This window comes from Sporosarcina siberiensis (assembly GCF_042681925.1).
GTDB classification, from domain to species: Bacteria; Bacillota; Bacilli; order Bacillales_A; family Planococcaceae; genus Sporosarcina; species Sporosarcina siberiensis.
The window spans coordinates 115,343-213,803 of sequence record NZ_JBHUGI010000004.1 but is presented as its reverse complement, the minus strand read 5'-3'; the positions used below and the strand labels follow the sequence as shown (position 1 = coordinate 213,803).

At 39.8% G+C, this 98,461-nt stretch carries 89 protein-coding genes (1 of these 89 only partly in view); 18 read left to right on the top strand and 71 right to left on the bottom strand.

Features of this window, described 5'->3' with window-relative positions; all coding sequences use genetic code 11:
* Positions 1-330: 330 nt before the first annotated feature.
* From ACFSFY_RS02375 to ACFSFY_RS02350, 6 genes are all read right to left on the bottom strand, one after another.
* A complete protein-coding gene (locus ACFSFY_RS02375) occupies positions 331-705 on the bottom strand; it encodes a YisL family protein (protein WP_381535571.1) in 375 nt (124 codons plus the stop codon).
* Between the two features lie 73 nt (positions 706-778).
* Positions 779-1,678, bottom strand: coding sequence for a fumarylacetoacetate hydrolase family protein (locus tag ACFSFY_RS02370; protein WP_381535570.1), 900 nt, complete (start codon positions 1,676-1,678; stop codon positions 779-781).
* 40 nt (positions 1,679-1,718) lie between these two features.
* Positions 1,719-2,909: a DUF418 domain-containing protein gene (locus ACFSFY_RS02365; RefSeq protein WP_381535569.1), complete on the bottom strand. Its 1,191-nt coding sequence runs from the start codon at positions 2,907-2,909 to the stop codon at positions 1,719-1,721.
* Positions 2,906-6,598 carry a helicase-exonuclease AddAB subunit AddA gene (gene addA, locus ACFSFY_RS02360; protein ID WP_381535568.1) on the bottom strand — a complete coding sequence of 1,231 codons (3,693 nt, stop codon included), beginning with the start codon at positions 6,596-6,598 and terminating at the stop codon, positions 2,906-2,908. The genes ACFSFY_RS02365 and addA overlap by 4 nt, the downstream gene beginning before the upstream one ends.
* Positions 6,576-10,070 (bottom strand): helicase-exonuclease AddAB subunit AddB, encoded by a 3,495-nt coding sequence (addB, locus tag ACFSFY_RS02355; RefSeq protein WP_381535567.1) that lies wholly within the window; start codon positions 10,068-10,070, stop codon positions 6,576-6,578. Before addB ends, addA begins: the two co-directional genes overlap by 23 nt.
* A gap of 315 nt (positions 10,071-10,385) precedes the next feature.
* Entirely contained in the window at positions 10,386-11,006 is a 621-nt protein-coding gene (locus ACFSFY_RS02350; protein ID WP_381535566.1) for a TVP38/TMEM64 family protein, read from the bottom strand.
* Positions 11,007-11,170: 164 nt separating this feature from the next.
* Here ACFSFY_RS02350 and ACFSFY_RS02345 point away from each other — a divergent pair, with 164 nt between their 5' ends.
* On the top strand, positions 11,171-11,896 hold the full coding sequence (locus tag ACFSFY_RS02345; protein WP_381535565.1) for an AzlC family ABC transporter permease: 726 nt from the start codon (positions 11,171-11,173) through the stop codon (positions 11,894-11,896).
* A complete protein-coding gene (locus ACFSFY_RS02340; protein ID WP_381535564.1) occupies positions 11,897-12,205 on the top strand; it encodes an AzlD domain-containing protein in 309 nt (102 codons plus the stop codon).
* 535 nt (positions 12,206-12,740) lie between these two features.
* Here the strand turns inward: ACFSFY_RS02340 and ACFSFY_RS02335 are convergent.
* The 28 genes from ACFSFY_RS02335 to ACFSFY_RS02200 form a co-directional block, all read right to left on the bottom strand.
* Complete coding sequence (locus ACFSFY_RS02335; protein WP_381535563.1) at positions 12,741-12,986, bottom strand: DUF2198 family protein; 246 nt, start codon at positions 12,984-12,986, stop codon at positions 12,741-12,743.
* 27 nt (positions 12,987-13,013) lie between these two features.
* Positions 13,014-14,183 carry a PDZ domain-containing protein gene (locus tag ACFSFY_RS02330; RefSeq protein WP_381535562.1) on the bottom strand — a complete coding sequence of 390 codons (1,170 nt, stop codon included), beginning with the start codon at positions 14,181-14,183 and terminating at the stop codon, positions 13,014-13,016.
* A gap of 169 nt (positions 14,184-14,352) precedes the next feature.
* Entirely contained in the window at positions 14,353-15,789 is a 1,437-nt protein-coding gene (locus ACFSFY_RS02325) for a S41 family peptidase (RefSeq protein WP_381535561.1), read from the bottom strand.
* Between the two features lie 67 nt (positions 15,790-15,856).
* Positions 15,857-16,432, bottom strand: coding sequence for a redoxin domain-containing protein (locus tag ACFSFY_RS02320; RefSeq protein ID WP_381535560.1), 576 nt, complete (start codon positions 16,430-16,432; stop codon positions 15,857-15,859).
* The gene (locus tag ACFSFY_RS02315; RefSeq protein WP_381535559.1) at positions 16,429-17,070 is read right to left on the bottom strand and encodes a hypothetical protein; all 642 of its coding nucleotides are present in this window, start codon (positions 17,068-17,070) and stop codon (positions 16,429-16,431) included. Before ACFSFY_RS02315 ends, ACFSFY_RS02320 begins: the two co-directional genes overlap by 4 nt.
* A 121-nt stretch (positions 17,071-17,191) precedes the next feature.
* Positions 17,192-18,523 (bottom strand): murein hydrolase activator EnvC family protein, encoded by a 1,332-nt coding sequence (locus ACFSFY_RS02310; RefSeq protein WP_381535558.1) that lies wholly within the window; start codon positions 18,521-18,523, stop codon positions 17,192-17,194.
* A gap of 37 nt (positions 18,524-18,560) precedes the next feature.
* Positions 18,561-19,445: a permease-like cell division protein FtsX gene (ftsX, locus tag ACFSFY_RS02305; protein ID WP_381535557.1), complete on the bottom strand. Its 885-nt coding sequence runs from the start codon at positions 19,443-19,445 to the stop codon at positions 18,561-18,563.
* Complete coding sequence (gene ftsE, locus ACFSFY_RS02300) at positions 19,435-20,121, bottom strand: cell division ATP-binding protein FtsE (protein ID WP_381535556.1); 687 nt, start codon at positions 20,119-20,121, stop codon at positions 19,435-19,437. Before ftsE ends, ftsX begins: the two co-directional genes overlap by 11 nt.
* A gap of 493 nt (positions 20,122-20,614) precedes the next feature.
* Positions 20,615-20,956, bottom strand: a complete 342-nt coding sequence (cccB, locus tag ACFSFY_RS02295; protein ID WP_381535555.1) for a cytochrome c551 — start codon at positions 20,954-20,956, stop codon at positions 20,615-20,617.
* Positions 20,957-21,184: 228 nt separating this feature from the next.
* Positions 21,185-22,286 (bottom strand): peptide chain release factor 2 gene (gene prfB, locus ACFSFY_RS02290; protein WP_381535583.1). Its coding sequence is split into 2 segments (ribosomal slippage): positions 21,185-22,213 and positions 22,215-22,286, totalling 1,101 coding nucleotides; the frame shifts between segments, so codons are not numbered across the junction.
* Between the two features lie 36 nt (positions 22,287-22,322).
* Positions 22,323-24,830: a preprotein translocase subunit SecA gene (secA, locus tag ACFSFY_RS02285; protein ID WP_381535554.1), complete on the bottom strand. Its 2,508-nt coding sequence runs from the start codon at positions 24,828-24,830 to the stop codon at positions 22,323-22,325.
* Between the two features lie 144 nt (positions 24,831-24,974).
* Positions 24,975-25,544, bottom strand: coding sequence for a ribosome hibernation-promoting factor, HPF/YfiA family (gene hpf, locus ACFSFY_RS02280; RefSeq protein WP_381535553.1), 570 nt, complete (start codon positions 25,542-25,544; stop codon positions 24,975-24,977).
* Positions 25,545-25,694: 150 nt separating this feature from the next.
* Positions 25,695-26,069: a PilZ domain-containing protein gene (locus ACFSFY_RS02275; protein WP_381535552.1), complete on the bottom strand. Its 375-nt coding sequence runs from the start codon at positions 26,067-26,069 to the stop codon at positions 25,695-25,697.
* Positions 26,070-26,131: 62 nt separating this feature from the next.
* The gene (locus ACFSFY_RS02270; protein WP_381535551.1) at positions 26,132-27,607 is read right to left on the bottom strand and encodes a methyl-accepting chemotaxis protein; all 1,476 of its coding nucleotides are present in this window, start codon (positions 27,605-27,607) and stop codon (positions 26,132-26,134) included.
* Positions 27,608-27,727: 120 nt separating this feature from the next.
* A complete protein-coding gene (gene flaG / locus ACFSFY_RS02265; RefSeq protein ID WP_381535550.1) occupies positions 27,728-28,099 on the bottom strand; it encodes a flagellar protein FlaG in 372 nt (123 codons plus the stop codon).
* 179 nt (positions 28,100-28,278) lie between these two features.
* Entirely contained in the window at positions 28,279-28,809 is a 531-nt protein-coding gene (locus tag ACFSFY_RS02260) for a competence protein ComK (protein WP_381535549.1), read from the bottom strand.
* 876 nt (positions 28,810-29,685) lie between these two features.
* On the bottom strand, positions 29,686-30,576 hold the full coding sequence (locus tag ACFSFY_RS02255) for an SWIM zinc finger family protein (RefSeq protein WP_381535548.1): 891 nt from the start codon (positions 30,574-30,576) through the stop codon (positions 29,686-29,688).
* A complete protein-coding gene (locus tag ACFSFY_RS02250) occupies positions 30,557-30,763 on the bottom strand; it encodes a hypothetical protein (RefSeq protein WP_381535547.1) in 207 nt (68 codons plus the stop codon). The genes ACFSFY_RS02255 and ACFSFY_RS02250 overlap by 20 nt, the downstream gene beginning before the upstream one ends.
* A gap of 279 nt (positions 30,764-31,042) precedes the next feature.
* Entirely contained in the window at positions 31,043-31,897 is an 855-nt protein-coding gene (locus tag ACFSFY_RS02245; protein ID WP_381535582.1) for an Rpn family recombination-promoting nuclease/putative transposase, read from the bottom strand.
* 217 nt (positions 31,898-32,114) lie between these two features.
* Positions 32,115-36,524 (bottom strand): hypothetical protein, encoded by a 4,410-nt coding sequence (locus tag ACFSFY_RS02240; protein ID WP_381535546.1) that lies wholly within the window; start codon positions 36,522-36,524, stop codon positions 32,115-32,117.
* Complete coding sequence (locus tag ACFSFY_RS02235; RefSeq protein WP_381535545.1) at positions 36,511-37,251, bottom strand: DUF6063 family protein; 741 nt, start codon at positions 37,249-37,251, stop codon at positions 36,511-36,513. Before ACFSFY_RS02235 ends, ACFSFY_RS02240 begins: the two co-directional genes overlap by 14 nt.
* A complete protein-coding gene (locus tag ACFSFY_RS02230) occupies positions 37,241-38,761 on the bottom strand; it encodes a replicative DNA helicase (protein WP_381535544.1) in 1,521 nt (506 codons plus the stop codon). The genes ACFSFY_RS02235 and ACFSFY_RS02230 overlap by 11 nt, the downstream gene beginning before the upstream one ends.
* The gene (locus tag ACFSFY_RS02225) at positions 38,734-39,762 is read right to left on the bottom strand and encodes a Wadjet anti-phage system protein JetD domain-containing protein (RefSeq protein WP_381535543.1); all 1,029 of its coding nucleotides are present in this window, start codon (positions 39,760-39,762) and stop codon (positions 38,734-38,736) included. Before ACFSFY_RS02225 ends, ACFSFY_RS02230 begins: the two co-directional genes overlap by 28 nt.
* A 142-nt stretch (positions 39,763-39,904) precedes the next feature.
* Positions 39,905-40,237 carry a hypothetical protein gene (locus tag ACFSFY_RS02220; RefSeq protein ID WP_381535542.1) on the bottom strand — a complete coding sequence of 111 codons (333 nt, stop codon included), beginning with the start codon at positions 40,235-40,237 and terminating at the stop codon, positions 39,905-39,907.
* 227 nt (positions 40,238-40,464) lie between these two features.
* Positions 40,465-40,818, bottom strand: a complete 354-nt coding sequence (gene fliT, locus ACFSFY_RS02215; protein WP_381535541.1) for a flagellar protein FliT — start codon at positions 40,816-40,818, stop codon at positions 40,465-40,467.
* Positions 40,815-41,216, bottom strand: a complete 402-nt coding sequence (gene fliS / locus ACFSFY_RS02210) for a flagellar export chaperone FliS (RefSeq protein ID WP_381535540.1) — start codon at positions 41,214-41,216, stop codon at positions 40,815-40,817. Before fliS (ACFSFY_RS02210) ends, fliT begins: the two co-directional genes overlap by 4 nt.
* A 240-nt stretch (positions 41,217-41,456) precedes the next feature.
* Positions 41,457-42,602: a baeRF3 domain-containing protein gene (locus ACFSFY_RS02205; protein ID WP_381535539.1), complete on the bottom strand. Its 1,146-nt coding sequence runs from the start codon at positions 42,600-42,602 to the stop codon at positions 41,457-41,459.
* Between the two features lie 217 nt (positions 42,603-42,819).
* Positions 42,820-43,596, bottom strand: a complete 777-nt coding sequence (locus tag ACFSFY_RS02200; RefSeq protein WP_381535538.1) for an acetoin reductase — start codon at positions 43,594-43,596, stop codon at positions 42,820-42,822.
* A 200-nt stretch (positions 43,597-43,796) separates the two neighbouring features.
* Between ACFSFY_RS02200 and ACFSFY_RS02195 the strand changes: the two genes are divergently transcribed.
* A complete protein-coding gene (locus ACFSFY_RS02195) occupies positions 43,797-44,831 on the top strand; it encodes an LLM class flavin-dependent oxidoreductase (RefSeq protein WP_381535537.1) in 1,035 nt (344 codons plus the stop codon).
* A 164-nt stretch (positions 44,832-44,995) separates the two neighbouring features.
* On the opposite strand, the gene ACFSFY_RS02190 is transcribed toward ACFSFY_RS02195, so the two are convergent.
* Positions 44,996-45,979: an Rpn family recombination-promoting nuclease/putative transposase gene (locus ACFSFY_RS02190; protein WP_381535536.1), complete on the bottom strand. Its 984-nt coding sequence runs from the start codon at positions 45,977-45,979 to the stop codon at positions 44,996-44,998.
* 230 nt (positions 45,980-46,209) lie between these two features.
* On the opposite strand from ACFSFY_RS02190, the gene ACFSFY_RS02185 reads away from it, so the two are divergent.
* Positions 46,210-47,148, top strand: a complete 939-nt coding sequence (locus ACFSFY_RS02185) for an acetamidase/formamidase family protein (RefSeq protein ID WP_381535535.1) — start codon at positions 46,210-46,212, stop codon at positions 47,146-47,148.
* 130 nt (positions 47,149-47,278) lie between these two features.
* Here ACFSFY_RS02185 and ACFSFY_RS02180 read toward each other — a convergent pair whose 3' ends face one another.
* The 6 genes from ACFSFY_RS02180 to ACFSFY_RS02155 all read right to left on the bottom strand — a co-directional run bounded on the left by ACFSFY_RS02180 (position 47,279) and on the right by ACFSFY_RS02155 (position 53,565).
* Entirely contained in the window at positions 47,279-48,169 is an 891-nt protein-coding gene (locus ACFSFY_RS02180; protein ID WP_381535534.1) for an HNH endonuclease, read from the bottom strand.
* A gap of 291 nt (positions 48,170-48,460) precedes the next feature.
* Complete coding sequence (locus ACFSFY_RS02175; protein ID WP_381535533.1) at positions 48,461-48,697, bottom strand: hypothetical protein; 237 nt, start codon at positions 48,695-48,697, stop codon at positions 48,461-48,463.
* Positions 48,690-49,082 carry a flagellar export chaperone FliS gene (gene fliS / locus ACFSFY_RS02170; RefSeq protein ID WP_381535532.1) on the bottom strand — a complete coding sequence of 131 codons (393 nt, stop codon included), beginning with the start codon at positions 49,080-49,082 and terminating at the stop codon, positions 48,690-48,692. Before fliS (ACFSFY_RS02170) ends, ACFSFY_RS02175 begins: the two co-directional genes overlap by 8 nt.
* 37 nt (positions 49,083-49,119) lie before the next feature.
* Positions 49,120-50,889: a flagellar filament capping protein FliD gene (gene fliD, locus ACFSFY_RS02165; RefSeq protein ID WP_381535531.1), complete on the bottom strand. Its 1,770-nt coding sequence runs from the start codon at positions 50,887-50,889 to the stop codon at positions 49,120-49,122.
* A gap of 17 nt (positions 50,890-50,906) precedes the next feature.
* Positions 50,907-51,278, bottom strand: coding sequence for a flagellar protein FlaG (gene flaG, locus ACFSFY_RS02160; RefSeq protein ID WP_381535530.1), 372 nt, complete (start codon positions 51,276-51,278; stop codon positions 50,907-50,909).
* Positions 51,279-52,239: 961 nt separating this feature from the next.
* Positions 52,240-53,565, bottom strand: coding sequence for a methyl-accepting chemotaxis protein (locus ACFSFY_RS02155; protein ID WP_381535529.1), 1,326 nt, complete (start codon positions 53,563-53,565; stop codon positions 52,240-52,242).
* Between the two features lie 1,098 nt (positions 53,566-54,663).
* Between ACFSFY_RS02155 and ACFSFY_RS02150 the strand changes: the two genes are divergently transcribed.
* Positions 54,664-55,251 (top strand): hypothetical protein, encoded by a 588-nt coding sequence (locus ACFSFY_RS02150; RefSeq protein WP_381535528.1) that lies wholly within the window; start codon positions 54,664-54,666, stop codon positions 55,249-55,251.
* 537 nt (positions 55,252-55,788) lie between these two features.
* On the opposite strand, the gene ACFSFY_RS02145 is transcribed toward ACFSFY_RS02150, so the two are convergent.
* Positions 55,789-56,925: an RNA-guided endonuclease InsQ/TnpB family protein gene (locus tag ACFSFY_RS02145; RefSeq protein ID WP_381535581.1), complete on the bottom strand. Its 1,137-nt coding sequence runs from the start codon at positions 56,923-56,925 to the stop codon at positions 55,789-55,791.
* Positions 56,926-58,314: 1,389 nt separating this feature from the next.
* Between ACFSFY_RS02145 and ACFSFY_RS02140 the strand changes: the two genes are divergently transcribed.
* Positions 58,315-58,455, top strand: a complete 141-nt coding sequence (locus ACFSFY_RS02140) for a hypothetical protein (RefSeq protein ID WP_381535527.1) — start codon at positions 58,315-58,317, stop codon at positions 58,453-58,455.
* 289 nt (positions 58,456-58,744) lie between these two features.
* Here the strand turns inward: ACFSFY_RS02140 and ACFSFY_RS02135 are convergent, their stop codons facing one another.
* The 12 genes from ACFSFY_RS02135 to ACFSFY_RS02080 form a co-directional block, all read right to left on the bottom strand.
* Positions 58,745-60,571: a flagellin N-terminal helical domain-containing protein gene (locus ACFSFY_RS02135; RefSeq protein WP_381535526.1), complete on the bottom strand. Its 1,827-nt coding sequence runs from the start codon at positions 60,569-60,571 to the stop codon at positions 58,745-58,747.
* A gap of 344 nt (positions 60,572-60,915) precedes the next feature.
* On the bottom strand, positions 60,916-61,134 hold the full coding sequence (gene csrA / locus ACFSFY_RS02130; RefSeq protein ID WP_381535525.1) for a carbon storage regulator CsrA: 219 nt from the start codon (positions 61,132-61,134) through the stop codon (positions 60,916-60,918).
* A gap of 3 nt (positions 61,135-61,137) precedes the next feature.
* Positions 61,138-61,587, bottom strand: a complete 450-nt coding sequence (gene fliW / locus ACFSFY_RS02125) for a flagellar assembly protein FliW (protein ID WP_381535524.1) — start codon at positions 61,585-61,587, stop codon at positions 61,138-61,140.
* A 16-nt stretch (positions 61,588-61,603) separates the two neighbouring features.
* The gene (locus ACFSFY_RS02120) at positions 61,604-62,158 is read right to left on the bottom strand and encodes a DUF6470 family protein (RefSeq protein WP_381535523.1); all 555 of its coding nucleotides are present in this window, start codon (positions 62,156-62,158) and stop codon (positions 61,604-61,606) included.
* Positions 62,159-62,316: 158 nt separating this feature from the next.
* Positions 62,317-63,240, bottom strand: a complete 924-nt coding sequence (gene flgL / locus ACFSFY_RS02115) for a flagellar hook-associated protein FlgL (protein WP_381535522.1) — start codon at positions 63,238-63,240, stop codon at positions 62,317-62,319.
* 19 nt (positions 63,241-63,259) lie between these two features.
* Entirely contained in the window at positions 63,260-64,777 is a 1,518-nt protein-coding gene (gene flgK / locus ACFSFY_RS02110; protein ID WP_381535521.1) for a flagellar hook-associated protein FlgK, read from the bottom strand.
* 12 nt (positions 64,778-64,789) lie between these two features.
* Positions 64,790-65,287, bottom strand: coding sequence for a flagellar protein FlgN (locus tag ACFSFY_RS02105; protein WP_381535520.1), 498 nt, complete (start codon positions 65,285-65,287; stop codon positions 64,790-64,792).
* Positions 65,288-65,305: 18 nt separating this feature from the next.
* Positions 65,306-65,569 carry a flagellar biosynthesis anti-sigma factor FlgM gene (flgM, locus tag ACFSFY_RS02100; RefSeq protein WP_381535519.1) on the bottom strand — a complete coding sequence of 88 codons (264 nt, stop codon included), beginning with the start codon at positions 65,567-65,569 and terminating at the stop codon, positions 65,306-65,308.
* A gap of 110 nt (positions 65,570-65,679) precedes the next feature.
* The gene (locus ACFSFY_RS02095; RefSeq protein WP_381535518.1) at positions 65,680-66,102 is read right to left on the bottom strand and encodes a TIGR03826 family flagellar region protein; all 423 of its coding nucleotides are present in this window, start codon (positions 66,100-66,102) and stop codon (positions 65,680-65,682) included.
* Between the two features lie 28 nt (positions 66,103-66,130).
* Complete coding sequence (locus ACFSFY_RS02090) at positions 66,131-66,736, bottom strand: ComF family protein (protein WP_381535517.1); 606 nt, start codon at positions 66,734-66,736, stop codon at positions 66,131-66,133.
* Positions 66,733-67,845, bottom strand: a complete 1,113-nt coding sequence (locus ACFSFY_RS02085) for an ATP-dependent helicase ComFA (protein ID WP_381535580.1) — start codon at positions 67,843-67,845, stop codon at positions 66,733-66,735. Before ACFSFY_RS02085 ends, ACFSFY_RS02090 begins: the two co-directional genes overlap by 4 nt.
* Before the next feature lie 288 nt (positions 67,846-68,133).
* Entirely contained in the window at positions 68,134-69,366 is a 1,233-nt protein-coding gene (locus ACFSFY_RS02080) for an EAL and HDOD domain-containing protein (RefSeq protein ID WP_381535516.1), read from the bottom strand.
* A 148-nt stretch (positions 69,367-69,514) separates the two neighbouring features.
* Here ACFSFY_RS02080 and ACFSFY_RS02075 point away from each other — a divergent pair, with 148 nt between their 5' ends.
* Positions 69,515-70,291: an enoyl-CoA hydratase-related protein gene (locus ACFSFY_RS02075; RefSeq protein ID WP_381535515.1), complete on the top strand. Its 777-nt coding sequence runs from the start codon at positions 69,515-69,517 to the stop codon at positions 70,289-70,291.
* A 74-nt stretch (positions 70,292-70,365) separates the two neighbouring features.
* Here ACFSFY_RS02075 and ACFSFY_RS02070 read toward each other — a convergent pair whose 3' ends face one another.
* Complete coding sequence (locus tag ACFSFY_RS02070; RefSeq protein WP_381535514.1) at positions 70,366-70,656, bottom strand: late competence development ComFB family protein; 291 nt, start codon at positions 70,654-70,656, stop codon at positions 70,366-70,368.
* An 81-nt stretch (positions 70,657-70,737) separates the two neighbouring features.
* Entirely contained in the window at positions 70,738-72,714 is a 1,977-nt protein-coding gene (locus tag ACFSFY_RS02065; protein ID WP_381535513.1) for a S9 family peptidase, read from the bottom strand.
* A gap of 686 nt (positions 72,715-73,400) precedes the next feature.
* On the opposite strand from ACFSFY_RS02065, the gene ACFSFY_RS02060 reads away from it, so the two are divergent.
* Entirely contained in the window at positions 73,401-73,589 is a 189-nt protein-coding gene (locus ACFSFY_RS02060; RefSeq protein ID WP_381535512.1) for a hypothetical protein, read from the top strand.
* Positions 73,590-73,640: 51 nt separating this feature from the next.
* On the opposite strand, the gene ACFSFY_RS02055 is transcribed toward ACFSFY_RS02060, so the two are convergent.
* From ACFSFY_RS02055 to ACFSFY_RS02025, 7 genes are all read right to left on the bottom strand, one after another.
* Positions 73,641-75,344 (bottom strand): methyl-accepting chemotaxis protein, encoded by a 1,704-nt coding sequence (locus ACFSFY_RS02055; protein ID WP_381535511.1) that lies wholly within the window; start codon positions 75,342-75,344, stop codon positions 73,641-73,643.
* 478 nt (positions 75,345-75,822) lie between these two features.
* Positions 75,823-77,376, bottom strand: a complete 1,554-nt coding sequence (locus tag ACFSFY_RS02050) for a fatty acid--CoA ligase family protein (protein WP_381535510.1) — start codon at positions 77,374-77,376, stop codon at positions 75,823-75,825.
* Positions 77,377-77,726: 350 nt separating this feature from the next.
* Positions 77,727-79,661 (bottom strand): FtsX-like permease family protein, encoded by a 1,935-nt coding sequence (locus ACFSFY_RS02045; protein WP_381535509.1) that lies wholly within the window; start codon positions 79,659-79,661, stop codon positions 77,727-77,729.
* A complete protein-coding gene (locus tag ACFSFY_RS02040) occupies positions 79,633-80,412 on the bottom strand; it encodes an ABC transporter ATP-binding protein (RefSeq protein WP_381535508.1) in 780 nt (259 codons plus the stop codon). The genes ACFSFY_RS02045 and ACFSFY_RS02040 overlap by 29 nt, the downstream gene beginning before the upstream one ends.
* Positions 80,363-81,415: a sensor histidine kinase gene (locus ACFSFY_RS02035; protein WP_381535507.1), complete on the bottom strand. Its 1,053-nt coding sequence runs from the start codon at positions 81,413-81,415 to the stop codon at positions 80,363-80,365. The genes ACFSFY_RS02040 and ACFSFY_RS02035 overlap by 50 nt, the downstream gene beginning before the upstream one ends.
* Entirely contained in the window at positions 81,412-82,116 is a 705-nt protein-coding gene (locus tag ACFSFY_RS02030) for a response regulator transcription factor (RefSeq protein ID WP_381535506.1), read from the bottom strand. Before ACFSFY_RS02030 ends, ACFSFY_RS02035 begins: the two co-directional genes overlap by 4 nt.
* 432 nt (positions 82,117-82,548) lie before the next feature.
* On the bottom strand, positions 82,549-83,541 hold the full coding sequence (locus tag ACFSFY_RS02025) for a lipoate--protein ligase (RefSeq protein WP_381535505.1): 993 nt from the start codon (positions 83,539-83,541) through the stop codon (positions 82,549-82,551).
* 141 nt (positions 83,542-83,682) lie between these two features.
* Between ACFSFY_RS02025 and yhfH (ACFSFY_RS02020) the strand changes: the two genes are divergently transcribed.
* The 4 genes from yhfH (ACFSFY_RS02020) to yhfH (ACFSFY_RS02005) all read left to right on the top strand — a co-directional run bounded on the left by yhfH (ACFSFY_RS02020) (position 83,683) and on the right by yhfH (ACFSFY_RS02005) (position 84,416).
* A complete protein-coding gene (gene yhfH / locus ACFSFY_RS02020) occupies positions 83,683-83,805 on the top strand; it encodes a protein YhfH (RefSeq protein WP_381535504.1) in 123 nt (40 codons plus the stop codon).
* A gap of 80 nt (positions 83,806-83,885) precedes the next feature.
* Positions 83,886-84,008: a protein YhfH gene (gene yhfH / locus ACFSFY_RS02015; protein ID WP_381535503.1), complete on the top strand. Its 123-nt coding sequence runs from the start codon at positions 83,886-83,888 to the stop codon at positions 84,006-84,008.
* Positions 84,009-84,087: 79 nt separating this feature from the next.
* Positions 84,088-84,210, top strand: a complete 123-nt coding sequence (yhfH, locus tag ACFSFY_RS02010) for a protein YhfH (RefSeq protein WP_381535502.1) — start codon at positions 84,088-84,090, stop codon at positions 84,208-84,210.
* Between the two features lie 80 nt (positions 84,211-84,290).
* Positions 84,291-84,416 carry a protein YhfH gene (gene yhfH / locus ACFSFY_RS02005; protein WP_381535501.1) on the top strand — a complete coding sequence of 42 codons (126 nt, stop codon included), beginning with the start codon at positions 84,291-84,293 and terminating at the stop codon, positions 84,414-84,416.
* Positions 84,417-84,557: 141 nt separating this feature from the next.
* On the opposite strand, the gene hemY is transcribed toward yhfH (ACFSFY_RS02005), so the two are convergent.
* From hemY to hemE, 3 genes are read right to left on the bottom strand one after another with little or no spacing between them, the layout of a single operon-like run.
* Positions 84,558-85,973: a protoporphyrinogen oxidase gene (gene hemY / locus ACFSFY_RS02000; protein ID WP_381535500.1), complete on the bottom strand. Its 1,416-nt coding sequence runs from the start codon at positions 85,971-85,973 to the stop codon at positions 84,558-84,560.
* Positions 85,974-86,009: 36 nt separating this feature from the next.
* Positions 86,010-86,933, bottom strand: coding sequence for a ferrochelatase (gene hemH, locus ACFSFY_RS01995; RefSeq protein WP_381535579.1), 924 nt, complete (start codon positions 86,931-86,933; stop codon positions 86,010-86,012).
* A gap of 18 nt (positions 86,934-86,951) precedes the next feature.
* Positions 86,952-88,004: a uroporphyrinogen decarboxylase gene (gene hemE, locus ACFSFY_RS01990; protein WP_381535499.1), complete on the bottom strand. Its 1,053-nt coding sequence runs from the start codon at positions 88,002-88,004 to the stop codon at positions 86,952-86,954.
* A 213-nt stretch (positions 88,005-88,217) separates the two neighbouring features.
* On the opposite strand from hemE, the gene ACFSFY_RS01985 reads away from it, so the two are divergent.
* From ACFSFY_RS01985 to ACFSFY_RS01975, 3 genes are all read left to right on the top strand, one after another.
* The gene (locus tag ACFSFY_RS01985; protein WP_381535498.1) at positions 88,218-88,736 is read left to right on the top strand and encodes an antibiotic biosynthesis monooxygenase family protein; all 519 of its coding nucleotides are present in this window, start codon (positions 88,218-88,220) and stop codon (positions 88,734-88,736) included.
* Between the two features lie 108 nt (positions 88,737-88,844).
* Positions 88,845-90,011, top strand: coding sequence for a M20 metallopeptidase family protein (locus ACFSFY_RS01980; RefSeq protein ID WP_381535497.1), 1,167 nt, complete (start codon positions 88,845-88,847; stop codon positions 90,009-90,011).
* 189 nt (positions 90,012-90,200) lie between these two features.
* Positions 90,201-90,719 (top strand): competence protein ComK, encoded by a 519-nt coding sequence (locus tag ACFSFY_RS01975; RefSeq protein WP_381535496.1) that lies wholly within the window; start codon positions 90,201-90,203, stop codon positions 90,717-90,719.
* A 3-nt stretch (positions 90,720-90,722) separates the two neighbouring features.
* On the opposite strand, the gene ACFSFY_RS01970 is transcribed toward ACFSFY_RS01975, so the two are convergent.
* The 4 genes from ACFSFY_RS01970 to ACFSFY_RS01955 form a co-directional block, all read right to left on the bottom strand.
* The gene (locus ACFSFY_RS01970; protein WP_381535495.1) at positions 90,723-91,082 is read right to left on the bottom strand and encodes a YhjD family protein; all 360 of its coding nucleotides are present in this window, start codon (positions 91,080-91,082) and stop codon (positions 90,723-90,725) included.
* A gap of 127 nt (positions 91,083-91,209) precedes the next feature.
* The gene (locus tag ACFSFY_RS01965; protein WP_381535494.1) at positions 91,210-91,779 is read right to left on the bottom strand and encodes a YybH family protein; all 570 of its coding nucleotides are present in this window, start codon (positions 91,777-91,779) and stop codon (positions 91,210-91,212) included.
* 75 nt (positions 91,780-91,854) lie between these two features.
* On the bottom strand, positions 91,855-92,529 hold the full coding sequence (locus ACFSFY_RS01960; RefSeq protein ID WP_381535578.1) for a response regulator: 675 nt from the start codon (positions 92,527-92,529) through the stop codon (positions 91,855-91,857).
* Positions 92,530-92,550: 21 nt separating this feature from the next.
* On the bottom strand, positions 92,551-93,714 hold the full coding sequence (locus ACFSFY_RS01955; RefSeq protein ID WP_381535493.1) for a sensor histidine kinase: 1,164 nt from the start codon (positions 93,712-93,714) through the stop codon (positions 92,551-92,553).
* A 130-nt stretch (positions 93,715-93,844) separates the two neighbouring features.
* Between ACFSFY_RS01955 and ACFSFY_RS01950 the strand changes: the two genes are divergently transcribed.
* Positions 93,845-94,477 (top strand): YigZ family protein, encoded by a 633-nt coding sequence (locus ACFSFY_RS01950; protein WP_381535492.1) that lies wholly within the window; start codon positions 93,845-93,847, stop codon positions 94,475-94,477.
* A gap of 166 nt (positions 94,478-94,643) precedes the next feature.
* Positions 94,644-95,717: an LCP family protein gene (locus tag ACFSFY_RS01945; RefSeq protein ID WP_381535491.1), complete on the top strand. Its 1,074-nt coding sequence runs from the start codon at positions 94,644-94,646 to the stop codon at positions 95,715-95,717.
* 222 nt (positions 95,718-95,939) lie between these two features.
* Here the strand turns inward: ACFSFY_RS01945 and ACFSFY_RS01940 are convergent, their stop codons facing one another.
* Positions 95,940-96,986 (bottom strand): glycosyltransferase family 4 protein, encoded by a 1,047-nt coding sequence (locus ACFSFY_RS01940; RefSeq protein ID WP_381535490.1) that lies wholly within the window; start codon positions 96,984-96,986, stop codon positions 95,940-95,942.
* Positions 96,987-97,245: 259 nt separating this feature from the next.
* Between ACFSFY_RS01940 and secA2 the strand changes: the two genes are divergently transcribed.
* Positions 97,246-98,461: the 5' portion of an accessory Sec system translocase SecA2 gene (secA2, locus tag ACFSFY_RS01935; RefSeq protein WP_381535489.1), read on the top strand. It continues 1,145 nt past the right edge of the window; the window shows 1,216 of its 2,361 coding nt (coding positions 1-1,216); the start codon lies at positions 97,246-97,248; its stop codon lies off the right edge, out of view.

Below are 98,461 nucleotides of genomic sequence, written 5' to 3'. Positions count from 1 at the left end.
TGGGAAAGAAATGTTTTCGGCCAATCTGCCGGTTCCCAAAAACAGCAGGACGCACAAGTATGACCAGTAGCGACTTGACATGGAGCCTCTGCGGGCATAATCATCCAGCCTAAAGAGCCGGCTTTTTCAAAAAAGTCGGCTCTGCCCAGACAGGCTATCATGCCCGCCACTCCAAGTAAAGTCGCGAGTTAGCTAGCTTCGTGTGAATTCTATATACAAAGTGAAAAGTTGAAAACACGATTAAGGAAAAGTACACAAGACTATGGACTTGACTATCCACAAAAAAATACGCCTACTAGATATTCCCCTAGTAGACGCATTTCGAACAAATTATGCTAAGAAATTAATTCCGAGTGGTAATTTGAATCCTAAGAACATTGTAATCACAAGGAAAATTGCGAATAGAATCCAAAACATTGAAGTTGGTTTTCCTTTTGAAGAACGTACTAGAACCATTTCCATCATACCGATTGTTACAATACCGGCTACAAACTTAATTCCATAAAGCATACTGTCCACTGACATATGTTTTATAAATATGAGCACGCCAGAAATGATGATTAGAACATAAAAGAGTCTAAGAATCATATGTGTGATTTTTCTACCTTTTGAACCTTTCGCCATACCAGCAGCTACTAAGAATAAAATGATTCCGACAACCCATGTAAAAATATGAAGATGTGTTCCGTTAGCTAAAGCATCCATTAAATTCACCTCGTTCAAATATAATATCAATATAAGCTTATCACAATTTGGAAATTAATGCCTCGAAATATGCTTAGTTGAAACGATTGGATAGAGTTCCAATACCTTCAATTGATATTTTAACAGTATCTCCTTTTTTAATGAAGCCTGGTGGAGTCATCCCTTTACCTACACCAGCCGGCGTACCTGTTAAAATAACATCACCCGGTTCTAGAGTTACAAAACGAGAGATTTCTGCGATCAATTCATCAATTTTGAAAATCATGTTTTTTGTATTTCCATTTTGGCGTACTTGCTCATTCACTTTTGTTACAAGTGATAAATTTTGTGGATTGGGTAGTTCTTCTTTTGTAACGATATATGGCCCCATTGGACATGAACCGTCCAAACTTTTTCCTAAGAAAAACTGTCCGTGAGCGGCTTGAACATCACGAGCTGTGACGTCGTTCGCTATTGTATAGCCAAATATATAATCGTAGGCAAGTTGTTTTGGAATATTGCGCCCTTCTCTACTGATGACAACGGCTAATTCCGCTTCGTAGTCGAGTTCAGACGTAATACCTTCGTGAATTGGAAGTTCCTGCTCATCCGCTGCAATGGATGTTGGTGATTTTGTGAAAATCATCAACTTTTCAGGAGGTGCACCGCCGCCCATTTCTGCTGCATGATCTGCGTAGTTTTTGCCGACACAAATAATATTTTTCGGTGTTCTTGGAATCGGTGAAAGCCATTCAATATCTGTAAAACGAAGTTTGAAACGATTCGGATTTGAATCCTTTTCGGCTTGTTCCAAAAGTCTTCTGATTTTTTCAACAAAATCGAAGTCTGCTGAAATCCCTTCAAGAATCGACTGTGGGAATTCGCTATCGCCAAATTCTTCGGCTATGAACATTACATTCCATACCGCCTCTTCACGTTTAACTTTTGAACCAAAAAGTGTTTTACCATCGTATTGGAACGATAATAATTTCATCTAAAACCCATCCCCTCAAATTAAGTACCTAATCTATCTATTACGACAAATCTTTCGCATTTTCCTCTTTATTCTCCAAAGTTCTTCCGAATTTCTTACCATACGTCCCTTTTCTCCAGAGCCATTCAAGTGGTCCCATCTGGAATTTTGAAAGCCACAGTTCCGCAAAGATGACCTGAAGCGCAAACACTCCGATTGCAATCCATGTACCCGTAGCAAGATCAACTTTTCCATACAATCCAAAACCATAAGCGTAAAAGATAGTTGTGGCAACGATAGACTGAGTAATATACGTAGTGAGTGACATCCGCCCCACTTTTCCAATCGGCTTGAAAACTGCTCTAAAAACTGGTGCTGTACAAAGAAGCATTATAATGCCAACATAACCAGCTGCAAGAATAACACCACCGTACATATCTTGTAACAGAACGACATCCGTTGTCGGTTTCCCAATATAAGGTAGCGACTTAATCCAAATTCCGAGACCAAGTGTAATGATCGTCACGACTGCAATTCGAACCCTCAGCTCTTTCGCACGTTCAATAACTTTCCATTTGGATAATACAACGCCCATCATAATAATCGGCAATACGATAAAGATTCCCATGAATGTGCTCGAAAGTCCGTATATAAGCCATTCAAATAAACGAAACTTGAAGATTTCACCATATGTTCCCATTGCATAAGCACTAACCGAAAGTTCGATTTGTTGAATGTTCGCATAGTCGTCCATATTCGGCAGCATTTTTGTTACCAAATAAAGTAACGTCGTTGGCACAATATACAATACTGCCGCGAGTGGAACAAGCCATTTGGCAGACATTCTTACTAGAGCAATGATGATAAAACCCATTACAGCATACGTAAACAGTACATCCCCATACCAAATAAATAAGGCATGTAAGAGACCGAAAACGAGGAGAATCGCCATCCGTTTCGAAGCAACTGAAGCAAACGGTGAGCGATTCGCGACCGCTTTTTCATACTGCATATTCAACCCATATCCGAAAAGCATCGCAAATATAGGATAAAAACTGGCCTCTACAAAAATATCAATCCATTTAAACGTCTGGATTTCACCAGGTGCCGTAAACCAAGTGAATGCATCATAGTACAGATATGGTGAATGAAAATGAAGCATATTTGCTATGAAAATTCCTAGAAGAGCAAATCCCCTCATAATATCAAGGGTTTCTACCCGTTTGCTTAAAGTTACTGGTGATGATTTCAAACTTCTTCCCCCTGTACTCGCACTGTTTTATCGCCTTCAAAAAGGTACAGTACCATCTCTTTGATTTTAATGTTCGCAATCGACTCAATCGCATTTCGATACAAATTCAGTTGAATGCCGTAGCGATTTTGCAATTCCTCTTCGATTTCAGCATCCGTCCCAAAACGATTGCCCAATCGGTCTGTCTTATAATCGAGCAACACCCAACCATCGTCTTCTTGGAATAAGCAGTCGGCAATCCCTTGTAAAATTTGATAATCTCCATCACCGCTGTCATGGGCATACGTAAATGGTAATTCCCGCGACACTTCCTCAGCATTTTTCAATCGTTCCGCAATTTCAGTTGTGAAGAACCGAGCGACTGATTGCGAGTCTATGGCTTTTGCTTCCTCAGTTGTTAGCAGTTGTCTATCCGTTAACTGCGCAACGAGTTCATTCACGGTTACAACAGATTGGACGGCTTGAAAGTCAATATGTTGCATAATGGTATGCATCGCTGTTCCAACTTCAGCTGGTGAGAGTTTACGTCTTTGCATGAATTCCGGTCGATCATGAAGATACGCCGTACTAACTTCGTCACCATTTTCCATAAATGGATCTTCATCTATCGACTGTTCCAAAATAGCGAGACGCTTTAATTCACTAACCGTTTGCTTGGATCGTTTTGTAACGGAATTTGAATGCTCATACGTCCAATCAAAACGTCTTTTCACTTCTGCAAAAGCGACTTCATCCAACTCTGGTGTATCCATTTCTTCCACTGCTTCTTCCTCTTCCGGCATCACATCATAAACCCCTGAAAAAGGAATCGCATCTATTACCCAATTCGATGGACTGTCGATAAACTGTCCACCCGGTAGGACTCCAAACTTTCCGAAAGCTGTATGTCTTGCAACCGCGGGACCTATCCAATCCAAATACCCATTCGCACGCGACCTTGTATACTCCGGAAGCATAAGCATCGGATCAATGAGTTGTGCATCTTGCCACTTTCCAATTTCTTTTTCAATGTCTTTCACCGAGGCAACCATGTACAGATGCTCTTTTGCCCGCGTCATTGCAACGTATAATATCCTCATTTCTTCAGCACGCATTTCAAGCTCTTTCTTCTCTTTCATCGCTAAAAATGGCAACGACGTATACGTAATTCGATTATCGGGATCAATCGCTTTTACTGCAAGTCCAAAATGTTGGTCGAATAAATAAGATTCATTGAAATCCATCTTATTGAATTTTCTTCCCATACCCGCTAGAAAAACATATGGAAACTCCAGTCCTTTGGATGAATGAATTGTCATTAATCTCACAACGTCTTCCTTTTCAGTAAGCGAACGTGCCTCTCCGAGATCATCGCCCCGTTTCCTCATTCGGTCTACGAAACGGAGGAATCGGAACAATCCACGAAACGATGTTTTTTCATAATCAATTGCACGGTCATGCAGCGCTCGCAAATTAGCTTGCTTCTGTTTCCCGTTTTGCATCGCTCCTACCATTTCGTAATAATGCGTATCCGTATACACTTGCCAAATGAGTTCAGACAATGAACCTCGTCTCGCCAGATTTCGCCATTCTTCAAATTGAAGTACGAACTTTTGTAGTTTCACTTGAGTATCCGGAGACACCCCCGCCCCACCTGTAGCGATAAATTTCTTCAAAGCTTCATAGAACGGTTCATTCTTCTCAGTTAATCGAATTTGTGCCAGTTCATTTTCCGTCATGCCGATAAACGGCGATCGTAGAACCGACACTAACGGGATGTCCTGGTACGGGTTATCAATGACGCGCAGAGTATTCAACACGATCATCACTTCAAGAGCGTCAAAGTAGCCCCGCGACAGTTCTGCGTACAAAGGAATCCCAGCAAGCTTGAAATGTTCCACGATTTCTCCTGACCACGTCATCGAGCGCATAAGAATCACGATGTCCCGGTATTCCAGCGGGCGTCTCTTATCCGTGAACGCGTCCGTTACTTCTGCTCCCGAATCCATCAGTTCTTTAATCTTTTTAATCATAAATCGCGCTTCGGCTTGGGAACTTTTCAAACTTTGCTCAGGTAAATCCTGTTCATCCAAATCTTCGTCGTCGTCTTCATAAAGAATCGTTAAGTTTGTCGGTACCTTTTCTTCAGAATACTGTGCACCGTATTTCAAAGCAGCGGCTTCGTCGTATTCAATTTCTCCGACACGCGTACCCATCACTTGTGAAAAAATGAAATTCGTTGCATCCAGCACTTCACGTCGACTTCTAAAATTGGCACTCAAGTCGATTTTCAACCCGCCTGGATCACTAAGTCCTTGGAAACGATTGTACTTCCCTAAGAACAGCATCGGTTCTGCGAGCCTGAATCGATAGATGGATTGCTTTACATCGCCCACCATAAACAAATTACCGTCGTCTTCTCCGCCGCGTTTCACAAGACGGACAATCGTCTCTTGCAATCGATTGGTATCCTGATATTCATCCACTAAAACTTCTTCAAATCGATTTCGGTAATCCACAGCAACATCCGATGGAAGCAATTCCCCATCTTCTTCTTTCGATAAAATACGTAGTGCATAATGTTCCAAATCCGAGAAATCCACAATACCACGATCGATTTTCACTTTTTCATACCGTGCACCAAAGTCAATAACCAAGTCAATAAGCGTATGCATTGCAGGTGCCATAAGCTTTATTTCAGCTAACAAACGTGCAGGTGTCCGTGTAAAATAAGAGTCTTTTATCGCAGTGACGACCTTTTTCACGTCATCACGAATCGCTTTTGCTCGTTTCGCAAGATCCTCGTCGCATGTATCTTTTTTAATCGTTCCTGCGCGCACCCATTTTATCGTTCCAAAAAATTCATACGTTTCTTCCCATGAACTCGTTGTAATTCGACGAATCGCTTCATCTATCCACACCAAGTCCATCTCCGCAGTAGCTGCAAGAGGTTCGGGACCATTTGGCATTTGAGCAATTCGACGTAAATCCCCTGTCAAAGCCGCCGCCTCTTCAAGCGAATGTCGAATGGCTGTTTTAAGTGGTTCGATAAAACCCAGTTCGTCAATCGATTGTATCTCGTCAATTTCATACTGCTGCGGAATCAATCGCAACCACTTTTCAGGGGATGGATGGACGCGCGAATAGTCGTATAAACGGTCAATCAGTCGTTCAATTAGCGAGTCGTCTCGGTCCGATGAAAAACTGTCTGCCAGCCGATACATCGCTTCAGGATTTTCCGCGCCATACGCTTCTTCAAGGACATCACCAATCGCGTCGTCCCGAAGAAGTGCCGCCTCTGTACTGTCCGCAATTCTAAAACCAGGATCTATATCCAGTAAATACGCATATTGGCGTACAACATTTTGACAAAAGGAGTGCAATGTGGAAATCTGTGCTTTGTTCAATAAATTCAATTGCCTGCGTAAATGAACAGAATCGGGATTGTTTTCAATCGCCTCTTCCAAAGCCTCCGACATTCGGTGCCTCATTTCAGCCGCGGATGCATTCGTAAACGTCACAACAAGCAATTGATCGACATCGATTGGGTTCACCTCATCAATGACCTTTTCAATCATCCGAGTGATCAGCACTTTCGTTTTTCCCGAACCTGCAGCAGCAGAAACAAGAATGTCTTTACCGGATGCCCAAATCGCTGTCCACTGTGCGTCTGTAAAAGTTAGTCCATCAGGTTTCGTCGGTATGTTCATCTCCTGCTACCTCCTTACGCATTTTTTCAAGCGATTCATCTTGTCCGAGCTCTTCATACGCCCGGTAATCTTGTGTAGGATCGCTCGGATCGAACTGACAAACCGATCGATACGAACAAAATTGACACGGCATACGTTCTTTTAATTTATACGGATAGACGCGTGCATCTCCTGCTAGCATTGCATTTCCAGCATTTTGGTGCTTCGTTCTGACGTAAGACCGCATCATTTGCATATCATCTGTCGTAAGCACTTTCGAAGCTTTTGTAAATGTTCCATCTTTCTTAAATCCAGCTGGAATAATTGCAGACGTTTGCCCGATACTGTCATCCATTCCTTCGATTACGTTCGGGCTGTCCAATAAATACCCGCGCATTTTGAAAGATTTCGCAATTTCTTGTTCCAAAGTTTCAGTCGACAATTCCGTTCCTGGTCGAATCATTGGATTGTGAATGTGCATATATAAAACGCCAGCCGGATCCGCATGCACTCCAAGCCATTTATCTGAGTTTTCCAGTGCAACGTCCAAATACGTCATCATTTGAAGCGACAATCCGTAGTACACTTCCGTCAAATCAAGACTTCGTGCAGATGATTTATAATCAACGACACGGACATAACTTTTCCCACCAATTTCAGATGCATCAATGCGGTCAATTCTGCCACGCATTTGCATCGTATCCCCACGACGAAGTGGGATTTTGAGTGACGGAAATTCATCACCCGGTCCAAATGCCGCTTCAATTGCGATCGGTTTGAAAACCGTCGATTTCGCTTGTGTGTTCAATGAATAAATGGTTCGTTGTATGATATGCATTAATTTACGTTGGATATAAATATAACGGTTCGTTGAAAGAAGAATACGGTTAAAGAAATACGGCGAAATATCTTCGACCGCGTCTTTCGCCAACTTCCAACACTCCTCTTTCGTAAGTTCCGCCCATGATTTACCGAGACGCATCGTTTCGTCAGACACCCATTTCAGCGCGGCATGAAACAAATCACCAATTGCTGGTGCCTCCAATGTGTATTCCGAGCGCTCACGTAGCGCAAGACCGAAAGAAGCATAATGTTGAAACGGACAACTGTAATAGGACTCGATTCTCGACACACTCGATACAAAAGACTCGCCGTAAAGACCCGCCGTCATCTCCGGATTTAAGCGTTCGGTTGAACTGCCGCTGTCCATTGCCCGTTTAATTCCTTTGGTCACAGTAGACCAATACGCATCCTTCTCATAATAAGCCATTACCGCCTGCCATTTCGGCGATAATTCTCCGGACATTTTCACTTCTCTTAATTTCAAAGCAGCAAATGGGAGAGCAGCTCGAGGATGACTTATGTAATCAAACCCATCTTCATCCAACAATTCCGAAGGATCTGTCACAGCAATAATGGTTTCTGTATTCAATAGCAATTGTTGAATTCGGGCAATATACATCGACGGAATCAATGTCTTTCCTTCTTCATCCGCCATGGGATACGAAATATACAACTGTTCCCGAGGGGCAGTAAATGCCCGGTAAGCCATAAAGGTTTCATCCATCAACTTCATTTTCGATGTCGGAGCAAGTTCAAATCCAATGGTACTGAACCATTCCCGGTCGACATCCGATAAAATCCCTTCATTATCAATCCGTTGCGGTAAAACACCATCGCTCACTCCGAGCACAAACACTACGTCAATATCCATTAAACTTGAAATTTCAATCGTCGAAACGGTCACTTGGTCGAGTGATGGTGGAATCCGTGTAAACTCAAGCGAATCCAGACCTTCATCTAAAATCCGAGCGGCTTCCACGGGATCCATGTCTTTTTCTCCAAACATGAGGACAAACTGATCCAATACATTGATCCAGCCGTTCCAAGCTTGTTCATGCTCTGTTGCCCCAAGAAGACGGCCTGCACGCTCTTCCTCCGCACGTAAATCAATGATTTTATCGTACACACGAAGTTGTTCCATGAAGACAAACAAGGCTTCCGCCACGTCCATCCCATTTTTCGCTCGCTTCATCTTTTTCTCAAAGTCATTCAGCGGTTCTCGAATGGAATCTCGAATCAGATGCAACTCTTCCTCTGCACGCAACTCATCATCGGTTTGCACTTCTGAATACATTTCAAGTCCGCGGTACTTCTTCACTTTCCATCGGCTGTCGTCAAACCAACGCGTGCTGTAAATGCCTTGTGCCAACACATAGTTTTCAAGTCGGTCCGAACGATCTCGCCACACCCGCTTATCTTCTCCGTGAGGAAAAAAGAGGTCTGTTTTCACTGCACGAAATATCGCTTCATACGACCACCCAGACGTAACAGCATCTAAAACAGAACGTGAAAACTCAATAAGCGGATGATGCAACATCGGCTTTTTCCGGCTAATAAAGACAGGTATATCGTAATGTGGGAAAATCGTTTCAATGAGTTCATCGTACTTTTCAGGCTGCCTATATAAAATGGAGATGTCTTTATACCGCTTTCCAGCCCGCATACGCTCGCGGATTTTACGTGCAACGGCATGAATTTCCGCCCGGCGATTCGTCGCTTCAATTAAAAGCACATTTCCAGTCGACTCTTTGGATTGTGCTGGGTAATGATCAAATTCTTTTTCAATATGTTGTAAATCATCATTCGTAAAACGGAGAGGTTCCGACAAATACACGTCTTCTTCTATTTCAATCGATTCCGCCCGGGCAATTCCTCTTAAACGAAGTGATGTACGAACCGGATTGAAAAACAATTCATGATCCGCAAAACCAGTTAATGCACCTTCCATTGGGAGCACAACCGTCATTCGTTTTGCGTACTTCATTAGCTCCGTAATGATTTCATATTCTCTCGTCGTAAAGTTTTCGAATCCATCGATGTAAATATCCGCGCCCTTTAAGAGTTCCGCGTTTTTTATTTGCGCTGCAAGCAAGGCTAAATGGCCTTCGCTGTCAACATATGTAGTGCCAAGCCGTTCTTCAATTTTTGTGAGCAGCAGTTCTAAATCACTCGCTTTATCTAAAAGCGTCCGTGGGGCATTGGCTTCGATGAGCGCAGTTTGAAGTTCACTCATCGTTTGAAAATCCAAACAATAGCGACTGAATTCTTTTAATAAGTCGCCAATTTGTTCCGTAAATCCACGCTTACTCGCAGCTTGTCGAAACAGCTTGAACTCTTCACGATTGTCTTCGAGAACACTTCGAACAAGCATCCGATAACCAAATCCGTCAATTTCTTTTCGTGTAATGCCGCCTACTTCTTGCAGCACTCGCCATGCAAGCCGTTTAAACGTCGAAACTTGTGCACGAATAATACCATTCAACCCAAAATTGACGGACAAACTATGTTCCACTGAAAAGGACATCTGATCAGGCACAATTACAAGTATCGGTGTCCCGAGTGAGCGCTCTTTAAGTTCGGTCGCAATCTCCCGCTGAATGAAAGTCGTTTTACCGGAACCCGACCTCCCCGTAACGAATCGCAATGACATGTACAATCCCCCTATTCTTTCTAATCCATTCTAGTAAATTCGATTCCTCTATCCTTCCATTGTACAGAATTTACTCCACTTTGTATCCGCCCACGCTATGAAAAACAGAAGTTTCGAGACTTCGCAACGTTTATGCCAAACTTCGCAACGTTTTCGGGAAACCCCACAACATCTTTAAAACGACTAATTGGTCCAAAGGCTTTTCATTCCCGTAATTTATTCATACGTCATGATTTACGAACTTCGCTGTGATTCAGTCCAAATTAAAAAAGCCACCCTTTAAAAAGGTGACTGTTCAATAGACTAACCGTTTCACTATTCATCGATTTGAGTTGAAAGGGATTTAAAATCCGATTCGACTTTAGCATTCAAACGTTTTTCAATTTGTTTGCCAACGAACCAGAGTAGGATAATCGCAATGATAACAATTCCGGTTCGAATTGGGTTTGTTAGAAGTGCTTTTAAATCGTACCCAATGAAACTAGCAGTGAAAATCATTACCATATTCCCAGCCATTAGTGTAAGTAAGTAATATTTCTTCTTCATATCCGACAAACCTGCAACTAAGTTTACGAGAGCTGAAGGTGTGAACGGGAAACAGAGAAGTAGAAACAATGGCCCAAAACCATTTCGATCTACCCATTTAATTAATTTTTGAACACGTGGATTTCTCGTAATAAAACTGAGTAAGCGATTACGTCCATATTTACGAATAAGTAAAAATACGACATACGAACCCGCTGTCGTGCCGATCCACGATAATAGAAAACCGTACCAAAGACCAAATGCACCCGCATTCGCAAATACAAATACGAAAAGTGGTAGAAAAGGTAAAAAAGATTCAATAAAAGGAAGCAACAAACCAATTAGCGGCCCAAACGCACGGTAACTCTGCGACAATTCTATAATCTTATCTACATCCAACCATTCACTCATCCAATATACACCCTCATCTATCATGACTTGATAAGTATACCCAACGAACCTATCAATTATAGTTAACAAAAACTTTCTTTACTAAGTATTCCCCCTATTATAAACCCATTAAACCACTATTATGTAGTATAATCACTAAAACAACACTAGAAAGATGTGAAAATATGGCTAGTAATCAATTTATATTAGGTATTAAAGCGGGAATGAGCATTGCGATTGGTTACTTCCCTGTGGCTCTAACATTTGGCTTACTTGCAAAAACTGCGGGACTATCCATTTTCGAGACAACGGCTATGAGTATCTTCGTCTATGCCGGAGCAGCCCAGTACATGGCACTTAGTTTAATAGTATTGGCAGTTAATCCACTATTAATTGTCTTTAATACGTTTGTCGTTAATATCCGTCACTTACTTATGACGGCATCACTTAACGAAAAGATGCAACCCGATAAGAAATGGATCAAAGCAATTGTCGCATTTGGTATAACAGATGAAAGTTTTTCCGTACTGGCCACAAGTGTAAAAGGTAAAATATCTTCAGGCTTCGCATTAGGTGTAAATTTAATCGCCTATGGAAGTTGGGTGCTCTTCACCTTTATCGGTCATATTATTGGAGCTAACTTACCCGGTTTTTTAAAAGCGGCGATGTCCATAGCACTTTATGCAATGTTCATTGGTCTGCTCGTGCCGTCTATGAAGGGCAATCGTAAAGTTGTCCTACTTGCTGCTATTGCTGCTATCATTCATTTCATTTTATTCATCACCGAAACTTTATCAACAGGATGGGCACTTCTAGTCGCAACACTTGTATCCGCAATCCTAGTCGAAATCCTATATACAAAACGTAGAAATTCAAGCGAAAAAATGTATTCTAAGAAGGAGGAAGTTTAAATGGGACCTACTTATTGGTGGATGCTTTTTGGGATGGCATTCGTAACATACCTACCCCGGATGATTCCCCTCACTTTTTTAGACGGAATAAAATTGCCTCCGTTCATCACAGCAGTCTTGGGTAATATTCCATACGCAGTCCTCGGGGCACTCATTTTCCCAGCGGTCTTATATGTTCAAGAAGGCAATATTTTATTCGGCGTAATTGGTGCTACAGTCGCTTTTCTTATAGCCATTTTTGGCGGCGGTGTAATGTTCGTAGTCCTCGGAACAATCGGCGCACTCGCTTTATACAGTTTGGTAATGTAAAACGACTGGATGGGAGAATAATTTAGTACAAAAAAAAGACCATTAAGGTCTTTTTTTATGCGATTTATAACGTTAGTGAAGAGATTCCCGATGCTCGCTGATTTCCGTTCCGAGCGGACGCGTTCCACGGGGCGGGCGGTAAGCCGCATCGGATCGCTGTCGCTCCCTGCTGGGTCTTACCTGTCCCCGGGAAGAATTGAAATTCATTCTTCCTAAATCCTGCTGGAGTCGCCGCTCTGCACTCCAATCAGCTAAAATGTGTGAAATATAAGTTCAAACTATATGAGAAGAGATTATTATACGGTTAGAAAATATCTTCAATGTAATGTTCTTTATTTCAATGTGCAATCTAAGTTGCTTGAAGTGCAAGTCGGCGACTCCGAGAGGATTAGCGTGCGCCTTGAGACCCTGGACGGAGCGAAGCGAAGGAAGCGGCTCAAGCCACGCCCTCCGGAAAGCGTCCGACTGGAACGTAAAGCAATGGATTACTTGCAAACCCATGTAAGGAATATTATCCCCCAAACAAGTTCTCTCTTCACTCTCTTTCTGTTCGTGTTTTATCGACCATTCGCTTCGCATACCAAAATCCAGCCGTAAGTGAAAGTGCGTCTGCCACATACAAAACCCAGTTATGTGTAAAGCCCGCGTAAACCGAAGCGGCTACTAAAGCGACCGTCAACACGAGACCAACTATGGGGCTAAAAGTGACACGAGTAAAAAGTACGACTAGGAGGCCTGGCAAGAAAAGTGCTAATAGTAATTTTGTTTCAAACGAATCCAATGTGACCAATCCTTCCAGCTCTATTCTTTAGCGAACGACAAGAAGTCCAAGTCGATGATGATCATGTCTGTAAATCACTTGTTGCATTAACCGCACTTCACCGTCTCGCCCAATTACTTGCAAACGACAATGTGCGGCATTTATTTGAATTGCGTCATACAATTCCTTCTCATTACTCACTTGACGACCGTTCACCGACCGAATGCATTGACCTGCTTCAAGGCCCATCTTCTCACCTGGAGAATTCGGTAACACACCCGCAATGACAACTCCAGTCGAACTTGGAGCAACTGCATATGTTGGATTCCGTTCAGAAAATGCCGCTCTCATTGATATGAGAGCTCGTGAAACGACACCGATAAGCAGCGCACTCCATCCTAAAATAGGCATCCACAAAGCCGCTAAACCAACAATAAGCACACAGACACCTGCCGCAACAATAGACCGACCAATCTTTGGAAATAATACATCTGTGTACGTTGATCGCGCAACTTGAGAAAAACCAATAATTACGGGAACTGGAACGAATGTAAACATAGATTCACCTAGCGTAAACTGCGGCCAGTATGGTAGATAAGTAGAAATCATATCACCTGGAACAAGAAATACGATAGGCAACAACCATAATCGCTTTCCCTTAAATGCAGCTGCACGAAGACCTCGTTTTGTTGTTGTCAGAAATGGCGATACATCTTTTATCGAATAGCGACTGATGAGAAGCCCTTCCACAATCAACAGTAAGCCTGCAATTACAGGTATTGTCACAGCAAGTTCGCCGAAAAGATCCACATTCCCGGCCGACCAACCTAAATAAGAAAACCCGCTTGCGTACTCCCCCATGAAATAAAGTCCGAAAAACGCAACTGCCGTAAAGTAAATCGGTGACGCAACTTTATAGTAAAAAGTAAGAAGGGAAATAAGTGCAACTACACAAAATAAAACAAGCCATCCAGAATCCACAACTAAACCAACACCTAAGATGAGAACCGACAACACTAAACCGTATATCCACGACTCCGAAACAAGACGTTTTAATTCTGTTAAACCAGGTAATAAGCGTACTTTAAAACTTCGACGCTCCCGTTTTACCCGGAAATAGCCTAGCAATACTGCTGACAGTAGCGCGACTATAAAGAGCGGATTCAAGAAAAACAACGCAACCATCTGCATACCATCCATTAATATATTCTCCGTCACGAAACGTCACCGTCCATTCTTTCACACGTACATTACTACTATTGTAACAAATAAAGTAGTTACTATGCGAACGATTTTAAATCTTTCATATGAACCCACGCTATCAAATTAAAAAAAGCCTTTTAACAACGGAATTTCCATTGTTAAAAGACCTTCCATTTGAAAGTTATCAATTATCGATCTCATGATTCATATAACTGAGAGCCATTTGAAACTGTTCATCATTTTCACGATTATTCCGATACTCTTCTACCTTTGTTTTCATTGTTAGAAAGAACTTTCGATCCATAAGGTTTTTTGTATCTACTTTCGCATCTGTTCGGAACTTCTTAACGGCTTCGGTAGTTTTTTCATCATAATACCCATCTTCTCGACCGACATTATATCCTAACGCCAATAATAAACGTTGTGCATATGCGATGTCTTCATTGAAATCGCCTTCTTTAAATTCACCAGTGACAATGCGTATATGTTCGTCAAAGAGGTCGCTTTGTTCAACCTCAAGATCCGCCGCAACACCTTTACCATGAATCCAACGTTCTTTTGGCGTCAACCATTTCGCGGTTGATAATTTTACTTCTCCACCATTCGATAAGTCAATTGTTTCTTGAACAGTTCCTTTTCCAAAACTGGTCGTTCCTGCGATGTACCCTCTTTTCAAATCCTTTAACGCCCCACTCAACACTTCACTAGCGGATGCACTTCCCTTATCTTGCAATAAAACAACCGGCATTTTCTTCAATTTTTCATTGAACGTATGCTCTTCTGACTTCTCAACAACGAGTGGCGTCATAATTCCTTTTGCATCTTGCATAAATGTGAAAACCGTTTTTTCAGGCAGTAAACTTCCAGCAATTTCAGCGACACTATGCAAATAACCCCCTGGATTGCCACGGACATCGATTATAAGGCCCTGTACACCGCTTTCTACAAGCTTATCCGTCTCTTTCTGCCATTCAGCAGCGGTTTCTGCCCCGAACGTCGTAATCGATATGTAACCGACTTTCCGCTCATTATTTTGGATTACTTCACTCGATACCGTTTTCACAGCAATTACGTCTCGTGTTACAGACAACTCTAGATGTTTATTTAAATCTGGTCTAAAAATAGTCATAGATACCGTTGTCCCTTTTTTACCACGAATGCGTCGAACAACATCTTGAAGCGTATCACCGTCAACTCGTTCACCGTCAATCTGCACAATCTCATCATAAGGTCTCAGACCCGCTTTATCTGCAGGAGAAGATTTTACAGGAGCAACAATTACAAACTTTCCATTCGTTCGTGTAATTTCAGCGCCTATTCCAATCCGCTCCCCGGCAAGAGATTCCTTATGGGCCGCAGCTTCATCTGCCGTTAAATACGTCGAATACAAATCTCCAATCGAGTCTGCCATTCCGCGCAGTGCACCTTCAGTAATCATCTTCTCATTGACTGGGTAAACCGCTCTTTCCTGAATGATGGAGAATGCCTCATCGATTACAGAAACAGCTACATTCGGCGCACCATCCACACTTCCTTCCTTACTAAACGTGCCATTAACAAGTACAAATAGAACGACAGCTACTGCCACTATTGTGAATAAAAAAACCTGGAATCTACGCATACCATTCCCCCTCCGTTCACTATATGAACAGCGGAGAAATAATACGACATCAGAAACCAGGCTTCTTTTAATTTAAATTATCTACATATACTTTTAACGTTTTCTCATCCATTGCAGCTACAACTTTTTGACCAATTGTCCCATCTGTGTTTATAAAATAAGATGTTGGGATACCAATGACTGCGTAATCATCCATTACACGCCCATCTTCATCAAGGGGAATAGGGAAAGTCAGACCGAATGCATCTATAAAATTCTCAATTCCTTCCATTCCTTTACGTTCCTGTTTTGTTAAATTTACTGCAATAATCTCTACATTATCGGACTCTTTATGTTTCTTGTAATAGTTTTCCATATGCGGCATTTCTGCTTTACAAGGTCCACACCAAGATGCCCAGAAATTAAGAATCACTTTTTTGCCCTTATAATCCGATAATTTTACAACATCACCTGAAAGAGTAGTAAGTTCAAAATCGGGTGGTGTGTTACCTGGTTTAAAACCTGTACTATCTGTTAAAGAAGTGTCTGATCCTGGTGATTGTGGAATAGGTTCTGCTTTTTCAAGATTTGATTTAACAGTTAACACAATCATTGCTCCAATTATCAAAGCAGTTATCATAATTCCCACTGTTTTCTTATTCATACTTTCTCCTCCGATTCACGTTTCCAATACAAGCAAATTGCAAAAAACAAGCCCATACAAATCGTTGCAATCACAGGTGTTCCCGTAATTCCCTGTTCTTGAAAAGCCGCAACAAATACATGTACAGCCATCCATAGCACGGTAAGCTGAATTGCCCAACTTCTAGATTTATATGCGTTTAGCCAAACGAGTACACCGAAGCCAAGAAATAAACCAACCGTTACTACATTAACAATCCAATCCCCTGGGTTCATAACTACCATAAGGATTTGATAAACGACTTGGACAGAAACCGCACCCATAAATAGGGCCACAAGTCTTTCAAATGAATAATTCTTTCCAATTTCAAGTACAATTCTCGCACCAGCAACTGCAAGACCCAAATAAAACCCTACAATCCCTCCATTGAAATAAATAATAGAAAGAGGCGACTTTATGACTGTTTCAAAGTTCGTTAGAATAACACTAAATTTCCAGACAATAATAAAATAAAAGAGTGCATCTGAAAAGACATCTGCCGCATGCTTTCCACTTTTAATTCGAACAACAGCAAACGCGATAACAAAAGCTATAGCAAGAGCTATCCATGTTGAGGGAACTGTAATTGAACCGATCATAAACATCTTTGTATCCGACATCGCATTGTTGCTCCTTTAGTTCATTCTCACGTGTATGCTAACGAATTTATATATAAAATGCGACTTTTTTGCCCATAAAAAAAGAGTTCGCATCTATTTACAGATGCGAACTCTTAACCTATTAAATAGGTACGTAGCGACGTGGATTTACGGCACCAGAACCTGAAGAGTAATATCCTTCATAGAACTCAAAATGTAAATGTGGACCTGTTGAGGCTCCTGTTGTACCAATTTTACCAATTGCTTGTCCTTTTCCTACAACTTGACCGGATGAAACTCCGATACTTGAAAGATGAGCATAGACTGTTGTATATGTTGAACCATTCACTGAATGAGTGATAACAATATGGTTTCCAAGTGTACTATGAAAACCAGCAGTAGACACAACGCCATCACCTGCAGCTACAACTCTAGTACCCGTTGAATTTGCAATATCGATTCCTGCATGCAGCTTACTTACGCCGTAAATCGGATGGTGACGATAGCCAAATTCAGATGATACTCTTCCGCTTGCAGGTCTTGTCCAAGTTCCATTGGAAACTGGTGGTGTATAAGATGATGCAGAACCCGAACTACTGTTTTTAGATGCTGCAGCTTTTGCCGCTGCTGCTGCTTTACGTTTTTGTTCTGCCGCTGCTTGTCGTTTCTTTTCTTCAGCTGCTTTACGAGCTACTTCAACGAGACGCTTCTGTTCAGCAACAATTTGCTGTTCTACTTCTTTACTCATTTCATGAGCTTCATGATAATCTTCTTCTAAACTACTTTTCTCAGTTTTCAGTTTAGATTGTTCTACTTCCAACTGTGATACTAGACTGTCTTTTTCATTTTTTTGTGATTCAAGAGATTTCTTCATCTCTTCTAGTGAACTTTTATTCTCTTCTTGTTCAGCAAGTTTTTGTTCAACACTCGCTTTTTCTACTTCCAATTGTTCCTGGTCAGCAGCTTGTTCTGTCATTATTGCACGATCCGCATCCATCAGAGTACTGACGGCTGAAAAACGGTCGATAAAGTCTGAAAAGCTATTCGCTCCTAGCAACACATCTATATAATCGATTGTACCGCCTTTTACTTGCATGATTTGAACTCTCTCACGAAGTACTAAATCTCGCTCTTTAATTTTTTGAATAAGTTCCTTAATTGAGATTTGCAATGCCTCAATTTCAGTCGTAGTTTTTTCAATTTCAAGTTCCATGCGTTCAATATTATGGTTTGTTTCATTTACTTTGTTATTTAAAATAGTGATTTGTTCAATAATCTTTTCGATTGTTGACTGGTTCTCAGTGATTTCAGTTGTTTTTTGTTTAATCCCCGAATTTAAATCATTTTTCTTTTTCTCAAGCTCGTTCTGTTCATTCTTCATATCATTTAATGTTGCTGCAGATATGGAAGGCATTACAGATGACATTAGGAAAATCACCATTACTAGTGACATTATCCATTTATTAATTCTCAATTCGTAGGTTCCCCCTTATAATCACACTTTTCTATTTTTATACCTTTAAAAACTTACGAATGGACACAAAGCTTCCCCACACTCCAATGAAGATGCCCATGAATAATAATAATCCGTTAATTTGATAAAGGAATGGTGTCACATTTAGTAGTTGAAAAAGTTCTCCTGCTAGTCGTGGCTCTAAATAGTTATGTATGTTCGTATAGGAAATTGTAAGTATAACCATGGGTAAAATTGCACCAAAAATACCGAGCCAAATTCCTTCAAGTAAAAATGGAATACGCACAAAGTTATTTGTAGCTCCTACTAATTTCATTATCTCTATTTCTTTTCTTCTAGCCACGATTGTTACACGTATCGTATTCGATATAAGGAACATGGCAGTGAATAGAAGAGCAATAATCAAACCAATTCCAATGTTACGACTTAAATTCAGCAAGTTGAAAAGCTTCTCAACTTTACCTTCGCCGTAAACTACTTCATACACATAATCGAAAGTTCCAATTTCCTTTGCAATTGCCGGTGTTTGCTGAGGATCTTCTGCTCGAATATAAAATGCGTGACGTAGTGGATTGTTTTGCTTAAAGAGCCCAAATTCATCTCCAAAACCTTTAATCATATTGTCTAGCTCTTCTTCATTCGAAGAATATATCACTTCGAGTACGCCATCCATTGAACGTAGTTCTTCTTCGAGACTGGATATAACTTCTTTGTCAGCAGCTAGATCTACAGTCATTTTTATTTCGACATCTTTTTCAATGTTTGTTGCCAATTGATTGAGGTTCATCATTACGACAATAAAAGCACCTACAAGTAGAAGCGTTACTGTAACTGCACTAATAGATGCAAATGTCATCCAACCGTTTCGACCTATACTTTTAAAACTTTCACGAATATGCCTTCTAATTGTTCTAGCTTTCATATCCGTAATCACCTCCGAATTCATCACGGGTGACCATTCCACCATCGATTGCAATAACTCGATGTCTAATTCTGTTCACGATTTCTTTGTTATGTGTAGCCATAATTATTGTTGTTCCACGTAAATTAATTTCTTCAAAAATCTTCATAATTTCCCAAGATGTTTCAGGATCCAAATTACCTGTTGGCTCGTCCGCTATAACAAGCTGCGGAACATTGACGATAGATCTTGCTATCGAAACCCTTTGTTGTTCTCCGCCCGATAACTCAGTAGGAAACATTCTAGCTTTATGTGTAAGTCCCACTAGCGCAAGGACATCGTTCACTTTTTGTCTTATTTGAGCCGGCGACTCCTCAATTACTTCTAGTGCATACGCCACATTTTCATAAACATTTAACTTTTGTAAAAGTTTGAAGTCTTGAAACACGACGCCTATCTTTCTTCTTAAATATGGAACTCGTTTTTCACGAAGTGTTCCAATATTAATGCCGTTAATAATAATTTCACCACTTGTTGGTATTGCTTCTCGGTACATCATTTTAATGAATGTTGATTTTCCGGCCCCACTCGGTCCAACAACATAGACAAATTCGCCTCGACCAATTTCGATGTTAATACCATTAGCTGCTACCACACCGTTTGAGTACTTCTTGTAAACATTTTTCATCACAATCATGTAAAAACCACCTGAATCTTAAGCATTTTGATTTTATCCAACATTATCATTGTAACATGTATCGCTCTTCGAATTATTACAGTTATATTTCATTTGTTAAATTAACAATACCTGTGTCTTTTATTGTCTAAAATGCTTTAAGTCTACCAGTACTAGATTGATAACGACTTATAACTTGATATACTAATCTGTTTTATTCGACTCATTTTCGTAAAGTCCTCTATTCGTACACATCATTATTTCAAAAAAACAGCAAATTCTTATCAATTAAGCAGTTCTCTTGGAAATAAAGTAGATTCTGAGTTTTCTTTGTAGAATTTTGAGTTGAAAGTGAATGTTATACATTAAGGACTGTTAGTTCTTCATACTAGTTCAAGATTGGACCCTTTGTAAAATCAAGCGACTTCTATGTAAAATACTTCCAAAGTTTTTAGCACATAGAAAAACCGACCTAAGCAACTGCTTAGGTCGGTTTTAATTTAAAGATTGGTAATTATTTCTTTTCAGCAAGCCATTTCGCTACTGCTGTAGCTTCTTCGCCTTCTATAATTCCTGCAGGCATACCTGGTTTACCGTCTACGATAATACCGTGAATTTCATCTTCAGATAGAGATCCGCCAACTTTATCAAGTGCCGGTCCTGCTCCACCTTCAAGGTTTCCACCATGACATGAAACACAGCTGTTTGCTTGATAAATTGCTTCGCCATCTGCTGCAGCTGTTTCAGTGCTAGTGCCAGTGTCTGTCGAAGTATCTTTATCGTCTGCTTTATCTCCGCCACATGCACCAAGCACAAGCGTTGCACCAAATAATACTGCTAATAGTTGTTTTTTCAAGTAATTCCCTCCTCCGACTAATTAGTATCGTTCTAAGTAAGTATACCAAAATAACACACTTTTGAACCCTGTATAGATTGCTTCTTTTTTACTTTCAACAGTTAAAACATGATACTAACAAGCTTTTACATTTGTACCAAATTTGTGAACTGTCGAAAGAAGTGTGATCTATTCTTATATATACCCAGTTTTTCAATCTCAAACCTCAAAATTAAAAAATTCAGCGAATTATGAAATCTGCGAACGTAAATAAGCATTAATAAAGAGGTCGATTTCGCCGTCCATGACCGCACTTACATTCCCTGTTTCTGCATCTGTTCTGTGATCTTTGACCATTGAATACGGATGGAAAACATAAGAACGAATTTGACTTCCCCAACCAATTTCCTTTTGATCGCCACGAATTTCAAGAAGACGGGCTTGCTCTTCTTCCACTCGAATTTGATACAGTTTGGATTTCAGTAAGTTCATTGCACGTTCACGGTTTTTAATTTGCGACCGTTCTGTCTGACACGTAACAACTGCACCTGTAGGTAAATGCGTCATTCGTACAGCAGAATCGGTAACGTTAACGTGCTGACCACCTGCACCACTTGAACGGTACGTATCAATTTTAAGATCCTCAGTACGAATTTCAATATCGATATCACCGTCAAATTCAGGCATTACTTCAATTGACGAAAACGATGTATGACGACGTCCTGATGAATCGAACGGAGAAATCCGCACAAGACGATGTACGCCTTTTTCAGCTTTCAAATAACCATAAGCATTATGCCCTTTAATCGCTAACGTCACTGATTTAACTCCGGCTTCATCGCCTGCTTGGTAGTCCAGTGTCTCTACTTTGAAACCATTATGCTCTGCCCAGCGCGTGTACATGCGCAGAAGCATCGATGCCCAGTCCTGAGACTCTGTTCCACCTGCACCTGAGTGAAGCTCCACAACAGCGTTGTTGCGGTCAAATTCGCCACTTAAAAGCATTTGTAAATCAAACGCCTCAAGTTTCTTTTTATGCTTCTTCAGTTCAACTCCAAGATCCTCTTGCATTTCTTCATCGAACTCTTCACGAAGTAATTCAAGCGTCATTTCAAGGTTTTCTTGTTCATCGGATAACTCCATGTATTCTCCGACAACATCTTTCAATGCGTTCGAATCAGATATTACTTGTTGTGCTGCATTTTGGTCATCCCAAAATCCAGGCTCCGCCATTACTTCATCAAGTTCTTGGATTCGTGCCTCTTTGTTTTCTAAGTCAAAGAGACCCCCTAAAGTCGGCTAATTTCTTAGCGGATTTGTCTAGCTCGTTACGTACATCGGATAATTCGATCATTCTATTTTCCTCCTGAAATATGGTGCGATTTAATTAGTTTTTGCCGTGACAGTTTTTATACTTCTTGCCGCTTCCGCATGTACAAGGGTCATTTCGACCGACGTTAACCGCGCGACGAACTGGTTTCTTACGAACAGCTTCACCGTCTTCTTTCGGATTGACTGCTTGCCCTTTGACCACTTCTTCACGTTCAAGATTACTGCGTATTTCAGCCTTCATTGCATACCTAGCAGCGTCGTCTTCAATCAGCAGAACCATTTCTTCGAACATCGCAAAACCTTCACTTTGGTATTCGCGAAGCGGATCGGTTTGACCATACGCACGTAAATGAATTCCGTGACGCAATTGGTCCATAGCATCAATATGCTCTGTCCATTTCGAATCTATTGCACGAAGAAGAATTACTTTTTCGAATTCGCGCATGCGCTCTTCCGTCATTTCTTCTTCTTTTTCATCGTAGCGGTTAAGAACTGCCTCTTTTAATAGTGCTACAATCTGTTCCGCCGTTTTACCTTCAAGGTCTGCTTTCGTAATGCTTCCTTCAGGTAAAAGATTAGCTCCTATGAAATCTTCAAGAGCTTTTAGCGTCCAGTTGTCCGCACTCGTATCTGAAGTGTGAACAGCAACTGCGCGCTCAATAACAGACTCCAACATTTTCTCAACAATACCGCGAATGTTTTCAGAATCAAGAACTTCATTTCGTTCTTTATAAATGATTTCACGTTGTTGACGAAGCACATCATCATATTGAAGAAGACGTTTCCGTGAATCAAAGTTATTCCCTTCAACACGTTTCTGTGCAGATTCCACAGATTTGGAAACCATTTTCGATTGAATCGGCGTTGTATCATCCATACCAAGACGAGTCATCATGGACTTCATCTGATCGGAGCCAAATCTGCGCATCAGTTCATCTTCAAGCGATAAATAGAACTGCGTAATTCCTGGATCCCCTTGACGACCTGAACGACCTCTTAACTGATTATCAATTCGGCGTGATTCATGACGCTCTGTACCAAGTACAGCAAGACCGCCAACTTCAACAACACCTTCACCGAGCTTGATGTCCGTACCACGTCCTGCCATGTTTGTAGCAATCGTAACCGAACCTTTTTGACCTGCACTTAAAATGATTTCAGCCTCGCGGCCATGGTTTTTCGCATTCAGTACGTTGTGGTTTACTCCGTATTTAGTCAAATACTTCGAAATGATTTCAGACGTTTCAATCGCGACTGTACCGACAAGAACCGGCTGTCCCGTTGCATTTCGCTCTTTAATATCTTCCGCAACAGCTCTGAATTTTCCCTCCATAGAAGAGTAAATCAAATCTGCACGGTCATCACGGACAATGGGACGGTTTGTTGGAATTTCAATAACGTTCATATTGTAAATGTTACGGAATTCCTCTTCCTCAGTCTTCGCTGTACCCGTCATTCCTGAAAGCTTGTCATACATTCTGAAAAAGTTCTGGAATGTAATCGTTGCGAGAGTCATCGTTTCATTTTGAACTTCAAGACCTTCTTTAGCCTCAATTGCCTGATGCAGTCCATCGCTGTAGCGACGACCTTTCATAAGACGCCCTGTAAATGAGTCGACAATTACAACATTGCCTTCTTCAACAACATAATCGATGTCGACATGCATACTCACACGCGCTTTTAACGCTTGATTAATTACATGGTTCAACTGCACGTGTTTCAAATCGAATAAGTTGTCGATACTGAATGATTTCTCAGCCTTTTCAATTCCAGACTCTGTAAGTACTACGCCTTTTGTTGACTCTTCATACGAATAGTCTTCTTCTTTATTCAAAGTTTGAACAAACATATTCGAAAGCCTATAAAGTTCAGCAGCCTTCGCAGCTTGTCCAGAAATAATAAGTGGCGTACGAGCTTCATCAATTAAAATTGAGTCAACCTCATCTATTACGCCGTAAAAGAGCGGTCGTTGTACTTTGTGTTCACTATAGAGCACCATATTATCACGTAAATAATCAAAACCAAGCTCGTTATTCGTACTATACGTTACGTCTGCTTGGTAAGCTTCACGTTTTTCTTCTTTAGACATGCTGTTTAAGTTTAAGCCTACTGATAAACCAAGAAACTCATAAAGATTGCCCATTTCCTCTGCATCACGACTCGCAAGATATTCGTTTACAGTTACAACGTGAACGCCTTTTCCAGCAAGCGCATTTAAATAAACCGCAAGTGTCGACGTAAGCGTCTTACCTTCACCGGTTTTCATTTCAGCAATATTTCCTTCATGTAAAGCAGAAGCACCAATAATTTGGACACGAAACGGAGTCATACCGAGCACCCGAGTCGACGCTTCACGGACAACTGCAAATGCTTCAGCTTGAAGTGAATCGAGTGTTTCTCCACGTTCAATACGTTCTTTAAATTCTTCTGTCTTTTGTTTAAGTTCCTCATCCGAAAGTTTTTGCATATCGGAAGCTAGAGCTTCAACCTGATCAGAAACTTTTTCCAACCGCTTTATATCTCGTTTATTCGAATCAAACATTTTTGATAAAGCACTTAGCATTTAGGTCACATCCTCATTTAATTCACCCTTCATTTTAACACTGCCTTTAGTCCGGTGCAAATGTCTAAACCCTTTTATTCAAAAAAATAAATCCTTAGGCAGTATAACCACCTAAGGATTCACTAAAGTCATATGGGATTGAACTTAATTTGTTTCAATTAAACCGTACTGACCGTCTTTACGTTTGTATACGATATTTGTTTCGTCTGAACCAGCATCTGTAAAAACAAAGAATGTATGGCCAAGCATATTCATTTGTAAGATTGCTTCTTCCTGGTCCATTGGTTTCAAGTCAAATCGCTTCGTACGTACAACAGAGAATTCTGAGTCGTCCTCTTCAGAAACGTCTGTAGCTGTGCCGCCATTGCTTTTATTTACAGAAGCAAAGAAAGCTGCAACTCCTTCACGTTCACGAAATTTACGATTCACTCTTGTTTTATATTTACGAATTTGACGTTCTAATTTATCAACAATTAAATCGATTGCTGCATACAAATCTGTATGACGTTCTTCAGCACGTAATGTTAAGTTTTTCATTGGAATTGTGACTTCCACTTTTGTTTGTTTGTCATTATAAACTTTCATGTTTACATGTGCAGTTGCGTTCGCACCATCTGTAAAGTATCTCTCAAGCTTTTGAATCTTTTTCTCGACGTGTTCGCGAATCGCCGGAGTCACCTCAATGTTCTCACCACGGATATTGAAATCTAGCATAATGAACTCCTCCTTTAGTTAACTATTACCTTCTCCTGTACACTTCTATACGTTCCCACAATAACCCTTCTAGAAACATAAATATTAAAAAGAATTTTGTCGAATTATGAGAGAGCCTTGTCTGGACAAGGTTTACAGGACATAGTTATTTTATTGTTTTTCACTACTTTCGGATTTCCTTAGCAATTTGAGCTCAGCTACAATCAATTGCTCTTTTTCCAAATCCTCTTCAAAATCAAAACCATACAGAAAATCCTTTTGATAGGACTCTTTCCAAACGAGCGTACCAAGAACTTCTATTTTCGCTTGATACAGAGTGAATTCCAATTGAATGTTCACAGCATCACGCGAAAATGGAATATCAAACTCTGCAAGGAGCTTGGCACCACCAGGACTCAAGTCAACTAGGGTACAATCTCCCTTCTTTGATTTTTGCTCCTCGGCTTCTCCCATAACAATTCTAAACTTCGCATCTAAGGGTTTACCGAATGTATAACGAAAATACTCCGATCGTTTATATAACATCCCTTACACCCCGTTCCTTAGCATATCTTTAACTTAACCCGATTATACCAAAAAAACTTCCTTTACTCCACATTCGACAAACTTCGCGTCCGTCTCATCGTTCCATCAATGGTATGAACCATTCGCTCATTGTCCACTACCGTTGTGTGAATGGACGCATTGACTTCTTCTAATGAAGCACTTGACTCCGAAAGTAAATCTGCAAAGGATGCCGTCATTAATCCAATATCATTTGTATCTTTTGTAATCAAGGCCATTTTCCCATCAAACGTACTGATTTTTGAATGCAATTCAGATAACAAACTATGCATGCCCACAACCTTTTCTTCAACAACGGTTGTAAACGCCGTTTGCGCAGAAAGCTTTCCAGTACTGTCCGTTAACTGCAGTCTGGACTGATTGTTCGTATCATTCACATCCGTTAGATTTGTATTGATTTCAACAAGTGTGTCTGCAGTCATTCCCGCAAGCTTTCGAATTTCATTCGCAACAACTGCAAAACCTTTACCGTGTTCGCCAGCTCGAGCAGCTTCGATGGACGCATTCAATGCAAGAAGGTTTGTCTGTCCTGTAATCGTTTCAATCGATTTCGCCAATGCATTCGTTTTCTGAATGTTTACCGTTAGTTCATCAAACGAAGCATTTAATCCATTCAAGAACTCTTCAACATCTCCCATACCGTTTCTCAAATTTCCCATCAACTCAACAATTTCACTCGATTCAGTTCTCAGTTGCAATGTATTTTCGTTCATGAAACGTGTTTCACCGTGCATACCATCTATTTCTTTCGTCGTTCGCTCTGCATTTTGTGCGATTTGAGCAATTTGAGACGCTTCTTGCTCTACTCCAGCTGAAACTCCATCCATTATTCCCAACAATTCTTGTTGAGTTACTAAATGCCGTGCAGCCGTCTCACTAATATTCGTTAAATCATCTGCTACGCGATTTACACCTGTATTCAATAAACGATGTCTCTCTTCTTCCTGAAGCGCTAATGATGCCTGTTCAGCAGTAAACACTCCTACTTTTTCTTCAAGCTTCCTCGTTTGACTAATTTGAATGAATAACCCAACCGCAAGCAAAATTAAAACAAGTAGAAGAGTTCCTTTACTATCCGCAATGATCTCTTGATGAGGAAACTTAATAAGAAACGAAAAAGTAACTAAAACCGCAAGCACTGTTCCGTAAGACATCAGACTTCTTGATGAATGCACACTTGATATTCCTAATATAAAGAATGCAATTCCAATAGTTGCTAAGGATGGTTCGCCTACAACAGCACTAAATAAAGTAGCAAAGGCCGTTAAACTTAGTGCAATCCACGGAAATATTTCTTCAAAAACACGGTACTTCTTTGATAAGAAATAAGTTAGGATCGTAAAAATAACCGGTATCGCCATACTTCCCGTCTTAATTAGTTCTTGTCCGGTTACTATATAAAAGAGTAGTCCAATAAAACTCGATCCACCTAACGTTATTAAAAGAATTAAGTTTTTATCCGCATACTCTTTACTTCGAATCGTTGCCACACTCTGCATTCAAATTCCCCCTAAAAGCTAATTGTTATAGTATTGAATGAACAACCACTCATTATTTCTATGCAGTAAAAGTAGGTAGAGGAATCTCCACCTCTATTTTAATGCTCTCTATAGAAGCACTTAAATCTTTCTGTCTACGAGTAAGCCCACAAACTCTCGCATAGCAGCATGAATGTCCATCAATTTCTTGGAAGGAATTTCTCGAATGACTTCTTCCGTCTGTGGATCCACAATTGTTACATAGTATTCATTCAACTTATCATGAAATTTAAAACGCAATTGCGTGTTGGACGTTTCCAAGAATGTATTCATACTATCTATTAATTGCTGCGCTTTCTCTGCAGGAAGATGTTGTTCATTATCCGATTTCTTCTCTGTATTATTTGGAAATGCTTGTACCGGTGCTACTTTGATTTCCAAAGTTGGAGTGATTTTGTCTACTTGAACAACCCCTTGTTGCGAAGAACCCCCACCATCCATACGACTAACCATTCCGAATACCCTCCTATTCAAAATATACACATTATTACTTATATTATCGGCATAAGGAAATGATAGTTTAGTATCATTTACAACTAGTACCCGGAATAATAATCTTCATTTAAAAAAGTGAAAAAGGTCGTACAGCAAAGTAGAATCCATTTGCTGTACGACCTTTAATTATTCCAGTTTCAATCAACGTCCTGTTTATAAATATCATACAGAACATTTGACTCATTCACAAAAACTGAATTCAATCTTGTTCGTTCTTCTATTTTATATTTTAGTTTATACGCTCGTTGAATTTTCCGTTCAAATGAATACGCACTTAACTCTATATCTAAAGTGGTTCCATTACTCAGAAACACCTTAGTCTTTTTCTTACAAATCGATTCGTGTCTATCAATATGGTGTAATGCAAACCATATACAATTTGGGCTTGTAGGTGATTTAGTTGGAAACCAATAAAAATCAAGCTTTTCATTAGCAACTATTGGACACATCGTTACGTTCCCTAAAATTGCTCGAGAACCTTGACTCGCTCCTTTAAAACTTGAACCAAAGTATCTAAGGTTTTGGTCAATTAATTCTGTTGGACTTAGTGCTATTTTAAGCACTCGATCCGTTTCTACTATATGTGTATATAAATATCCATGTTTATCATGCTTCGGATTAAAGTACATTGTTTCGCGTTTAATGACATAAGTTCCACTTCGATTCATTTACTAATCCCCCTTTTCAATTTTCACAACTATCTTTTTGATAGAAAAGGAGTATACTGACCATAGTTGGTATACTCCAACGCAGATCCCTGAGTAAGTCTCTCACGACTTTGTTTTACTCAGGGATTTCTTTTTTTCGCCTCTTTTTTCACACCACACTCACCTCCAAAACTATATCCCTCAAAATCCGACATCTCTATATGTATAATTCGTAATTCAGACCGCGAAAGACTAAAGGACTATCTACACGTATAATCCTTCTGTATTAATTTGTTTACAAAAAAAAGCACTAATAATAACTATATGCTATTTTATGACATAATTTGACCTAATTAGCTTGTCTTTTTTTATTGTATACTACTGCCTATTACTTGTCCAACATTTCTTAATATTCCAATTAAATTAAATTAATGGAAAATATTAGAATTGTAGAGACATGATATTTAAAAATTTCAGGTTGTTATTCTTATAATACCTTTTTCATGAAACACTATAGAAACACCCAATTTTCCCCATTTGAAATAGTAACGTTTTATATTTTTTCGTGTCCCTTAAGTAGAAAAAGACTTCATGCATATCGCAAGAAGTCCAGTGTTATCGAGGTAAACGAGTAGTATATCCTCGGCAAGTAAATCTTGCACTTATTTATCAAGCCCGGGTTGAGTTTCGGTATTATTTTTCAGGGAGTAGATATAAGTACTTCTGCAGTCTTTTCATTATTCAAAACTGAGTGTTTTTTCATTGAACCTGTATTTGAGAATGATCTATTCTGATTCAAACCGATTCAGAATTTACAGAAAGGATTTTTCGTAGTGTTGATTTGGGCGATTTGGTTTTTAAAGTTGGACTGTTTTCTTATGTATCGAGTTAGCGTCTTTACAATAATAAACTCTCCATTTTTCGTGTAAGCCTTAGTCTTAAAATCTCATTTGATGAAAATTCCTGACAAATGGCCAGCAGTTCATTTCGGTAGTCTTCCCATCCCTCAAATACAGGACTATCCGACAGTGCAAAAATCTTGCTCATAAATTTTTCTTGTTCATTCAGAGCAACTACTTTAACCGCTATTTCTTTAATAGATTCCAATGTACGGTCAATTAAATTTGCTAACTCCCCATCTGCGTCATCCGAATATCGGAATACCCCCATGCTTTTTTCAAGCAACATTCCTGCAAGGAACAAAGCAAGTAAATGTTCCTTCTGGTCTTTCACAATGTCCAATACATCTTCTATTTCGTCTACAAAAAAGGGTACATCGCGAGAACTTATATATTTATCCTCACCTGCATATTCCTCTATTGTTTCATCGATGAGATTTTTACATGTATCAATTACGAATGAAGGATCTTCCTTACAATAGTGATCCAGAAGATGATTTTTCAACACCAAATCCTTACTGGATAGATCCATTAGTACTTCAATCAGCTTTTCTTTTGTCAAATGACTTAGAGCTTCTTTCAAATCAGACTGCCTTTCAGGTTTATTTTCATTTTTTACAACTGATATTTCTCTAAGATCATAATATACCGCTACCTCATGTTTACAAACGTTACCCATATCATATGGACATCCGCAAATAGAGTACAAAATCGATCCATTATCATCTATGCGTACATTGACCCTATAGTTTGTCGTCCCTGAGACAAGAAAAGAATAAGTGTTGTTCCCTTGAAATTCCTTAACTAATATATTTCCATTTTCATAATAGTCTAATCCGCGATCCACTATTTTTTTGCTTACTTCATTTTCAAATGAATGGATGTTCACCTTGTATCTCATCTCCTATTTCTCCGTCATCTTTTTCAATTAAACCATCTTCATAGGCTTCTTCCCATGTTATTCCATACGGAGCACCTCCAGATGTATACCCAGCAATAAAGTAGAAGGTTTCATTCTGTGTATCTATATCAACGTCCAAATTCTTCCTTTGTTTTCCAGATTTCTTTTTGTTCATTTTTTTAAGCCTCTTTAGGAATAGTTCTTTCTGCGGGTTGCGGAATGTACTGATTACAATTTGATAAATGTAATTCAATTTAACTTTACTATACAGCGAAATTTATTTAAATATGTACATTAAAAATATGTGGAATAAGCGCATATGAACGTAAAGGAACCATTTAAAAATGAACGAACCCACAGATGCTAACTGCTGGTTCGCTCATTCTTCAAGTAGGAAGTTTCCTTATACAATTCACGATGGTCTACACGTAGAAATCTGAATTTATCATACCATCTAAATCGACTTTATAATTTCACTGATTTCTTCAAGAGTTAAGCCAGTGATTTTTGAAATCAGTTCGGTAGGTAGATCTTCGCCATACATTTTAATCACTACTTCTTTCTTTTCTTTTTCTTTTCCATCTTCCCGAGCATCATATTCCCTCTGCTGAATGTCTTTTAATTCTCGCTCTCTATATTCAGCCAAGCGTTTTGTTTCAGGATTTTGACTCAGTCTCTCAATTTCTTCGTACGCTTCTCTCATCGTGGTACTTTCCATAGCCAGTTCCTCCTTTACTTTTTGATCGCCTTTTAAAAACAATAACCATTTTTCAAGTTCAGTTGTCAATAGCCCATTTTCTTCCTTTAGTTTTGGTAATTCAAGTACATGTGTTTCGAAATGTGTTGTGAAAATCGAGTGTGATTTCTGATTCGTTATTTTGTAGACATTGTGAAATTCTTTTTCTTTTAAGAGCTCAAAATTAGTTATAATGATTTGAATTGCTCTTTTATACCGAGTATATTCTTTAGCGACCTCATCTTGACTCACATACATCTTTGCCATATACATATACATTCTTTCTGTAAAAGCACGATGTCCTTCCATTTGCATCTCAATATTAATTTGTTCGCCGTCCTTTGTTCGAACACGCACATCCATAATTGATTTTTTATCTTTGGGATGATTGCCTTCAATATGAGGATCCGTCAATTCAATTACATGAAGTTCTACATCAAGAATTGAATTTAAAAACTTCAATAAGAGTTCAGTATTTCGCTTATCCCCAAAAAACGCTTTGAAAACGTAGTCATTTCGCAAGTCAAGAAGCTTTCCACTGTAAGTATCATGCCGTTCTTTAACAAGAATCACCAAAACGAACACCACCTTTTCATTACATTATAAAACATTTGTTCGTACAACGCAAAGATAAGTATTCTGAATAGGCAAATTTCTAAGTGTATTCCTCATTCATAAAAAAAGAAGACAGCAGTCATTCGCTATCTTCTCACATGCCAAATTCAAACAGTTCTCTCAAGTAGAATATATTTCCTGGTGATTTAACATCCATCAACAAATTCACACACGATTAATCCAACAACGTTAATTGCTCAGACTCGCCAATCCGCTCAAATGCAGCTGGATCATTGTCTTGGAAATAGGCCGCATTCACGGTTTTCTCCTTTGTCATAATCATTTTCTCTGTATTTTGAGCGCTCCGTAATCGGCAACTATACATTACGGGAAAATAATCGCGTAGAAATTTACCTTCCGCATGCGCGGTCAATGCGATCATTTGGAATCCTAGTTTTTCCGCGATGAAAAAGACCGGACTTAACACATGTTCACTTGAAGCCTTGCCGAATGGGTTATCCAATACAACTACTCGATTTCGTTTCATAGACGTATCCAGCAATTTTTTCTTCTCCGCCACATAGCTGAGTATTCCAAGAAATAGTGTCATGTTTTTACTCCATTTTTCACCACCAGACCATTCATTTGATTCGCGCCAAGAATAAGACCTAGATGTCACTTCATTGTTATTCGTTACTTTACGGCAAGACACTTTCATATCGCCATTTTGTAAAACAATACGAAGCAATTGCGGTGTAGCAAACCACATTTCAATATCCGAACGAACCTTTCCGCTATTCAACTTGCATTCAGGATCAACATACCTGGGATGCTCAATCCATTCCAATATCTCGTCGATGTATGTGCGCAGACGGAGAAGTCCTTCTTTTTCTTCCCAATCAGAAATACTGAAGTTATAAATTTGCTTCATGCCCGTACCAAACTTAATGCGTGTTTTTGTCGGAATAACTTCCAGCTCACGGACGACCGTACGCACATGTTCATGCATATAAGTTACAAAGTGCTCAAGCTGTTCATCATGGCCACGAATGCTTTCTTCGTTGAACCGAATGACACTATTCATTTTTGCACGCATATTTTGCTGAAATTCGACGAGTTCCGTGAATTCCCTTTTGTATTCAAGTCCTTGGATTAAATTATCACGCATTTTCGCATCCGACATATTACGGCGGACGTACATATTAAAATTATGACGATCATTAATCACACGCTCTGACTCTTCCTTTACAGCGTCGCTCGCTTTCTTCATTTCATTTGTAACCTGTCGAACAATACGCAAAGGTTCATACGTAAATTCATTGGCATCACTTTCCGACAGTTGCTTCTCTTCAATAGAAGCCGAATTGAAATGATGTGCTTCTACAAATTTTCCAAGCTCAATAAGGGCTTGTTCCACTTTTTGCAACTCTTCACCAAAACGTTTTAATCCTACAGTGTATTGTTTCTCTTGTTCATTTAGTTTTTCATGTTCTACTTTTAACGTACTTTGAACATTTTTTAACGGTTGATTAAAAGCAACAATCTCAACGCCCGGAAAATTCCGTTCAAAGTTCCCCTTTAGTTCACCTATTTTCGAATGAACAATCGCGACTTTTGTTGTTTGTTCATTCAATAGTATTGTCTTTTCTTTTAGCTGTTCATTCTCAACTTTCTCTTTTCGACGCAATCGATCTATTTCAGCATCACCATTTTCCGGAAATGATTGTTCATCGAACTCATCCCAGTCGCTTTGGACCCTTTCAATTTCAGATTCCGCTTCTATTAATCGCTCACGTGCATTCCCTAGTTTTGTTTCTAGTTCCCCACGTGATCGTGATAGTTCATTTAGGGAAAGCTTTATCGATTCTGCTGTTTCTTTTAACAATTCGAATGTTTTGTCCGTGAATAAAGGCGTTAGATCTTTTACGATTTTATAGTAATCATTCGATTTCAACATTTGGATTCTCATAGTAATCGATGACATATTTTCTTGAAGCACTCTTTTTTCATCCTCATAAACCCTTTGCCTTCGCATTAATCTACGTATATCAAGATGCAGACCTTCAATAGCCAAACGAACAGTTTCAGACGCTTCTTTATAATGAATGAGCTCTTTCGCTTCACTTTCATGTTGCTGGCCAGCCAAAATACGGTTCCCAAAACCGTTTTGCTGATCTTTCAAATCGGCAATTTGACGTTCGTTTGATTGAATCGTATCTTCTAGACGAGTTAACTCTGTTTCACAACGTTGTAAAAGCCTCTTTTTCAAATGAAGTCTGTCTTTTAAAATTTGCTCCTTCTCAATCGTCTCTTTCAATACTTCATACGGATACTTCTTAAAAAAGTTGGTGAAAGACAAATGCCCTTCTTCCCAAGCATTTAATTTCGCTTCCACTTCTTGTCGTTCACCCTTTATCCGATCTGCCTCTGTTCGAAGGGTTTCTTTCCATGCACGAAACGATTCTGCTTGAGCATTTTGATTCCAATGGAGAGGTAAAACTGCATTGGATATAAACTCTCCACTTCCTTCAACTAAAGACTTGGCAGTTTGTAAATCAATTACATGCACTGGGTAAAGCAAGTTTTCTCGAACCTTCTCTACTTTTTCAATAAGTGCAGTTTTCTTTTCTGCCGTTGTAATGAGCGTCACAGGCCAATATGGATATAATTTCAGCTGTTCGTCAATTGATAAATTCAGACCATTTAAATAACGAATCCCCGTGTCTATTAAACCTATCGTGTTTGTCCAGCGTTGTAATTGTTTCTCCATAAAAGGATCCGCAAAGAATACATCTTGCCCCGCATAATCGTCCAGAAATCGGTAGGCTACTCTTTCCACTAAAAGCTTTTCCTCTTTGTCCTCTTTTAGTCGCTCAATCGTTCGCGACAAGTCTTGTTCAACGGAACTTTGCTTCATATATAATGAATCTATCCGGCTTAAACTGAAACTCAACTTCCCCAGCTGCTCTTTTTGGTTCAATTGCGCCTCTTCCATTCGCGACACAGTGTCTTCAGTTTTCGCCAGGTCAATTAAATCTGCTGTGATTTCACTATTTAGACGTTCCTTCTTCTCTTTTTCAATTATAAGCGATTGCCTTGAATTTTTAGTGTCATTTTGAAGAGAAACAATTGAGTCTTCAACTTGCGCATGTTCTTTGATCCATTGTGGAAGCAGTGCAGAAACCGTTTCTTGTTGTGTATTCGACAAAATCGTTTGTCTGATTTTCATCATAGATTTTTCGAGTGAATCGATCCACGTCTCTTTTTCCGCACGTTCTTTTTCTAAACGAATATGTTCTTTTTGGAACTGTTCACTTTCTTTAGCACACGCCTTAAGTTCATCTTCTATTGGATTAAGTTCATGTGTGAAACCCGTAAGCTCTTTTTCCAACAGATTTTCTTGCTCGATAAAATAGCCACTTATTTGTTGATGCGCTGTATGTAATTCATCCGAAAGATGAGTAGCGTCGGATTCTTTGTCTAACTGCGTAATTTCATCCTTATAATAGGCAACCAATTCAGATTGCACATGCCTACTCATTTTCTGTTTTGCGAGCATTAAAGAATAATACATCTTTTTTAGACGATGCACATTTTCATCTACACGTTCTTTCTCTTCAGTAATCTCTTGGAGTTGTTCTTGGTGTCCCGCCAACTCTTCTTCCGTCATTCTTATTACAAGGGAGTCGCGACGAGATTCCAGTGTTGCTTGTTCTACTTTTAACTCTCCCATGGCCTGTTCAAGAAGAGCGATTTCTTGTTTACTCTTCTCCTTCTGTTTATTCGCCAATCCATAGACGCCTTTTGTACGGGATTTGTGCTCTATATACTGCTGTTCTTTTGTATATAGGACTTCATTCGCCGCAACATACGCACTTAATTCCTCTTCAATCGACTCATACTCGCCAATTTGCGCACGCAATTCCTTATACAATTTGAAACTCTTCTGCTGTTCTTCAAACGTATCCGCAAATCGATTTTCATCAAATCCGGATATGGACGATTCTACAGTCGGGATGAGTAAGCGGTCATATAATAGTTTTTCTGTTTTACAGTTCTCAAAAAAGCGTTCAATTCCGCCTTCGTCTTGATTTATTTTGACAATACTATCCCATTCATCCGAAATAATATGATAGTGCTCTTCTATAAAATGTCGATAGGACTTTATCGTGTCAAACATTTTCGCGAGTGGCGATTGTTGCACTTTCTTCTTATAGTACTCCTCAATTTCAAAGCGCTCAGCAGGTCGTTTTCCATCGTCTTTCACGAACGGCATTTCTTCAATTCGATCCGCATCATTCGCACCGTACTCATACACATATTTAAATGAATCCACTTTATTATCACTCAAAAACAAACTCACCGCCGTTACGACATAACGCCGGGGTCGCTCAGAAATAATCCATTCAATCGCAATATGTGCGGGGCCCTCCAACTTTAGCGTATCTCGTATTTTTCGCTCTCCTAAATTTGTATGAGGAATAACTGCCTGCAACAACGTCTGTATCAGAACCGTTTTACCGCCGCCATTTTCAAGAACTATCGCTCCGTTATATCCATCAAATTTAAAAATGTCGTCATTATACCGTTTCTGACCTTCTTCATAAACGACATTTGTAAATCGAATTTGACTAATTGCCGGCATCAGTATCCCCCTGTTCTGTTTGATAAATAAATTCAAAAATCCCTTTATTGTATTCTAAGTCCATGAAATACTTCTGAATAATCGTCTTCGCTTTCTCGGTCAGTGTAATCTCCATATTGCCAATTTCCAAAACAAGTTGCTGATCCACTAAAAACCGTTTCACTCCGTCAATAAAACTCATACGGCTGATTGTATTTCCTGTTTGTCTTTTCGCGCTTTCCCGAAGATCATCCATCGCATCCCACTTCTCAATAATTTGAATCCAGTTATAAGAAAATGCTTTCTCTTCCTTTCTCAATGTCTCTTCATCATGTTCTTTTAACGATTGAATCTGATCATGCACTTCACGTACCCAGTCTTCCAACCCTACAAAATCCCGCGTCGCTTCTCTTGACTGGTAACTATCGTAAAATACACCAAATAAGATTAGTGTACTAAAATACATTAAATAGATATCCGCATTTACCGCACGACTTGTGAAATAATGCCGCTTTAAATACTCATTATTCACATGAAATGGTGACAATCTCGTCTCTGGAATTAAAAATAGCTCATTCCCGACAGCCACATTGACACAACTTACTTCCTTCGCAAACAAATCTAGTAAATCTCGTACATCGTCATCCGCTTTATAAACCGTAGACCATTCCGAACCTACAACACCATCCCGAGCCAAATCTCGATACACTTGGAACGCCAAAATTACTTTTTCCTCACTATATCGCATTCTCATCCACCCCCCTGGTTATTGTAAATGTCATATTTTGAATGGTATAACGCGCAGTTGCTTGAATCGTTTCTTTCTCCTCAATTACGGTTAACACATCACGACCAAGTTGTTTAAACACTTCATGAAACGTCTTAATTTCTTCATCCTCATCCCTGATTTCATCCACAAATCGAATGGGCGAACGTTGGTGAATGTACAGCCAAAAATGATAAAATGTACGCCACTCCAAAAATGCTTCCAACTCCGTTCCTTTAATCCCTTCAATTATTTCGGCAAGCGAATGAACCCCTTCACCAACTGCTTTCATAAGCAAATTCATATAGTCCGTAAAATGTTCTTTCAACATTAGTTGATCCGCACTATCCACGACTTGGTCATCGACTTTCATAAACGTTTCTTCCGCTGAATCTGTGCGCTCATCCCTGAAACTTTGTGCCTCCAACACTGCAAGCGGTGACCAAATATCTGCATGTGGCAGTTTGAAAAAGGGATGTAAAACCCCTTTCATCGTTTCAAGCGGGAGTGGTTTATTGACAATTGGAAGCACGATATCTTGTTTAAAATTAAACGCCTCAACCCCCATATAATAGAGTGATTGCTGCGCTGCAACGAGCGTATCGTTAATCAAAACCTGGCTTTCTGTTAGTAATTTCGAGTGCTCATTATGTACACTTTCAAGCTCTTTCGTGATTGATAAAATATAACTATATGCTTTCGGTGATTCCAAATGGTAATCCTTTTCAAACAAACGCGTGCGGGTTTCATGAACAAAGTTTTCTAGTTCGACAAACTCTTCATTTTCACGTGTGAGTCTAAACCGAATATCTCCAAGCAGTTTTTTATATCGTTCAAATGTATCTTCAGAAACGATATTTCGAAGCACTTCATGTTTCAACTTCGTCATACGATCACGAAGTGTTTCAACATTAATGCGCATCTCATTAATTTGTCGAAGCGCACTGCTGTACTCCCCTTTTTCCAGTTGTTTTCGAATCATTAACTGATTGATCGATAACTGGTATTCACTGTAAAACTCTTTCGTCGCAAAGATTAGTTCAATGCCATCTTCATCCAACGTGTAAAACTGTCTGCCTGTTTCCGCATCAAATCCATTGTCTTTCAAGATCGAAAAAGTGATTGTTTCATCTTTTCCTGCGTCCCAATTATAAAACACCACTTCTTTTCGTTTCCCACCTGGAGGTCGAAATACCTCAATCAGTTTCGTCGCAAGAAGCAAATCTTGTTTAGCGGAAAGTTCATATTTCCCAGTAGTTACATGCTTTATATACTCTGCAAGTTCCAGTTTCCCCGCACGATTACTTCTGAGCAGCTTATGTTCAAAAAAGAACAGCAACGACAAAAGACCAAGACCATACAAATCAATACGAACTTGATTCATGTCCTCGTCCCGGCTTCGTTTCAACTCATATAAACCATCAAACAATGCAAGTCTTCTCATTCTCTCTTTATAGCCGTCCGTTAGCCCTTCCCATTGATAAGATTCCATGACCAGTCCCTCCAAATCTTTCCGAGTTCAGCAGACTTCACGATTTCCTGCGGATAATAAAACCCACCGTCAAGTAACGTTTGAATAGACTTTGCACTTGGCATCGCAGCGACAAAACGTTGAACCGCCTCAATATCTCTACGCTGATTTGTCTCGCCCTGAAATGGTTCTTTACATAAACAAGCTTCGTAAAAAGGGATTGCTGGTAAAACTGTTCGTTTTCCATTTAATAAATGCCAAATCGTTAATCCAGATCGATCGACATCGCCAAAATAGTAGAATGTATGATTCGCGGTTCCAATTGGATATTGCCAATCAAACTGTTCAATACTCTTAACAATCTTATTACCACAACCGTAAATCAGTGTTGAGAAAACCGTTTCTGGTAAAACAGGCAACAGTGCTTGATAGGTCGTTTTATTTTCAACAATCAGATGAAATTGGCCAGGATTATGTACAGATTGAACATTGAAAGCCATCATCAGTGGATCCGATACTGGAATAATCTTCATAAGGTCCCAAAGCGCAATTCGCTCAAGCAGCGCCCGCCCCCCACTTTCATCAATCCACTTCTCATCCCCTACAAGCTCAACACTTCTTTCGGGTGCAGGAACAGCATCTTTAGGCAATCCATAATTCGTTAAGTACGTATGTATTTGTTTAATAAAAGGAAGGTCTCCAGAAAATATGTCTGCAGTTAAAGAATAATAGCGATCCAACCGAATCGCAGGATGAAATTGCTCATTGTATCGATGAAGTTGCCCATAAAAATCATCTTGAATCTTGGACTTATCGATTCGATAACGGTGGGCAATTGAGGGAGTACGCATAGTTTGTCCCGCGGCTTTCACAGGTTGAAGAATTTGTTCGTTTTCTAATTCCAATATTCTTGCCGCTAACTCTTCATACGTTTGGTCCTTTTTGTAAAATATAGCCGATAATTCTTCCAACGAAATCATCACTTTCGACCATCTTGCAAGTCGATTCAACTGATCCTCCACTGGCATCCCCCTATCCTTCTTCCTATGAATAGTATAACTGGAATTGTCAGATTACACGAGGATTTATCATTGAGTAGATTATTCGGATTTTAGGTACAAAAAAAGCGCGGCACAACGATAATCTTCGATGTGCTGCACTGATTTAAGTGGTCTTACTTTCAAAACTGCTTCTTCGCAAATTAAAAATTTCCATTTCATTTATATAAGTCTTACGTGAGGTGAATTCTAATTCGTTTTTGCTGGAAAGTACATTATTAGTTAACTCTGTCAAATCGCCACGCATACTATGAACATCTATCGTTAGATTTTCCAGTTTAGCATCCGTCTCTTCTTGATGATCACGAATGCTTTTAACGATTTGTGTGTTTTCATCCAACTGGGATTTCATAGTTATTATATCTGATTTCATACTGGAGATATCTGATTTCACACCGGATAGTTCCTCCAATATTTGTTGTAATATCTTATCACTCACCGCTTTGTCCTCCCTTCTTTTTATATCCTGAAACATTTTCTTATATATATGTATTTTCCTGATGTTTGTAAGTTATCTATAAATTACAACGTATGTTCGTATCGATAACAATTGATATTCGGCTATGAACTTCATACAAGAATGATAACAAAACTAAGCCTTTTTATCTTTTGGAGTATGGCTAGACGAAAAAATCCCGGTAGAGAACTATTCTCCACCGGGATGATTTATTGTTTCGTATCGTAATAGATTCCGTCGCGCGCAACATTGCCGTAAGGATTGACATACGTTTTGACGTGATCTTTTTTTGATTTGGATTCTGAGATATCTATGCGGATTCGATTTGTGAAAAGAGTAAGTTCCTTTTGAACAGCTGCTTCCATTACACCGAGTTGCTTGCCCAATGCCTTTTCTGCATCTGTGAAAGGTTCTGCAATTTCTAATTGAAGTTCGTCCCGCTTATTTAAAAGCGATTCAATGATTGCAATCGTCTCATCTCTTTGATCATCAGCAGTTTGTTTTGCGGCCGCCAATAAGCTTTCCGTTGCATCACGCCAAGCAATCAGTGCAGGGCGAATCATAAAGTATTCCCATTCGCGTACTGTTTTTGACGATTTATTTGGATGACTTGCTTCCATGTATCACGAAATTCCATAATGATCGTTGACGCTTCATCGAATAAAGCTGCATCGTTTTTAATATTGCCGTCAATGAGTCGGCTATTCGCGAATTCATAAAGAATAAGCATATTTGCAGCAACAGGAACTTTCGTGTCTAGTGTCAACATGAGCTCTGAAATAATAGCTTGCGCCTTTTGAATAGCTGTATTTTTCTCTTCAATTTTCCCGTCAGCCAGGGCCCTTTTCGCTTGTTCAATGAATTTCAAGCATCCATTGTATAACATTAGCGTGAGTTCGCCGGGTGTCGATGTATTTACTGAGTTATTTTGATAAGTTGCATAAGGGTTATTCATAGCCATTTAGTATAATCTCCTTTTTAGTGCTTTTCTGTTAGAAACATTAATTACTCATACTATTTGAAAGTTAAATTGCCATTTCCAATCTACCATTATTTATTATATCGGCTTGGGCAAGTAAAAGTTGAGTGAAATGCGGAATAATAATTATACAGTTAGTATTCATTGAATACAAAAAAACTCAGCCAATAGTGCTTTGGCTGAGTTCTTGTCCTTATTTTACATATTGCAGGAACTATAGATTTAGTATCTATAAGTAGCCGCAACTCCTCGATCGTTTGGCATTCTTTCTTTCGGCAATAGAACTACTTCGCCTTTATTTTTGAATACCAACTCTGCAAGGTCGTCTAATATATCATCTACTACTGGATTCTCAAGTGCTTCTTCAGTTAGGGCACCTGTTTCTGCATCGATTTTTCCAGGAATAATGCGGTCCGACTCAATCAGTACTCGATTCACTCGGTTTTCGGCAGCTGCTTTAGCCACTTGAACGATGTCATCAGAACCTTGGTCTTGTGCGCGTGCATTTTCAAATTCATCAATAAGCGCTTTTGTTTTCGCAATATATACGGGCTCAAGTTTCGCCCAAGCTCTTTCTCTTAATTCTTCTATGGAGAACGTTTCATAATCCGCTTTAATTCCTTCTTTTTGTAAAAAAGGATTATGGCTTAAATTGTGAAAAGGCGTATGGTACTCATCGAGCGACACCAAAATCAGTGGCAATCCCATTGGTCGCGAATAATTATCTAATACTAAACGGTCAACGGATCTGAAATAACGTTCGATGTCTTTATCAATCTCGTCTTTTTTACTACCCGCTCCGTGGAACACCACTGAACCTCCTGCGCCTCGTCCACCTGCAGTTACATGGGATTCTGTAAACTCTTTCCCAAGTATTTCTTCAGCAGTTTGAGGAAGTTCGGAATCGATTTTAACTTTTTCAAAACCATATCTGTTTCCTTCATATAGCGTAAAGTTATTTCGATTAATGCCTAATAAATGATATCGATCTGCGGATTGAAAGATCCGTATGAGCGGCTTAATATGGAAGCTGTCTGCTACAACCGCTAATTCTTCAACCGGACGTTGTAGAATATAAACGATGCATTTACTTTCCGTTGCAAATACGGCCATACCATCGGCAGTGTGCTGCCAAAACTCTTTGTCTGCAGCCAGTGCTTCGAAAGGCTTCAACAATGATTCTATTTGTTTTTTATCGTATTTCGTATCCAAGGATTGACTTACTTCTCGAATCAAATTCTTAAACCGAATTGGATCTTGTTGATTTTCGGGTCCATGACGGTGGGTAGGTTGGTACAGTGATATAAATGTTTCAGCTTTCGTTTCAAATAATTCGTTTGGAAAATCCTTTACAATTTCATACAACATAATATCCCTCCATTAATTTTTAACAAACTTAAGGAAGTCTAATAACGTATTAAAATTAAATAAGAGAGTCACTTCCGAATCTCCCGTTCTATTCTTTGTATACCCCATTTTCATAATTCTAAACCATATGCGCCCTATTATTACATAAAATGCTAACAACTCACGATATAAAATTAAAACCAAGTCCATTATTCGGACTTGGTTCCTTCCATCTATATTAATTAAAGACAATTCCACCATCAATCATGATGGATTGTCCTGTCATATAATCTGAATCTGAAGAAGCTAAGTAAGAGACAAAGTTTGCGACATCTTCAGGTTCTTGTGTGCGACCCAAAGCTATATCTTCAGCAAACTTCTTAAACGCTTCGCCTTTTTCTAGTCCCATATAGTCGACCATTCCCGCATCGATTCGATCCCACATGCCTGTCCCTACAATTCCAGGGCAGTACGCATTTACAGTTATCTTATCTTTTGCATATTCTTGTGCAGCAGCTTGCGTGAAAGCACGAACAGCAAATTTGGTTGCAGAGTAACCCGCTAACATCGACATGGCTTGATGTCCTGCAATACTACATGCGTTAATGATTTTACCACCGGTTTCCTGTTTCTTCATCTGCTCTGCGGCAGCTTGGATTCCGTAAACAGTACCAAAAACGTTAATTTGGAATAAAAGTTCTAACGCCTCGGGTTCAATATTATCAATTGGAGCTACTTGTTCAATTCCAGCATTATTAATGAAAACATCTACGCTACCAAAATGCTCCACAGCTGTTTGAACAAGCGCTTTCTGATCTTCCGGTTTCGATACATCACCTACATATGAAGCAATATTTATATTTTGATCTTTAAATTCCTGAACCGTTGCATTCAACACTTCCTCATTCATATCACTGAGGACAAGTGCAAACCCGTCTTTAGCCAAACGTTTTGCAAGCCCTTTACCAATTCCTTGACCGCCACCCGTAATAACTGCTGTCTTTTGTTTACTCATATTAAATTCCTCCTAAGACTTTTGCTTACATTATATGTATACCCCTAATCAGACTTCTAAAACGTCCTAATGAAACATCAAGCCTAGTTCTATTAATTATATGCATCTTAAAAGCATCATTCTTTGACTCAGTGAAAGAAGTACGTTCTACTTTAATGAACAACGATTAGTAACCTAACTAATAAAAAGGGGGTTTTCGTATGACAACAGTACAATCACAATCCAAATTAAAATTATCCATTTTGGATCTTGCAACAATGTATAACGGAGAGACGGCAACTGAAACATTACAAAATTCTACGAAACTCATACAGTTGGCAGATGAACTTGGCTACACACGTTACTGGTTTGCGGAACATCATAATACGAAATACCAAATGAGTAGTTCTCCAGATTTATTAAGTGCACATGCGGCAAGTGTTACAAAACGTATTCGTGTTGGTTCAGGCGGTATTATGTTGCCGAATCACAGCCCGCTAAAAGTTGTGGAGAATTTTTCATTACTAGAAGCTTTACACCCCGGTAGGATTGATTTAGGAATCGGTCGTGCACCCGGAACGGACGGCATGACCGCATATGCTTTACGACGTTCGCGCGAGGCGGTTACAGGGGATGATTTTCCGGAGCAACTGAGTGAACTGCTTGCGTTCTTTTCTAGAAACTTTCCAAAAGAGCATCCTTTCAGCAAAATTACACCGTCTCCAGATGAATCTTTAGTTCCAGATATCTACATGCTTGGTTCAAGCAATGGCGGCATGCAATTTGCAGTGCAACAAGGGCTCGGCTTTGTTTTTGCCGCACATATTTCCCCTCAGTTAGCAGTACCAATGCTACGGGCGTATCGTGAAAACTTCGAACCTTCGACATTTATGCCCGAACCAAAAAGTATTTTGGCCATCATCGTGATTGCTGCCGAAACCTATGAAGAAGCTGAATATTTAGCAGGCCCTGCAGAATTACAATGGGCTCGCTGGGGAACCGGTACTTTTCAGCTTCCACCGCCGACACTTGATGAAGCCAGTTCACATGTATATTCAGCAGCAGAAACAGCCGCTCGAAATGAAGGCAAAGGACGTTTCGTCATTGGAAGTGCCGAGAATGTAGCAGCCAAACTGCGTACTCTTGCAGAAGAAGCTCTTGTTGATGAAATAATGATTTTAAATATGATGACTGAAACAACATCACGCCATAAATCCTATACATTGTTAGCTGAGGAATTCAACCTTAATTCATGAGTAATCAGAAAACCCCGTCCACTTTTTTTATAAAGGTGGACGGGATTTTTATTAAACCGCTTCAAAGTTAGGTCATTTATTTAATACTTCAGAATCACTTTTATTCGAGATGATTAGTCTTAATAGTGCCGAAGGAGTATGGAGCACAGTAGTAGAAAAAACTATTATATTACCTTTTTCAACTTTTCTATTTCAATCACACTTAACCCCGTCAATTTCGCAATATAGTCCACTTCAAAGTTTTCATTTAACAAAGCTAAGGCAAAATCTTTCTTACTATTTTCTGAGCCCTGCTCTATACCTTGTTCAATACCCAGCTCCAAAGCTGCCTGCGTTTCAATCGCCATAAATTCAGCAAGTGTTGAGGATAAATCATCGCTATCATGTTGAACCATCTTTTCCCTCTCCTCTCTTAATTCAGCCAGCATCGTTTCCGTTAGCTGCCGCGTCATTTCTTCGGGCAATCGTAACAAATAGTCTATGAAATAAAAAACTGCCGTAATCGATTCCCTAGAATGACCTTCTAATTTCAAAACCTCACGCATTAATTTCTGTTTGAATCGATACCTTTGATCGGCTTTATTTTCCGTTTGATGAAAATACTTTGCCGCAAGTAGGACCTTACTGAACAACCGATTTGACTGCACCAAATCCGCTGCATCATAATCTGAAACCTTATGAACATTATACGCGTAATTGAGTGTCGTGCCAAAGTATGAATAAGTAAACCCCAAAGGACGCTCAATTTTACCTGGACCAGTCATTACTGCAAACGCTACAATTTCACGTTCAAACTTGTCAAATATCCGATAGAAATACCTGAACATCCGCTTTGGAAAATCTGCATCTGCCGAACCTTCGACCTCAATATGAACCAATATCCACTTCTCTTTTCCATCTTTCATATGAACTTTCACAATTTGGTCCGCATGATTGGTTCCTTTCTTGTTATCAAGGAGTTCTTTAAAAAGCTCTTGTTGTAAAAAGTCTGGCGTTTTAAAAAAATCAACTTCCCCATGTAAATCTGGTGCAAAAAACAATAAAAAGTCTTTAAACAAATCCCCAATTACTTTCTTCCAAAGCCCATCTTGATTCACAACATCCACACCGTACGACCTAGGTCTTTCCAGCACAAGTAAACTAGTCAATCTAATCCTCCTCTTCTAGTCATTATAATTTCTAAATTTTCGGATTAATTATAACGCAAAAGAACACACGTTCCAAAGGAAGTCCGTATTTTTTTAAAATAAGTCCATTGTAAGGTAAAGAGTTCATGGAAAGTAACAGTGATTGAGAATGGTGAACATCTTTTAATTTGATAAGATTTCTGAAAAGTGATACGGTTTTGATAGATTACTAGATAAGGGGGAAACGATTTATGTCTAAGACGCATTACTTTCCTAAGGACGCCTCCCATTTTAAGTGGGACGTCAATAATAAACCTATCGTTACAATTGAAAGTGGCGACACCGTTATTTTTGAAACGATTGAAGTAACGGATAATCAGCTCAATCCCGAATCAACGACAGAATCACTTACCGATTTTAATTGGGACAGAGTATATCCATTATCAGGGCCAGTATATATTGAAGGTGCTGAAAAAGGAGATACACTTGCCGTAGAAATACTGGATTTACAAACTAGAGGATGGGGATGGACAGCAGTTCTTCCGGGCATGGGTTTATTAGCAGAGGAATTTCCAGACGCCTATTTACGAACATTCGATTTATCGGACGGCGAGTATATTCATTTTCGCGACGATATCAAAATCCCAATTGAACCTTTTTTAGGAACAATGGGTGTCTGTCCGGCAAATGCAGTGGACCAAGGAATTATGCCACCAGGAAAATTCGGTGGAAACATCGATACACGTCAATTGACTGTTGGAACAACATTATATCTTCCCGTGGAAGAAGTCGGCGCATTGTTCAGTATTGGAGACGGTCATGCGAGCCAAGGCGACGGAGAAGTTTGTGGTTCTGCACTAGAATGTCCGTTGTATGCAAGTTTGAAATTCACGCTTATTAAGGGGAAGTCCATTCCGTCCGCGCAATTTCAAACGAAAGGTCCGTTGACACCGAAAGTAAATGATAAAGGTTTTTACGGAACGTCTGGAGTAGGGCCGGATCTTTATAAAGCCTCTCAAGACGCACTTCGTGCAATGATCGACCATATCTCGGAAAGTTACAATATGACGCCCGTAGATGCGTACTTGCTTTCAAGTTTATGTGTAGATTTAAAAATCTCTGAAGTTGTTAATGTTGGGGAATTTGTTGTTAATGCAGTTCTGCCGTTATCGATATTTAAGGAAGACTAAGCATTATAACGATGCACGTAAACATTGGTATTTAAAAAAGATGACTTTTGTGGAAACCGAAGTCATCTTTTAACACTAGTATTACACCGTTTTTAAATTCTTGCATAAAGCCGCTCCCTTTTGAAATTACTCATCGAGCATCGGTCCCGCCACCCCATAGATTACGTCCACCAGTATGGCCTGTACTGCCGTGTATTTCTTCTTCCACTAACTGCATACGGCCTGGTTCTTCATGATGATGCCAATCATATCCATCTGGCGTAACAGAGGATTGCAGATTTTCAACATCTTGTAGGTTAAAGCCTAAATCATTTGCAAGAGATGGATTTTCCTGAATCGCTTCGTAAAGATCCATATTGGCAATTCCGATATGAACAGTATCTGAATATAAATAAGCATCTTCAGGTAACTGTGCTTCAAAAGCAGCATCAAATACCGGATAAATTCCAATCGAAACACCGTCTGCGCCCTCAATCGTATTCGATTCAAAAGGAACACCGGTCACTTCATGGACATTACCGTCGAGCGCCATATTTCTAGTATCTACCCCCACAGCTTCCACTACATCAGCATCGATCATTTCCAAAACCCCTACGCCCACTATCATCACAGCTGTTGCCTTTCCAAGGTTTTGCAAACCACCCGTCCACTGATCACGATCTTGACGAATAACACCATTCACCGTTTGTCCAACACTTTTCCCCGTGTAGACAACACCGCCTACAATTCCTTTTGCAGTATTCACAGATGCACCTTTCATATCAGCCCAACCCTCAGACTTTTTCTCTTCATCCTTCGTGAACACACCATACGCCCCTGTAGCAGTGCCGTCTGCAAATTGTGCTGTATTCGAAATGACTTTTGTCGATGACATGACAACCGTATGTCCAACTTCTTTAATGTAGTCACCTGTTTTAGGAAATTTTGTACTAACTAGAGTTCCAGTTAAATTTACACCAGCCTTAACTATGCCTCCACCTATCGTGTTTACTCCTGTACCAATCATACTAAATAACTTCATTTTCCTACTCTCCCATTCTATATCTAAGGTATTATATTCAACGTATACTATAAGCCTATTATACTATAACTACGCAGTGAATTCATTATTAATTCAAATAAACAGTAATTCAGATAAAATTCGAAAAAAAAAAGAACTCCCACTCAATATCTCAGGGCAGCTCTCTTATTATTCTTACAGTTCTATCCTCGCAATAGGTTCAGCGAACAAAAACAGTTTTAAGTATTGGGGTTTTCCACAGCAATAGTTTTTATGGATAGACTTTCTCAAACGAATAGCTACTCAGTAACCTCAAAATCCGCTATTCATATAATTTTCCAATGTTTTAATAACAGTCTGATGCTCCTGAATCTGCTCATTCAACTGTTCCCGTTCTTTCATTGGCAAGTCATTATTCGCCGCTTGCTGTGCTATTGTCTTCATTTGATGAAGTCTAATTTCAATCTCTTCAAGAACTCGATCTTTTTTCTTGATCAATTCAAGCTGTTGTTTCAATATCTCTATTTCATCTTCGGAGTGATCAAACATTCGCATACTGTTTCTGTCGATTAATTTGAATAACCTGTTTCCACGTATCGCGAAATTCTTTTATGATGTCAGACGCCTCATCGAATAAGGCACTATCGTTTTGAATATTACCATCAATGAGTCTGTTATTCGCAAACTCATAAAGCACAAGCATATTGGCTGAAATCGGGTATGTGGAATCCAACGTCAACATCAGTTCAGAAATGATTGCTTGCGCCTTTTGAACGGATTTATTTTTTTCTTCTATATTGTTATCATCCATCGCTCTTTTTGCTTGTTCAATGAACTTCAGACATCCATTATAGAGCATAAGCGTAAGTTCGCCAGGAGTTGATGTGTTAACAGTATTGTTTTGATACTTTGCATAGGGATTATTCATCGCCATTTATAGTTGGTCTCCTAACTCTTCGTACCTATTTAAATTAATTGTTGTTGAACGCATTCATTAGGGTCATTGACTGGGAATTGGCACGATTAATAGCAGTCTCCATCGCTGTAAACTGTTTCCAATAGCGATTCTCCGTCATTTTTAAACGTTCTTCAAAACGTGCAATTTGGCTGTCCATTTCTTTTAGCGAGCGCCCAAGTGAAAACGTATCATTAACAGATCCAATCTTACCTGCACGGGCGCCAATAGACGTTTGAGTTTTATCGATAATTGTTCGAAGTTTACGAGCAAACCCTTGCTCTTCAACAGTGTCTCCGTCTTTGGAGAACATTTGATGTACTTTATTTGGATCATCACTAATTGCTTTCTTTAATATTTTCTCATCAATAACGAGCTTGCCATTGGTCGTATAATCTTTGGTGGTTGTAATACCAAGACTTGATAATAGTTCATCACCAACAGACCCCATTAATGCGGACCTCATTTGAGTAAGCATATTGGAAATCGTACTGTCATTTCGTAATGTACCACTCTTCGCTTTTTCTTCCCATTGTTCAATCTCATTTTCTTTCATATCTTTCTTCTGTTCAGCAGAAAGGGGTTGGAAATCACGATATTTAGGTTCACGGATTTGTTTATTTAAATCTTCGATAAGCTTATTGTACTCGTCCACGTATTTAACGACAGTGTCGAATATTTTATTGGTGTCTGGCGCGGAACTAAAATTAACAGGTGTTGCGCCTGGTGGTGTTACTTGTTTTAATGTAAATTCAAAACCGTTGATTTGGAATGTGTTCGATGAACGCTCCGTTTCAAGTCCATTTAAATTGAATTTTGCATTTTGACCTGCAGTACTAGTGCTACCTAATCCTAATGCAGAACCTAAATTACCAGTGATTGCAAAGTTTTTTGTTTCATCATTACCTGGGAGACGCGTAATTTTTCCTGTATCCGAAATCCCAAATGCAATTCCCCCGGCTTTTTCATTTAACTTTTTCAACACATCATCTAAAGTGTCTTCTGGTTTAAAAGTTAACGTTTCAACAGTACCATCGGGCTTTTTAAGTTGAATTTCAGTCGCCTCTACGTCGAGACTTCTTAATGTAGATGTTTTCGATGTTTCACCTTTAAAAGTAAATGTAGATAATCCCAAAGACTCGCCTAAATCACCAGTAACTTCAATATTTCCAGCACCACTATTTTTAGCAGTCATCGCAATTTTTCCTGTATGCGAATCATAAAATGCGCTTACTCCTGTTAATTCATTTATTTTACTGAGAACAGAACTTAGTGAATCTTTTTCAGGATCAAATTTTATTTTGACACCGTCTTCTGGCATATTACCATTTTTATCTGGGGCATTGATAATTATTTCCGTTCCGGTGATTCCCAATTGACTAAGCTTTGTATTTACCGATTGCATCACTTTCGCTTTTGGTTCCCCAATTTCATGCTCAACAAACTTAATGCTTCTTCCGCCTTGCAATGTTGCATTTTCAGCCAATTGAGTCGTTTTAATCGTCCCAGAAAAATCACTAGTAGATCCCATATTTCGAATCGCTACATCATTAGGCGAAGAAACATTCACCGTTTTCGCAGAAAATGACGTCGATAAAATCATTGTGTCAAACGTCTTTTTACTAAAGTCAAACAGTTGTCTGTTTGTTGAGCGATAATCATCCAACTGCCATTCAAGGTATTGTTTTTTCTGAGTTATTTTATCCATAGGAATACGGTGCGCGTTCATTAAATCATTTACCATTTTCTCCGTATCAAAACCTGATGCTAGTCCACTAATTCGCATTTAAAATCACGCCTTCCTTATATTTTCCGATCAACAAGTATGCCTACAAACTCCCGCATCGCCGCATGAATATCCAACAGTTTCTTGGATGGAATCTCCCGTATGACCTCGTCCGTCGTTGAATCTACGACTGTTACATAGTATTCGTTGAGCTCTTCATGAAATTTAAAACGCAATTGCGTATTTGCAGTTTGCATAAACTTGTTCATACCATCCGTCAGCTGAATCGCTTTATCTTTTGGCAACTGCTGTTCATTATCAGACTCTTGCTGAACTTTTTGTTGTATCGGTTGTATTTGTGCCACAACTATATCTAAATCTGGTGGTGCTGTCTCAGTTGATACAATAGCTTGACTTAAAACGGTGCCGCCACTTATACGATTAACCATTCGCCAATCCCCCTGTATTTGAGAATCTTCATTATGGTTTATATCGGCTTTATATAATGATAGTTAAGTTAAATGGGAATGAAAATGGATTCGATTGGGTCTGAGATAATAGTGCTTGAAAAGGTACCGTAAATTAATTCAAAAGATATTTCAACTTCTTAGTATCCTTTTTCTGATTTTAAGTCTATATAACTAATGAACAGTCCCATTCGACTGTACAAAAGTTATCGTGCTTCTATGAATAAAATCACCATCGACTGAGGGAGTTTAAGTGGGATTTACTAAAGGGAGTTTTACGATGAAGTGATTAATTAATGGGAACCGCTTCGAATCATTCCATCGTTGGCGGTACAAGTTGGGGTAAATGAGGTAAATTCGTTGCAACAATTCCATTTTAAATTGCTCATTTCTTAAAATAAGAGCAATGGGTATAAGTGGGTTTATTAGACGTGCATAAAAAAGATAACGGATTGAATATTCGTCTTTGCATGATCAGACAGTGCAAAATGCACCCAATACGATAGCAAATTCAGTAGAAGACGAAATGCAAATTGCTCCTTATCTTCAAGGCTATTTGCCCTCAGCAATACCTTAAGAATTTAAGAGTATTAAAAAAAGAGATATTGTCGAGAGCTATCTCGACGTTGTGTCTGCCGTTCAATATTTAATTTCAAAAGGTTCCTGTGCATGAAACTTCAATACACTATTCAACCAATTGGATATACATACAAATACAATGAATTTTTCAGTATATACCGAATAAATATGTAATTGAAGCGTTTAGTTAGAACAATTTTGCGCACAGGTTCCAAAAATCTAGATACAAAAAAAGCGCGGCACAACGAAAAAATTCGATGTGCTGCACTGATTTCCATTCTGATGCGCTCCACTAATAACGAATAAAAAACCAATACTCGTTTGCTACACAGCGCCTGACACCCAGTAATGAAGGTTATTTCCATTAAGCCCTCATTTGCACCGCTTCACTATGTGTGTCATTAATATAATTTGCAATTTGGTCTTGTTCGTCCGTGAGTTCGATTAATGTGGCATTTAGTTCTTCTATCGCTGCCGTACTTTGTTCAATAATTGCAGCAAAGTCCACCGTTCGCTCTCGAATCGTTTCACTATCTGTAGCGATGACTTCGAAATCTACAATGAATTTGGATAGTTGCCTTTGCAGTTCCGTCATCGATACAAACAACTCATTAAATGATTGGCTTGAGTCATCCGCAACTTCAGTCTGCATCGCAACATGCTTTAATCCTTCGCCAAGTTTCAGTACAGCAAGCTCATTGTAGCGGTTCACATCAACTAAGTTCTCATCAATTTTCAAAAGTGTTTTATCTGTTAAGCCAGCCAATTTCCGAATTTCATCCGCAACAACTGAAAACCCTTTGCCGTGTTCACCCGCGCGCGCGGCTTCAATACTCGCATTCAGCGCAAGAAGATTCGTCTGATCCGTTATTTCTTTTATGGACCTTGCAAATGCATTCGTTTCGTTTATTTTGATAGATAGAACGGAAAAGGTTTCATTCAACTCGTTGAAAAACTCCCTAAATACATCGACACTGTCTTTCAAACGAGCTATCCTCGTCGTCCCTTCATCCGCTTTTTTCTCGGCTTCATTTGCTTGGATAACGACAAGCCCGAGTCCTTCGCCAATTTCTTGAACAGAGTTATGTGTTCGCTCTGTATTTGCTGCAATGTCTGAAATATGATCCGCCTGATGTTGGCTCCCCGAACTTACTTCTTCAACAGCTGCCAGCATTTCCTGTTGCGAAGTACTGGTAGTGTTTGTATTAATGCGAAGACGTTCCAGGTTGGATGTTATTTTCAACACTGCATGATCAAGCTTTAACGCATGCGCTTCCTCTTCAAGTGCTTTCGCAGTCGAAAGTTCTACCAGTTCTTCTACATGCTTAAATACGCGCCCATTTTGGCGAACAAGAAGAAAAAGTACAACCCCGGAAAGTAAATGAAGGATAACAAGATTCTTCCCACTTCCTTCAACGAGCTCCGGAGATGCAAAAAGGACATTATTCATAATCAGTGCTATAAAACTTAGAACGTAACCAAACACCATAATTCGCATCTGCCCGTGTATCGAACCGAGAACTAAGAGTAGTATAATGATTCCAATTGTTCCTAAATTCGCTTCCGAAAATAAAATGATCGATAGTGCAATGACAAAGTTAAGAATGAGCAAAATATAAGGTAAAAACCGTGCGATAATACTCACTTTTTTGCTAATAAAGTAAAGAGCTATTGCAAATACAAACGGCACAGCTACGCATACTTGAATAATTTAGGACGAACGAAGTACGACTTGAGCAATAAGACCAAGTCCCGCCTCAAGCGCAAATCCAATTGCCATAATGTTGTTTTTCTTAAGCCAATCTTCTTGCTTCAATTCATTGATATTCATTTTTTCTCTCCCTATGATGCTAACTTTACTATATTAGTATTGTATATAAAATATACCATCTACTTGTAATGTTTCATATAGGTGAAATTATCTAGCAATTTTATTATATTGGAAAAACATATGCACTAAGAACTATTCGATAAGTCAAAAAAGTATAACTCAAGGGTGCTATTGGTACAAACATCTTTTGTACCTTTATGATATAGACTTTTCTACAAGAGAAATAGGGCTACACCCCTTTCATAGTCCGCTTTGATGATATTGGACCGTCTTTCATTTATAAAGTTGTGGCAATACTTGGCATCCCTTATGGAAAATAGAACCGTCCTTAAAAAACCACAGTAAAATCCCGGTAGAGAACTATTCTCCACCGGGATTTTGGGTACCTATTATGTTAAATAGATAGTTGGAAAATGAAAAAACCCCTGTTTTCAGGGTATAGGAGAAGAACCAATCACAGAACTTCTGAAATGCCACCCCACTATAAAAGAGGAGATGAAAACATTAATTATACAATCATTAAATCCTATTCAAATCAAAAATAGAAGCTATTGGAATCGTTCGATAAGGGGTCCAGAGGCGGATATATACTTTATTGTAGAGGCGGACGCAGCTAAATATGTGAATGCAGCGATGATTTGTACGATTTACGGGAATATATTGAAGAGGCCCTGCGAGTTCGAAAAGGTGACCCAATATCCTCCAAGACTCGCTACGAGTGAATGGCTAGTTCTTACTCGGCGGGGTTCCCACCCGCTATATGTTGCAACCTAGGCTCGGTCGCTCTGCACAGGTACCTAACACTAAGTATATACCGAGTAAATATGTAATTATAGTGTATTATCAGAGTATTATCGTGCACAGGTACCTAAAATCTAAAGTTGTGTCCTCTTTAAAAATACATATGAATATTGATTGATTTGAGTTAATATAAGTTATGGGAATGGAGGTGAGAATATGAAGTTTGAAAAAATAGATGAAACGATTGTCTGTCATTTAGAATCTGGAAGATACTTCTTTATCAGCCCTAAAGATATTAGTACTGTTGCTTCCTTAGATTCTTCACGAATAAGAATTCATAGTCGAAAAAATGTGAATCACGTGATTTATATTGATGACAATAATCGCCAGTTAAAACTTAACCGTATTTTAGCAGGCTGCATCGGGGATAGTACTCTAGCTGTATTACCATCAAATGATAATCCAATTGATTTACGTTTCGAAAACTTAATGATAGAAAAATTGGGATTTAATAATGTTCCTGATTTCAACAAGAGAAAAACGGAACAAGCTGAATCCCTTCATGCTTTACCTAAGATAAAGCTTACAGAACAGCTTGCTTTATCAAAAAAAGTATTGAGTTCGGGGTCGGACCCAAACTCAATACAACCGAAACGCGGAAAAATCTCTCTAAATCCAATCAATGATAACATTGATGTGGTAGTCGAGGATTTTCATTTCACAATTAAAAAAGACAATCCATATCAAAATGCAAAAAACCTTTCAACTTTTCTCAAAGATAGTTTCGATGTAGTTTTAGAATAAAGCTCGCAAAGAACAAGTACAAGACTCACACAGAGTACAAATAATTATTTTTCCGTAATTGTTTAAAGAGTCAGTGTCACTCTGAATAATGCCTCTCCACTTTTTTCATCAAACTTGATAAGTGAGTTAAAAGAATCCTCTTAGCATCTATAGATGCTAAGAGGTTTCCAATATTGACTCAAAAAGGTACCCGTACATGAAAAAAACAAACAATCCAACCAATCATATATACATACATACAAATAAAAAGGATTCTTCTACATATATCGAATAAATATGTAATTTTATTGATAGTCAAGATTGTTTCACGCATAAGTATCTAACACTAATTCAGAATAGTAAAATCATCGTTATAGATTTCATTTCAAACGGTCTATCCTAGTCGGCCAACTGATTCTTACAAAAACCAAGAATCTTACAAATGCCCGGAAGTACAAATGCAATTCTGCTCCTTCCTTTTTGCCACGCTATAAATATAGTGTGATGGCTTTGCATTAGGGCAGGTTGACAGCTACCCGTCTCAATGAGTCATGCTCACTAGGACATAGCCTTTTGGCTATCAAGGTACTTCATTCCCTTGTAATATAAATTCATCGCAGCAATGCGATCATCGTTAGAAGTATATTCACATGACCGACAGCAAAATGTATGCATCTTCTTAATACGGTTAGCCTTTTCTGTATGACTACATTTCGGGCATTTCTGGCTCGTATATTTTGGATCAACTGCCACTATGTGCGCGCCTGCCCGTTCCACTTTATAGGTCAAAAACAGACGAAACTGGTGAAATGACCAAGACACCGTGAGATACCGATCTTTTTTTCTGACTCTTTCTGTAGCCTTCCGCACATTGGTTAAATCTTCGATAACGTATAAAGCTCCACTTCCATAACGGGTAACGAGTGCCTTTGTGACCTGATGATTAACATCACGCATCCAACGGTTTTCTCGTCGTCCAATGTGCTTCAGGCGTCTACGTGCAGAAGATGTCTGTTTCTTTTGAAGGGCTTTTCTAAGGCGCTGGTATTTAGCCCGCCTGTCTTTTATTTCACGTCCATTCACGAATGATGCTTTCTTACCATCGTAACCAACAGATAGAAAGTTGATACCCAGATCAATACCGATAATCTGTTGTATTTTCTCAGTTTCAATAGCATCAACTTCTTGTGACATCGAAAAACAAGCAAAGTAAGTTCCTTTTTTCAACAGTAAGGTCATCGTTTTGAACCGCCACGCTCCGTCAAAGAAATGGGACATGCCTTTGCGTTCAAATGAAATAACGATGCGTCCCTTTAAAGTTCCAAGAGATAACTTCCCGTCTTTTCGAACACTATAATCTCGGTTATATGAATAGACAAGTTCTGGCTTCTGAAAACGAATAGGCTTTACAATCGACTTACCGTTTGTTTTAAGCGCCTTATACTTCCCAGCCACACTTCGTGCGACATTACAGGCCATCTGGGCTTTAAGGTTAAAATTTCGGCGAACCATTTCATATGTTTCTTTCTGTAGAATATTAGCATTTGTGAGCCCCTTCTTAAAAGCGACTTGGGAAACTGCATTAAGCGCGTCCCGATTACTTTGTAGTGTATCGTATAATAACTGTTGTTCAATTTTATTAGTATAGAGCTTTACTTTTGCGACAATAATAATTTCCCGTTTCAATACAATCACCTCCAAGTTGAGCAGTTTCTTGATCATATTTGTAACTTACTGTTTCTCATAGTAACCAACATAAATAGAAACACTTGTTCTCTTTATTGTACACTGAATATTAGATTAAACAAATAAAGACTCCAATAATTTAGAGTCGTTCTATTAATAAGTTTTATTTTAATTTACGAAGTAATTGAGCTACCCCCGCATCCGTTGGTTTGATTGCATAAGCATCGCCTGTGCTGCTTAAGTTAAGATATCGTTCTTCGTGAAGTCCGTCATCCCATTTGTCATATCAACGCCCCTGATACGTTACTCAGCTGCAGTCAAACTTTCAAAATGATACCTAAAACTCAGCAGTCCATTTTATGGTTTGCTTTAATAATACAAAACAAAGAGAAAAATCCAATCCTCCAATTAAGAAAGACCGGATTTCCATAAAAAAGGTGCCTGTGCATGAAACTTCAATACATTATTCAACAAATTGAGTATTTATAAAATATTAGTAGATAAGCGTATAAGCTTTATTAAAATTTGTATTATTATGCATTCACGTTGAATAACCTGAATAGTTTTACGCACAGGTACCTGAAATTCTAGCATTTACGAAAAAAGTACTCAAGAAAACTTAAAGTATTGGAAAGTGCTTGAACTTTCAACAGATAAGTTACTATTCACGTTGGATTGGAGAGAGGGTCTGAATGTGATCGAATAAGAGGATTATTAGGGGCGAAACTTTAAACTTTGGGGTACCTGTGCATGAAACAACGACAAACAATTCAACTGATTGTATATACATACAAATACAAAAGGTTTTTCAGCATATACCGAATAAATATGTAATTGTAGTGTATAATCAGAATAGTTTCGTGCACAGGTACCTAACACTAATTGATATTCATTTTTTTCTCTCCCTATGATGCCGACTTTACTATATTAGTATTGTATATAAAATATACCATCTACTATTAACGTTTCATATAGGCGAAATTATATAGCAATTTTATTATATTGGAAAAACATATGCACTAAGAACTATTCGATAAGTCAAAAAAGTTTAACTCAAGGATGCTATTGGTACAAACACCTTTTGTACCTTTATGATATAGACTTTTCTACAAGAGAAATAGGGCTACACCCCTTTCATAGTCCGCTTTGATAATATTGGACTGTCTTTCATTTATGAAGTTGTGGCAATACTTGGCGTCCCTTACGGAAAGTAGAACTGTCCTTAAAAAACCACAGTAAAATCCCGGTAGAGAACTATTCTCCACCGGTACCATTGGGATTTTGGGTACCTATTATGTTAAATACATAGTTTGAAAATGAAAAAACCACTGTTTTCAGGGTATAGGAGAAGTACCAATCACAGAACTTCCGATATACCACCCCACTAAAAAAGAGGAGATGAAAACATTAATTATACAATCATTAAATCGTATTCAAGGGAAAAACGGAAGCTATTGGAATCGTTCGATAAGTATTCCAGAGGCGGATAAACACTGTATTGTAGAGGTTGACACAGCTCGAAAAGGTGCCTGTGCATGAAATCTCAATACACTATTCAAACAATTGTATATACATACAAATACAATGGGTTTTTCAGTATATACCGAATAAATATGTAATTGAAGCGTATAGTCAGAATAGTTTTATGCACAGGCACCTAAAATTTAGGCATTACTATTTGTATACAAGATAATAATATCTACTTGAAAGTGCAGTAAAAACAGATTCCATACAAAAACACCCCCCTAAGTCCCGAAAGACTCAAGAGGATTGCTTTAAAATATAAAATCCGGTCTTCCAATTAAGGAAAACCGGATTATTATTAATATTAACGAAGGAGTTGTAAAACACCCTGCGGTAATTGGTTTGCTTGCGCAAGCATTGCTTGTGAAGCTTGTGAAAGGATCGAGTTCTTTGTTTGTTCCATCATTTCTTTCGCCATGTCTACGTCACGGATACGAGATTCCACAGCAGTTAGGTTTTCGGAAGATGTGTTTAAGTTGTTGATTGTGTGCTCTAAACGGTTTTGGAATGCACCTAATTTAGAACGTTCGCTTGATACTGTCTCGATTGCTTTATTAATTTTTTCGATAGCAGCTGTGGCACTAGCATGAGATGAGACATCAAGAGCAGCCTCTTGATTAACTCTACTAGTTCCATCTGTTACAGTACTCTCTTTGGAAAATCCATCAGCTCCAGCTTTCCCAGTGATGCCTAAAGCTTCAGAACGCATATCAGCTATTGATATTGTCATACTTTGGCCTTTGTTTGCTCCTACTTGGAAAGTAGCTTCAAATTCTTTTTTCACAGCACCATCTTTAATTTCAAGTTTAGCATCTGTTCCAGTTGCTGTAGAAGTTACAGTCAGTTTTCCAGCTACTCCAGTAGTAATTACAGCACCCTCAACTTTATTACCGATTTGATCAGCAACTGCTTTTGAAAATGCATCTTGAATTGCTGAAGTATTAGCCGCAAAGTCTGTTGTTGTACCGGTAGCATCTGTTACAGCATCCAATGCTTTGCTGATATCAACACCTAATGCATCACCTTTATATGCACCATCGTTGACATTATAGAATTCCACTTTTGTTCCATTGATTTCGAATCCTTTACCAACTAAGTCTGTAAGTGCTTTAGCCGAAGCGGTCTTATCAATTGCATCGCCCGCAACATTATCTTTCACAATGCTTCCAAAGTCAATAACAGAAGTTGCTGCTACATTTGTTGTTGTTCCTACACCTGCAGTTGCTGTAAATTCAATATCTCCAGTCTCTTGAGCAAGAGAAATAGTACCTTTTGCTCCATCAAACGATTTACCATCAACTGCAGCGATTGTTACTTCATCGTCAATTACATTAGAAGAAAACTGACCTTTTAAAGTTTCATTAGTAGAAATAAAAGCATTAAGAGCAGTATTAATTGTACTTGCAGTTGTATCTAGTAGTGCTTGTGCCTTTGCAGCATCTGCAAGGGCTTGTTCACCTGGTTGTATATCATCTGCATCATTTGCTGTTGCTAAAGAAGCAGCTGCTGCTGCATCACCAGCATTTGTAATATTGGTAGCATCTTCTGCACTAAATGTATGGCTGAACTTTTCTCCACCTATATCCATAGATACTGTACTGCCTTCTGTTGCTGCAGTAGTTATCGTAACTTTTGCAGTAGCTTCTGACAAAATAGATGATCCTTCAGCAGTTGTATTACTTACAATTTCAGTTTTAGCTAAATCAACTCCGCCATCACCTTTTAATACACCTTGCGTATTGAATTCTGTAGTATTACCAATACGATTAATTTCAGTAGAAAGTTGGTTAATCTCTTTTTGAATTTCCCCACGGTCTACACCTACGTTTGTATCGTTAGCTGCTTGAGTAGCCAGTTCACGCATACGTTGAAGGATATCGTGTGTTTCATTAAGTGCACCTTCAGCAGTAGCAATCATTGAAATACCATCTTGTGAGTTTTTAGAAGCTTGATCCAACCCGCGAATCTGTCCACGCATTTTCTCGGAAATTGCAAGACCAGCCGCGTCATCCCCAGCTTTGTTAATACGCATACCTGAAGATAATTTCTCCATTGATTTACCTTGTGCTTGTGTAGCACTGTTCAACTGACGGTGTGTGTTAAGTGCTGCGATGTTGTGATTTATTCTCATTATAATTTCCTCCTTGAGTTTTGTTTGGTTCACGTCCTTGTGAACCGTTACATTTAGTGTTGCTCGCGGAGTAAGAGCCGGCCGAACTCTTAACTGCCGCTTACAATAGTTATATCGGATAGGCTGCATGGTAGTTTAGTAGTTTTCAAAAAACTTTTATATCTTTTTTTAAAAAGGTGCCAGTTGCTGTCACAATTGGGCCTACACGATGTAGGTCATGCAGTCGTTGCGACAGGACGTCGCGTATTTAGACTGCCTTCCCTACGAATGGATGTCAGTAACTGGCACCTGGAAGGATAAAATGCGTCGACTGCTGACACATGATGTGTGGTGCGATGGTATATTCACCCTTTTGGTATCTTAGAAAACAGCGACGCATCTAACGTGATCGCTTCCGTATTTGAATCCGATATCGACTGAACGAGTTCGCCTCTTAAGATGTCGACTGATTTTGGTGCTTCTATGCCGATTCGGACGGTGTCGCCTTTTACTTCTAGGATGCGGATTTCGATGTTGTCGCTGATTTGGATTGTTTCGCCTGGTTTACGGGAGAGTACGAGCACTATTTACGCCTTCCCTTCTGCTTGAGTCATTTGTGTGCCGATTGGGTGGCGTAGTGAAAATTTGATATCGTTTAGGATCATTTGTTTTGCTTTTCTAGTTTTGGATTGGAAGATGAGCGGTGCTTGTAGGTTCATTGTTGATGTTTCGATAGGTTCTTTCAATGAAAGAACTCCTAGGACGAAGACGTCTGTAGGTTGTTCAATTTCTAACAAGTCAATCGTTGGTTCGTCAATGTTGAACGAGTAGTCCACGGCAATTGTATATGGATTTGCGACGATGAATGCTACGTCGGATGTATGTATGGATTGGAGTACTGAGAACGATTTGTTTCCTTCTATTGGAAGGAGTGTGAATTCATTTTCTGTTTCGAATCCTGGAAGTCCTTTTGGAAAGGACCATGTTTGATCGGGTTCGATTGCAATTGTGCCGTGGAATTTTGTTTGGATTTGCATTGGGTTGACTCCTTTTTTAGTATTTAAAATCAATTTGAAGTGAGTTCCACTGTTCCATCTGGCCGGTTACTTTTCCTTGGTTGTAGTGGTGGATGGGTTTGTTGATTTGGACGTTATTAACGGCTTTTTGTGGTGTTATTTTAATATCGAGTGAGCCGGGTTGGAAGCTTGTTTGGATTTTCGTGCTGTTGCCGACGAAACGAATGCCGAGCTGCTTGGGTGGTGGTGTAGTATTTTGTTTAATGATTTCAACTATTGCGTTGCCGCCATTTTCGATAGCCGCAAGTTGTTGCCCCTCTTGTGCTCGTCTACCGATTCCTTCTTGTACACCTTGTTCACCATATTGCGCATTTTCGGCTATTCTTCTTGATGAACTTTTCAGATCCAGATCAGCACGCGCCTCAGTCGTGTCGATGGAAAGCTGCGGTTTTGTTGTGGACATTTCCAATATCGCGGCCGGTTGTTCTTGGGTGAGTGTTGCTTTAGGTTGTTCTATTTCCTGGGTTGGTTTGGTGATTTGAAGACCTAGGACCGCTCGTGTTGTTTGAATTTGGATTTGTGGGACGTTCATAGAAATCACCTTCCGTTCTATAGAAATAGGGTGCCAAGCACTGTCACTATCGGGTCCGCACAATGCGGATCATGCAGTCATTGCAACAGGACGTCGCGTACTTTGACTGCCTTCCTAGCGAATTGATGTCAGTGTTTGGCACCCGGTTCTTGTCTATCTTATCTCAAAAAGTCCACAAGCGATGGTTGAATAATTCGTGCGCCTACTGAAAGTGCGGCGCGGTGAATCGATTCTTGTGTAATCATTTCTGTAATTGTTTTTTCGTAGTCAATGTCTTCGTTTTCAGACATTTGTTTCTTGGCAGCAGCTTCTTGTGATTCTAAACGGTTCTCCATCATTTCTGCACGGTTTTGACGCGCACCGATGTCTGCCCGTGTTTCTAGAACACTATCTTGAGCCTTATTAATGTCCTTTAGGTGATTGGATATTTCTTCACCTGATTTACCGGCTTTAATTGTTGCGATTAAACCGCTCATTACATCGTCCAACTCTTTAAACAGCTTATAACCATTTGTGTTTACATTGAGTTCAACACCATCAAATACTTCGATTGTGATGTCTTTTTCAAATCCTTCTGCTGGAATTGTTCCCGGACTGACTGGCATAACTACTCCGCCAATTGTTTTATCACCTGCCGCATTTTCACCAAATAACGGACTGTCGGTTTTTGTCCCAGAAAACAAGTGTTTATCACCGACTTTAGTATTTGCAAGATCACGTACTTGTGCTTGAAGTTGTTCGATTTCCTTTAAAATCTTCAATCGATCGTCATGTGTTTTCGTGTCGTTTGCTGCATCTACCGTCAACTCTTGAACACGAATTAAAGCAGATCCCACTTTATCGAGTGCATCATCTGAACTATCAAGCCTGTTGTGGACTTCTCCCATATTGCGTTGGTACTGGGCTACTTTGTCTACTTGCATGCGGTAGCCCATGCCTTTCATGGCAACGACGGGGTCATCGGATGGCCGATTCACCTTTTTACCTGTATTGATTTGCTCTTGAAGTTTCCCCATTTTATAGTAACTTGTGGATAGGTTTCTAAGCATATTATTGGATAACATGGATTGTGTTATGCGCATTTAATGGTTAACCCCTTTCTTACCTACCTACGACTCCCATGCCGTTGATAATTTTATCGAGTGTTTCGTCGACAACTGTAATCATACGAGCAGATGCGTTGTATGCTTGTTGGAAGCGAATCATGTCAGTCATTTCTTCATCAAGTGAAACGGAACTTATGGATGCACGACGATTTTCAACTGCGCCTAATAGCGTCCCTGAGTTGACCATATTGTTTGCTGCTTGCCGGCCCTCTACACCTAGTCTTCCAATGACGCCTTGGTAGAAGGATTGGATAGTTGAACCTTCGAGTCCCACAGTAGTCAAAAATTGAACACCGGCAAGATTTTTCGCATTGTTCCCATTCCCAATCTCGCCATTACCAATCTTCTCTGCAGAGTCGGATGCGGCAAGTTTGTTTGGATCCTTCAACAAATCATCAGACACCTTAATGTTTTCAGCAGTAAATAGCCCAGCACTATCCTTAACGAAGAAATCCTTACCTTTCTCACCATTCAAATCTGTACCATTTTTATGCACATTATTAAATTCCACTGCGAACGCATTCGCCATTCTGTTTAAATCATTCATCATATTTGGGTACATGCCTTTAACTTCAGTACCCTCCATATATCCAAAAGATTCTACAAGGGACTTCATTTTCCCCGTATTCACCATATTTCCCACAGGAAGATCATTTGTACCAAAATTAAAACCCGCAACTGCACCATCTGGATTTCCATCAACTTGCTTGTAGGTTACCGACATTTCATTAAAACTAGTGCCTTTCAAAACTTCAATCGATCCATTATCTGTCTTAACTCTTATTACAATCGAACCTTCTGCAATTGCGGGTGCGCGACCACCGGAAGGATCATAACTTACTTCGATTGGCAGAATGGTTGAAAGCTGGTCTACCAATCGATCTCGTGCATCGTATAAATCATTTGGAAGATAGCCATTTGGTTCAACCTTCGCTATTTGTTCGTTGAGCTCTGTAATTTGTTGAAAAATCGCATTGACTTCATTCGTTGTAACACTAATTTCTTTCCCAAGATTCGTTTGTATGTCAGATAATGATTTATGCATGTGATTGAATGAGTCCGCTACTGCTTCACCTCTACGGACAACAACAGTTCGTGCGCCGGCATTTTCAGGATTCACCGCAAGATCATTTAAGGATGCCCAGAAATCACTTAGGGATTGCTGGAGTCCATATTCAGAAGGCTCTGCCAAAACGTCTTCCATTTGTGCTACAGCTTGCGATTTGGATTCCCAGTACCCAAGCTTATTGGATTCCTGTCTGTATTGCTGATCAACGAAACCGTCGCGAATTCTTTGAATCGATCCCGCTTGTACACCTGTTCCAAGAAATCCGGGCATTGTGCCGGCACCGAGTCCGACGCCTGGAAATCCTGCGGTTGCTTCCATGTTGACGCGTTGACGTGAGTAGCCAAGAGTGTTGGCATTACTGATGTTATGGCCTGTTGTATAGAGAGCGGTTTGTTGTGTGAAGAGTCCGCGTTTGCTTGTTTCGAGTCCCATGAATGTAGACACTGGTTGACCTCCTTAGGCTTTTGAGTCGAAGCTTCTTTCTCCGCTCGAATTCTTTGTTCCTGCGATTTCGTTTTTAGAGTAAGTTACGGATTCCATTTGTGGCCGGATCATGTCCAGCGATAGATTCACGAACTGAAGTGACTGGTAGGTCAACTTCTGATTGAGGTCGTTTTGTCCTTTCAAGTCATGAATCGCATGCAGGAGACGGTCCCTCGCCTCCTCAAGGCTTTGTCGTTCCACTTCCGGTGCGGCGTCTAGTATATTCGCCACAGTTGGGTTTAATGGCACAGATCGCCCTTGATCTTTTAAGTAGTTTGCCACAGCTGTTTGCCGACTTAGGTCCATTTGAGAGATTGCTGCCAAATGGGCTTGCTCGTCTTTTAAAAGTTGGTCGAGTCCTTCCATGTCCCCGCTCTTAAGGAGTGCCGTTTTGTCGTACGCGAGCCGTAGCAGACTTCTATGAAGTTTTTCTAGGTTGTCGAGTATCGTCAAAATCGTTGAATTGGACATAGGGTTTGTCATCTACTTTCAGTTCTTATAGTAGTTCATTAAGTTCTTAGCAATGGTTTCGGGATCTACTTTGTATGTCCCAGCGTCGACCTGAGCTTTAATTTCTTGTACACGTTCGTTTCGCTCCACAGAAAAAGAAGGGATTCCTGAGAGTTGTTTTGCTTCGTTTGAAATTTCGAGTTTATCGGTTTGTTTTTGTACTTTTGTTTCGGTCTTTTCCACTTTTTGCTGATTTGCTTTATATGGATTGACGGGCGGCATATTGAAGTTGTTTATTTTCATATTCCTCTCTCCTTTCGATTCGTTTGTTCATCTACTTCTTATTTCGGTTTAAATTCGCTAAAGTTAAGGGACTTTTGAATGAAAACATAATGCCCTTCAGAAGTTCTAGCTTAAGAACGTCCTGATTTTCTATCCGTATGATACGTGGCTACTTCATTTTTATCGACAGCTTCTCTAAATTCCACTGCCGCGTCAAAAGTCCGGATTTCGTTGTGAAGCTCTGTTGTGCATGATTCGCATAGCTTTCCTTTAATCGTTAGCTTGCCACATTTGTCGCACGGATATCCGAGATTCGGGAATAAAGCCGGTTGAAGTCTTCCTTTACGGACCCATTTATGCAGCAAATCTTCTGTGACACCTGTCACTTCAACTATTCGTTCAATCGTTGCTGCGCGGTTTTCACGTCTTCTTAGAAACTTATATACGTCTTCATATAATTTCTCTTCGTTCGTTGCACATTTCCCACATACATCACGAATACCCGTGTAGTTGAAAAAGCCCCCACATGTTGGGCAATCTTTTAATTCTCCCATTGTATCCATCTCCTAGTTCGGTTCTTGTTTAGGCACGGATCAACGTGACCGCTTCCACTCGTTCGGCTCCCGCTTCTTTTAAAACGGTAGCTGCATGGCGAAGTGTTGTGCCTGTTGTGTAAATATCATCTACAAGTATAACTGTTTTTTGTTCAATAGCGAGTGGGCCGATTAATTTAAAAAGAGGTTTCATTGTTAAACGCCCCGCTTTTGTTTTTTCGCCCATCACTTCGGTTCCTGTTTTTTCGAGCAAATGAACAAAAGGAACGCCTGCGCTGTTCAGCAGTTCATCTACCTGCGCAAAGGTCCGAACAATCCGCTTTTCTCTATGCATCGGAATGGGCACTATGACGGCATCTTTTGGCAGATGAACACGGAGTTCATTTGCAAAAACACTTGATAACGCTATGTCTTGTAGAAATTTGAATTGATGTAAGTAGTCCCGCATTGCTTCATTGTACGTGTACAGAGACGTCACTTTGTCCAGGACAGATGTATCCTCTTCCTTTATTTCGGCTCGTTGAAACTTTTTTGAACAGTCTTCGCAGATTATAGTTTGTTGGTCCAGTCCGAGGAGTGATTTCCATGACGGAGTGTCGGCGAGTCTTTTCGTACAAAGAAGGCATTCCTTCATATCGGGACGCCTCCTTTATTCAGCTGAAGGAATTCGTTTTTCGCATCGTCCATGGCGTATGTGATCCCGTGATGAAACAGAACAAAATCGCCGTCAGGAAACTCTCTGGAACGACCGACTCGACCTCCGATTTGAATGAGGGCCCCTTTGTTAAAAATGGGTTGTTCGGCTCCGACGACGGCAACTTGAACGTTTTCGATTGTAATGCCGCGTTCTAAAATGGTCGTTGTGAGAAGACCTGGAACTTCCTTGTTTCGTAGCTCTTGGACATGTTCTTTTCGATTTTCGTCGGACGCGTGGACGGCATGAATCGATGAATGGATTTTTTGGAAGATCGGCTCCGCCTTCTGCATGAGTTCGATGGAATGGAAGAAAATCAGGAATGGTTCTTTCTTCAGAAGACGTTGTTCAGTCCATTCCAGGAGTTTTTTCGGTAAACGTCCTTTTGAAATATGTCGCGAGTAATTCCATAATGGATTGTATCTCGGAATGGGTAATGGATAACCGTGGTAACGCCGGTTAATCGACGAAATACGACCTGTTTTTTGGATATCTGAGATGAGTTTGTCAGATGGGGTTGCTGTGACGGAATGAATGGGAGCGTTTGGTTTTGCGGATTTTCGGACGGCTTTTCTCAAGGTTTCGTCTGCCGTGTAAGGAAATGCATCGGCTTCATCGACAAAAATGACGTCAAATGCTTCGCGGAATCGGTACAGTTGATGGGTCGTTGCGAGGATAAGTTGTGCGGGTCCGCCGGGTTCGAGTTCAGCCCCACCGTATAACGCTTCGATGGAGGTCGTTGGAAATGCGGTGCGGAATCGTGGTTCGAGTTCAAGAATGACGTCGACTCGTGGAGCTGCGATGCATATGCGTTTTCCTTGAATGAGTTGCTGGTGAATCGGTTGGAATAAAATCTCGGTTTTCCCTGCTCCGCATACGGCATACACGAGATGAGGAATACCTTGTTCGGTGCTTTCTGAAAGCTCGTCGGAAGCCTTTTGTTGACGAGGGGTCAATGTTCCTTCCCATGCAAGTGCGTGTTTCATTGGAAATATCGGTTGTTCCCCTGCCCAATAAATGAGTTCTGTACAGGATGAAACACGTCCCATTTTCAAACAGTGCCTGCAGTAGGCACAGGGCCCCTCGCATTTAGCACAGTTGAATATTGTGAAACGGGACGGGTTGTCATTTTCACAACGATTGCACAGATGTTGTTGTTGGAAAACAGACTTTTTCGTCGTAATTCCACGAATGCAGTGAATGTCTCCCCTCTCAATATGTTCATTGATGAGTAGAGACGAAAAAGGGATGTGCTCCCGAAGCCAAATGCGGCCTGTTAGGAAATCCCTTACTTCGGATGAAACCGTTTGCGTCATATGCAAAAGTCCTTTCTTTTTTTAGGCTTCGTTCAAATCTTCAGACCAACGAACAGCCTCATTTGAGTACTTCAGAATTTCTTCATAGGTAAGTCCAAGTTGCGCAGCAAGAACTTCCAACCGTTCCCAGTCAAAACGTTCAGCGGCTTCAGCAACTTCTAAATACATGGAGATTTCCGTCTGATTTCCACGAAGCGTTTCATTAACAAGATTGGATAGTGGAATATGCGTTAAGATGTCGTCCCATTCTTTTCCCATTATGACGTTCAAAAGTGAAAACAATCCGGCTAGAAAGTATTCGTCGGTGTTCTTTTTACCCGCATGGATCGCCAGCAATTCGCATAATTTTGCACGTCCCATTGAATAGTTTGTAAGTGCATGAATGCGTCCGTTTGCCGTCTGGAAACGAATTTCACGAAGTGCGAGAACATGCATCCACTTCCGCATTTGAGTTAGACCCATTAGGACGATCGCTTGTTGAATGGATGTTATTTTTTGTGGAATTCCAATACCCGGTGAATTAATGAATCGCAATAAGTTATAAGACAATGAAATATTCTTTTTAATGAGCCCTGCGATTTCTTTAATACTTGCATCATCTGAATTGATTTTCTCGATAATTTGGAAGTGGTTTGTAACAATTTGAGGAATTTCATACCCTTTAATGATTTCAGGTTTCGCAAAATAGTACCCTTGGAATAATGTATATCCGGCTTCTTTTGCAAGACGATATTCTATTTCAGTCTCTACTTTTTCCGCCAGTAGAATAATATGAGGATACTTTGCTAGGAATTTCTCTGTTTTCCGCTTTTCTTCAGTAGTTGTTGCTAGAAAATCTACTTTGATGTATGTAATGAGGTTGAAAAGTATCGAGTTTTGTTCGTATTCTTCATTTAACACGAAATCGTCTAAGGCAATATCAAATCCCATTTCTTTTAAACGATACATCTTCGTAATAAGTGAAGGAGTGATTTCAACGTCTTCTAGGATTTCAATAACAACCGTTTTGGGATCAAGACTATTAAAAACATCTTCCGTCAGCAGTTTTGCCGTGAAGTTAATGAAAGATAAGTGACTTCCTGAAATACGGTCCACCCCAATTAACTGGAATGTATTGATCAACAACTCAATCGTCGCTTTTTCGGGATTCACATTCGGAAATGAGTTTTTTTCACTGTTGCGGTAAAGCAATTCATACCCTAATATTTTCCCGTTGCTATCAAGTATTGGTTGCCTACCTACAAATACATTCACACAGTTCACCGCTTTCAATTAATATATACAACCATTACTAATATACTAGTTTAAAGTTACTGAAATGTAAAACTTTCTTTTATAGCGACACCACTGAAAAAATGGTATATTCCATTTAGATGATGTTTTTTTGAAGGGGGATTTTAGAATGGAATTAGTTCAGTATGAGCAAAAAAGGAATACTGCTTTTGTGACGTTGTATCGCCCAAATGCTATGAATGCGTTCAATTACGACATGCTTGTTGAGCTCGGGCAAATTACCGAGTCCATCCGCATTAATCCCGACATTCGGGTTGTTATTTTCACAGGATCCGGAGACCGTGCATTCAGTGTGGGGGCTGATTTAAAGGAACGAAGAACACTTACCGACGCCCAGGTCAAACGTAATATCTATAAAATAGGTGAAGTTTTTACCGCGGTAGAGAATTTACCACAACCGACAATCGCGATGATGAACGGCTTTGCTTTTGGAGGCGGAATGGAACTGGCGCTTGCTTGTGATTTCCGTATTGCCGCCGATACCGCAAAAATGGGCTTAACTGAAACAAGTCTTGCAATTATTCCAGGTGCAGGTGGAACGCAGCGTTTGCCTCGTTTAATCGGTGAAGCGAAAGCGCTTGAACTGATTTTAACGGCTAAACGATTGTCTGCAGATGAAGCATTCCAGTACGGCATGCTTACGAAAGTTGTTTCACCTGAAAGTCTTGTGGATGAAACAAACGGATTTGCAGATTTACTATTAGCGAATGGGCCCATCGCTTTGCAACAAGCGAAGTTTGCGATTAAGAACGGTATGAACACCGATCTTCAAACAGGGCTTGCAATCGAGCGAAAAGCGTATGAACTGACAATTCCTACAACCGATCGCCTGGAAGCGTTAGCGGCATTTGTAGAGAAGCGAAAACCGGAGTTTAAAGGGAAGTAAAGGAAGACTGTTTTTTTAATACGATAGACAAATAAAACGAACGCCATCTCTATGATGGCGTTCGTTTTTACATTCTACTCAATCTTTTCGGTTGTTTGAGGGCAACGTGGATCATTGGAAACAATCGCTGCGGCTTTGGCAACAGTAGACAAAATATTCGTAGCACCTTGTCGATCTGCTTCATGATTTGCACGCACATACGGGCTGTATTTTTCTTCGACGATGTAGCGTGCTGGAGAATTATTAAGTGCAATCGCCATAATATCATTCAAGCAACGTTCACATGAACACGTTAAATGTAATTGGTCTTTATTCGTCAAAAGCACGTCCCGTATGACATCTTCCATTACATTGTGTATTGCCAACTCGGATTACCCCCAATTGTGAAACTGTTTTGAATTCATTATACCATTGTTATCTGGATATATTCACCAGTCATTCCCCTTTTACAAATACTTCTTAAACCAACCCGTAATTTCATCCAATCTCGCAATTCGTAGATTTGGTGCCCCTTCACGAGATAGGTTATGGTCAGCACCTGGGAAACGAACAAACTCAGTCTCTTTCCCCATACTTCTAAGCGTAATATAAAGCTGTTCCGCCTGTTCGATTGGACATCTAAAGTCCTTTTCTCCGTGTAAAATTAATAGAGGTGTCTCAATGTTTTCTGCATATTTAAGCGGAGAAATAGCCCATAACGCATCGACATCCGTCATATTCGCGCCGTGCTGCCAATCGTTGAAAAAGTAACCGATGTCCGAAACGCCAAAGAAGCTGATCCAGTTGGAAATAGAGCGCTGAGTTACCGCGGCTTTAAATCGGTTCGTATGACCCACAATCCAGTTCGTCATAAATCCACCGTAACTTCCGCCTGTCACTCCGAGACGATCTGTGTCAATCCATTCATTTTCACTCGTAACAAAGTCTATACTCGCCATAATATCCTCATAATCTGCGCCGCCGTAATCGCCGCGAACCGCATCCACAAACTGCTGACTATACCCATGACTTCCACGCGGGTTGATGTAGAGTACACCATATCCTTCAGCTGCCAACAACTGCATTTCATGGACAAATGAATTCCCATACATCATCGCTGGGCCCCCGTGAATGTTGAGTACAAGAGGATATTTCTCTCCCGCGACATAGCCCGCTGGTTTGATCAACCAACCGTGCACATCCCACTCTTTTGCTCCTTGAAAAACAATTGCTTCAGGTTCAATAAGTTCTACTTCTTCCACATAGGTTTGATTGAACGAAGTAATTGCACTGCGTTCACCTGTTGTAATTTCTAGCTTAAACAACTCCCCTGGAGAAATTGCATTACTTACAGCGACAATCGCAAACGTCCCATCAATCGATATATCGTACCCATAAATATGCTCATTTTCCGGTGAAGCGGGATAGACCGCCCCATCAAGTGTTGCAAAATAGAGACGCACATCGCCCATCGTCGACAATTGAAAATACAAGTGATTGTCTTTTGTCCAAACTACCGCAGGTGCACTCACCCCTTGTTGAAGATCTGCAATCGCATAATCCCCAACAGGCGCATCTATGCTCTCAGTCAAATTCATCCGAGTACCGTCCGTAGTATCGTAAACAACCACGTCGGTATGCGTCGTATTTTGGAACGTACGATTCGCCCCCACATATGCTATGTATCGATCGTCTTTTGAAAACGTCGCTCCGCCAAAGTTACCCTCTTCATCAACAAGAACCGTTTCCTCTTTCGTTTCAACATCCACAATAACCATCGGCTGACCAAATTCGTAATCCTGATTTTCAGACTTATTGACACTCATAATTATTTTCGTTCCATCATGAGATACAGCTTGTAGAGTATATTGGTGATTCCCTTCAGTAAACTGCGTAACTTCACCCGTTTCAATATCTACCACGCCAATTTGTTTGAAAATATCTTGTGGCAATAAACCAACCGCATCCATTTGGTATTTCATCTTCGTCACTCGGTACGGGACCGCAAACTTCTTCTCATCTTTTTCTTCTTTATCTGTAAACGCTTTGCCTTCTTTCACAGAACCATTGACCCATACTTTCTTTCCGCAAGGCGACCATAAATAACTGGATACACCCTTTTCAAAAGACGTCAAAGCCCTCGCTTCTCCACCCTTTGTCGACAATACGTACACCTGATTCTTCTCATCACGATTCGACAAAAACGCTATTTTAGTCCCATCCGCTGACCACTGAGGAGATGAAACACGCCCTTTTCCAAACGTCCACTGCGTCACTTCATTGCTCAAAACATCTACATGAAATAAATTCGAAACATAGTCATTCTGATCCTCATCAATATGCGTACGAACAAAAACCACTTCCCCGCCACAAGGCGACAACACCGGATTCGTCACAGACTGCAACGCATATAAATCTTCAACTACTAATTTACGTTTTCCCATAAACCATAATTCCCCCTACCTATTTTCCACACTACTTATTTCGACAATCGTAACACTTTTCCTTTATTCGTAGTGAGAAGTTTGGCTTCAAGTTGCAACGAACTGTTTGGGATGTGTAACCACAATATTATTTTTTACGACAACAAACCATTAAAAACCGCAATCCAACAATCCGATAAATCCCTAACCCGCATACCATGTGAAAATTCCAAACTCACAATCCTAGTGAATGAACAATCCAGCGCAGAAGCGTCAAGCGTGAGCCGAAGGAATGGCAGCCAAAGAGCGCCGCGTCCATGCGCCTGCAGGCTGCACACCTGCATCCTGCAGGCGCAAGCGCCAAGCGGTATTGCTAACCACAAACCATTAAAAATTCCAACCCCATAATCCATAAAATCACTAACCCGCATACCTTGTAGAAACTACAAACCCACAATCCTAAAGAATGAACAATCGAGCGCCAAAGCGTCAAGCGTGAGCCGTTGCAATGAGATCGGCAGTGTACTTTCTGTCGAGCTCATTGCGAAAGGCCATCGCAAGCGCCAAGCGGTATTGCTAACCACACACTTATACAAACCTCAAAAGTACAAACCACAAACGAAAAGACTTTATTCCAAAACGGTACGCACCTGTCCCCTTAGCCCTTCTAAAAACTTCGTATGTTATATAGAGGGAGGAGGGTGGACATGTCACTCTTTTTTGAAGATGAAATACGTAAAGTCGCGGAAAACATGGAAGATGCCGAACTGGAAAACCTATTATCACAAGACCCCCGAAGAAAACAACATTGGAAAAGCCGCAATCGCAACAACTCACGAAAAACACACCGACCCGACAAAAGAAGATGGGATAGAGACGATGATAATATGAACTAAAATACAGAAAAACGCTAACCTTTCTAAATGGTCGGCGTTTTTCCAATTTCCTTATTTAATTTTAAACACCGACACCATACCCCGAAGCGTCTCCGCCATCGAACTGAGCACAACAGAAGAAGCCGAAATTTCCTCCATCGTCGCATTTTGCTCCTCAGCTGCTGCAACAATATCTTGCGAACTCGCTTCCGCACGCTCAGACATAGTAGAAACTGCATTAACCATCAACTTCATTGCATGTGTGTTTTCGGTAATCTCCTTACTAATTGCTGAAATTTCTACCGCTTGCGAAGATACCTCACCAACCATTTGAGTAATTTCATTAAAACTTTCTCCTGAATGATGTACCATGCGGAGTCCTTCAGCAACATACTTTTTAGAAGTCGACATCGCAGCAATTGCTTCCTCTACCTCTTTTTGAATTTCCTCAATCAACTGCCGAATATTATTTGCGGCTGTCCCTGAACTAGCTGCCAAATTGCCTACTTCATTGGCCACAACCGCAAAACCTCTGCCGTGTTCTCCCGCTCTTGCAGCTTCAATCGAAGCATTCAGTGCTAATAAATTTGTTTGACCCGCAATTTTCGTGATAATTGAAACAATATTTCCAATTTCTATGGATTTAGTATGCAACGACTCCACAACAAGTGCAGTTTTTTCTGTAGAACGTTCAATATCATCCATTTTCTCCATCGTTGTCTCCATCATTTCAGTACCTGTTTTTGCAAAGTCTGTCGTTGAAACCGCAAGTTCGGATACTTTTTGAATCGATTCTGCTGCATGATCCATCCCAATCGTTATTTCATCAACGATTAAATTACTAGATCGTGCACTTTCCAACTGATCTGATGCCCCTTCTGAAACATCAATAATTGAGTTTGCGATTTGTGTGGATGCATACATTGTTTCTTCTGCACTCGCTGAAAGTTCGATTGACGTTGAAGCAACCGTATCAATATGTCGATGTAGATTTGTCATTAATAGCTTGAATTGCGCCAACATCATGTTAAAATCCTCGCCTAATTGTCCAATTTCATCTTTCGTTTTCAACTCTATTGGGTCAATCGTCAAATCTCCTGTTGCCATTAACTTGAAGTTTTTAGATAAAGCAACAATCGGTTTTTGAATCGTTGTGAGTAAAAAGCGGATTCCCAATATCGATATTAGAATTGCGACAATTGTACCAATCGCCAAAATGATTAACACTGTTTTATATAATAAATCCCCTTTTTCTACAATCGTATTTAATTCCGCATCATGTAAAGTACTAAGTAACTCCAGCTGTTCGTTCATTTCATTTATTGTAAGACCCGCTCCGTAAGACTCCAACGTCGCTTCTGCATACCAATCACCAGCACTTAATGTAATAATTCCTGTAATTTGATTGTTAAAGCGCCTCCAAATATCCTTCACTTCAGTCAGAATATCCAACTCTACTTGATCTGTTAATAGATGTTCATAGGACTCTATTGTCTTATCAACACTTATTTTGTGGCTCGCAATCTGTTCTTCGTACGCTATTTTGTATGAACTGCCCTTTGTAAGGATATGTTGTTGTGTTAATCCTAAAACACTCTGTGTTCCTTTTTCTAGTATATTAAGACTATCGACTTTAGGTATGATCTGTTGATTGATGGTATTCGTATTTTGATTTAACGTATATGAACTAATTATTCCTCCTATGCTCATCGCCAATATCAATATCATCATCACGGAAAAAATTGCAGTAAGTTTTCTCCCCACAGTCCACTTCATCTTGTCTTTCCCCCTATAAACTTCTTTTTTTAGCGTTGATTGTTTTAGGTAAAACTTCCTAATAGTCTCATTATCAACAATATTCACACTTTTGTAAATGATTGTTTATATAAATAGTTTCATTTCGTATACATTTGTCCTAGAGACTTTTGGCATAACTGCATAAATTGATAAGAGAGGAGGTATGGACATGTCATTCTTTTTCTTTGATGAAATTTGTTGTGCCGTCGAGAAAGCCGATAAAGATGCATTTTCAAAACACAAGTGTACAAAACATCAACACCATAACCATTTTTGTGAATGCTCTTGCAAATGCCACTGTTGCTCTAAAAAACCTTGTTCAACATGCAACAAACATCATTATTACTAGAAGTCCATAACGCTGAACCCTTTTTGAATTATGGAAAGGGTTCTTCAATTTTAATGTATAAAAATAGGACCTTCCTAAAATGCTTAGGAAGGTCCCACTGAATTCAAATTAAATTGTCGCTAAATCTTTCAATGATCGTTTTAGAATTTTACCAGTTGTATTCTTCGGCAATTCATCTAAGAAATGAATGTGTTTCGGAATTTTGTACTTCGCTAATCGTGCTGCACAGTACGTAAGGACCTCAGCTTTTGTTAATGAAGTTCCTTCTTTTAGTACAACGAATGCAAGAACTTCTTCGCCAAGATCTGGATCCGGAACTCCGACAACCGCCGCTTCAATAATATCGCGATGTGCAAATAACACTTCTTCCACTTCACGTGGATATACATTGTAGCCACCAACGATAATTAAATCTTTTTTCCGATCGACGATATAGAAATAACCATTTTCATCTCGTCTGGCCATGTCGCCTGTGTACAACCAACCGTTTCGAATTGTAGCTTCCGTTTCCTCAGGCATTTTATAATAGCCCTTCATAACGTTCGGCCCACGTACGACGAGTTCTCCTACTTCCCCGTCTTTCACATCTTCCCCAAGCTCATTGACCACTTTGTTTTCCACATTTACAATATCCGTCCCAATGGAACCTGGAATTCGATCTCGGTCCAGTGGATTAAAACAAGTTACCGGCGATGCTTCCGACAAACCGTATCCTTCTGAAATACGAACATCGAACTTCTCTTCAAAGTCGTGTAAAAGAGATACTGGAAGTGATGAGCCACCCGAAATGGATAAACGCACAGATTCAAAATCCTCCGTTTTGCCGTCTGGATATTGATATAGGAAGTTGTACATTGTCGGCACACCCGCAAAGACAGTTGCCTTTTGCTCTTTAACCAATTTAAATACTTCTGCCGGACTGAATCTAGGCTGAAGCAAAACCGTCGCACCAGTTAACAATGGCGCATTGACAACAACAGATAGTGCAAATACATGAAATACAGGTAGCGTCGCAACGACACGATCATCCGCAGAAAAGCCTAAATAATCCGCAATATCACGCGCATTCGAGTAAATATTCGTATGAGTAAGCATCGCACCTTTTGGCTGTCCAGTCGTTCCAGACGTATACAAAATGATAGCGGTTTCATTTCCGTCAACATCTACAGGTTCAACATTCGGTTTTCCTGTTGCAATTAATCCACTAAATGAATGAACTTTTTGTTTCAAGTCTTCCGGTAATGCCGCTAGTTTCGCAGGTGTTTCAGGAACTGTCTCACAAATTATATAATGCTCTACGGACGGGAATGCGCCTGCAGCTTGTTCAACTAATGGTAATAAAAGGTCAAGTGCAATGACAGCCTTCGCATCACTGTTATGTATAATGTATGAGATTTCATCTGGCGTATAAATCGGATTGACCGGAATCGCCGTCGCACCAATTCTCATCGTCGCATAAAGCGAAATTAGAAAATGTGGTGTGTTTCCTAAAAGAAACGCTACATGATCACCTTTTTCAACACCAAGATCTTGAAGTGCAGAAGCAAACATTGAAACGGATTGATCGAACTCCGCATAAGAAGTGTCTTTCCCCATAAAATGATAAGCTGCTTTATTCGGTTGTGTAACTGCTGTCTCTCGAACTTTCGAAACTAAATTCATACCAAACTATCCCCTTCCTACTTAAATAGGCATCACTGAATGAGTACCCATTCATAAGAACTACTAAAATCATTATATAAGAAAAGCGTTAAGATTACAAGGCTTGTAACTATTCAAATAAATCAAGGTTGTTTAATAGAACTCTGCAACGTTTTTGCTGAACTTCACAACGCTTTCCAGAAACCTCGCAACGTTTCTACCAAACTTCACAACGTTTTCAAAACCTCGCAACGTTTCGGCTGAACTTCACAACGCTTTCCAGAAACCTCGCAACGTTTCTACCGAACTTCACAACGCTGCCCAAAAACTTCGCAACATCGCCAATTCCATCAAACAAAAAAAGCCCCAGATTAGCCTGGAGCTTTAATATGTGCCAGATACCGCCAGCGAATTAAATAGAAATAGAGGATTTGCATAACCGTGAACCCTAGAAGAACGTAAACGAGTTCTTTCACAATTGAAATTTCTGCAAGAGCATCCCACACAACTTGTAAGAACAAAAATGCAAATGCACTGTGTAAAAATGCCACTCCCCACGGGAAAAAGAATTGAGGAAGCAGTTGGCGATTGACGATTTTCTTGAACTCCCGGTCCGTTAACCCCATTCGCCTCAGCACATCAAATTGCTTTCGGTCTCTGTCGAGCGTTGTATACAATCTGAAATAGATAAAACTGCCTGCTGCCAGAAAAAACACCGCAGCTAACAATAAACCAATAAGTAGAAGAAGGGAAAACGTCGTTCGGATAACCGAGTAATTCATTCCAGGATTATCAAATGAATACAAAAGCGAACTCGTCGTTCCGAGCATAAAGGACTCTGTCACATCATCATTTATCGTCAACCCAATGTCTTTCGTCTGTTGCCACACTGGGACATCGAAAGCGTAATAAGCAGTCGGCTCCAAACCACTTATTGGGGTGGTTTCAGAAACTTTTTTAAAATCCGCTTCATTCAAAACAATAGCGTTTGTCCCAATTGAATGTGACGGGAACAATTGGTACGGATAAGCACCTGAAATTTCCACGGAGACATCACTTTCAACAAGCAATGTTTGAACAATCCTGCTATTTAATTGATTGTACGTTGAAGCTGAAGGCGGTAAAAATAATGCCTCTCCTTCTTTTAATTTATACGGTAAATGCCCAAAACGAGCGCTCATCGTATTGACATCCGTAATTCTTAAAATCGAAACTGTACTATCGGAATACGACGACGTTTGATATAAAATAGGGATTTTACGATAATAATAGTCAATGTTACTTTCGTTCAATTCCCTAATAATTTGAGCGATATGTTCGCTTTCAAGGGGATTTTCAGCCTCACTTTTATACACTAGGCCTAGGGGATTCATCTCACGATATTGAGAAGCAAACGATGTTAAGGAAGCAAGAATTCCAACGGACATAAAGGCCAAAGTTGAAACAATCGTTACGATGAAAAACATTCGAGCATTTTCTCTAAGTCGAACGATGCCTTCCGAAATCGATAACAATCGATAATGCTTCCAATACAAGCGTTTCCGCCCCTTCACCATATGCAACAACAGAGGTAGAGAATCTGTGAAAAAATAGTACGTTCCAACGGTCGCAAGTGGTGGAATTATAAAGACGGACCCGATGAGAAGCGTATTCGAAGAAAAAGCCGCCATTGCATAAGCCGCTCCTAGACAAAGGAGTCCAAAATAACCGTACCCTTTCGAATACTCCCTTCCACCCTTTTCAAAAGCTTCCCCGCGAATTAAATCCGCCACCTCACCGGATCGAATAAATACCGGTGCAACAAATGAAATGATGATGAACAAACTTAGGAACGCTCCAATCGTTAGAGCGAATGGTTGCCATGAGAAATAAAGAGGCAATGAAGGGAGCAATACAATTTCACGAACGGCCATAAAAAAGAACTTTGAGAATGCAAAGCCGAGTATCGTTCCAGTAACAATTGATACGACTCCGATGAACATCGTCTCTATGAAAATCAGTTTTTGCAATTGCCTTCTCGCCATACCCAAATGGAGCAAAATGCCGAACTCTTTCGCCCTTGCCTGAAGAAAAGCGCGCATGGAATAGAACAAAAAGAACAGCGTGAAAATATACAAAATGACTTCCGCCACGCCCATCCCAATGACGGCAATTTCCTGAACAAATTTATCTTCTATAGTTGGATGAAATAACAGCATTGAATATAAGAAAAATACCATGACTGAAAAAACGCTCGCCATAAAAAAGGCCGCGTAAATTCGTCGATTTCGAACAACGTTACGGTAAGCGAACTGACGAAAGGTCATGATGGCCCCCTAAGAGCGACAGTACATTTAAAATGCGTTGGAAAAAGGTTTGACGACGCTCGTCTTTATATATTTCATTGAAGAATTCTCCATCTTTAATAAACAGCACACGATCACAATAACTCGCAGCAATCGGATCATGCGTCACCATTATTATGGTCGTGCCTTCGGTTTCATTAATAAAACTAAGCAACTCTAAAACATCTCGTGCAGATTTCGAGTCCAAGTTCCCAGTAGGTTCATCGGCAAGAATGATTTTTGGTTTATGAATAAGTGCTCGGCCAATTGCGGTTCGTTGCGCTTGACCCCCAGACAACTCATCAGGTCGACGTTCCAATATCTTTGATAAATCAAGTTTTCCAGTGAGTTCAGCAATCCGCTCTTCCATTTCCTCAAGCGGCAATCCATCCAACGTTAACGGCAATACAATGTTTTCTTCCACCGTTAACATTTGTAACAAATTGATGTCCTGGAAAACGAAACCAAGATTCCGTCGCCGAAATAACGCCAATTCATTTTGTGAAAGAAGTTCAGGCTCAACACCACTTACACTGATTTGACCGTAAGTTGGTAAATCAATTGTGGATATTAAGTTCAGTAAAGTCGTTTTACCGCTTCCGGAAGGACCCATTACGGCAATGAACTCCCCTTCCATCGCTTCAAAATCCAGTCGATTCAAAGCACGATGCATCACTTTTCCTTCATAAATCTTCGTGACTTCTTTTAGTTCTACGATTTTGTTCAGTGTCATCTGTCTCCCCCGATTCCCCGTTTTCAAATAGCACCGTCACCGTAGTTCCAACGTTGTGTTCAGATCCAATTTTCAGCTTATGACCCAACCGATTGCATACTTCAGAGGCAATAAACAAGCCCATTCCTGTTGATTCCCCAGTAAGCCTTCCATTTTCTCCTGTAAAAAACGCCTTTGTTAGTCGATTCAAATCAGAATTAGGTATTCCAATACCTTCATCACGTACGCTAAAGACAATACCTTGTTCGTGACATTCTGCATCCAGGTACACTTTCTTACCATCTTCAAACGTATATTTCACTGCATTCGTTATAAACTGAACGAAAACAATTTTCATCCATTTTGGATCTGTTGCTACTACATAATTTTCGTCTATTGAAATAACGGGAAACACGCCATTCGTTATAAACAACCGCTTATGCTCATTCACAACCTCTTGAACAAATTGCTTCAAGTTAATTTTTTCGATTTGCATATCGTTTTCAAATGTTTCAAGCCTTGCGTTTATTAAAACCGTATCCAGCCCATTTTGAATTCGCCCGAGCTCTTCTGCAATGCTCTCCCGGTCCAGTTCACCGTCCTCTTGCAACAAAAGTCCAATGACCGAAATCGGTGTTTTCATTTGATGAATCCAGTGGTTCATAAAGTCTTGTTGACGATGCTGTGACGCGTAAAGAGTTTGCACTTCATTCTGATAAATCTTATAAAGTCCTCGCATAAATAGCGACATTTCGGCATGTTCCGGTGTTGGTGCATATCGAATCAGTGCATCTTCCATTTTTTCGGGCGTGCGAGTAATCGCATTATAAAAAGAACGTCTTAAAATATATTTTCCACTTAAATAGCCCCCTGTTAAAAGGATGCTAATGATAAGTGAATAAATGGCTGTGTTGTACTCTCGGAAACCGTCGAGCCAGTACAATAAAAATATAAACAGAACAAGAATCGTTTGGAATATAAGCAACGACACATGCTCTCGGATGAATAACCAACTGGTTGTCATAATTCCTCCGGAGCTGGAATGAAGCGATAACCTGCACCGCGAACTGTTTCAATCGTTGACAATACATTGTAGTCCGAAAGTTTTTTACGAACACGTGTCATATTGACGTTCAGTGTGTTTTCATCGACGAAAGATTGGTCATCCCAAAGTTCTTCCAGTAAATTTTCCCTAGAAACAACTTTTGGAGAAGCCTCCATTAGAAGTTCTAGAATCACGCATTCTTTTTTCTGCAAGGGTACAATTTCATCGTTCAAATGCAGTTCCATTCGTTCGATATATAAACTGAGTTGTCCGCGTTTAATGGTACGTTCGGATTGACTTGGCGCGTATTCTCCGAAGGATCTGCGCAAATGACTTCTGATCTTTGCAAGGACGATTTCATAGTGGAAAGGTTTCGTAATGAAATCGTCTCCGCCGTTTTCGAGTGCAAATACTTGATCCATGTCACCAGAACGAGCGGAAATGAATAGTATAGGACACGTCGTATGTATCCGTAATTGACGACACCAATAGTAGCCATCGTAGGACGGTAGGTTGATGTCGAGCAGTATGAGATGTGGGTCAAAAGCGAGACATTCTTCAGTCACTTGGTCGAAGTCCTCAATGATGGCTATTTCGTATTGATATTTCCGAAGTGTGTCTGCCAACAGTTGCGCAATTTTCCGATCATCTTCAACGATAAAAATACGGTGTTTCTCCATTGTCTTTTCTCCTTTTAATTGTAGTACTGTAGAGGTTCCTAATGGTGGGTGGTTTCCAAATCCGCTTTGCGCTTGGCGATGACCTTTCGTGCTGAGCCAGATAGAAAGTGCACTATCTGGCTCAGCACAACGGCTCACGCTGGTCGCTTCTACGCTCGTTTTTACATTCTCCTGGGATTGTGTTCCGGTTCGCAGTTTGTGATCTCACTTCGTTCTTTAATTGACGTTTGAAAACTATATTTGTTGAATTTATGAATCCCACATTCTCCAGCTGATTGGAGTGCAAGGCGGCGACTCCAGCGGGAACAGCGCGAGCTGAAGACCCTGGACTGAGCGTAGCGAGGGAAGCGGCTGAAGCCGTGCCCGCGGAAAGCGTCCGCCTGGAATGCAAATCAGCGTTTCGATGGATTCTTTAGTTTGATATATAATGTATCAATAAATCAACTGCAGAAACTCTTCTTTTGTAATTCCACCTAAGATGGTTGGGAGATCTATGGGAGCAATTGCTTGCGCGATTGATTGGCGGTCGTATTTGATGTTTTTCAAGCTATCTTCCACGATTGCGACGTTGCCTACTCCGAAGAAATCTCCGAAAATGGCCACGTCTTCAATAATCCCTTTGTTTACTTGAAGACGTACGTCGATGCCGCCTACTGGGAATCTGTGTGAATGTTGCATATTGAATTTTGGTGATTTCCCGTAATTCCAGTCCCAATTTGCATAACGTTCTTTAGACAGTTCGTGAATTTTTATCCAATCATCATCTGTGAATTCAACGTATTGAATATTTTCTTCTCCTTCAAAAATGGAGCTTAATACTTCAAGACGGAACTCTTCGATTGTCATTGGTTGTTCGAGAAATTCTGTTATATTCGCAACTCGACTACGAATGGATTTAATTCCTTTGGATTCAATTTTGTCTTTTCTCACTTTTAGGGCTGATACAACTTCTTCTATCGCTGTATCAAACATCAAGGTTCCATGACTAAACATACGACCGTTTGTTGAGAATTGAGCGTTTCCTGAAATTTTACGCCCCTCAACAAGAATGTCATTGCGTCCAATAAGTTCTGCTGTTACACCAATTCCCGCAAGTGCTTTGACAACAGGCTCTGTAAACTTTTTAAAGTTCCGGAACGATTCACCGTCATCTTTTGTAATGAAACTGTAATTCAAATTTCCTAAGTCATGGTAAACCGCACCGCCACCAGACAAGCGTCTTACCACTTTAATGCCGTTTGAATCCACGTATTCTGTATCAATTTCTTCTATTGTATTTTGGTTTTTCCCTATGATAATTGAAGGTGCATTGATATAGAACAGTAGATATGAATCTTTTTCAATATCCATCGTTCTAAGCGCATATTCCTCAATTGCTAAGTTAATTTGTGGATCTGTAATACCTTGATTATCAATGAAATACATGTATATCGCTCCTTCGTATAAGTCTTATAGTTTATTTTATCTGAAAAGTCCATAAATGTGTTGACATTTGATTGCTTGTTATAATACACTACTAATATACAAACGAGTTACAGTACAGGTTGAAAGGGGAGAAGAACAAACATGCTAGAAAACGTACTCGAGTTTTTCAAAAACCTACCAGCTAAAACATGTTCCCTTTGTCAAAACGAGATCGAAGAGCAACACGAATGTTACAGCACAAAATGTGACGCTTGCAATCGGTGATTTTTTTTTACCCAACCTGTACTACTACAAAAAAACAAACCTACTTTAGTTCTAATACAAAATACTAGGAGATGACATAGATGATTGTAAATGTAATTGAGTTCTTTAAAAACCTACCTGCTAAGAAATGTGTTACTTGTGGAAATGAAATCGAAGAGCAACACGAATGCTACAGTACGAAATGCGACGCTTGCAACAACTAATTTTTTATCCAACTTATTCTAAACGAAATAAATGAATCATATTTTAGTTCTAACATAAACTACTAGGAGATGACATGAGATGATTGAAAACGTTGTTGAATTCTTTAAAAACCTACCTGCTAAAAAGTGTGCTACTTGCGGAAATGAAATCGAAGAGCAACACGAATGCTACAGTACGAAATGCGACGCTTGCAACAACTGATTTTTTTTGCTTAGTCTGTACTATCACAAAGAAATAAAAGACCTTTAGTACTATCACAAAAGAAGAGGAGTTGACAAACTATGCTTGATAACATCATTGAGTTTTTTAAAAACTTACCTGCTAAAAACTGTGCTACTTGTGGAGAAGAAATTGAAGAGCAGCACGAATGTTACGGTAATAAATGCGATGCTTGTAACATCTTATAAAAAGTAAAGCAGCTGACTGGTACATCCAAGCAGCTGCTTTTTTAATGCAACTATTTTTGCACATAGAGTAAAGGAGTCCACACAATTAGCTGTTGCAAACGTACTTTGCAGCAGCCATGTATGTGTGGACTCCGATTTTATTTAAAACAATGCTTCTAAAACTTCTTCCATTGCTGCTTTTCCTTGATTGATGCAATCGGGAAGTCCAACACCTTCGTAAGACGCGCCCGCTAATTTCACATTCGGAAACTGTTTCGCAATTTCAACACGTGCCGCCTCAAGTCGTTCGCGATGACCAACCACATACTGCGGCATGCCTTCTTTCCATCTCGACACGATGGTGAACTCAGGATCTTCTTTAATTTCCATCACTTTTCGTAAATCCGTTAAAACAATCTGTTCGATATCTGAATCGGATAATGAAACGATGGATTCATCGCCCGAACGACCGACATAAGAACGAATGAGTACCTTTCCGTCCGGTGTCGTCGTCGGCCATTTACGATTGGTCCATGTACATGCCGTAATTGCATAATCGCTGTTACGCGAAACGAGGAAGCCCGTTCCTTCACGATCTTGCACAATCGATTCTTCTGGAAATGCCATTGCAACAGTCGCAACTGTTGTCGATGGCATATCTTGTAGCTCCGTTAATAAGCCATGCGGTTTGAACAGCTTACGCACGACTTCATGCGCAGTTGTCATTATGACAGCATCTGCCTCAATCGTCTGGCCATTATTCAGAGTCAACACTGTTTTCTCGCCTGCTTTATCGATTTGGTTCACTCGAACATTTTTCATCACAGAGTTTTTCTCCAATTGTTCCTCAAGAGCTTCAACTACTGTTTCAAGCCCATTGCGGAATGTATGAAAAACACCTTCGCGCTTTGCTCCGTACCCTTCTTTTTGAGGTACTTTTTTCGGCGTTGTTTTTTTCATGCCCAAGATGAGACTTCGGTTCTCTTCTTCAACTTCTTTAAACTGAGGAAACGTAGAATTCAAGCTGAGTTTATCGAGATCACCGGCATATATTCCGGATAACAAAGGCTCGATTAAATTCTCCACAACTTCACTGCCGAATCGCCTGCGGAAAAAAACACCAAGCGATTGATCTTCTTTTATACCCGAACGAGGTAAAAATAGATCTCCAGCTGCACGAAGCTTCCCTCCTAGCGTGAACAATCCAGATGTAACAAAGGGCCCCAGTTGTGTCGGAATCCCCATTACAGAGCCGGGAGGAATCGGATGCAGTGTTTTATTCAATAAAATATAGGCCTGTCCTGTTGAGTTTCGAACAAGCTCTTTTTCGATGCCCAAATCCTCTGCTAATATTCCAAAACTCTTTTTTCGAATTAGAAATGAATCTGGGCCACGTTCGATAATAAACCCGCTTCGTCGAATCGTTTGAATTTTTCCACCGAGGCGGTTTGTCGCTTCGACGAGTAATACATCGAGTGGAAGTCCTTTTTCACGCGCTTCTTTTTGCATATAAAATGCTGCCGCAAGCCCGGTAATTCCCCCACCTACGATGACGACTTTTTTATTTAGTTCGCCCATGTCCTTCATCACTTCCAAATAGTTTTATTGTAGTTCTCAGACTTTTTCAAGTACCGCATCGACCATTGCATTGATAAACAATGGATCCGTATTCGGCATTGCTGGACGATAATACGATGCACCGATTTCATCACAAACAACTTTACACTCATAATCATTATCATAAAGCACTTCAAGATGATCGGACACAAATCCTACGGGTGTGTAGACAAATGTTGTGTACCCTTTTTCTTTGTGTAAGCTGCGTGTTAAATCTTGTACATCTGGTCCAAGCCATGGTTCTCCTGTTTGGCCTTCACTTTGCCAACCGACTTCATAATTCGTAACGCCTGCCGCAGTAGCAACTAAATCTGCTGTTTCATGCAACTGATCCGAATAGGGATCTCCATTTGCAATGATTTTTTCCGGAAGTGAGTGTGCGGAAACAATAAGACATGCATTTTCACGTTCTGCATCACTCATATTTTCAAACGTGCTCTTGATTTTATCTGTCCAGTAGGCAAGAAACTTCGGTTGTTTGTACCAGCTTTCAACGGATGTAATCGTCATTCCGTATTTATCCGCCTCTTCTTTCGCACGACCGTTGTATGACTTAACGGAAAACGTCGAGAAGTGAGGTGCAAGAACAATCGAAACTACTTCTTTTATACCATCCTCATTCATTTGCTGGATGGCATCTTCTATGAAAGGTGCAATATGTTTTAATCCAATATAGACCTTGTACTCAACGGCATCTTGTGCCAAGTTCAAACGCTCACATAATGCATTCGCCTGATTCTCTGTAATTTTAGCAAGCGGAGAAATCCCACCAATTGCTGCGTACCGTTCTTCCAGGTTTTCGAGTTGTTCCGGTGCTGGCGGACGACCGCGTCTAATGTGTGTGTAATACGGTAAAATATCCTCTTCTTTATTAGGAGTTCCGTACGCCATTACAAGTAAACCTACTTTTTTCTTCATAATAATAGCCACCTTCTCAATTTAGTAACCTTTGGCTTTACGCAATTCTGCACTGTACGTATGAATCAGTTCTGTAAGTTTTTTTAATGTTGCCGGTTTTACATCTGGAAACACGCCGTGTCCAAGATTGAAAATATGACTGCCGTGTTCGACACCTTGTTCAATAATGACTTTCGCACGTTCTTCGATAATACTCCAATCCGCAAGAAGAAGGGCTGGATCTAAGTTTCCTTGAAGAGGCTTCGTTACTCCGCGTTCGCCTGCTTCTTTAATCGACAAGCGCCAGTCAAGGCCCACAACGTCAACAGGAAGATCATGCCATTCATTTATTAAATGACTTGCACCAACGCCAAACGTGATCAGTGGAACATTCAATTTACGAAGTTCTGTGAAAATACGTGTCATTACAGGTTTAATAAAGATTCGGTAATCAGAGACGTTTAGTGCTCCAACCCATGAATCAAAGATTTGAATCGCTTTTGCACCTGCAGCTACTTGTGCATTGATGTACGTGATTGTCATATCTGCAAGCTTGTCCATTAGAGCAAACCATGCTTCTGGTTCTGACACCATAAATGACTTTGTTAAATTGTAACTTTTCGAAGGACCGCCTTCGATCATATAGCTTGCAAGAGTGAACGGAGCACCTGCAAAGCCGATTAATGGAACATTCAATTGTTCCTTTGTTAAGATTTTAATTGTTTCTAATACGAATGGAATATCCTCTTCTGGAGATAGATCGCCAAGATTATATACATCTTGTACGGTGCGAATCGGATTGCTAATTACGGGACCAACGCCCGGTTTTATTTTCACATCAACACCGATTCCTGGAAGCGGTGTGACGATATCTTTATAAAGTATTGCCGCGTCAACATTATACTGATCGACTGGAAGTTTCGTTACGTATGCACAAAGTTCTGGTTGATGTGTAATTTCTTCTAATGAATACTTCTCTTTTATTTTCAAATATTCGGGCTGTGAACGTCCTGCCTGCCTCATATACCAAACCGGTGTGTGTTCAATTTTTTCGCCGCGTGTAGCACGAAGAAGTGTATCGTTAAACTTAGTCATTAAAGCGATTCCCACTTTCGTTATTATATTTTACTTACAGTTCCATATCCGTCTTAAATTTTAGAGCTTTTCCTGTGCATTGTATAGTAAACGCACTGAATGTCCAAAGATTGTATACATCTTCCCGCCACACTTTCGTCATTGTTTGTTTTGAATTTAAATTTAGGGGAAAGTATAAAGATAGGATACAATTTAATGAGGAGGTTTTTATACATGTACTTATATACAACTTCAGGAACGATGGACTTTATGAAAAGCTTGAAAGAAAAGCATCGCTCAGAAAATATCATACTGATGAATGGTGAAGGAACAACTCTTTTATTGCATGAAACAGAAGGTAAATCCGTTTTTCAAACTCCAAGAAAGTTTGAAGTAATCAGCTCTTCAGGTACCCTTTCGGACGAAGGATACTTTGCTTTCAATAACATTCCTGTTACAGATGAAGGAAGTCCGATTTTTGAACACCAATTCAAAACACGAATCGGTTTAATTGATTCGGAGCAGGGATTTGTCGCATCTCGACTTCTTCGCCCGCAGGGTTCCAACACATATGCTATTTTAACTCAGTGGGAAGACGCATCTTATTATCTTAGATTTAAAAATACTTCTGCTTTTTCAAAGGCGCAAGCAAAAGATGAGAATGAAATCGGTATCGAAAAAAAGCCACATATTTTTTCGAGTGCATCTTACGTAACAACATATAAAACACCAAAAGACGAAGAGAAAGCGTAATCCTTAATTGGATTACGTATTTTTTTATTTTATTGCCCGAAACTCTTTTAATTGATACACTTAATAGATTAACATTCAAACTAGTTAGTTTTTGAAAGGGGAAATCCATTGAGAAATCTATTATTTGAAAAGCTTACAAATGCCTATGAAGAGATGGTTATTACAAGACGCTATCTTCACATGAATCCCGAGCTATCTTTTCAAGAGGAAAAAACGGCAAAATACATTGCTGATTTTTACGGAGATCTTGGTGTAGAAGTTCGGACAGGTGTTGGCGGTAATGGTGTTGTGGCACGTGTGAAAGGTGGAAGACCTGGTAAAACGGTTGCACTTCGGGCCGATTTTGACGCTCTCCCCATTCAGGATCAAAAAGACGTTCCGTATAAATCCACTGTTCCTGGCGTGATGCATGCATGTGGGCATGACGGACATACAGCTACACTTCTGCAAGTGGCTAAGGCGATTTTCGAACTGCGTGAAGGACTTGCGGGCGAATACGTATTCATTCATCAGCATGCGGAAGAGTTCGCTCCAGGTGGTGCGAAACCAATGATTGAAGACGGCTGTCTCGACGGCGTTGACGTAGTTTTTGGTACTCATTTATGGTCCCTTACAAATGCCGGAACGATTGAATACTTAACAGGACCGGTTATGGCTGCTGCCGATCGAATTGACATTACAATTCATGGGTCAGGGGGTCACGGCGCTGCGCCTCACCAAACAAAAGATGCAATCGTTATTGGAGCCGGACTAATTGTAAACTTACAACAGCTTGTTTCACGTCGGGTCAATCCTATTGATTCTGCAGTCTTGTCTATTGGCTCGTTTATTGCAGATAATGCATTCAACGTCATTGCCGACTCTGCAAAAATGGGAGGCACGGTTCGAACATTCAACCCAAAAGTTCGTGATTTAATGGAAAAAGAAATGAAACGAATTGTTGAAGGTACAGCTATTGCAAATGATTGTACAATCGACTTTAAATACACGCGTGGCTACCCTCCAGTTGTGAATCATAAGACGGAAACAGAGTTTTTGAAGTCTGTTGCCGATACTGTATTGGGTTCGGAAAATGTCGTTGAATCGACGCCACAAATGGGCGGAGAAGATTTCGGATATTATATGGAGAAAGTTCCAGGAACATTTTTCTTTACGGGTGCAAAACCCGCAGACCCATATCCACATCATCATCCAAAATTCGACTTTGATGAAAGCGCAATGCTTATAGCTGCGAAAGTTTTAGGCGCTGCGGCATTGGATTACCAAGAGCAGTAAAACTAAACAGTGTCGACCGAAGACCTTTCCTATCGAATCATAGGAAAGGTCTTTCGTTTACTACTAAATGGGCTACTGAAATGCTATGTTTCAGTAGCCCATTTAGTATATCCACCCTTTTGCATTGTAAAACAGACTCAGGCTATAGTTAGGGAGAATTAAAAGTCTAACTAACGGAAGGTGATTTCATTGGAAAGAAGTAGAAGAAAGTCAAACTATCATATTTCATTTGAAACATTTGCTTTACAACCTATTTTAGATGGAGCTACACAATCAACTTTAGTTATTGAGCGTTCCGAGCAATTTATTGTTCCAAAGTCTTCGGAACAAATTGTTAAAAAATCTTGTGATTATTACGGCGAAACCTTTCAAAACATCACAAATGCATCCAGACATATTCTTGGAAACCGACATAAAACACCCATTATCATTGCACATGATTTCAAAACACCTTTTATTCTTCTGCCTACGATGTCCCCAGCTTCGTCGCATAATGAATGGATTGCTTTGCATGCTATCGAAAACATTAAACCAAATAAAATGGGATGTCTCATTTACTTGGAAAATAATAAGCAAATTCAAGTCGGTGTCTCGGCTACAACCATACATCGTCAATATGCATACGCCTGTTTTTTACATAAAGATTTTATAAAAAAGCAAGAAAGCATAAATAGAAAATCTCTTCATTTTCCCTACAGAGGATTGTGATCCTCACCCACCTGTCATTGCAAAATAAACATCAAGCAACTCTTCAGTTCTATTACGGAGACGAACGTTCAAATAACGGCGGTGGTCCTCATAGCCTCCACATAAAAATGCATACTCAGTAAATGTATTATCCGTCTTCCCACGGATAACCTGCATATTATTACGACGCATGTAAATTTTCGTCTCTTTTAATTCAAGCTGTACAATTTTCTCGGCCTCCTCAACAATTTTAAAATAAGGCCTTTTTAATTTGAATGCGCCTTTTTCAAAAAGTTCTCGGTCTCTTTCTAAAATAATCAACACCATCGGTAAGTAAATCATATTCTCAAAATGCGGCATCGCCTCTACTGGAATTAACGGCATACTTTTTTCTCCTTTCTGCAAAAGCGAACACGGGTTCTTATTTAGTATATGCCGGAATTCAAAAAATATCAATATGAAAGCAAAAAAAGAATCCCATCAAGGGATTCTCTTTACTATTCATACGTATTTATTTGTTGTCGCCAATATAATGAACCGATGCTACTTTCCACTGGCCGTCTTCTTTTGTTAATAAAGTAACTTGACGCCCCGTAGAATCAGTCTCTAAGCCCGTCGATAGCTGTTTCATCGACGTCTCGAGATCCGAAAATACTTGGGCTTCTTTTTCGGAGTATTTAACAATTGTTACATTCGATGCGGTACGTTCGAAATCGAATTCTTTAAAATTCTTCTCCATATACACGCGCTCTTCTTCCTTATCAAAACTCTCCGTATTCTCCGACAATAAATTACTAAATCGCTCGATGTCCTTGTCATTGAATGCATCGATATACGTTTCGAACATTTGCATGATTTCCTCTTTTTCAGCGGGTGGTATATTTTGCGCTTCTTCAATCGTGTCATCCGTTAAACCAAAACCAATATTATTTTCATCCACGCCGTGATCGATGGCTCCGTTCTCGTTTTGAGCTTCTCCATCGTCTACCGAGCCTGATGTTGCTGCATCCTCTTTATCACCGCTACACGCCCCCAGTATAAGTACTAGTGCTAGTAACATAGATATCCATATCTTCTTCAAAACAATTCCTCCTGAATTAGTAAAAAGGCCGCTCCAAACGGAAGGCCTCCCACTTTTATATCGACAACACTTCAATTATTTAACTTCAACCCAACCGTTTTTAATTGCCGAAACAACAGCCTGCGTACGATCGTTTACAGCCATCTTTTGCAAAATGCTCGAAACGTGATTTTTAACAGTTTTTTCGGAAATGAACAATGTTTCACCGATTGTACGGTTACTTTGGCCATCCGTCAACAACTGCAATACTTCACACTCACGCTTCGTAAGTAAGTGAAACGGTCTACGGATATCCGTCTGATGAAACGACCCCTTATGTTCTCGGTCGCTTAATCTACGGAATTCCGTTACAAGATTATGCGTAACTTTCGGGTGTAAATACGATCCGCCAGCCGTAACTACTTTAATGGCCTGGATAATCGCTTCTGCATCCATTTCTTTCAGCATATAACCGAGTGCACCTGTTTTCAATGCATGGGAAACATAAGATTCGTCATCGTGAATCGATAAAATGATCACTTTTGCTTCGGGATATTTCTCTATAAGTTCTTCCGTCGCATCGACACCGTTCATACGCGGCATATTAATATCCATAAGAACAACATCCGGCTTATGAAGCTCATAAAGTCCCATTACATCGCTGCCGTCATCCCCCTCTGCAACGATTTCAAATGAATCCTCAAAATCAAGAATTCTTTTTACTCCTTCACGGAATAACTGGTGATCATCTACTATTACAATTCTTGTCAATGTCATTGTTGTTTCCTCCCATTAATTCGATTCAATAATTTTCTCATCCTTAAGCGGAATTCTGAATAATATTGTTGTGCCATTACCAGGGGTCGATTGTATTTTCATTTCCCCTTTAAGTAAGTCAATTCGTTCACGCATCCCAATAAGGCCAAATGATTTATCTCTTACTTCGTTTGGATTAAAACCTTTGCCATTATCTTTAACCATAATATTTATTATATCGTGAAGCCACTCAATTTTCACCCAAATGTCCTTACAGTTTCCATGTTTTAAAGCATTTGATACAGACTCTTGTACAAGTCGAAAAATCGCAACTTCAAAATCCGTGTGAAAACGTTGCTCGAGCCCACTATTTCTAAATTGAATTTCCTTATCCGTTTCAAACTCGTTAATCTTGGATAAATATTTTTTCAATGTTGGAATGAGACCTAAATCATCCAGAGCCATTGGTCTTAAATCATAAATAATACGACGTACTTCCAATAGTGCGGATTTCACAGTCTCTTTAAGCTCCGAAAGTTCGGTAAGTGCTTTTTCGGGTCCTCTTTCATTATACGTCTTTTCAATCAATCCCGCACGTAGTAAGACATTCGCCAACATTTGTGCTGGTCCATCATGAATGTCACGAGATAGACGTTTACGCTCTTCTTCCTGAGCTTGAATGATTCGAATACTAAAGTCCTGTTTATGTTTCGCGTTTGTTAATGCTTCACTAACATCTTTCAAATCCGTCGTTAAATAATTCATAACTACAGCTACTTGATTGATTAGCTGGTCTGCTCGTTCAATTGTGTCAAGCAAAGATGCAAGTCTTCTATCGAGATCATCTCGACGTTCTCTGAGTTGCTTTTCCTCCAATCGATTGACAGACAAACGAACGAGTAAATCGTTCGCCACTTCATACGCTTCTCGCACCTGCGTTTCGGAATAATTCATAAAGTCCTTTGAAACGTTAGCAAGTCGCTTTCGTGAATGTCGGGTCATTTCTTCTAAATGATCGCCTTCAGTTATCGCGCGAGCAATTTGCCCTTTGACAACGTCGACCTCATTTTTCATACTCTCAAAGCTTTCCCGACTCTGTTCACTTATAATGAATATATCATTCTTCGATTGGTCCATCGTACGTACCATACTGTTGAAGATTTTATCGAGCGATTGAATATCAACTGTATCTCCAGTCATCTTTTCCCTCCGGTCTACATAACACCATCTTTAATTGGAGCGATAAATTCCTATACATACTTAGTATAGTATATCATTATAAGACCTAATGAATATTAAAATTGTATTACAAGTAATGGAGGTTAATTACATGCGGGAAAATTACATAACAGTAAAAGGGTATGGAACAAGTGAATTAGTGATTCAGAAGTCCAGGTTCCTTACCTCTATAAGACGTGCAGAAACGGAAGAAGATGCACTTACTTTCATTAATGAGGTGAAAAAGTCTCATCACACAGCTACACATAACTGTTCCGCTTATCTAATCGGTGAACACGATGGCATACAAAAGGCAAATGATGACGGTGAACCTTCTGGCACGGCCGGATTTCCTATGTTAGAAGTGTTAAAGAAACAAGGCCTTAAAGATGTCGTCGTCGTCGTAACTCGTTACTACGGAGGTATTAAACTTGGTAGTGGTGGGCTAATCCGTGCATACGGTCGAGCAACATCAGAAGGCATTACTGCCGCTGGGACTGTAGAACGAAACTTGCATTCTTTGATGAAAGTAACCGTAGACTATACATGGCTTGGAAAAATTGAAAACGAAGTCCGGCAATCAAAGTATCCATTAAAAGAAATTATCTATGCGAATGATGTAGATTTACTCATTTATGTGCCGGTTTTAGAAGAGGATGCTTTTACACAATGGATGATGGATTTGACGAATGGCCAGATGCAAATTTTGTCGATTGAGCATGAGTTTTTAGAGTTTAGTCTCTAATTAATTTACGGATGATGTTTTAAGTAGTATAATAGGTTAGATTGAATTTCTAACTACTATATAAATTTTATAAAATACAAATACATCTCTCTAAATGAAGTGACCTTCTCATTTGGAGATCCAATTTCTAAACGTGCCATATACTGAGGTCGGAGGGACTAAGAAGATGAAGAGAAAAGAGTATAAAAAAGCAAAGAAAAGCACTTCAAGTAAGCGGCTCGCTTTAAAGATTTCCTTACTCGTTGTGCTATCCGCATTCCTAGTTATTGTCGCTTGGGGTGTTACTTTGCAGAAAAAAGCAGAAAGCGCTGCAGATCGTGCATATGAGAAGATTGAAGATCGTCCAAAATCAGAATTACGTGAAGTTGCAGTCGAACCAACGAACGATAGTGTTTCAATTCTTTTTATTGGTGTGGATGAAAGTGAATCTCGAAAGGGAAATGAGGTAAATGGACGTTCAGATGCCCTCCTCGTTGCCACATTAAACAAAAAGCAAAAAACTGTGAAATTACTAAGCATTCCTCGTGATTCTTATGTACACATTCCCAATAAAGGATACAGCGATAAAATAAATCATGCATACGCTTTTGGCGGCACCATTGGTACAATCGATACTGTTGAAAACTTGCTAGACATTCCTATTGATTATTATGTGAAAATGAATTTCAATGCTTTTATCGATATTGTTGATGAATTAGGCGGCATTGAAGTCGAAGTCCCTTACGACCGTCTTGAAAAAGATGAATTCGACAAAGACACAATTCAATTGATAAAAGGCCTTCAACATTTGGATGGAAGACACGCACTCGCGCTTGCACGTACTCGAAAACTCGACAGCGATGTTGACCGAGGCAAACGTCAGCAAATGATTATGCAAGCAATCATGAAGGAAGCAACCTCAATTTCATCTGTAACAAAATACGGTGGCGTCATTGATGCCATTGGCGATAATATGAAAACGAATATGAGATTTGGTGAAATGAAATCCTTCTTAGATTATGTACAAGGTGGAAAACCACAAGTTGAAATGTTGAACTTGGAAGGATCTGACTGGTGGAAGGAATACGAAACCAGACCTCGTGTCTACTTCTGGAAACTGGACGAAGATGATCTAGAAAGAGTAAAAGAAGAGATGAAAAACCATCTCGAAATCTCAACTACCTCTAGAAACCTAACTAATGAAAACCCCGATATTTCGGATAAAGACGAATCTGCCAACGAAGGCAGCTTAAATAACTAATATTGGAAAAGCCCGACATTTATTGTCGGGCTTTTTTGTCTCAATATGTTGGCAATGTTTTCGAGGAACTTCGCAATGCTTCGGGCAAACCACACAACGCTTTTTGAAAACCTCTCAACGTTTACGGAATACTTCACAACGTTTCTCAGATAAACAAGTACAAAAAAAGATTCTGCACTCTCTTAAATAGAAGAGTGCAGAATCTTTTTTATTGCTTCTATGTTATTTCCCAATCATCCGTACAAAATTCAGTAACGGTCGATAGTTTGCGCCTGCAAGGCCAATAATTTCAACAAATAACTCAATTGCTAAAAGCATTACGACCAACAGTATAATTGAGCCCCAAACGGTTGCTTGAGAGAACAAGATTGCGGCAACACCGAACAACGCAGCCAGTCCATAAATGATCAGTACTGTTTGCCTATGCGAAAAACCGGCACGCAGCAAACAATGATGTAAATGAGATTTATCTGGAGCCGTCACTTTTTGTTTCATTCTAATTCTACGAACAATTGCGAAAAACGTATCGGAAATTGGAACCCCGAGCATAATAACCGGGATGATGAGTGAAATAAATGCGACATTTTTAAATCCTAATAATGCAAGAACAGCGATCATGAAACCCAAGAATAAGGATCCGGTGTCTCCCATGAATATCTTCGCTGGATGAAAGTTAAAAAATAGAAATCCAGCAGAACTCGCTGCAAGTATAGCTGCGGTCGCCATAACAAATGGATCACCCATGATAATCGCCATTACTGAGATTGTAATAAGTGCAATTGTTGAAACACCAGCTGCTAACCCATCCAATCCATCTATTAAATTAATTGCGTTCGTTATACCGATAATCCAAATAATTGTAATCGGAATGCTCAAGTAACCAAAATCGAATTGAACACCAACAAATGGTATATTAATTGCATCAATTTGAAGTCCGCCCCACGAAACAACAACAATTGCAGCGGCTAATTGACCAACAATTTTTGCTTTAGCTGTAATTTCAAACATATCATCTAGAAAACCCGTTATAATAATAATGAGTGCTCCGATGAGAATACCCGTAGAATGCTCATCTTGCGGCCGTAAGAAAAAGTAACCGATTAGAAATGCACCAAATATTGCAAGCCCACCAATTCGTGGCATTATGGACGCATGGACTTTACGGTAATTCGGACGGTCAACTGCACCAATACGGAATGCAAGTTTCCTGACAAGCGGAGTAAGTAAGATGGATGCTGCGAACGCAACAGCCATTGCAAGGTATATCATGTCCTTCCTCCCTAAGTTAAATCGATATTAGTAATCCAAGAGTATTATAACATGTCTAAACACAGAAAGCATCTTTACTAGTTGAATCCACACTACGTTTTGTCTGATTTCTCCCGTTTATCTTTCCCCATGATGCAACATCTATCCTAGATGTATTGCTTCTATATGATGGAAACAGCTAGAGGTAGTAATTCAATAGTATTTTTGATAAAATGGGTACGGGTCCTTTATATGGACCGAAAAAAAGGAGCGTTCATTCATGTTATCATTTTTTAAGCGTTCAAATAAAACGAGCGAACGACAACTTCGAAAATATCGAAAAGTTGTCGACCAAATAAACAAACTAGAATCTACATACGAATCTATGTCCGATGAAGAACTAACGGGCATGACAGATATATTAAGAGAACGTGTGAACTCAGGCGAAACAATTAAATCTTTAATTCCAGATGCGTTTGCAGTTGTTCGTGAAGCTTCTAAACGCGTATTAAATATGCGTCCATTCGACGTCCAATTGATCGGTGGAATCGTACTTACAGAAGGTGATATTTCAGAAATGCCTACAGGTGAGGGTAAAACTCTTGTCGCGGCACTTCCTTCATATATTCGCGCACTTGACGGGAAAGGCGTTCACGTCATTACAGTAAATGATTATCTTGCACAACGTGACTTTGACCAAATTGGAAAAATTCACCGCTTTCTAGGTCTTACAGTTGGTCTAAATTTACCGATGATGCAAGGTCCACAAAAGCAGGATGCATACAATGCTGATATTACATACGGAGTCGGAACAGAATTCGGTTTCGATTATTTACGCGATAATATGGCACAGCACGCTTCTGAAAGAGTACAGCGTCCATATAACTTTGCAATCATTGATGAGGTTGATAGTATTCTCGTCGATGAAGCAAAAACACCTTTAATCGTAGCTGGAAAAATGCAAGCAGATTCCGATCTTCATTACATCGCTGCACGTCTTGCAAGCCGCTTTAAAGAAGAACGCGACTTTGATTTTGATGATGAAACAAAAGCAACTTCTCTTACAGATATGGGTATTGAGAAAGTTGAAAAAGCGTTCGGTGTAGATAATTTATACGAACTCGATCACCAAACACTTTATCACTACGTAATTCAAGCCGTACGCGCACATGTTATCTTCAACCGTGACGTCGATTACATAGTTAAAGAGGAAAAAGTTGAACTTGTCGATATGTTTACTGGACGAATTATGGAAGGACGAACGCTTTCAGATGGTCTTCATCAAGCGATTGAGGCAAAAGAAGGACTTCCAATTACTGAAGAAAATAAGGCACAAGCACAAATTACAATTCAAAACTACTTCCGTATGTATCCACAACTTTGTGGAATGACGGGTACTGCAAAAACACAGGAAAAAGAATTCCAGGAAGTTTACGGCATGGAAGTAATTCAGGTCCCAACAAACCGACCTCGTGCACGAATTGACTCACCTGACC

What these genes read in the sequence shown, in the direction of transcription:
- ACFSFY_RS02075 (WP_381535515.1), top strand. Translation starts at nt 69,515, where the DNA reads ATGGAATTAGTTCAGTATGAGCAAAAAAGGAATACTGCTTTTGTGACG.
- ACFSFY_RS02230 (WP_381535544.1), bottom strand. Translation starts at nt 38,761, where the DNA reads ATGGAATCTTATCAATGGGAAGGGCTAACGGACGGCTATAAAGAGAGA.
- ACFSFY_RS02135 (WP_381535526.1), bottom strand. Translation starts at nt 60,571, where the DNA reads ATGAGAATAAATCACAACATCGCAGCACTTAACACACACCGTCAGTTG.
- fliD (WP_381535531.1), bottom strand. Translation starts at nt 50,889, where the DNA reads ATGCGAATTAGTGGACTAGCATCAGGTTTTGATACGGAGAAAATGGTA.
- ACFSFY_RS02320 (WP_381535560.1), bottom strand. Translation starts at nt 16,432, where the DNA reads ATGAATAAGAAAACAGTGGGAATTATGATAACTGCTTTGATAATTGGA.
- ACFSFY_RS02260 (WP_381535549.1), bottom strand. Translation starts at nt 28,809, where the DNA reads ATGAATCGAAGTGGAACTTATGTCATTAAACGCGAAACAATGTACTTT.
- ACFSFY_RS02275 (WP_381535552.1), bottom strand. Translation starts at nt 26,069, where the DNA reads ATGTTATATAAACGATCGGAGTATTTTCGTTATACATTCGGTAAACCC.
- secA (WP_381535554.1), bottom strand. Translation starts at nt 24,830, where the DNA reads ATGCTAAGTGCTTTATCAAAAATGTTTGATTCGAATAAACGAGATATA.
- ACFSFY_RS02065 (WP_381535513.1), bottom strand. Translation starts at nt 72,714, where the DNA reads ATGGGAAAACGTAAATTAGTAGTTGAAGATTTATATGCGTTGCAGTCT.
- ACFSFY_RS01955 (WP_381535493.1), bottom strand. Translation starts at nt 93,714, where the DNA reads ATGACTGGAGATACAGTTGATATTCAATCGCTCGATAAAATCTTCAAC.
- ACFSFY_RS01945 (WP_381535491.1), top strand. Translation starts at nt 94,644, where the DNA reads ATGAAGAGAAAAGAGTATAAAAAAGCAAAGAAAAGCACTTCAAGTAAG.
- ftsX (WP_381535557.1), bottom strand. Translation starts at nt 19,445, where the DNA reads ATGAAAGCTAGAACAATTAGAAGGCATATTCGTGAAAGTTTTAAAAGT.
- addA (WP_381535568.1), bottom strand. Translation starts at nt 6,598, where the DNA reads ATGAACATACCGACGAAACCTGATGGACTAACTTTTACAGACGCACAG.
- ACFSFY_RS02060 (WP_381535512.1), top strand. Translation starts at nt 73,401, where the DNA reads ATGTCACTCTTTTTTGAAGATGAAATACGTAAAGTCGCGGAAAACATG.
- ACFSFY_RS02200 (WP_381535538.1), bottom strand. Translation starts at nt 43,596, where the DNA reads ATGAGTAAACAAAAGACAGCAGTTATTACGGGTGGCGGTCAAGGAATT.
- ACFSFY_RS02030 (WP_381535506.1), bottom strand. Translation starts at nt 82,116, where the DNA reads ATGGAGAAACACCGTATTTTTATCGTTGAAGATGATCGGAAAATTGCG.
- ACFSFY_RS02150 (WP_381535528.1), top strand. Translation starts at nt 54,664, where the DNA reads ATGAAGTTTGAAAAAATAGATGAAACGATTGTCTGTCATTTAGAATCT.
- ftsE (WP_381535556.1), bottom strand. Translation starts at nt 20,121, where the DNA reads ATGATTGTGATGAAAAATGTTTACAAGAAGTACTCAAACGGTGTGGTA.
- hpf (WP_381535553.1), bottom strand. Translation starts at nt 25,544, where the DNA reads ATGCTAGATTTCAATATCCGTGGTGAGAACATTGAGGTGACTCCGGCG.
- ACFSFY_RS02090 (WP_381535517.1), bottom strand. Translation starts at nt 66,736, where the DNA reads ATGAAGGAATGCCTTCTTTGTACGAAAAGACTCGCCGACACTCCGTCA.
- ACFSFY_RS02035 (WP_381535507.1), bottom strand. Translation starts at nt 81,415, where the DNA reads ATGACAACCAGTTGGTTATTCATCCGAGAGCATGTGTCGTTGCTTATA.
- fliT (WP_381535541.1), bottom strand. Translation starts at nt 40,818, where the DNA reads ATGATTCGCCCTGCACTGATTGCTTGGCGTGATGCAACGGAAAGCTTA.
- ACFSFY_RS02105 (WP_381535520.1), bottom strand. Translation starts at nt 65,287, where the DNA reads ATGTCCAATTCAACGATTTTGACGATACTCGACAACCTAGAAAAACTT.
- ACFSFY_RS02340 (WP_381535564.1), top strand. Translation starts at nt 11,897, where the DNA reads ATGGGACCTACTTATTGGTGGATGCTTTTTGGGATGGCATTCGTAACA.
- ACFSFY_RS02375 (WP_381535571.1), bottom strand. Translation starts at nt 705, where the DNA reads ATGGATGCTTTAGCTAACGGAACACATCTTCATATTTTTACATGGGTT.
- ACFSFY_RS02120 (WP_381535523.1), bottom strand. Translation starts at nt 62,158, where the DNA reads ATGAACGTCCCACAAATCCAAATTCAAACAACACGAGCGGTCCTAGGT.
- fliW (WP_381535524.1), bottom strand. Translation starts at nt 61,587, where the DNA reads ATGCAAATCCAAACAAAATTCCACGGCACAATTGCAATCGAACCCGAT.
- yhfH (WP_381535504.1), top strand. Translation starts at nt 83,683, where the DNA reads ATGCTAGAAAACGTACTCGAGTTTTTCAAAAACCTACCAGCTAAAACA.
- ACFSFY_RS02240 (WP_381535546.1), bottom strand. Translation starts at nt 36,524, where the DNA reads ATGCCGGCAATTAGTCAAATTCGATTTACAAATGTCGTTTATGAAGAA.
- ACFSFY_RS02040 (WP_381535508.1), bottom strand. Translation starts at nt 80,412, where the DNA reads ATGACACTGAACAAAATCGTAGAACTAAAAGAAGTCACGAAGATTTAT.
- ACFSFY_RS02175 (WP_381535533.1), bottom strand. Translation starts at nt 48,697, where the DNA reads ATGTTTGATCACTCCGAAGATGAAATAGAGATATTGAAACAACAGCTT.
- ACFSFY_RS02050 (WP_381535510.1), bottom strand. Translation starts at nt 77,376, where the DNA reads ATGAATTTAGTTTCGAAAGTTCGAGAGACAGCAGTTACACAACCGAAT.
- addB (WP_381535567.1), bottom strand. Translation starts at nt 10,070, where the DNA reads ATGTCATTGCGATTCGTTACGGGGAGGTCGGGTTCCGGTAAAACGACT.
- flaG (WP_381535550.1), bottom strand. Translation starts at nt 28,099, where the DNA reads ATGGTTAGTCGTATGGATGGTGGGGGTTCTTCGCAACAAGGGGTTGTT.
- ACFSFY_RS01950 (WP_381535492.1), top strand. Translation starts at nt 93,845, where the DNA reads ATGCGGGAAAATTACATAACAGTAAAAGGGTATGGAACAAGTGAATTA.
- ACFSFY_RS02185 (WP_381535535.1), top strand. Translation starts at nt 46,210, where the DNA reads ATGTCTAAGACGCATTACTTTCCTAAGGACGCCTCCCATTTTAAGTGG.
- ACFSFY_RS02025 (WP_381535505.1), bottom strand. Translation starts at nt 83,541, where the DNA reads ATGTATTTCATTGATAATCAAGGTATTACAGATCCACAAATTAACTTA.
- ACFSFY_RS02270 (WP_381535551.1), bottom strand. Translation starts at nt 27,607, where the DNA reads ATGCAGAGTGTGGCAACGATTCGAAGTAAAGAGTATGCGGATAAAAAC.
- ACFSFY_RS02370 (WP_381535570.1), bottom strand. Translation starts at nt 1,678, where the DNA reads ATGAAATTATTATCGTTCCAATACGATGGTAAAACACTTTTTGGTTCA.
- ACFSFY_RS01940 (WP_381535490.1), bottom strand. Translation starts at nt 96,986, where the DNA reads ATGATATACCTTGCAATGGCTGTTGCGTTCGCAGCATCCATCTTACTT.
- ACFSFY_RS02235 (WP_381535545.1), bottom strand. Translation starts at nt 37,251, where the DNA reads ATGCGATATAGTGAGGAAAAAGTAATTTTGGCGTTCCAAGTGTATCGA.
- flaG (WP_381535530.1), bottom strand. Translation starts at nt 51,278, where the DNA reads ATGGTTAATCGTATAAGTGGCGGCACCGTTTTAAGTCAAGCTATTGTA.
- ACFSFY_RS02095 (WP_381535518.1), bottom strand. Translation starts at nt 66,102, where the DNA reads ATGGGAGAATTAAAAGATTGCCCAACATGTGGGGGCTTTTTCAACTAC.
- hemY (WP_381535500.1), bottom strand. Translation starts at nt 85,973, where the DNA reads ATGGGCGAACTAAATAAAAAAGTCGTCATCGTAGGTGGGGGAATTACC.
- ACFSFY_RS02325 (WP_381535561.1), bottom strand. Translation starts at nt 15,789, where the DNA reads ATGCGTAGATTCCAGGTTTTTTTATTCACAATAGTGGCAGTAGCTGTC.
- ACFSFY_RS02085 (WP_381535580.1), bottom strand. Translation starts at nt 67,845, where the DNA reads ATGGGACGTGTTTCATCCTGTACAGAACTCATTTATTGGGCAGGGGAA.
- ACFSFY_RS01970 (WP_381535495.1), bottom strand. Translation starts at nt 91,082, where the DNA reads ATGCCGTTAATTCCAGTAGAGGCGATGCCGCATTTTGAGAATATGATT.
- flgM (WP_381535519.1), bottom strand. Translation starts at nt 65,569, where the DNA reads ATGAAAATAAACAACTTCAATATGCCGCCCGTCAATCCATATAAAGCA.
- ACFSFY_RS02180 (WP_381535534.1), bottom strand. Translation starts at nt 48,169, where the DNA reads ATGAAGTTATTTAGTATGATTGGTACAGGAGTAAACACGATAGGTGGA.
- yhfH (WP_381535501.1), top strand. Translation starts at nt 84,291, where the DNA reads ATGCTTGATAACATCATTGAGTTTTTTAAAAACTTACCTGCTAAAAAC.
- yhfH (WP_381535502.1), top strand. Translation starts at nt 84,088, where the DNA reads ATGATTGAAAACGTTGTTGAATTCTTTAAAAACCTACCTGCTAAAAAG.
- hemE (WP_381535499.1), bottom strand. Translation starts at nt 88,004, where the DNA reads ATGACTAAGTTTAACGATACACTTCTTCGTGCTACACGCGGCGAAAAA.
- ACFSFY_RS02205 (WP_381535539.1), bottom strand. Translation starts at nt 42,602, where the DNA reads ATGTTGTATGAAATTGTAAAGGATTTTCCAAACGAATTATTTGAAACG.
- ACFSFY_RS02195 (WP_381535537.1), top strand. Translation starts at nt 43,797, where the DNA reads ATGACAACAGTACAATCACAATCCAAATTAAAATTATCCATTTTGGAT.
- ACFSFY_RS02345 (WP_381535565.1), top strand. Translation starts at nt 11,171, where the DNA reads ATGGCTAGTAATCAATTTATATTAGGTATTAAAGCGGGAATGAGCATT.
- ACFSFY_RS02315 (WP_381535559.1), bottom strand. Translation starts at nt 17,070, where the DNA reads ATGTCGGATACAAAGATGTTTATGATCGGTTCAATTACAGTTCCCTCA.
- ACFSFY_RS02350 (WP_381535566.1), bottom strand. Translation starts at nt 11,006, where the DNA reads ATGAGTGAATGGTTGGATGTAGATAAGATTATAGAATTGTCGCAGAGT.
- flgL (WP_381535522.1), bottom strand. Translation starts at nt 63,240, where the DNA reads ATGCGCATAACACAATCCATGTTATCCAATAATATGCTTAGAAACCTA.
- ACFSFY_RS01985 (WP_381535498.1), top strand. Translation starts at nt 88,218, where the DNA reads ATGTACTTATATACAACTTCAGGAACGATGGACTTTATGAAAAGCTTG.
- ACFSFY_RS02250 (WP_381535547.1), bottom strand. Translation starts at nt 30,763, where the DNA reads ATGAACAAAAAGAAATCTGGAAAACAAAGGAAGAATTTGGACGTTGAT.
- ACFSFY_RS02140 (WP_381535527.1), top strand. Translation starts at nt 58,315, where the DNA reads ATGAAAACATTAATTATACAATCATTAAATCGTATTCAAGGGAAAAAC.
- yhfH (WP_381535503.1), top strand. Translation starts at nt 83,886, where the DNA reads ATGATTGTAAATGTAATTGAGTTCTTTAAAAACCTACCTGCTAAGAAA.
- fliS (WP_381535540.1), bottom strand. Translation starts at nt 41,216, where the DNA reads ATGGCTATGAATAACCCTTATGCAACTTATCAAAATAACTCAGTAAAT.
- ACFSFY_RS02045 (WP_381535509.1), bottom strand. Translation starts at nt 79,661, where the DNA reads ATGACCTTTCGTCAGTTCGCTTACCGTAACGTTGTTCGAAATCGACGA.
- fliS (WP_381535532.1), bottom strand. Translation starts at nt 49,082, where the DNA reads ATGGCGATGAATAATCCCTATGCAAAGTATCAAAACAATACTGTTAAC.
- ACFSFY_RS02055 (WP_381535511.1), bottom strand. Translation starts at nt 75,344, where the DNA reads ATGAAGTGGACTGTGGGGAGAAAACTTACTGCAATTTTTTCCGTGATG.